97 protein-coding genes, 1 tRNA gene and 1 pseudogene (2 of these 99 cut by a window edge) are annotated in these 115343 nt (G+C 70.8%); 52 read left to right on the top strand and 47 right to left on the bottom strand.

From position 1 onward, the window contains the following. The 3 genes from nth to H305_RS0103215 form a co-directional block, all read left to right on the top strand. Positions 1-268, top strand: partial view of an endonuclease III gene (gene nth, locus H305_RS0103225; protein WP_028799154.1) — the 3' portion only. It extends 872 nt beyond the left edge of the window; 268 of the gene's 1140 nt are visible here — the last part of the coding sequence; the start codon falls outside the window, past its left edge; it ends in the stop codon at positions 266-268. 52 nt (positions 269-320) lie between these two features. Continuing rightward, on the top strand, positions 321-1016 hold the full coding sequence (locus H305_RS0103220; RefSeq protein ID WP_028799153.1) for an NUDIX hydrolase: 696 nt from the start codon (positions 321-323) through the stop codon (positions 1014-1016). A gap of 96 nt (positions 1017-1112) precedes the next feature. Next, on the top strand, positions 1113-2312 hold the full coding sequence (locus H305_RS0103215; RefSeq protein ID WP_028799152.1) for a MarP family serine protease: 1200 nt from the start codon (positions 1113-1115) through the stop codon (positions 2310-2312). A 27-nt stretch (positions 2313-2339) separates the two neighbouring features. Here H305_RS0103215 and H305_RS54360 read toward each other — a convergent pair whose 3' ends face one another. The 6 genes from H305_RS54360 to H305_RS0103190 all read right to left on the bottom strand — a co-directional run bounded on the left by H305_RS54360 (position 2340) and on the right by H305_RS0103190 (position 10655). After that, positions 2340-2519 (bottom strand): hypothetical protein, encoded by a 180-nt coding sequence (locus H305_RS54360; RefSeq protein WP_078628851.1) that lies wholly within the window; start codon positions 2517-2519, stop codon positions 2340-2342. A gap of 274 nt (positions 2520-2793) precedes the next feature. Next, positions 2794-3744, bottom strand: coding sequence for an alpha/beta fold hydrolase (locus H305_RS0103210; protein WP_028799151.1), 951 nt, complete (start codon positions 3742-3744; stop codon positions 2794-2796). Beyond that, positions 3741-4217: a phage holin family protein gene (locus H305_RS0103205; RefSeq protein ID WP_028799150.1), complete on the bottom strand. Its 477-nt coding sequence runs from the start codon at positions 4215-4217 to the stop codon at positions 3741-3743. The genes H305_RS0103210 and H305_RS0103205 overlap by 4 nt, the downstream gene beginning before the upstream one ends. 68 nt (positions 4218-4285) lie before the next feature. After that, on the bottom strand, positions 4286-5683 hold the full coding sequence (gene nhaA / locus H305_RS0103200) for a Na+/H+ antiporter NhaA (RefSeq protein WP_028799149.1): 1398 nt from the start codon (positions 5681-5683) through the stop codon (positions 4286-4288). 267 nt (positions 5684-5950) lie between these two features. Then, complete coding sequence (gene acs, locus H305_RS0103195; RefSeq protein ID WP_078628849.1) at positions 5951-7951, bottom strand: acetate--CoA ligase; 2001 nt, start codon at positions 7949-7951, stop codon at positions 5951-5953. A gap of 334 nt (positions 7952-8285) precedes the next feature. After that, the gene (locus tag H305_RS0103190) at positions 8286-10655 is read right to left on the bottom strand and encodes a SulP family inorganic anion transporter (protein WP_028799147.1); all 2370 of its coding nucleotides are present in this window, start codon (positions 10653-10655) and stop codon (positions 8286-8288) included. Positions 10656-10994: 339 nt separating this feature from the next. Between H305_RS0103190 and H305_RS0103185 the strand changes: the two genes are divergently transcribed. Beyond that, a complete protein-coding gene (locus H305_RS0103185; RefSeq protein ID WP_028799146.1) occupies positions 10995-12266 on the top strand; it encodes a hypothetical protein in 1272 nt (423 codons plus the stop codon). Positions 12267-12320: 54 nt separating this feature from the next. Here the strand turns inward: H305_RS0103185 and H305_RS0103180 are convergent, their stop codons facing one another. Continuing rightward, positions 12321-13301 carry an ATP-binding protein gene (locus H305_RS0103180; RefSeq protein WP_028799145.1) on the bottom strand — a complete coding sequence of 327 codons (981 nt, stop codon included), beginning with the start codon at positions 13299-13301 and terminating at the stop codon, positions 12321-12323. A gap of 101 nt (positions 13302-13402) precedes the next feature. Here H305_RS0103180 and H305_RS0103175 point away from each other — a divergent pair, with 101 nt between their 5' ends. Next, on the top strand, positions 13403-14227 hold the full coding sequence (locus H305_RS0103175) for a hypothetical protein (RefSeq protein ID WP_028799144.1): 825 nt from the start codon (positions 13403-13405) through the stop codon (positions 14225-14227). 369 nt (positions 14228-14596) lie between these two features. On the opposite strand, the gene H305_RS0103170 is transcribed toward H305_RS0103175, so the two are convergent. Further along, positions 14597-15430, bottom strand: a complete 834-nt coding sequence (locus H305_RS0103170) for an HAD family hydrolase (protein ID WP_028799143.1) — start codon at positions 15428-15430, stop codon at positions 14597-14599. A 573-nt stretch (positions 15431-16003) separates the two neighbouring features. Here H305_RS0103170 and ssd point away from each other — a divergent pair. From ssd to H305_RS54350, 7 genes and pseudogenes are all read left to right on the top strand, one after another. After that, positions 16004-17098, top strand: coding sequence for a septum site-determining protein Ssd (ssd, locus tag H305_RS0103165; protein ID WP_028799142.1), 1095 nt, complete (start codon positions 16004-16006; stop codon positions 17096-17098). Next, positions 17095-18291 (top strand): TadA family conjugal transfer-associated ATPase, encoded by a 1197-nt coding sequence (locus tag H305_RS0103160; RefSeq protein ID WP_051370342.1) that lies wholly within the window; start codon positions 17095-17097, stop codon positions 18289-18291. The genes ssd and H305_RS0103160 overlap by 4 nt, the downstream gene beginning before the upstream one ends. Positions 18292-18311: 20 nt before the next feature. Continuing rightward, positions 18312-19157, top strand: a complete 846-nt coding sequence (locus H305_RS0103155) for a type II secretion system F family protein (protein WP_420708017.1) — start codon at positions 18312-18314, stop codon at positions 19155-19157. Next, complete coding sequence (locus H305_RS0103150; protein ID WP_028799139.1) at positions 19154-19936, top strand: type II secretion system F family protein; 783 nt, start codon at positions 19154-19156, stop codon at positions 19934-19936. The genes H305_RS0103155 and H305_RS0103150 overlap by 4 nt, the downstream gene beginning before the upstream one ends. Before the next feature lie 140 nt (positions 19937-20076). Then, complete coding sequence (locus tag H305_RS0103145; protein WP_028799138.1) at positions 20077-20256, top strand: DUF4244 domain-containing protein; 180 nt, start codon at positions 20077-20079, stop codon at positions 20254-20256. A 205-nt stretch (positions 20257-20461) separates the two neighbouring features. Next, positions 20462-20803 (top strand): TadE family type IV pilus minor pilin, encoded by a 342-nt coding sequence (locus H305_RS54355; RefSeq protein WP_028799137.1) that lies wholly within the window; start codon positions 20462-20464, stop codon positions 20801-20803. 182 nt (positions 20804-20985) lie between these two features. After that, a pseudogene (locus H305_RS54350) lies at positions 20986-21465 on the top strand (Rv3654c family TadE-like protein); the annotation flags it as partial. Positions 21466-21726: 261 nt separating this feature from the next. On the opposite strand, the gene H305_RS0103130 reads toward H305_RS54350, so the two are convergent. Next, complete coding sequence (locus tag H305_RS0103130; RefSeq protein WP_028799136.1) at positions 21727-24180, bottom strand: DEAD/DEAH box helicase; 2454 nt, start codon at positions 24178-24180, stop codon at positions 21727-21729. 80 nt (positions 24181-24260) lie between these two features. On the opposite strand from H305_RS0103130, the gene bldG reads away from it, so the two are divergent. The 12 genes from bldG to H305_RS0103070 all read left to right on the top strand — a co-directional run bounded on the left by bldG (position 24261) and on the right by H305_RS0103070 (position 42900). Further along, positions 24261-24614, top strand: a complete 354-nt coding sequence (gene bldG / locus H305_RS0103125) for an anti-sigma factor antagonist BldG (RefSeq protein ID WP_028799135.1) — start codon at positions 24261-24263, stop codon at positions 24612-24614. 95 nt (positions 24615-24709) lie between these two features. After that, positions 24710-25132 carry an ATP-binding protein gene (locus H305_RS0103120; protein ID WP_028799134.1) on the top strand — a complete coding sequence of 141 codons (423 nt, stop codon included), beginning with the start codon at positions 24710-24712 and terminating at the stop codon, positions 25130-25132. 304 nt (positions 25133-25436) lie between these two features. Next, a complete protein-coding gene (locus tag H305_RS0103115) occupies positions 25437-27842 on the top strand; it encodes a sodium-translocating pyrophosphatase (RefSeq protein ID WP_028799133.1) in 2406 nt (801 codons plus the stop codon). A gap of 227 nt (positions 27843-28069) precedes the next feature. After that, positions 28070-28666 carry a hypothetical protein gene (locus H305_RS0103110; RefSeq protein ID WP_028799132.1) on the top strand — a complete coding sequence of 199 codons (597 nt, stop codon included), beginning with the start codon at positions 28070-28072 and terminating at the stop codon, positions 28664-28666. Between the two features lie 412 nt (positions 28667-29078). Then, complete coding sequence (locus H305_RS0103105; protein ID WP_420708010.1) at positions 29079-30605, top strand: DUF7059 domain-containing protein; 1527 nt, start codon at positions 29079-29081, stop codon at positions 30603-30605. A 212-nt stretch (positions 30606-30817) separates the two neighbouring features. Next, a complete protein-coding gene (locus H305_RS53885; protein WP_028799130.1) occupies positions 30818-31090 on the top strand; it encodes a hypothetical protein in 273 nt (90 codons plus the stop codon). 1540 nt (positions 31091-32630) lie between these two features. Continuing rightward, positions 32631-32828: a hypothetical protein gene (locus H305_RS0103095; protein WP_028799129.1), complete on the top strand. Its 198-nt coding sequence runs from the start codon at positions 32631-32633 to the stop codon at positions 32826-32828. Positions 32829-33064: 236 nt separating this feature from the next. Beyond that, on the top strand, positions 33065-35863 hold the full coding sequence (gene topA / locus H305_RS0103090; protein WP_028799128.1) for a type I DNA topoisomerase: 2799 nt from the start codon (positions 33065-33067) through the stop codon (positions 35861-35863). Positions 35864-35973: 110 nt separating this feature from the next. Then, positions 35974-39285 (top strand): dTMP kinase, encoded by a 3312-nt coding sequence (gene tmk, locus H305_RS0103085; RefSeq protein WP_028799127.1) that lies wholly within the window; start codon positions 35974-35976, stop codon positions 39283-39285. Between the two features lie 524 nt (positions 39286-39809). After that, on the top strand, positions 39810-41015 hold the full coding sequence (locus H305_RS0103080) for a DNA polymerase III subunit delta' (protein WP_028799126.1): 1206 nt from the start codon (positions 39810-39812) through the stop codon (positions 41013-41015). Between the two features lie 120 nt (positions 41016-41135). Beyond that, positions 41136-42719: an alpha/beta hydrolase gene (locus H305_RS0103075; RefSeq protein ID WP_028799125.1), complete on the top strand. Its 1584-nt coding sequence runs from the start codon at positions 41136-41138 to the stop codon at positions 42717-42719. A gap of 107 nt (positions 42720-42826) precedes the next feature. Beyond that, a tRNA-Thr gene (locus H305_RS0103070) sits at positions 42827-42900 on the top strand. A gap of 46 nt (positions 42901-42946) precedes the next feature. Here H305_RS0103070 and H305_RS0103065 read toward each other — a convergent pair. From H305_RS0103065 to H305_RS0103050, 4 genes are all read right to left on the bottom strand, one after another. Then, positions 42947-44353: a tyrosine-type recombinase/integrase gene (locus H305_RS0103065; protein ID WP_028799124.1), complete on the bottom strand. Its 1407-nt coding sequence runs from the start codon at positions 44351-44353 to the stop codon at positions 42947-42949. Positions 44354-44418: 65 nt separating this feature from the next. Beyond that, the gene (locus tag H305_RS0103060) at positions 44419-44622 is read right to left on the bottom strand and encodes a helix-turn-helix domain-containing protein (RefSeq protein ID WP_028799123.1); all 204 of its coding nucleotides are present in this window, start codon (positions 44620-44622) and stop codon (positions 44419-44421) included. 523 nt (positions 44623-45145) lie between these two features. Continuing rightward, positions 45146-46621 carry a hypothetical protein gene (locus H305_RS0103055; protein WP_028799122.1) on the bottom strand — a complete coding sequence of 492 codons (1476 nt, stop codon included), beginning with the start codon at positions 46619-46621 and terminating at the stop codon, positions 45146-45148. A 2-nt stretch (positions 46622-46623) separates the two neighbouring features. Next, entirely contained in the window at positions 46624-47478 is an 855-nt protein-coding gene (locus H305_RS0103050) for a bifunctional DNA primase/polymerase (protein ID WP_028799121.1), read from the bottom strand. A gap of 101 nt (positions 47479-47579) precedes the next feature. Here H305_RS0103050 and H305_RS0103045 point away from each other — a divergent pair, with 101 nt between their 5' ends. Next, the gene (locus tag H305_RS0103045; RefSeq protein ID WP_234020606.1) at positions 47580-48650 is read left to right on the top strand and encodes a hypothetical protein; all 1071 of its coding nucleotides are present in this window, start codon (positions 47580-47582) and stop codon (positions 48648-48650) included. A 13-nt stretch (positions 48651-48663) separates the two neighbouring features. Here H305_RS0103045 and H305_RS0103040 read toward each other — a convergent pair whose 3' ends face one another. The 7 genes from H305_RS0103040 to H305_RS0103010 all read right to left on the bottom strand — a co-directional run bounded on the left by H305_RS0103040 (position 48664) and on the right by H305_RS0103010 (position 53565). Further along, complete coding sequence (locus H305_RS0103040) at positions 48664-49128, bottom strand: hypothetical protein (protein ID WP_028799119.1); 465 nt, start codon at positions 49126-49128, stop codon at positions 48664-48666. Between the two features lie 204 nt (positions 49129-49332). After that, the gene (locus H305_RS0103035) at positions 49333-51447 is read right to left on the bottom strand and encodes an FtsK/SpoIIIE domain-containing protein (protein WP_028799118.1); all 2115 of its coding nucleotides are present in this window, start codon (positions 51445-51447) and stop codon (positions 49333-49335) included. An 85-nt stretch (positions 51448-51532) separates the two neighbouring features. Further along, positions 51533-51847 carry a hypothetical protein gene (locus H305_RS0103030; RefSeq protein ID WP_028799117.1) on the bottom strand — a complete coding sequence of 105 codons (315 nt, stop codon included), beginning with the start codon at positions 51845-51847 and terminating at the stop codon, positions 51533-51535. An 11-nt stretch (positions 51848-51858) separates the two neighbouring features. Beyond that, positions 51859-52071, bottom strand: a complete 213-nt coding sequence (locus H305_RS0103025) for a hypothetical protein (protein ID WP_028799116.1) — start codon at positions 52069-52071, stop codon at positions 51859-51861. Between the two features lie 29 nt (positions 52072-52100). Further along, positions 52101-52439 (bottom strand): RRQRL motif-containing zinc-binding protein, encoded by a 339-nt coding sequence (locus H305_RS0103020; RefSeq protein ID WP_028799115.1) that lies wholly within the window; start codon positions 52437-52439, stop codon positions 52101-52103. Further along, positions 52439-53299: a hypothetical protein gene (locus H305_RS0103015; RefSeq protein ID WP_028799114.1), complete on the bottom strand. Its 861-nt coding sequence runs from the start codon at positions 53297-53299 to the stop codon at positions 52439-52441. The genes H305_RS0103020 and H305_RS0103015 overlap by 1 nt, the downstream gene beginning before the upstream one ends. Further along, positions 53296-53565, bottom strand: coding sequence for a DUF6284 family protein (locus tag H305_RS0103010; RefSeq protein ID WP_028799113.1), 270 nt, complete (start codon positions 53563-53565; stop codon positions 53296-53298). The genes H305_RS0103015 and H305_RS0103010 overlap by 4 nt, the downstream gene beginning before the upstream one ends. 455 nt (positions 53566-54020) lie before the next feature. On the opposite strand from H305_RS0103010, the gene H305_RS0103005 reads away from it, so the two are divergent. Then, positions 54021-54788, top strand: coding sequence for a GntR family transcriptional regulator (locus H305_RS0103005; RefSeq protein ID WP_028799112.1), 768 nt, complete (start codon positions 54021-54023; stop codon positions 54786-54788). After that, positions 54785-55354 (top strand): GNAT family N-acetyltransferase, encoded by a 570-nt coding sequence (locus H305_RS0103000; RefSeq protein WP_028799111.1) that lies wholly within the window; start codon positions 54785-54787, stop codon positions 55352-55354. The genes H305_RS0103005 and H305_RS0103000 overlap by 4 nt, the downstream gene beginning before the upstream one ends. A gap of 293 nt (positions 55355-55647) precedes the next feature. On the opposite strand, the gene H305_RS53195 is transcribed toward H305_RS0103000, so the two are convergent. The 6 genes from H305_RS53195 to H305_RS0102970 all read right to left on the bottom strand — a co-directional run bounded on the left by H305_RS53195 (position 55648) and on the right by H305_RS0102970 (position 64466). After that, a complete protein-coding gene (locus H305_RS53195) occupies positions 55648-56685 on the bottom strand; it encodes a hypothetical protein (RefSeq protein WP_158690470.1) in 1038 nt (345 codons plus the stop codon). Positions 56686-56773: 88 nt separating this feature from the next. Then, positions 56774-57931: a three-Cys-motif partner protein TcmP gene (gene tcmP, locus H305_RS50005; RefSeq protein WP_078628846.1), complete on the bottom strand. Its 1158-nt coding sequence runs from the start codon at positions 57929-57931 to the stop codon at positions 56774-56776. Between the two features lie 96 nt (positions 57932-58027). Further along, a complete protein-coding gene (locus H305_RS50000; RefSeq protein WP_028799109.1) occupies positions 58028-58780 on the bottom strand; it encodes a DUF5131 family protein in 753 nt (250 codons plus the stop codon). A 1472-nt stretch (positions 58781-60252) separates the two neighbouring features. Then, the gene (locus tag H305_RS0102980) at positions 60253-61107 is read right to left on the bottom strand and encodes a slipin family protein (protein ID WP_028799108.1); all 855 of its coding nucleotides are present in this window, start codon (positions 61105-61107) and stop codon (positions 60253-60255) included. A gap of 242 nt (positions 61108-61349) precedes the next feature. Next, positions 61350-63029 (bottom strand): GAF domain-containing protein, encoded by a 1680-nt coding sequence (locus tag H305_RS0102975; RefSeq protein WP_028799107.1) that lies wholly within the window; start codon positions 63027-63029, stop codon positions 61350-61352. 738 nt (positions 63030-63767) lie between these two features. Further along, a complete protein-coding gene (locus H305_RS0102970; RefSeq protein WP_028799106.1) occupies positions 63768-64466 on the bottom strand; it encodes an SDR family oxidoreductase in 699 nt (232 codons plus the stop codon). 865 nt (positions 64467-65331) lie between these two features. On the opposite strand from H305_RS0102970, the gene H305_RS0102965 reads away from it, so the two are divergent. From H305_RS0102965 to H305_RS0102955, 3 genes are all read left to right on the top strand, one after another. Next, positions 65332-65628, top strand: coding sequence for a hypothetical protein (locus H305_RS0102965; RefSeq protein ID WP_028799105.1), 297 nt, complete (start codon positions 65332-65334; stop codon positions 65626-65628). A gap of 189 nt (positions 65629-65817) precedes the next feature. Then, complete coding sequence (locus tag H305_RS0102960; RefSeq protein ID WP_051370339.1) at positions 65818-66675, top strand: glycosyltransferase; 858 nt, start codon at positions 65818-65820, stop codon at positions 66673-66675. A gap of 609 nt (positions 66676-67284) precedes the next feature. Beyond that, positions 67285-70326 (top strand): AfsR/SARP family transcriptional regulator, encoded by a 3042-nt coding sequence (locus tag H305_RS0102955; protein ID WP_028799103.1) that lies wholly within the window; start codon positions 67285-67287, stop codon positions 70324-70326. A 27-nt stretch (positions 70327-70353) separates the two neighbouring features. On the opposite strand, the gene H305_RS0102950 is transcribed toward H305_RS0102955, so the two are convergent. The 4 genes from H305_RS0102950 to H305_RS0102935 all read right to left on the bottom strand — a co-directional run bounded on the left by H305_RS0102950 (position 70354) and on the right by H305_RS0102935 (position 75942). Next, positions 70354-72054 (bottom strand): bifunctional 3'-5' exonuclease/DNA polymerase, encoded by a 1701-nt coding sequence (locus H305_RS0102950; RefSeq protein WP_028799102.1) that lies wholly within the window; start codon positions 72052-72054, stop codon positions 70354-70356. Between the two features lie 121 nt (positions 72055-72175). After that, positions 72176-72913 carry a Clp protease N-terminal domain-containing protein gene (locus H305_RS0102945; RefSeq protein ID WP_028799101.1) on the bottom strand — a complete coding sequence of 246 codons (738 nt, stop codon included), beginning with the start codon at positions 72911-72913 and terminating at the stop codon, positions 72176-72178. Between the two features lie 93 nt (positions 72914-73006). After that, complete coding sequence (locus H305_RS0102940; protein WP_028799100.1) at positions 73007-75196, bottom strand: FtsX-like permease family protein; 2190 nt, start codon at positions 75194-75196, stop codon at positions 73007-73009. Further along, a complete protein-coding gene (locus H305_RS0102935; protein ID WP_028799099.1) occupies positions 75190-75942 on the bottom strand; it encodes an ABC transporter ATP-binding protein in 753 nt (250 codons plus the stop codon). Before H305_RS0102935 ends, H305_RS0102940 begins: the two co-directional genes overlap by 7 nt. A gap of 459 nt (positions 75943-76401) precedes the next feature. On the opposite strand from H305_RS0102935, the gene H305_RS0102930 reads away from it, so the two are divergent. Next, positions 76402-77532, top strand: coding sequence for a DUF2786 domain-containing protein (locus tag H305_RS0102930; protein ID WP_028799098.1), 1131 nt, complete (start codon positions 76402-76404; stop codon positions 77530-77532). Between the two features lie 36 nt (positions 77533-77568). On the opposite strand, the gene H305_RS0102925 is transcribed toward H305_RS0102930, so the two are convergent. Continuing rightward, positions 77569-78108 carry a DUF4232 domain-containing protein gene (locus H305_RS0102925; RefSeq protein ID WP_028799097.1) on the bottom strand — a complete coding sequence of 180 codons (540 nt, stop codon included), beginning with the start codon at positions 78106-78108 and terminating at the stop codon, positions 77569-77571. 638 nt (positions 78109-78746) lie between these two features. Next, positions 78747-79247: a hypothetical protein gene (locus tag H305_RS0102920; protein ID WP_037762339.1), complete on the bottom strand. Its 501-nt coding sequence runs from the start codon at positions 79245-79247 to the stop codon at positions 78747-78749. 198 nt (positions 79248-79445) lie between these two features. Between H305_RS0102920 and H305_RS0102915 the strand changes: the two genes are divergently transcribed. The 4 genes from H305_RS0102915 to H305_RS0102900 all read left to right on the top strand — a co-directional run bounded on the left by H305_RS0102915 (position 79446) and on the right by H305_RS0102900 (position 81105). Continuing rightward, positions 79446-79832 carry a VOC family protein gene (locus H305_RS0102915; protein WP_028799095.1) on the top strand — a complete coding sequence of 129 codons (387 nt, stop codon included), beginning with the start codon at positions 79446-79448 and terminating at the stop codon, positions 79830-79832. Between the two features lie 7 nt (positions 79833-79839). Beyond that, a complete protein-coding gene (locus H305_RS0102910; protein WP_028799094.1) occupies positions 79840-80193 on the top strand; it encodes a metalloregulator ArsR/SmtB family transcription factor in 354 nt (117 codons plus the stop codon). Beyond that, positions 80190-80651: an SRPBCC family protein gene (locus H305_RS0102905; RefSeq protein WP_028799093.1), complete on the top strand. Its 462-nt coding sequence runs from the start codon at positions 80190-80192 to the stop codon at positions 80649-80651. The genes H305_RS0102910 and H305_RS0102905 overlap by 4 nt, the downstream gene beginning before the upstream one ends. Positions 80652-80844: 193 nt before the next feature. Next, entirely contained in the window at positions 80845-81105 is a 261-nt protein-coding gene (locus H305_RS0102900; RefSeq protein WP_028799092.1) for a DUF397 domain-containing protein, read from the top strand. Between the two features lie 92 nt (positions 81106-81197). On the opposite strand, the gene H305_RS0102895 is transcribed toward H305_RS0102900, so the two are convergent. Continuing rightward, positions 81198-81716 (bottom strand): ATP-binding protein, encoded by a 519-nt coding sequence (locus tag H305_RS0102895; protein WP_078628874.1) that lies wholly within the window; start codon positions 81714-81716, stop codon positions 81198-81200. A 337-nt stretch (positions 81717-82053) separates the two neighbouring features. Between H305_RS0102895 and H305_RS0102890 the strand changes: the two genes are divergently transcribed. The 6 genes from H305_RS0102890 to H305_RS0102865 all read left to right on the top strand — a co-directional run bounded on the left by H305_RS0102890 (position 82054) and on the right by H305_RS0102865 (position 87718). Continuing rightward, on the top strand, positions 82054-82878 hold the full coding sequence (locus H305_RS0102890; RefSeq protein WP_051370360.1) for a helix-turn-helix domain-containing protein: 825 nt from the start codon (positions 82054-82056) through the stop codon (positions 82876-82878). Between the two features lie 152 nt (positions 82879-83030). Continuing rightward, positions 83031-84491 carry an aldehyde dehydrogenase family protein gene (locus H305_RS0102885; protein WP_028799089.1) on the top strand — a complete coding sequence of 487 codons (1461 nt, stop codon included), beginning with the start codon at positions 83031-83033 and terminating at the stop codon, positions 84489-84491. Between the two features lie 199 nt (positions 84492-84690). Then, complete coding sequence (locus tag H305_RS0102880) at positions 84691-85242, top strand: DinB family protein (protein ID WP_028799088.1); 552 nt, start codon at positions 84691-84693, stop codon at positions 85240-85242. Positions 85243-85273: 31 nt separating this feature from the next. Next, positions 85274-85915: a PadR family transcriptional regulator gene (locus H305_RS0102875; protein ID WP_028799087.1), complete on the top strand. Its 642-nt coding sequence runs from the start codon at positions 85274-85276 to the stop codon at positions 85913-85915. 79 nt (positions 85916-85994) lie between these two features. Further along, positions 85995-86960: an ATP-binding cassette domain-containing protein gene (locus H305_RS0102870; RefSeq protein ID WP_028799086.1), complete on the top strand. Its 966-nt coding sequence runs from the start codon at positions 85995-85997 to the stop codon at positions 86958-86960. After that, on the top strand, positions 86957-87718 hold the full coding sequence (locus tag H305_RS0102865) for an ABC transporter permease (RefSeq protein ID WP_028799085.1): 762 nt from the start codon (positions 86957-86959) through the stop codon (positions 87716-87718). Before H305_RS0102870 ends, H305_RS0102865 begins: the two co-directional genes overlap by 4 nt. 157 nt (positions 87719-87875) lie before the next feature. Here the strand turns inward: H305_RS0102865 and H305_RS0102860 are convergent, their stop codons facing one another. Then, on the bottom strand, positions 87876-89288 hold the full coding sequence (locus H305_RS0102860; RefSeq protein WP_028799084.1) for a glutamate decarboxylase: 1413 nt from the start codon (positions 89286-89288) through the stop codon (positions 87876-87878). Between the two features lie 8 nt (positions 89289-89296). Then, on the bottom strand, positions 89297-90583 hold the full coding sequence (locus H305_RS0102855; RefSeq protein ID WP_028799083.1) for an ion channel protein: 1287 nt from the start codon (positions 90581-90583) through the stop codon (positions 89297-89299). A 155-nt stretch (positions 90584-90738) separates the two neighbouring features. Between H305_RS0102855 and H305_RS0102850 the strand changes: the two genes are divergently transcribed. Then, a complete protein-coding gene (locus H305_RS0102850) occupies positions 90739-91506 on the top strand; it encodes a MerR family transcriptional regulator (RefSeq protein ID WP_037762203.1) in 768 nt (255 codons plus the stop codon). 43 nt (positions 91507-91549) lie between these two features. On the opposite strand, the gene H305_RS0102845 is transcribed toward H305_RS0102850, so the two are convergent. After that, the gene (locus H305_RS0102845; RefSeq protein WP_028799081.1) at positions 91550-91915 is read right to left on the bottom strand and encodes a YbjQ family protein; all 366 of its coding nucleotides are present in this window, start codon (positions 91913-91915) and stop codon (positions 91550-91552) included. A 140-nt stretch (positions 91916-92055) separates the two neighbouring features. Between H305_RS0102845 and H305_RS0102840 the strand changes: the two genes are divergently transcribed. Next, a complete protein-coding gene (locus H305_RS0102840; protein WP_028799080.1) occupies positions 92056-93072 on the top strand; it encodes a VTT domain-containing protein in 1017 nt (338 codons plus the stop codon). A 90-nt stretch (positions 93073-93162) separates the two neighbouring features. On the opposite strand, the gene H305_RS0102835 is transcribed toward H305_RS0102840, so the two are convergent. Then, positions 93163-94842, bottom strand: a complete 1680-nt coding sequence (locus tag H305_RS0102835) for a threonine/serine ThrE exporter family protein (RefSeq protein WP_028799079.1) — start codon at positions 94840-94842, stop codon at positions 93163-93165. 132 nt (positions 94843-94974) lie between these two features. Continuing rightward, on the bottom strand, positions 94975-95466 hold the full coding sequence (locus H305_RS0102830) for an inorganic diphosphatase (protein WP_028799078.1): 492 nt from the start codon (positions 95464-95466) through the stop codon (positions 94975-94977). A 79-nt stretch (positions 95467-95545) separates the two neighbouring features. Here H305_RS0102830 and dacB point away from each other — a divergent pair, with 79 nt between their 5' ends. The 6 genes from dacB (at position 95546) to folE (ending at position 103274) form a co-directional block, all read left to right on the top strand. After that, positions 95546-97102, top strand: coding sequence for a D-alanyl-D-alanine carboxypeptidase/D-alanyl-D-alanine-endopeptidase (gene dacB / locus H305_RS0102825; protein WP_028799077.1), 1557 nt, complete (start codon positions 95546-95548; stop codon positions 97100-97102). A gap of 109 nt (positions 97103-97211) precedes the next feature. Next, entirely contained in the window at positions 97212-98345 is a 1134-nt protein-coding gene (locus tag H305_RS0102820; RefSeq protein WP_028799076.1) for a zinc-dependent metalloprotease, read from the top strand. Between the two features lie 192 nt (positions 98346-98537). Next, positions 98538-99659 carry a tRNA lysidine(34) synthetase TilS gene (tilS, locus tag H305_RS0102815; protein ID WP_028799075.1) on the top strand — a complete coding sequence of 374 codons (1122 nt, stop codon included), beginning with the start codon at positions 98538-98540 and terminating at the stop codon, positions 99657-99659. A 75-nt stretch (positions 99660-99734) separates the two neighbouring features. Then, positions 99735-100295 carry a hypoxanthine phosphoribosyltransferase gene (gene hpt / locus H305_RS0102810; RefSeq protein WP_037762199.1) on the top strand — a complete coding sequence of 187 codons (561 nt, stop codon included), beginning with the start codon at positions 99735-99737 and terminating at the stop codon, positions 100293-100295. 200 nt (positions 100296-100495) lie between these two features. Continuing rightward, the gene (gene ftsH / locus H305_RS0102805) at positions 100496-102523 is read left to right on the top strand and encodes an ATP-dependent zinc metalloprotease FtsH (protein ID WP_028799073.1); all 2028 of its coding nucleotides are present in this window, start codon (positions 100496-100498) and stop codon (positions 102521-102523) included. A 145-nt stretch (positions 102524-102668) separates the two neighbouring features. Next, positions 102669-103274, top strand: a complete 606-nt coding sequence (gene folE / locus H305_RS0102800) for a GTP cyclohydrolase I FolE (RefSeq protein WP_028799072.1) — start codon at positions 102669-102671, stop codon at positions 103272-103274. A 135-nt stretch (positions 103275-103409) separates the two neighbouring features. Here the strand turns inward: folE and H305_RS0102795 are convergent, their stop codons facing one another. From H305_RS0102795 to H305_RS0102770, 6 genes are all read right to left on the bottom strand, one after another. Beyond that, on the bottom strand, positions 103410-103895 hold the full coding sequence (locus H305_RS0102795; protein WP_028799071.1) for a DUF3180 domain-containing protein: 486 nt from the start codon (positions 103893-103895) through the stop codon (positions 103410-103412). Positions 103896-103980: 85 nt separating this feature from the next. After that, positions 103981-104592, bottom strand: coding sequence for a 2-amino-4-hydroxy-6-hydroxymethyldihydropteridine diphosphokinase (gene folK, locus H305_RS0102790; protein WP_028799070.1), 612 nt, complete (start codon positions 104590-104592; stop codon positions 103981-103983). Next, entirely contained in the window at positions 104589-104948 is a 360-nt protein-coding gene (folB, locus tag H305_RS0102785) for a dihydroneopterin aldolase (RefSeq protein ID WP_028799069.1), read from the bottom strand. The genes folK and folB overlap by 4 nt, the downstream gene beginning before the upstream one ends. 247 nt (positions 104949-105195) lie before the next feature. After that, entirely contained in the window at positions 105196-105681 is a 486-nt protein-coding gene (locus H305_RS0102780) for a nuclear transport factor 2 family protein (protein ID WP_028799068.1), read from the bottom strand. Next, positions 105678-106538: a dihydropteroate synthase gene (gene folP, locus H305_RS0102775; protein WP_028799067.1), complete on the bottom strand. Its 861-nt coding sequence runs from the start codon at positions 106536-106538 to the stop codon at positions 105678-105680. Before folP ends, H305_RS0102780 begins: the two co-directional genes overlap by 4 nt. 234 nt (positions 106539-106772) lie before the next feature. Then, the gene (locus H305_RS0102770; RefSeq protein WP_028799066.1) at positions 106773-108578 is read right to left on the bottom strand and encodes a phosphatidylglycerol lysyltransferase domain-containing protein; all 1806 of its coding nucleotides are present in this window, start codon (positions 108576-108578) and stop codon (positions 106773-106775) included. A 225-nt stretch (positions 108579-108803) separates the two neighbouring features. On the opposite strand from H305_RS0102770, the gene H305_RS0102765 reads away from it, so the two are divergent. Next, positions 108804-109934, top strand: a complete 1131-nt coding sequence (locus tag H305_RS0102765; protein ID WP_028799065.1) for an alpha/beta hydrolase — start codon at positions 108804-108806, stop codon at positions 109932-109934. A 203-nt stretch (positions 109935-110137) separates the two neighbouring features. Further along, a complete protein-coding gene (locus H305_RS0102760; protein WP_037762195.1) occupies positions 110138-111619 on the top strand; it encodes a hypothetical protein in 1482 nt (493 codons plus the stop codon). 222 nt (positions 111620-111841) lie between these two features. Here the strand turns inward: H305_RS0102760 and H305_RS44280 are convergent, their stop codons facing one another. Beyond that, positions 111842-113215, bottom strand: a complete 1374-nt coding sequence (locus H305_RS44280; protein WP_420708016.1) for a PH domain-containing protein — start codon at positions 113213-113215, stop codon at positions 111842-111844. Between the two features lie 56 nt (positions 113216-113271). Beyond that, a complete protein-coding gene (locus H305_RS0102750; RefSeq protein WP_028799063.1) occupies positions 113272-113766 on the bottom strand; it encodes a PH domain-containing protein in 495 nt (164 codons plus the stop codon). Between the two features lie 31 nt (positions 113767-113797). Between H305_RS0102750 and H305_RS0102745 the strand changes: the two genes are divergently transcribed. Continuing rightward, entirely contained in the window at positions 113798-114949 is a 1152-nt protein-coding gene (locus tag H305_RS0102745) for an NADH-quinone oxidoreductase subunit D (RefSeq protein WP_028799062.1), read from the top strand. A gap of 88 nt (positions 114950-115037) precedes the next feature. Here H305_RS0102745 and H305_RS0102740 read toward each other — a convergent pair whose 3' ends face one another. After that, positions 115038-115343, bottom strand: the end of a protein-coding gene (locus H305_RS0102740; RefSeq protein ID WP_028799061.1) for an SAM-dependent methyltransferase. Its footprint extends 750 nt past the window's final position; 306 of the gene's 1056 nt are visible here — the last part of the coding sequence; its start codon lies beyond the right edge, outside the window; its stop codon occupies positions 115038-115040.

The raw sequence follows: 115343 nt of genomic DNA, 5'->3' as shown, positions 1-115343 counted from the left end.
CGCGCTCTTCCCGAAGAGCGGGTGGACGATGCTGTCCCACCATGTGATCTTCCAAGGCCGCCGCATCTGCCACGCCAGGAAGCCCGCCTGCGGCGCATGCCCCATCGCGCCGCTCTGCCCGGCGTACGGGGAGGGCGAGACCGATCCGGAGAAGGCGAAGAAGCTCCTGAAGTACGAGAAGGGCGGCTTCCCCGGCCAGCGGCTCAAGCCCCCGCAGTCGTATCTGGACGCCGGAGGCATCCCCGCACCCCCACTGGGTGCCGGATGACGGAACGAACACGGCACCGACAGGCGTTGGGAACAGCAGAACGGGGGTGGCGATGACGCACGCGAGTGACACGCAGGGCGGGCCGGTGACGCTCAGCAAGGACGGTCTGCCCGACTGGCTGGCCCCGGTCGTGCACGCCGCCGAGACGGTGGAGCCGCTCCAGCTGAGCCGCTTCCTGCCGCCGGCGGACGGGGCCGGGCGCCAATCGGCCGTCCTCATCCTCTTCGGCGAGGGGGAGCGAGGTCCCGAGCTGCTGCTGATGGAGCGCGCCAGCTCCCTCAGATCGCACGCCGGGCAGCCCTCCTTCCCCGGTGGCGCCCTCGACCCCGAGGACGGCGATCCGAAGGGGGATGCGCCGCTGCGGGCCGCCCTGCGCGAGGCCGAGGAGGAGACCGGGCTCGACCCGAGCGGCGTCCAGCTCTTCGGCGTGCTGCCCAAGCTGTACATCCCGGTGAGCAGCTTCGTGGTGACCCCGGTCCTGGGCTGGTGGCGCCGTCCGACACCGGTCGGCGTCGTCGACCCCGCCGAGACGGCCAGAGTCTTCACGGTCCCCGTGGCGGATCTCACGGACCCCGCCAACCGCGCCACCACGGTGCACCCCAGCGGCCACCGAGGTCCGGCATTTCTGGTCGAATCGGCCCTCGTCTGGGGTTTCACGGCCGGTGTGATCGACAAGATCCTGCACTACTCCGGGTGGGAGCGTCCCTGGGACCGCGCGAAGCAGGTCCCGCTCGACTGGCGCTCATGACAGGGTGGCCCCCGTGCTGTGTTTTTCCGGGGGGCGACCCCTGGACCCCCGGCCGGACGATCGCGACCGGAAAGTGATGAGGCGAGGCTCGAAGCAGTGAACGTGCTGGACATCCTGTTGCTGGTCGCCGCCGTGTGGTTCGCGATCGTCGGCTATCGCCAGGGCTTCGTCGTAGGCATCCTGTCGGTGATCGGCTTCCTGGGCGGCGGCCTCGTCGCCGTCTACCTGCTCCCGCTGATCTGGGGCTGGGCCACCGACGACACCGAGGTGAGTACGACCGCCGCCGTGGTCGCCGTGATCGTCGTGATCGTCTGCGCCTCGGTCGGGCAGGCCCTGACCACCCATCTTGGCAACAAACTGCGGCGGTACATCACCTGGTCCCCGGCCCGCGCCCTGGACGCGACGGGCGGCGCCCTGGTGAACGTGGTGGCGATGCTCCTCGTGGCCTGGCTGATCGGCTCCGCCCTCGCCGGTACGACGCTGCCGACGCTCGGCAAGGAGGTCCGCAACTCCAAGGTGCTGCTCGGGGTGTCCCGCGCGCTGCCCACCCAGGCGAACACCTGGTTCGCCGACTTCTCCTCGGTGCTCGCGCAGAACGGCTTCCCGCAGGTCTTCAGCCCCTTCGCCAACGAGCCCATCACCGAGGTGCAGCCGCCCGACCCGGCGCTCGCCCGCAGCCCCGTCGCCACCCGCGCCCAGAGGTCCATCGTCAAGGTGATGGGCACGGCGCAGAGTTGCGGCAAGGTGCTCGAAGGCACCGGCTTCGTCTTCAGCGACCGCCGTGTGATGACCAACGCGCACGTCGTCGGCGGGGTCGACGAGCCCACCGTGCAGATCGGCGGCGAGGGCAAGAAGTACGACGCCACGGTCGTCCTGTACGACTGGGAGCGCGACATCGCCGTACTCGACGTGCCCAACCTCCACGCGCCCGTGCTGCAGTTCAGCCGGCAGGACGCGACGAGCGGCAGCAGCGCCATCGTCGCCGGCTTCCCGCAGAACGGCGCGTACAACGTCCAGCCCGCGCGCGTACGCGGTCGCATCACGGCCAACGGCCCGGACATCTACCACCGCAAGACGGTGCGCCGAGACGTCTACTCGCTCTACGCGACCGTCCGCCAGGGCAACTCCGGCGGCCCGCTGCTCACACCCGACGGCAAGGTGTACGGCGTGGTCTTCGCGAAGTCGCTCGACGACGCCAACACCGGATACGCGCTCACCGCGGACGAGGTCGCGGAGGACGTCGCCGAGGGGCGTACCGCCAACCAGCAGGTGGACAGCGACAGCTGCGCGCTCTGAGCCCGCCCCGCGGGGGCGGGCCGTCGCTCAGCCGCGCGGGTGGCGCAGTCGCACCGAGACCCAGCGGGCCCGGCGGCGCAGGATGTGCGGAATCCCCACGCGAGTGTCCGCGCCCGGCATCTGCGGGGTACCCCTCCGATGGGAGCTCAGGCCCGTCGCCGAGCGGCGATTGCGTGCTGCGTCACTGTAGTCGTGCGTCCAGCCCATACCCCGACGTCTGCCCCAGCCCCAAGGTCCATAACCGCGCCCGGGGCCCTCAATTGGCCTATGCGCCAGGCAATTGGCCGTTCGAAGCACAGATGTTCCCGTTCGCATACCGGGCGCGTCCGCGCGGTCACTCCCGGCTGTCCGCGCGGGTGTGACGGCTGTCCTCGCGGGCGCGTGACGGCTTGCGCGCGCGGGGCCCGGGCGGACTCCTGACGTGGCGTCGGGCGTCTGCTGAGGGGTCGTCGGGCTGCCCGGGTTGTCCGCGCCGGCCCGTTCACCTGTCCGGTTCGGGGTCCTTGAGCCAGTTGACCAGTTCGGTGGAGAAGGCCACCGGGTCCTCCTCGTGCGGGAAGTGCCCGAGCCCGTCGAACAGCCGCCAGCGGTAGGGCGCTTCGACGTACTCCCCGGACCCCGCCGCGCTCCGCGTCCGCATCACCGGGTCGAGCGAGCCGTGCAGATGCAGCGTCGGCACCCGTACCGGCCGCTTCATGCGCCGGTTGAACTGGATGCCGTCCGGGCGTGCCATGGACCGCACCATCCAGCGGTACGGCTCGATCGAGCAGTGCGCCGTGGACGGGATGCACATGGCGCGGCGGTACGTCTGTACGGCCTCGTCGTCCGGCTGCCGCGGTCCGGACCAGTCCCGTACCAGACGGCCCACCAGGGCGCCGTCGTCCACGACGAGTTGACGTTCCGGGATCCAGGGGCGCTGGAATCCCCAGATGTAGGAGCCGGCCGCCGTCTGCTTGACGTCGGACAGCATCGCGGAACGCCAGCGCCGCGGGTGCGGCATGGACGACACGGCGAGCCGGCGGACCAGCTTGGGCCGCATGACGGCCGCCGTCCACGCCAGGTACCCGCCCAGGTCGTGCCCGACGAGCGCGGCGTCGGGCTCGCCGAGGGACCGTACGACGCCGGTGATGTCGAGCGCGAGGTTCGCGGGGTCGTAACCGCGGGGAGTACGGTCGCTGCCTCCGACACCCCGCAGGTCCATGGCCACGGCCCGGAACCCGGCGTCGGCGAGCGCGGTCATCTGGTGCCGCCACGCCCACCAGAACTGGGGGAAGCCGTGCAGCAGCAGGACGAGCGGGCCGTCCCCCAGTTCGGCGATGTGGAAGCGGGCGCCGTTCGCCGCGACGTCACGGTGGGTCACCTCGGGTCCGCCGGGCAGGCCGATGCGTACGGCGGAGGCGGGTTGCGCCGAAGGTGTGGCGGGGTCGGTCATGAGGATGAGCGTGCCACAGCCTCGACCGCGTCATCGACCCGCTCCGCGCGGGGGTGCGGCTTGGCGTTCTGCAGGACGCTCGCCGATTCCTTCATCGAGGCGGCGACCTTCTGCGGGCCCTGGCTCTTCTTCGCCTTCTTGGCGAAGACGACACCGATCAGCGCCAGTACGGCGGCGACCAGCACGTTCGCGGCGAACGACAGAAGGAAGCAGATCGCCAGGTTCCAGTTGCTCCAGGTCCGGATGCCGTAGGCGAGGGCGAAGTTCAGCATCGGCAGGGAGAAGAGCAGCACCGCCGCGGCCACCGAGAACGCGCCGCCACTGGTCGCGCCGCGCTTGACGTCCCGCTTGAGCTGCGCCTTCGCCAGCGCGATCTCGTCGTGCACCAGGGCGGACATCTCGGTCGTCGCCGAGGCGAACAGCTGGCCGATGCTGCGTTCGGCGCCGACCGGGCTGCCGTCGGGTGCGCTCATCGCGTTCTCCCTTTTCTGCTGAGTCTGTGCGGTCCGGCTTCTGCTTCTGTTTGTACCGTCTGGTCAGATCATGCCGGACCGTCGTCTCCCGCGCCTGCCCCGCCCTTCACTTCGGCAAGCCTGCGGTGCTCGGCGGCCTTCCGTTCGTAGATCTCGGCCATCCGTAGGTGGTACGCCGGGTCGTCCTCCTCGTAGATGTCGGGGATCCCGTCGCGGTCGTCGTCGCGCTCCTCGACTTCGCACAGCGCGCGGTACCTGGCGTTGCGGATCTTCAGCATTGCGGTGGCGAGGGCGGCGGCGATGACCGAGCCGACCAGTACGGCGGCCTTGATCTCGTCGGTGAGGGCATCGTCGCCCTGGAAGGCCAGTTCGCCGATCAGCAGCGAGACGGTGAAGCCGATGCCGGCCAGGGTCGCGACGGCGGCGACGTCGGCCCAGGCCAGGTCCTCGTTGAGGGTCGCCCGGGTGAATCGCGCCGTCAGCCAGGTGCCGCCGAAGACGCCGACCGCCTTGCCGACGACGAGTCCGAGGACGACACCCAGCGTCTCCGGGCGGGTGAAGACGTCGCCCAGCGCGCTGCCGGACACCGCCACACCCGCGCTGAACAGGGCGAACAGCGGCACCGCGAGCCCGGCGGACAGGGGCCGCACGAGGTGTTCGATGTGCTCGCCGGGGGAGTTCTCCTCGCCCTCGCGCCGGTGGCAGCGCAGCATCAGGCCCATCGCGACGCCGGCGATCGTGGCGTGGACGCCGCTGTTGTACATCAACCCCCAGATGACGAGGGCGAGCGGCACGTACACGTACCAGCCGCGTACGCCCTTGCGCAGCAGCAGCCAGAACGCGGCGAGGCCGACGACCGCGCCGCCGAGCGCGGCGAGGTCGATGTCCTCGGTGAAGAAGACCGCGATGATCAGGATGGCGAACAGGTCGTCGACGACGGCGAGGGTCAGGAGGAAGGCGCGCAGGGCGGAGGGCAGCGATGTCCCGAGGACGGCGAGGACGGCGAGCGCGAAGGCGATGTCGGTGGCGGTCGGGACGGCCCATCCGTCGAGCGAGCCGCCGCCGAGCGCGTTGGTGAGGGCGTAGACGAGGGCGGGAACGGCCATGCCGCAGACGGCGGCGACGACGGGCAGCAGCGCGGCCTTAGGGTCGCGCAGGTCACCGGCCACCAGTTCGCGTTTCAGCTCGATGCCGGCGACGAAGAAGAACACGGCGAGCAGGCCGTCGGCCGCCCAGTGCTCGACGGACAGGTCGAGCCCGAGCGCGGCGGGGCCGAAGTGGAAGTGGGCGACGCTCGCGTAGCTGTCCTGAAGTGGCGTGTTCGCCCAGATCAGTGCGGCGATCGTGGCGAGGAGCAGCAGGACGCCGCCGACGGTCTCGGTGCGCAGCGCGTCCGCGACGAAGGTCCGCTCGGGCAGGGACAGCCGGCCGAGGAACTTGCGGGCGGGGGTGCGGAGCGCGGTCACGATGAGACCTCCGGTCGGTGGGCAGGGCTGAATACCTGCCGACCAGACTTCCCGGCACACCATGACGATCTTGTCGCGTCGTTGACGCTCTCTTCAGATTACCCAGCAGGTGGCCGTTGCTGTACGACGATCTTCACATGAACCGCGAAAGGGGGCACTCGGCGCGGCTGGGGGAGAGCCGCGCCGAGTGCCCCCGAACGCACGGTGCCGGGTCGTCAGGGCTCGTCGTGAGTCCTCGTCGTCCGGCCGCTTCGCGAGTCCTCGTCGTCAGTCCTCGCTCGGCGCCGCCGGGAGCTTGGCCTGGATGAGGTCCATCACCGCGGAGTCCGTGAGGGTGGTGACGTCACCGAGCTCGCGGTTCTCGGCCACGTCGCGCAGCAGCCGGCGCATGATCTTGCCGGACCGCGTCTTCGGCAGTTCCGCCACCGGGAGGACCCGCTTGGGCTTGGCGATCGGCCCGAGCGTGGAGCCCACGTGGTTGCGCAGGTCGGCGACGAGTCCCTCGTCGTCCGCGGAGGCCGAGCCCCGCAGGATCACGAAGGCCACGATCGCCTGCCCGGTCGTCTCGTCCGCGGCGCCGACGACCGCCGCCTCGGCGACCGACGGGTGCGAGACGAGAGCCGATTCGACCTCGGTCGTCGAGATGTTGTGCCCGGACACGAGCATGACGTCGTCGACCCGGCCGAGCAGCCAGATGTCCCCGTCCTCGTCCTTCTTGGCGCCGTCCCCGGCGAAGTACTTGCCCTCGAAGCGCGACCAGTACGTGTCGATGAACCGCTGGTCGTCGCCCCAGATGGTGCGCAGCATCGACGGCCACGGCTCGGTCAGGACGAGGTAACCGCCGCCGCCGTTCGGTACTTCGTTGGCCTCGTCGTCGACGACCGTCGCCGCGATGCCCGGCAGCGGGCGCTGCGCGGAGCCCGGCTTGGTCTCGGTGACCCCGGGCAGCGGCGAGATCATCATCGCGCCGGTCTCCGTCTGCCACCAGGTGTCCACGATCGGGGTGCGGTCGCCGCCGATGTGCTTGCGGTACCAGACCCAGGCCTCGGGGTTGATCGGCTCGCCGACCGACCCCAGCACCCGCAGCGACGACAGGTCGAACTTCGCGGGGATGTCGTCGCCCCACTTCATGAACGTGCGGATGGCGGTGGGCGCCGTGTACAGGATCGTGACGCCGTACTTCTGGATGATCTCCCAGAAGCGCCCCTGGTGCGGGGTGTCGGGTGTGCCCTCGTACATGACCTGCGTCGCGCCGTTCGAGAGCGGGCCGTACGTGATGTAGGAGTGTCCGGTGACCCAGCCGATGTCGGCCGTGCACCAGTACACGTCGGTCTCGGGCTTGAGATCGAAGACGGAGTGGTGGGTGTACGACGTCTGGGTGAGGTAGCCGCCGGAGGTGTGCAGGATGCCCTTCGGCTTCCCTGTCGTCCCCGACGTGTAGAGGATGAAGAGCGGGTGCTCGGCCTCGAACGCCTCCGGGGTGTGTTCGGCCGACTGCCGCTCGACGATCTCGTGCCACCACACGTCGCGGCCCTCGGTCCAGTCGACCTCCTGGCCCGTACGCCGTACGACCAGGACCTTGTCGACCCCGTCGACGCGGCTCACGGCCTCGTCGACGGCGGGCTTGAGAGCGGACGGCTTGCCGCGCCGGTAGCCGCCGTCGGAGGTGATGACCAGCTTGGCGTCGGCGTCCTTGATGCGGGCGGCGATGGCGTCCGCGGAGAATCCGCCGAAGACGACGGAGTGCGCGGCACCGATGCGGGCGCAGGCCAGCATCGCGACGACGGCCTCGGGGATCATCGGCAGGTAGACGGCGACCCGGTCGCCCTTGCCGACTCCCAGCTCGGTCAGGGCGTTCGCGGCCTTGGAGACCTCGTCCTTGAGCTCGGCATAGGTGATGGTGCGGCCGTCGCCCGGCTCGCCCTCGAAGTGGATGGCCACGCGGTCGCCGTGTCCGGCCTCGACGTGCCGGTCCACGCAGTTGTACGCGACGTTGAGCTTGCCGTCCTTGAACCACTTGGCGAACGGCGGGTTCGACCAGTCCAGCGTCTCGGTCGGCTCGGTGGCCCAGGTCAGCCGGCGGGCCTGCTCGGCCCAGAAGCCGAGCCTGTCAGCCTTGGCCTGCTCATACGCCTCCGCGGTGACGTTGGCGTTCGCGGCCAGGTCGGCGGGCGGCGCGAACCTGCGCTCTTCCTTCAGCAGGTTGGCCAGGCTTTCGTTGCTCACGACATCTCCCTTTCCCAGGGTGTCCGTTGTGTCCCAGACCACAGCTCATCAGACCGGGGGCCTCGATGACAAGGGCCGATCCCAAATTGGTTTAGACCTGTTGAACGGTGCTGGTCCAGGCAGCCGGCTCTCGCTGTGCGTCCTGGCCCTCGGGCACGGCCCGCACATCCCTCGTGCGGGCCGAAGAGGGCCGCACTCTGGGGCACGTACGGTCCGGCCGTCGGGTTCACCCGCCCAGCTTCCCCGCTTCGGTCCCCGGAACGCACGAAGTGCCCCCCGACGCGCGGGAGGCACACATGCGGTGCGCATGTGGTGCGCGGCCCCGTCGGACGGGGCCGCGCACCATCAGCCGGTCACGCCGGGTGGCGTGGTGCGGTCATGCCGGGTGGTGCAGATCCTCCGTCGCCCCGACGCGTTCGAACAGCTCGGTCCCGTCGCGATCGTCCAGCAGGTACGCCTGTGCCTCCCCGACGTGGAAGTACATCCCGTGCAGTTCGAGCGCACCCTCCCGAAGGGCTCGTGCCACGGATTCGTGGGACCGCAGGTGCTCCAGCTGCTGCACCACGTTGGTCAGGCAGAGCTGTTCCACCGCGTCGGCGGGCTCACGTCCGGCGAACCGTGCTCCCGGGTGGCCCTCGGCGGCCATCCGCTCCAGGCTCGGGCGTCCGTGCCGCAGCCAGCGCTTGAGCGGGGTCAGCGCCCCTCGGGGCTCCGAAGCCAGCAGGGCCTGCATCGCCCCGCACCCGGAGTGTCCGCACACCGTGATGGACCGCACCTTCAGCACGTCCACCGCGTACTCGATCGCGGCGGCGACCGAGTCGTCGCCGCTCTCGTCCCCGGGCAGCGGCACGAGATTGCCCACGTTCCGTACGACGAAGAGGTCGCCCGGGCCGCTGGAGGTGATCATCGACGTGACGAGCCGGGAGTCGGCGCAGGTGAGGAACAGCTGGGACGGCCGCTGCCCCTCCCGGGCCAGCCGGGCCAGCTCGCCCCGCACCAGGGGTGCGGTGTTGCGCTGGAACGCGCTGATGCCGCGCGCCAGTTGGTGGCTGCTCGGTCTGGGGGCACAGTCCTCCTCGTCCGGGGCGGCGGACGGTTCGCAGGCGGGCGTGGCCCGCGGGGCGGCGGACGTCTCGCAGTGGTGGTTGCGCCAGGGGGTCCAGGGTCGGCAGCGGCAGTGCGCGGAGCCCGCCGGCTCGGCGATCCTGGCCCCCGCACGGCCCGTGAACTCGACCGTGCCGCCCCGCGCGACGTGCGAGTTCTGCCAGTCCTGCAGTGACTCGTATGCCGCGTGATCCATGAAGGAACCGTCCAACTCGACCACGGTGTGCGCTCCTTGGGGGATGAGGTGGAGGGCCCGGCTGAGCCGCGGCACCGCTAGGAACGTCAGCTGCCCTCGTACGCGTACGTGATGGACATCTCCCTTCTCCTCGTGCGTGATGCGGGTGCGGGTGAGGCGGTGCAGGGCGACGCCGACGGCCACGGAGACCCCCAGTGCCACGCCTTCGAGGACTCCCAGGAGGACGACGCCGAGGGTGGTGACGGCGTAGACCAGGACCTCGCGGTGGCGGGTCACCGCGCGAATGTGGTTCAGGGACACCATCTGGATGCCGACGGCCATCACCAGGGCGGCGAGCGATGCGAGGGGGATCAGCTCGAGGATCGGGACCATCAGCAGGGCGGCGATCACTACGAAAACGCCGTGCAGCATCGTGGAGTTCCGGCTGACGGCGCCGGCGTTCACGTTCGCGGAACTTCGTACGGCCACGCCGGCGACCGGCAGTCCTCCGAGCGCGCCGGAGGCGATGTTGGCGGCGCCCTGACCGAGCAGTTCGCGGTTCAGGTCGGAGCGGCCCACCCGGGTCTGCTGTGCGGGCCGGCCCGCGATGAGCTTGTCCACGGCGACGGCGCCGAGCAGCGACTGCACGCTGCACACCAGCGTGGTGGTGAGCACGGCGGCGGCGATCCCGAGCACCGGCCCTTCGGGCAGTCCGGCCAGTGCGTGGCTGCTCCATGACGGCAGGTCGACCTTGGGCAGGGTCAGTCCCGCGAGCGTGGCCGCGACGGTGGCCCCGGCGACGGCGACGAGCGCGGTGGGGATGGTGCGCAGGAGCTTCCCGGCCTGGCCGGGAATGCGCGGCCAGGTGAACAGGAGTGCGAGGGTCAGCGCGCTCATCGTCACCGCGGCGAGGTGTACGTGCGCCAGTTGGTCGGGCAGCGCACGGACGTTGTCGAGGACCGAACTCTGCGGGGTGCCGCCCAGCACGATGTGCAGCTGGGCGACGGCGATGGTCACGCCGATGCCGGCGAGCATGCCGTGCACGATCGCGGGGCTGACGGCGAGCGCCGTGCGGGCTACGCGCAGGCAGCCCAGGCCCAGTTGGGCGACTCCGGCGAGGACGGTGATGGCGCAGGTCGTCCGCCATCCGTAACGGTGGATGAGTTCGGCGGTGACGACGGTCAGTCCCGCGGCGGGCCCGCTCACCTGGAGCGGTGTGCCGCCGAGCCGTCCGGCGACGATTCCTCCCACGGCCGCGGCGACGAGGCCGGCCTGGAGCGGGGCGCCGGTCGCGAGGGCGATGCCGAGGGACAGGGGCAGGGCGATCAGGAAGACGGCGATCGAGGCCGACAGGTCGGGCCCGGCGACATGGAATCGGCGGGGCGGGGTGGGTGGGGGGCTGTGGGGCTGGTGGGTGTGGGCGGGCCGAGTCGAGTCGGCGGCGCGGGTGGGGACGCAGGCGGACATGGTTCCCGTCTCCTCCGGGGCAGCGCGGTCGCGGAACGAGTGGTCCCCCGTCCGAGGTGGCGGGGGTGGATCGCGGCCGTGGGTCACGGCGTGCAGCGGCGGGATCTTCAACGCTCGGTAAATGGATCGTAATGCAGAGTAAAGGATTCTTGCCAGATATCAGAGCAAATGGGGCATTAATTCACTCGCTTGAGTGAACCGGGCATTTCATCAGCTTGTCATATTTATTCCTTTCTCGGTCCCGTGCGACCTTGGCGGCGCTGTCGGCAGATCACTGCACATCACCACAGAACGCCCTGATCGGCGTTGCCCCGACCGAAGGAAGAAGGAGGGCGGAAGATGGCCGCCACTCAGAGAATCGCCGCGGGCGTGGCAGTCGCCGCGGCCTGCGCATCGGCGCTCGCAGGTTGCGGGACGGGCGCCACCGGTTCGAAGGAAGGCGCGCACGGCACCAAGGAGGGCGCGGGAGCCCCGGCGCCCAAGAGCGCGATCCGTCTGATCGGCGACGGGTCCACCGCGTTCACCGGTGCGCAGCCGCATCTGCCGAAGCCGAAGCGGCTGAAGCCGGGTGAGAAGCCTCCGCAGTTCGTGGTGTTCTCGTGGGACGGTGCCGGCGAGGACAGTCAAAAGCTCTTCTCGCACTTCCGCAAGATCTCCCAGGCCAACAACGCGACGATGACGTACTTCCTGAGCGGCTTGTACCTGCTGCCGGAGGACAAGCGCGATCTGTACAGGCCGCCGCAGCACTCGCCCGGCAGCTCGGAGATCGGCTTCAACGACGAGCAGGGCATCAAGGACACCGTGAAGCAGCTGCGCGGGGCGTGGCTGGAGGGCAATGAGATCGGCACGCACTTCAACGGCCACTTCTGCGGCACCGACGGCGGGGTCGGCGAGTGGTCGGTCGCGGACTGGAAGAGTGAGATCTCCCAGGCGAAGTCGTTCGTGAAGTCCTGGAAGACCAACACCGGCATGAGGAAGGCGTCGCCGCTGCCGTTCGACTACGACAAGGAGCTCGTCGGCGCCCGGACGCCGTGCCTGGAAGGTAAGGAGAACTTCCGGAAGGCGGCCGGCCAGCTGGGCTTCCGCTACGACACCAGTGGCATCAACAACCAGGTCTGGCCCAAGAAGAAGGACGGCCTGTGGGACCTGTCGATGCAGCTGGTGCCCTTCCCCGGCCACACCTACGAGCAGCTGACCATGGACTACAACTTCATGGTCAGCCAGTCGGGAACCGAGACCCAGGGCGACCCCGACAAGCAGGAGTACTGGGGCGACCAGATGCGCGACGGGCTGCTCAAGGGCTTCCAGCGCGCCTACGACGGCAATCGTGCGCCCCTGGTGATCGGCAACCACTTCGAGTCCTGGAACGGCGGCACCTACATGCGGGCCATCGACCAGGTCGTCGAGAGCGTCTGCACCAAGTCCGAGGTGCGCTGCGTCTCCTTCCGGCAGCTCGCCGACTGGCTCGACGTCCAGGACCCCGCCACGCTCGACAAGCTCCGCGGACTCAAGGTCGGTGAGGCCCCGAAGCAGGGCTGGGCGTCCTTCCTCTCGGGCCGCCCCGCCCCGGCTCCGAAAGGCGTTCCCGGGGCGCCGGCCGTCAAGCCGTGACGGCGGGCCTCCCCGGGGCGCCGGCCGTCACGGCTTGACGGCGGTGGCCGCGGCTCACGCGATGGCCACCAGGCCCTCGCCCAGCACGAACCCGGGGTCGACCTGCGCGGCCAGGTCGGCGCCGGTCTTCGCGTTGCCCCAACTCCCGGCGTTCTTCAGGTGGAAGTGCACCATCTGGTGCGTGTAGCGCTCCCAGTCGCGCAGCTCGTACGTGGCGTCGGCGGCGGTCTGCAGCGTGCGCAGCGCGCGGCGGTTGGGCTCCTCCAGAAGCTCGAACCTGGGCGGGCGGCCCTTCTCCATGGCGCGCACCCAGTCCGAGTGCCCGACCGTGACCAGGAGATCGTCGCCGACCTCGGCGCGCAGGAAGTCGATGTCGTCCTGGCCCTGCACCTTGTTTCCCACGACCTTCAGGACCACGCCGAAGTCGCGTGCGTATTCCTTGTACTGGCGGTAGACGGAGACTCCCTTCCTGGTCGGTTCGGCGACCAGGAAGGTGACGTCGAAGCGGGTGAACAAGCCGGACGCGAAGGAGTCCGAGCCTGCTGTCATGTCGACGACGGTGTACTCACTTCGGCCGTCGACGAGATGATTCAGGCAGAGCTCCACCGCACCGGTCTTGGAGTGATAGCAGGCCACTCCCAGGTCGGCCTCGGTGAACGGGCCGGTGACCATCAAACGGATGGGGCCGCCGTCCAGTTCCACCGGACGCGCGCAGGCGTCGTAGACGGGATTGTTCTCGTTCAGCCGCAGCAGGCGCGAACCCTCGCCGGGCGGGGTCGTCTTGATCATCGTCTCCACGGACGCGATGCGCTGGTTGGAGCCGCGGAGATAGTCCTTGATCATCGGCAGTCGCTCACCCATGGCGGGCAGTGCCGCGGCTGTCGCCTCCTCGAGGCCCAGCGCGGCCCCCAGGTGCTGGTTGATGTCGGCGTCGATGGCGAGGACCGGCGCCCCCGTGGTCGCGAGGTGGCGGATGAACAAAGAGGACAGGGTCGTCTTGCCGCTGCCGCCCTTCCCGACGAAAGCAATTTTCATGTTCACCAAGCGTAGTCGCTTGATAGCGCTGAGTGTCAGGGTCACGTGAAGAAGACCACTCCTTCGTGGGGCGGGGGTCCGGGGTGCGTAGTGTCGTACTCATGAGTACGACAGGTGCGCACGCCGATCCGCTCGCGGCCCTGGGGTCCCTTCCCGGAGTGGCCGAATCCGTGGAGTCCGTCCGCAAAGCGGTGGACCGGGTCTACGGGCACCGGATCATGCGGCGCCGCAGCAACGAGATCACGTCCGAGGCGGCGCTGCGCGGCGCGCGCGGCTCCGCGGCGCTGTCGGGCGCCGACTGGGCTCTCGAAGAGGTGCGCCGCCGGACCGACTTCAGCGCGCACGACGAGGACCGTACGGTCGGTGCTGCCCTGCGGCTGACCGCGGAGGCGGGCCAACTCCTCTCCATCTGGCGGCAGTCGCCCCTCCGGGTCCTGGCCCGGCTGCATCTGGTGGCGGCTGCGGGCAAGGACGACGCGATCGGCCGCCCGCGGCAGGACGGCGAGCCGGTCGACGAGCCCCTTGTCGAGCTGCCGCTGCCGGACGCCGGCGAGGTGGCCGGGCGCCTCGAAGGGCTGTCCGGGCTGATCGTCGCGGGCGGTCCGGCCCCCGCGCTGGTGACCGCGGCGGTCGTCCACGGCGAACTGCTCGCGCTGCGCCCCTTCACCTCCCACAACGGCCTGGTGGCACGCACGGCCGAGCGGATCGTCCTGGTGGGCAGCGGCCTCGACCCGAAGTCGATCTGCCCGGCGGAGGTGGGCCACGCCGAGCTCGGCCGCGCGGCCTATCTGGCGGCTCTGGGCGGATATGTCTCCGGAACCCCTGACGGCATGGCGGCCTGGATCGCGCACTGCGGCAAGGCGGTCGTGCTGGGGGCCAGGGAGTCGACGGCGGTCTGCGAGGCGCTCCAGCGCGGGGCGGCGTGAGGCGGAAGACTGCCCGAACAGGGTTGCGGCGGTACGAGATCTCGTACCGCCGCTGGCATGCTCACCGGGTTACCAAGCGTCCTCGATATGTTGCCCATCAGGCCGGGATCTGTTGCCCGTCACCTGGTGCGGCTGGCCCGTAATCGACGGGTCGACGTCGCGTGGGTGCCCGGTGTTCATGCTCGGTCCGTGGGGCCTTGATTGCGTTTGAAGGTGATCCTCTCGGATGTCCTTGGTCTCGCGGGCCGTTAACCCCTTTGTACTCCAGGTCCCGAGGAAGTGAAACCCCTGGCTCTGCTTCTTTACTATTAGGTTCAAACGGGCGTGAAACGGTCGTCAATGTGCCGTGCGCGCACGTGTCTGACGGGCCTACAGGGTCGTCGCGCGCCGTCGGCTCGCGTACCAGACGAGCCCTGCGGTGGCCGCCGCCGCGCCTATGGCGGCGGCCGCGACGAGTGCGGGCCGCGGCGGTACGGACAGGGAGGGCAGTCGCTGCTTCAGCAGGACGGGGCGGTGGAAGTCGAGGATCGGCCATGAGCGGGCGATCGCCTCGCGGCGCAGTGCGCGGTCCGGGTTCACCGCGTGCGGGTGGCCGACGGACTCCAGCATCGGCACGTCGGTCGCCGAGTCGCTGTACGCGTAGCAGCGGTCCAGGTCGTATCCCTCGGAGGCGGCCAGCTGCTTTATCGCCTCCGCCTTCGTCGGTCCGTAGGCGTAGTACTCCACCTCGCCGGTGAAGCAGCCGTCGTCCCCGACGACCATGCGGGTGGCCACGACCCGGTCCGCGCCGAGCAGCTCGCCGATCGGCTCGACGACCTCGGCTCCGGACGTGGACACGATCACCACGTCGCGTCCGGCGGTGTGGTGCTCCTCGATGAGGGACGCGGCCTCGTCGTAGATGATCGGGTCGATCAGGTCGTGCAGCGTCTCGGCGACGATCTCCTTGACCTGCTGGACGTTCCAGCCGCGGCACATCGCGGACAGGTACTTGCGCATCCGCTCCATCTGGTCGTGGTCGGCGCCGCCGGCGAGGAACACGAACTGGGCATATGCGGTACGCAACGCGGCCCTGCGGTTGATCAGCCCGCCTTGGTAGAAGGACTTGCTGAACGTGAGCGTGCTCGACTTCGCAATGACCGTCTTGTCCAGGTCAAAGAAGGCTGCTGTGCGAGGCAAGGAGTGGTTTTCCACGAGCCTGAGCATATGCGCCCACCATTCGGCGTAAGGTGAGGCGTGTGGGTTTGCCTGAGAGGGCTCTCGGGTACACCATGGAAGTCACGGATCGTTCGCGACCGTGCTAACCCGGTCCGACTCCTCCCCCCCCGAGTCGGCCGTGGGGACGACCCCCGCTCTCCCCCCCGGCGGGGGTCGTCGCATGTCCGGACGCATTTTCCCCCTCATTCGCACGGCCTCGGAGCCTCATCGGCACCGCTGGGGTCGTGCTCTTCGCGTGCACATGATTCGTCACCCTGTGTAGCTGTGGGACTGCTCTGCGGAAGTCGTACAGGGGTCACCGGTATGGGTGAACGCGATATTCACAACCACTGAGTTGTCCACAGTTTTCGACCAAGATCCACATGATTTCCGGGCTCGCCCCACTGTGATTCCAACGCGCTCCGCTCGCGGCGAGTTCATGGCCGGTTCCGATTGCGGTGCGCGTATGGCCGGTTCGTATCGGCGGTTCATATGGAGGCCGGTTGCCGGTTCTTCACACGAGCGGGATTCGCGAGGTCGCAGCGGATCCCGCGGCGCAAGCAGCGAAGGGGGCTGGAGATCGTGGTGGGAGCCATCACACATGACCGGCCGCCCGCCGCCGAGGGGCGGCAGGGCGGACCGTTGATCGTCACGGAGGACGCCGAACTACTGGACGACCTGCTGCGGCTGTGCGCGGCGGCAGGCGCCAGACCGGAGGTCCATCACGGAGTTCCGGAGCGACGGGGCACCTGGGAGGCGGCGCCTCTCGTGCTCGTCGGCGACGACGCCGCGCGGCGTGTGCGCGGGGCCGCGCGACGACGTGGAGTGGTGCTGGTCGGTCGGGATCAGGACGACTCCGGGGTCTGGCGGCGGGCCGTGGAGATCGGTGCCGACCACGTCCTGATGCTGCCGGATGGCGAACAATGGCTGGTCGATCGCATCGCCGACGTGGCCGAAGGGGTGGGTCCGCCCGCCCTCACCGTCGGCGTGCTCGGTGGCCGCGGCGGTGCCGGGGCGTCCACGCTCGCGTGTGCGCTCGCCGTCACCTCGGCGCGGGAGGGCAGGCGCACCCTGCTCGTCGACGCGGATCCGCTGGGCGGCGGACTCGACGTACTCCTCGGAGGAGAGGCGGCCGAAGGCCTGCGCTGGCCGGCGTTCGCCGCGTCCCACGGCCGGGTCGGCGGCGGCGCTCTGGAGGAGTCCCTGCCCCAAGTGCACGCGCTGCGCGTCCTGAGCTGGGACCGTGGCGACTCCGTCGCCATCCCGCCCCAAGCCGTCCGAGCGGTCCTGGCCGCCGCCCGACGGCGCGGCGGCACCGTCGTCGTCGACCTGCCGCGACGAGTCGACGAGGGCGTCGCCGAGGCCCTCGCCCAGATCGATCTGGGACTCATGGTGGTCCCCGCCGACCTGCGCGGGATCGCGGCGGCCGCGCGGGTGGCGGCGGCGGTCGGCATGATCCTGCGCGATCTGCGGGTCGCGGTGCGCGGGCCCTACGCGCCGGGCCTCGACGACCGGGAGGTCGCGCGGCTGCTCGGCCTGCCCCTGGTGGGAGAAGTGCCCGCCGAACCACTGGCGTTGGACGGCGCAGCGCCGCCCGGTGGAGCGGCGCGGGGGCCGCTCGCCCGGTTCTGCACCGCCTTGTGGCAGCGGCTTCCGGCAGAGGGAGGGGGCGTATGAGCTGGGACCCCACGGCGGGCACCGACTGCGGCGCCGGACTGCTGGACGGTGTTCGCCGATGGCTCGCCGAGAGCGGCTCCGAGCCCACACCCGCGCGGGTGGCCCAGGCACTGCAGGAGCAGGGCCGCGTGCTCGGGGACGCCGAAGTCCTCGGCGCGGCGGAGCGATTGCGATCCGAACTGGTCGGCAGCGGCCCGCTGGAACCGCTGCTCGCCGACCCCTCGGTGACCGACGTACTGGTGTCGGCCCCGGACCGGGTGTGGGTGGACCGGGGCGGCGGCCTGGAACTGACCGGCGTCTCCTTCACGGACGCGGCGGCCGTCCGGCGCCTCGCGCAGCGACTCGCGGCCGTCGCCGGACGCCGGCTCGACGACGCACGCCCCTGGGTGGACGCGCGGCTGCCGGACGGGACCCGCCTGCACGCGGTGCTGCCGCCGGTCGCCGTGGACTCCACCTGCCTGTCCCTGCGGGTCGTCCGGCCGCGCGCGTTCACACTCGACGAGCTGGTCGCCGCGGGCACCGTGCCGCCCGGCGGGGACCGGGTGCTGAGAGCGCTGCTCGACGCCCGACTGTCCTTCCTCATCAGCGGGGGCACGGGTTCGGGAAAGACGACCTTGCTGAGCGCGCTGCTGGGTCTGGTCGGTCCCGGTGAACGGATCGTGCTCGCCGAGGATTCGGCGGAACTGCGCCCCGACCATCCTCATGTGGTGCGCCTGGAGGGGCGCCCCGCCAACCAGGAGGGCGCCGGTCTCGTCGAGCTCCAGGACCTCGTCCGTCAGGCACTGCGGATGAGACCGGACCGGCTGGTCGTCGGTGAGGTCCGCGGGCCCGAGGTCGTCTCCCTGCTGGCCGCGCTCAACACCGGTCACGAAGGCGGCTGCGGCACCGTGCACGCGAACGCGGCGGCGCAGGTCCCGGCCCGGCTGGAGGCGCTGGGCACGGCCGCAGGGCTCGACCGGGCCGCCCTGCACAGCCAGTTGGCGGCGGCGCTGTCCGTGGTCCTGCATCTGGTACGGGACCGTGCCGGGCGGCGGCGCATCGCCGAGGTGCATGTGCTGGAGCGCGACGTGTCCGGGCTGGTGGTGACGGTGCCGGCGCTGAGGTGGGGCGCGGACACCTTCGTGTACGAGCGGGGATGGGAGCGGCTGAAGGGGCTGCTGCGCGACGGGACGCAGGGGAGCGGGTCGTGGTGACGGACATCAATGCGACGACGGTGGTGGTGGCCGTGGCGTGTGCCGGGACGGCGGTCTGGTTGACGGGCGTCGGGGATGCGGCGGCGCGCAGGGCGTCGCGGCTGTGCCCGGGCGGGGGTGTGGTGGCACACGGCCCACCGCCTTGGGCGAAGGCGGTCACCGGATGGCGTCGGCTTCGAGCGCGGCTGAGGGCCGAAGTGTGGGCGTCGGCCGCCGGATCGGTGGTCGCTCTGCTGGGTGCGTCCGTCGTGCCGCTGCTCCTCGGAGCGGTCGCCGTCCCCCTGCTTCGACGCGTGCGGCGCTCCGCCGAGGCGCGGCAGGAGCGGGATCGGCGCGTCGACGCGGTCATCGCGCTGTGCGGTGCTCTTGCCGGTGAGGTGCGGGCGGGATGCCAGCCGGGGGAGGCCTTGCTGCGGGCCGCACGCGATTCGGGCGGCCTCGGCGACGCGCAGCCGGTCGTGCTGGCCGCCGCGCGGTTCGGCGGCGACGTGCCGGCCGCGCTCACCGAGGCGGCGCGGCAGCCCGGTGCGGAGGGGTTGGTGGGGCTGGCCGCGTGCTGGCGCGTGGCAGTGGACCGGGGCGCGGGGCTCGCGGCGGGGCTCGACCGGCTGGAGGGAGCGCTGCGCGCAGAACGCGATGAAAGAGCCGATCTGCGTGCCCAGTTGGCCGGACCACGCTCCACGGCCGCGATGCTCGCCGCCCTGCCCGTCCTGGGCCTGCTGCTCGGCACCGCGCTGGGCGCCGACCCGCTGCACGTGCTGCTGCATTCGGGCTCCGGACTCGGCTGTCTGCTCGTCGGCGGGGCGCTGGAGGGGGCCGGACTGTGGTGGGCACTGAGGATCGTGAGAGGGGCGGAGAACGCATGATCGCGGACGTTGTCCACAGGCTGGGGGCAATGGTGTGCGGGGCGCTGGCGCTCGGCTGGCCGGCCCATGCGCTCCACGCGGCACGCCACGAGAGGAGAGTGCGCCGGAGGCTTGTCGCGCTGGCGAACTCGCGAGCGGCGCCCCTCCGACGGCGCTTCGCTATGCCGCGTGGCGGACGGCGATGGCTGCCCGTGGTGGGCGCGGGGTGCGTCGGCTGGGTGCTGATCGGAGGCCTCGCCGGGGCGGCGATCGGACTGGCCGCCGGATGCGCGGCCCGGGAGTGGCTGCGGCGTCGGCGGGCCGAGCCCGTGGAGGAGCACGACAAGGCGCATGCCGCCCGGCAACTCCCCTTGGCAGCGGACCTGGTGGCGGCCTGTATCGCGGCCGGCGCCGGCCCGGTTGTGGCGGCTCGCGCCGTGGGTGAGGCCCTGGGCGGGCCAGTCGGGGACCGTCTCGCACGGGGCGCGGCAGAAGTGCGGCTCGGGGGCGAACCGGCGCAGGCGTGGGCCAAGTTGGCGTCGGTGCCGGGTGCCCCCGGTTTGGCGCGGCTGCTGGAGCGGGCGGGCGACTCGGGCGTCCCGGCGGCGGCGCCGGTGGGACGGCTGGCCGCGGAGGCCCGCGCCGAGCGGGGGCGCGCGGCATCGGCCCGGGCGCGAAGGGCGGCCGTCATGGTCACCGCACCCGTCGGGCTGTGCTTTCTGCCCGCGTTCCTCGCCATCGGCGTGCTGCCCGTGGTGATCGGGCTGGCCGGTGGGCTGCTGCACGGAGGAAGTGGGTGAGGGGCGACGCGGTCGCCCAGCGGTTTGGGTGGAAGGCGTGCGCGGCGGACGCGGCGCACGGACGGCGAGCAACGACACGGGAAGACACGGGGATTGTGATGCGCAGGACAGTACGAGGTCTCGTCCGAGGACCGGCACGGATGCGGGTGTGGATGCTCCGGCTGGTGCGCCGGGACACGGGAATGGTCACCTCCGAGTACGCGGTGGGGATCATCGCCGCGGTGGCCTTCGCGGCCGTGCTCTACAAGGTGGTGACGAGCGGGCAGGTCAGTGAGGAGCTGCAGGGCATCGTGGGGCGGGCGCTCGATGTCCGGATGTGAGGTGGCCGCACGTTGGGTCGCGGCGGACGACGGTCCGGCTCCGCGCCGGGCGGTTGCCGAGGACGGAGGTCTCGGCCCGCCGTACGCGGGTGCCGAGCGACTGGACCCGGTCCGGGCCCGGGTGAGCGCCGGGCGTCGAGGTCCGGCTCCGCCCCGGGCGGGCGTCGGATGCGAAGGTGCTGGGCCGCGCAGGGACCGGGGATTCGTGACCGCGGAGGCCGCGGTGGTGCTGCCCTCGCTGGTGCTCGTCGGGATGGCCCTGGTCTGGGCCCTGTTGGCCGCGTCCGCGCAGATCCAGTGCGTGGACGCGGCGAGGGCGGGCGCCCGCGCAGCGGCCCGCCAGGACCCTGCGGACACGGTGCTGGCGACGGCCCGACAAGCGGCGCCACGCGGCGCGAAAGTCGTGGTGCACCGCGAGGACGGCCTGGTCCGGGTGACGGTGACCGCCCGTACGCCGGGCCCGGGCGCGCTTTCCGTGGACCTGAGCGACGATGCCGTGGCACTGGCCGAGGAGACGGTGACGGCGCCGGGGGTGACGGGCGGATGAAGAGGCGAGGGCGTGGCCCGGCCGCGCGGGCACTGCAGCTTCACCGGCAACTCCGGAGTCCGTCGAGCTCCTCAGGCCGGACGGCGTGGGATTCCTCAGGCCGGACGGCGAGGGATCCCTCAGCCCGGACGGCGCGGGATTCCTCAGGCAGGAGGGCGTGCGGCTCCTCGGACCGGAAGGAGCGGGGTGCCTCCGACGCCGGGTCGGCGACGGTCTGGACGGTCGGGGCGATCACCGCGCTGTGCGTCGTGTTCGGAGCGGTCCTGGCCATGGGGCAGGCCGTCGTGGTCCGCCACCGTGCGGCCGGGGCCGCCGACCTGGCGGCGCTCGCAGCGGCGGACCACTGGATGGACGGCGGCGCGGGGGCCTGCGCTCTGGCGGAACGGGTGGCGAGGGCGCAGCGTGCCCGGCTGGTCCGTTGCGGGGTCGAGGGCGAGGTCTCGGACGTGACGGCGGCGTCGGGCCGGGGGGCGTTCGCCGCGGAGGTCAGAGCCAGGGCGGGCCCGGCCGCCTCGCCCGACCTCGGGCAGCCGCCCGGGCCGTCCGCTGGTCCGTCATCCGGGCCGGCCCCCGCGGCGACCGCTCAACCGCAGGCGGCCGCACTGCCGACGGAAGCCTGTCGACTGATGGCGGCCTGTCCGCTGCCGGTGGCCGCTGAGTGACCGGTGGCCGACCGGCGGGCGGTGGCGGACAGGCGGGCGGTGGCCGACCGGCGGGCGGAGGGCTGTTCGCCCGCGGGGACCTGTTGGCTGCCGAGGGCTGCCCAGCGGTCCGAGATCTGCCAGACTCCGGCGGCCGCTCGAACGGCGGTAGCCCGTCGGCCTGCCGTCGGCTGCCGGTGGCCGTTCTGGCGACGATGGCCCGTCGGCGGTCTGCGGCCGATGGCCCCCGGCCCGCGGCCCCCCTTCTGTCGTGCGCCGTGTTCAGCTCTCCGGTGCCGCCCGCAGCAGCTCCGTGAGGAGGCGTACGGCACCCCTCTTGTGCAGGGGGTCGTTCCCGTTGCCGCACTTGGGGGACTGGATGCAGGACGGGCATCCGGCATCGCACTCGCAGGACGCGATGGCCTGCCGGGTGGCGTCGAGCCAGGCGCGGGCCGTGTGGAAGGCGCGCTCCGCGAATCCCGCGCCGCCGGGATGGCCGTCGTACACGAAGACCGTGGGCAGGAGCGTGTCCGGGTGGAGGGGGACGGAGACACCGCCGATGTCCCAGCGGTCGCACGTCGCGAAGAGCGGCAGCATGCCGATCGACGCGTGCTCGGCGGCGTGCAGGGCGCCGCCGAGGATCTCCGGGTTGATGCGGGCCGCGTCCAGCTGGTCCTCGGTGACCGTCCACCAGACCGCGCGCGTACGGAGCGTGCGGGGAGGGAGGTCGAGTTTCGACTCGCCCAGCACTTCACCGGTGATGACTCGCCGTCTGAGGAAGGAGACGACCTGATTGGTCACTTCGACGGAGCCGTAGCACAACCGGCCGTCGCCCCAGGGGATTTCGACGTCGGTCTCCAGGACCGAGATGGAGGTGGTGTCGCGAGCGACCGTCGAGTACGGCGGGTTGGCCTCCTCGACCAGGGCCACGGAGTCGTCCAGGTCCAGCGTGCGCACGAGGTACGTACGGCCCTGGTGCAGGTGGACCGCGCCCTCGTGCACCGTCGTGTGGGCGGCGCCCGCGTCGACCGTGCCCAGCAGCCGTCCGGTGCCGGCCTCGACGATCTGGACCGGCCTGCCGCCCTCGCCGCGGATGTCGGTCAGGTCCGCGGCCCGCTCCCGCCGGGTCCAGTGCCAGGCCTTCGTGCGCCGGCGGAGCAGTTTCGCGGCCTCCAGTTGAGGCAGCAGGTCCGCCGCGGCGGGCCCGAACAGTTCGAGGTCGTCCTCGGTGAGCGGGATCTCGGCCGCGGCGGCGCACAGGTGCGGGGCGAGGACGTACGGGTTGTCCGGGTCGAGGACGGTGGATTCCACCGGCTGGTCGAACAGGGCCTCGGGATGGTGGACGAGGAACGTGTCCAGCGGGTCGTCGCGGGCGACCAGCACGGCCAGCGCGCCCTGGCCGGAGCGTCCCGCCCGGCCCGCCTGCTGCCACAGCGACGCGCGGGTGCCGGGGTAGCCGGCGATGACGACGGCGTCGAGACCGGAGACGTCGACGCCGAGTTCCAGGGCGGTGGTGGCGGCGAGCCCGAGGAGCTCGCCGGAATGCAGGGCGCGTTCGAGGGCGCGGCGTTCCTCGGGGAGGTAGCCGCCCCGGTAGGCCGCGACACGCCGGGCGAGGGAGCGGTCGACCTCGGCGAGGCGTTCCTGGGCGATCACCGAGATCAGTTCGGCGCCGCGCCGGGACCGTACGAAGGCGACCGAGCGCACGCCCTGCACGGTCAGGTCGGTCAGCAGGTCGGCGGTCTCGGCCGTGGCCGTCCGGCGGACCGGTGCGCCCCTTTCGCCGTGCAGTTCGGTGAGCGGGGGCTCCCACAGGGCGAAGACCAGTTCACCGCGGGGGGAGGCGTCGTCGGCGACCTCGACGACGGGCAGGCCCGTCAGCCGGCCCGCGGCCACCGACGGCTCGGCGGCGGTGGCGGACGCCAGCAGGAAGACGGGAGAGGCGCCGTAGCGGGCGCACAGGCGGCGCAGACGGCGCAGCACCTGGGCGACGTGGGAGCCGAAGACTCCGCGGTAGGTGTGGCACTCGTCGATGACGACGTAGCGCAGGGCGCGCAGGAAGGAGGACCAGCGGGGGTGGGAGGGCAATATCCCGCGGTGGAGCATGTCGGGGTTGGTCAGGACGTAGTTCGCGTACTGGCGCACCCACTCGCGTTCCTCGACGGGAGTGTCCCCGTCGTACACGGCTGGGCGTACGGCGGTGCCCAAACTTTGTGAAAGTTCCTTCACGGATCGGCACTGGTCGGCGGCGAGGGCTTTCGTCGGCGCCAGGTACAGCGCGGTCGCGCCACGGCCGTTCGGGGCCTCGGAGCCGTCCAGCAGGGCCGTCAGGACGGGCGCGAGGTAGGCCAGGGACTTGCCCGAGGCCGTGCCGGTGGCGACGATCACCGACTCGCCGTCCAGGGCGTGCTCGGCGGCGCGTGCCTGATGGGCCCAGGGGTGTTCGATCCCCGCGGCCTGCACCGCGGCGATGACCTCCGAACGGATCCGGTCGGGCCAGACGGCATGGCGACCCTCGCGCGGGGGCAAGTGCTCCGTATGAGTGATGCGCGAAGCCCGGCTCGGCCCCGAGGCGAGCCGGTCCAGGACCGTGCCTGGCGAGGGGCGGGAAGCGGTGTCCGTCGAGGATCGATCGGATCGGTGATTCTTGGCCATCGGCACCGAGTGTGTCACTGGCGTGACGGACAATGGGCCTAAGGCGTCGTGCACGCCTGCCGGTAAGTGATTGAATGCCATCGCGGCTGGCGAACCGTCCCGGGGGCTCTGCCGAGGTGTCCCATGGGGCGACCGCTCGATAGCAAGGTGCTGGAGGATCCGTGGACCTGTCCCTGTCGACTCGCAATGTGTCCGGCCCTAATGGCGACCGCACGGTCGTCGAGGTCGGCGGCGAAATCGATGTATATACCGCGCCCAAGCTGCGCGAGCAGCTGGTCGAGCTGGTGAACGACGGCAGTTTCCACCTCGTCGTCGACATGGAGGGCGTGGACTTCCTCGACTCCACCGGCCTCGGCGTCCTGGTGGGCGGCCTGAAGCGTGTCCGGGCCCACGAGGGCTCGCTGCGCCTGGTCTGCAACCAGGAGCGCATTCTGAAGATCTTCCGTATTACCGGTCTCACCAAGGTGTTCCCCATTCACACCTCGGTGGAGGAGGCGGTCAACGCCACCGACTGACTCTCTCCCCGGGTCGCGCCCGGGTTCGCAGAAGCGGGGGTCCGGGCCCGCGGCCCGGCCCCCTGATGGCACGCCCGTAGTTCCGAGGGGGATGCATGGCCACCGTTGAACTCCGCTTCAGCGCGCTGCCCGAGCACGTCAGGACCGCCCGACTGGTGGCGGCAGCGGTGGCGCGCAGGGCCGGAGTGGACGAGGCCGTACTCGACGAGGTCCGGCTCGCCGTCGGCGAGGCCTGTTCCCGTGCCGTCGGACTGCACCAGAGCAGCGGTGTCTCGGCGCCGGTGCGGGTGATGCTGATCGAGGAGGAGAAGCAGTTCTCCATCGAGGTCGGTGACGAGGCTCCGCGCGCGCTGCCCGGCGGCGCGTCCGGCGACGCCGACGTGGAGGCCGAGGAGGACGAGATGGGCCTCGCGGTCATCAGCGGCCTCGTCGACGATCTGGAGGTTTCCGCCGGGGAGAACGGCGGACTGATCAGGATGAGCTGGCCGACCACGCCGCCCGCCACGCTCGCCTCCTGACCGCGCGCAGACCTCCTCGACCGCACGCGCAACACCCTGAAGGGCCCTGCTGAGCAGGGCCCTTTTGTATGCGCGGCCCCGCGCCGGCCTCTTCGTGAATGAATTCACGATCCCGCGCGCGATTATTTGATCAAGAGTCAACGCTTTTAGGGCATTACCTCTTTCGGGTTCCATGGACACCCGTCGATCATTTGCTGAAGAGCATGTGAAGGCCAATTCCGTTTACCGCGCACTGTTTTGATCAGGTTCCGGTACCTACAATCCGTCCACATCTTGAGCTCAGCCCAAGCGTCAAGGAGGACGAATGGCGGGGCTTTCTACCCCTCATCAGTTTGACCACCCCACAACCCTCGCAGCCGCGGTACTGACAGACGACAACCGGCTCATCGTCATGGTGATCGGCGCTGTCGCACTGGCAGCGCTCGTGGTCGCCGGAGTCCTGGTGCGCCAGGTGCTCGCGGCGGGCGAGGGCACGGACAGCATGAAGGAGATCGCGGCGGCGGTGCAGGAAGGCGCGAATGCCTACCTGGGCCGGCAGATGCGCACGCTCGGCGCATTCGCCGTCGTGGTGTTCTTCCTGCTCATGCTGCTACCCGCGGACGACTGGAATCAGCGCGCCGGCCGATCGATCTTCTTCTTGATCGGCGCGGCGTTCTCGGCGACCACCGGCTATATCGGTATGTGGCTCGCCGTACGGAGCAATGTCCGCGTGGCCGCCGCGGCAAGGGAAGCGACCCCGGCGGAGGGTGAGCCCGAAAAGGATCTCACCGCCGTCTCGCACAAAGCCATGAAGATCGCTTTCCGCACGGGCGGCGTCGTCGGCATGTTCACGGTGGGGCTCGGTCTGCTGGGCGCCTCCTGCGTGGTGCTGGTGTACGCCGCCGACGCGCCGAAGGTCCTGGAGGGCTTCGGTCTCGGCGCCGCGCTGATCGCCATGTTCATGCGTGTCGGAGGCGGCATCTTCACCAAGGCCGCCGACGTCGGCGCCGACCTGGTCGGCAAGGTCGAGCAGGGCATTCCGGAGGACGACCCGCGCAATGCCGCGACCATCGCCGACAACGTGGGCGACAACGTCGGAGACTGTGCGGGCATGGCGGCGGACCTCTTCGAGTCGTACGCCGTCACGCTCGTCGCCGCGCTGATCCTCGGCAAGGTGGCGTTCGGCGACTCCGGGCTCGCGTTCCCGCTGATCGTGCCTGCCATCGGTGTGATCACGGCGATGATCGGCATCTTCGCGGTCGCGCCCCGGCGGTCCGACCGCAGCGGCATGTCCGCGATCAACCGCGGCTTCTTCATCTCCGCGGTGATCTCGCTGGCGCTGGTGGCCGTGGCCGTCTACGCCTACCTCCCGGCGAAGTACGCCGACCTGGACGGCGTCACCGACGCGGCGATCAGGGCCAAGGACGGAGACCCGCGGATCTTCGCGGTCGTCGCCGTGGCGATCGGCATCGTGCTGGCCGCGCTGATCCAGCAGCTGACCGGCTACTTCACGGAGACCAACCGCCGCCCGGTGCGGGACATCGGCAAGACGTCGCTGACCGGCCCGGCCACCGTCGTCCTCGCAGGTATCTCGGTGGGCCTCGAATCGGCCGTCTACACCGCCCTGCTGATCGGCCTCGGCGTCTACGGGGCCTTCCTGCTCGGCGGTACGTCGATCATGCTGGCCCTCTTCGCGGTGGCCCTGGCCGGTACCGGCCTGCTCACCACGGTCGGCGTCATCGTCGCGATGGACACCTTCGGCCCGGTGTCCGACAACGCGCAGGGCATCGCGGAGATGTCCGGCGACGTCCAGGGCGCGGGCGCACAGGTCCTCACCGACCTGGACGCCGTCGGCAACACCACTAAGGCCATCACCAAGGGCATCGCCATCGCCACCGCCGTCCTGGCCGCCTCGGCCCTCTTCGGCTCGTACCGGGACGCGATCGTCTCGGCCGCGAACGACGTGGGTGAGAAGGTCTCCGGCGCGGGTGCTCCGATGAACCTGATGATGGACATCTCGCAGCCCAACAACCTGGTGGGCCTCATCGCGGGCGCCGCGGTCGTCTTCCTCTTCTCCGGACTGGCGATCAACGCGGTCTCGCGGTCGGCGGGATCCGTGGTGTACGAGGTGCGGCGGCAGTTCCGCGAGCACCCCGGGATCATGGACTACACCGAGAAGCCCGAGTACGGGCGCGTCGTCGACATCTGCACCAAGGACGCGCTGCGCGAACTGGCCACGCCCGGCCTGCTCGCCGTGCTCACCCCGATCGCGATCGGGTTCACGCTCGGGGTCGGCGCGCTCGGCTCCTTCCTCGCGGGGGCCATCGGCACCGGCACGCTGATGGCGGTCTTCCTCGCCAACTCCGGCGGAGCGTGGGACAACGCGAAGAAGCTGGTCGAGGACGGTCACCACGGCGGCAAGGGCAGCGAGGCCCATGCCGCGACAGTGATCGGCGACACGGTCGGCGACCCCTTCAAGGACACCGCCGGCCCCGCGATCAACCCGCTGCTGAAGGTGATGAACCTGGTGTCGCTGCTGATCGCTCCGGCGGTCATCAAGTTCTCGTACGGCGACGACAAGAATGTCGGCGTACGGGTCCTCATCGCCGTCCTCGCGCTCCTCGTGATCGTGGGCGCGGTGTACATCTCCAAGCGGCGTGGAATCGCCGTGGGTGACGAAGACACCGCGGAACGGTCGAGCAAGTCGCCCGATCCCGCGGTGGTTTCGTAGCTCCCGCGTCCCAGCCGCACAGGCATGCGCTCGTGTGCCTGGTCAGGTGCGGGCCACAGGGCGGGCGGGCGGCGCGTCGGTACGCGCCGCCCGCCCGCCCTGTGCGTGTTCGCGCCCTCTTCGTGAGCCTTCTCTCGCATGGTGCAAAATATCTGATTAGTGCTCCTAGCGGACATTCGGACTGGGGTCGACGGCCGTGTGGCGTGTATGTTCCGGGGCCGAGAGCCATGGAAGGGACCAATCCGGTGAACAAGAAGCTCACGGCCGCACTGTCCGGCGGTGCGGTACTGATACTGGCGCTGTCCGGATGCAGCAGCGACGACGGTGAGAACGACAAGCTGAACGCCTGGGCCAAGCAGGTCTGCGGCGCGGTGCAGCCGCAGGCCAAGAAGATCGAGGCCGCCAACGCCGCGATCCAGAAGGAGACCTCGGACAACAGCGCACCGGCGGACGTCAGGAAGACGGACTCGCAGGCCTTCCAGGACATGGCCGACGCCTACAAGGCGATCAGCGACGCGGTCGACAAGGCCGGCGCGCCGAACGTCGACGACGGCAAGACCAAGCAGAGCAACGCCGTCAAGGAGCTCAACGACCTCTCCGCGGCGTACGTCGACCTGAAGAAGCAGGTCGGCGAACTCGACACCAAGGACCAGGGCAAGTTCGCCGAGGGCCTCAAGGACATCGCCACGCAGCTCAACAAGCTGAGCCGGAGCGGCAACGACGCGCTGAAGAAGCTCGAGGAGGGCGACGTCGGCAAGGCGATGGCCCAGCAGCAGAGCTGCAAGTCCGCGTCCAGCGGCGCCACGGCTGCCGCCAAGAGCTGACCCCGGACGGCGATCGTCCGACTGACCGAAAGATGGCCCGGTACGCGCGCGTACCGGGCCATCGCCATGGGTTGGGGAGTCGGTGCCCGGGGCCGAGTGGCGGGGACGCCCCACCCCGGGTGCCGCCGCCGGTGGACCGCGTCGTCGGCCCGGTAAGGCGCCGTGATCTCGGCAGCGTAGGCCGCCCGCGACCGCCGGCACCGCACGCCCGCAGCGGTCGTGGCCCGAACACCGGCCACAGCCGTCGGCGCGCACCTCCACAGCGAGGGCACCGCACGCCTGAGCGGTCGTGGCCCGAACACCGGCCACAGCCGTCGGCGCGCACTGTCCACGGCTGTCGGCACGCACCATCCACAGCCGTCGGCGTGGGGCCGTCCACAGGAGTGCGTGCCGGGCGGCGCGAGCGGACACAATGGGAGGCGTGAGTAACACCAGCCTGTCACCGTTGCCCTCGTCCGACCGCGTCGATGTCGCCGCGCGGCTGCGGGACGCCCTGCTCGGCGCCTCCTTCACCGCCGACGGACTGCTAGACCTGCTCGGCGCCCCCGCGTACGCGGCGCTGGCGCGCAGCGAGACCGTCCCCGCACTCAGGGCGACCCGCGGGGACACGCCGCTGGAGACGCTCGTACGCCTCTTCCTGCTCCAGCAGCCGGTGCCGCACGCGCGCGTCAAGGACGTGCTGCCGGTCGAGGAGTGTCTGGACAGCGGCTGGCTGACCCGGGTGGGCGCCGACGAGATCGCCGCCACCGTCGACGTCCGCCCGTACGGCGGCCCCGGCGGCGAGGACTGGTTCATCGTGTCCGACCTCGGTTGCGCCGTCGGCGGCGCCGGCGGCATCGGCAGCCGGGACGAAGGCGTCGTGCTCGGCGTCGGCGGGGCCTCCACCACCCTCGCCGGCATCACGGTCCGCATGCCGGTTGCCTCCGCGCTCGACCTCGGCACCGGTTCCGGGATCCAGGCGCTGCACGCGGCGCAGCACGCCACGCGTGTGACGGCCACCGACCTCAATCCCCGCGCGCTGCACATCACCGCGCTCACGCTCGCGCTGTCCGGTGCCCCGGCGGCCGATCTGCGGGAGGGCTCCCTCTTCGAGCCGGTCGGCGACGAGACGTACGACCTGATCGTCTCGAACCCGCCCTTCGTGATCTCTCCCGGCGCACGGCTCACCTACCGGGACGGCGGCATGGGCGGGGACGACCTGTGCCGCACGCTCGTTCAGCAGGTGGGCGACCGGCTGAACGAAGGTGGGTACGCCCAGTTCCTGGCCAACTGGCAGCACGTGGAGGGCGAGGACTGGCAGGACCGGCTGCGCTCCTGGGTGCCGCGCGGCTGCGACGCGTGGATCGTGCAGCGCGAGGTCCAGGACGTCACGCAGTACGCCGAGTTGTGGTTGCGGGACGCCGGCGACCACCGCGGCGATCCCGCCGAGTACCAGGCGCGGTACGACGCATGGCTGGACGAGTTCGAGGCGCGCAAGGTCAAGGCCGTCGGATTCGGATGGATCACGCTGCGCAGGACGTCGGCCGCCGACCCGTCGGTCACGGTCGAGGAGTGGCCGCACCCCGTCGAGCAGCCGCTCGGCGAGACCGTGCGGGCGCACTTCGACCGTGTCGACTTCCTGCGCGCCCATGACGACGCGGCCCTGCTCGCGGGTCACTTCAGGCTGGTGGCGGAGGTCGTGCAGGAACAGGTCGGCCTGCCGGGCGCGGAGGACCCGGAGCACGTGGTGCTGCGTCAGCACCGCGGAATGCGCCGGGCGACCAAGGTGGACACGGTCGGCGCGGGCTTCGCAGGCGTCTGCGACGGCACGCTGAGCGCGGGCCGGATCCTCGACGCCATCGCGCAATTGGTCGGCGAGGACCCGGTGTTGCTGCGCGACCGGACGCCCGCGCAGATCCGGCTGCTGGTGGAGCAGGGATTCCTCGAGCCTGCCGCGTGAGAGACCGTCACCCCGGCGGCCGCCGCGGCGCCGGGGACGGCGAAAGCATGGCTCCTGAGACGAATTCGCAATCTTGAGTCATATACGCCCGTTCTGACGGGGTTGGGCAGGATTGGTCCGCAAAAGGGCTCCTGTCGGTGGTGTGAGCGCGGCTACCTTCAAGAGACGGATTCCACGCGTCCTCGGGGGAGGCGCGCTGTCCCGGGGGAGGCGTGACGGGGGAAACGCCGGATCAGGGTGCGGGCCGGGTCATCAATGGCCGACACCGGCTGCTGCGTACGCGCGACGCGGGCGGCACCGGGCGCCTATGGCTCGCGTACGAAGAGGAGTTGGCCTGCGAGGTCTCCGTGAAGGGGATCGTGCTGCCGGACGCCCCGGCGGACGCGGCCGAGACCGCGCAGGGGCGTGCAGCGAGGCCCGGCACGCGGTACGCCTGCGCGGGCATCCCCCATGCGGCCACCGTGCACGACGTGGTGGTGCACTAAGGCCTGCCGTGGATCGTCATGGAGTACGTGCCGGACGCGGTGGACCTCCAGGGCGTCGTCCGCGGACGGGTCCCCTGTCGTCCGCGCAGGCCGCCCGGGTCGGGCTCGCCGTTCTCGACGCGATGACCGCGGGACACCGGATCGGCATCCTGCACGGGGATGCGAAACCGGCCAACATCCTTCTGGCGCCCGACGTGTCCTGTCGCTCGCAGCGGCGAGTACGCCACGCTGACGGCCCTGCTCGCGGAGGAGCCCGCCCCGCCGCTCCGGGCCGGCGAACTGGCGCCCGTCCTCCACGGATTGATCGTCAAGGACCCCGTGCGCAGGTCTTCGCCGGAGACGGTGGGGGAGGGGTGGGCTGGCGCGGGTGCCGCACGCTCGTCCGGCGCGGGCCCCGGTGCGTCCCCCGGCGTGGGTGACACCCTCCGAACAGGGGCCGGTACCGGGCGAATTCGGGACCGCTTTGGGGTCCTACGGCGGTGCGTATCCCGGCCACCCCACCGGCCCGTACGCGGACCGCGCGAGCGGGTCGTAAGGGGCACCGGCGGGACGGTCGTACGGGGTCCCGGCGTGAGGGTCCTACGAGGCACCGGCGGGAGGGCCGACGCCGAGCGCCCCGGGCGTGCCACGCACCCCGGACACCCCCGCAGACCCCGGGGTTGCCGACGCCGAACACCCCAGCAGACACCGGGCGATCCGGCCCTCCCCGTGGCGGACCCGGCATCCGACACGCCCGCGGTGGGCGGCCCCGCCACGCCGGGCGGCCCGCCGGGACCCGGCGACGGCGGTTCGTCGCCGTACCCCGCCCGGAACCCGCCGGCCCAGCAGCGCGCGTAGGGCGCTTCCGGCAATCCCTGCCTGGGCGGTGGTCCCGTCACGGCGCCGCCGTCCGACGGGCCGCGAGACGACCCGCCGCGAGCGGCAGACAAGCCCCGTGGCTGTCGCCCTGCCCGACGCGGGGTCCTACGCCCTCCTGCCGACGAGGGCTTCGCCGCGACCGATGGCGGTACGGCATGTCTCGTGCTCGGCAGGCATGTCCCCATCGGGGGCGAACCGGCGCGGTTCCGGTCCCAGGACATGGACCTGTACGCCGCGCGGACGGCCGTGGGCGACTGCTGGACGTACGTCGACGAGGGGACGACGAGTTCGCGTCCCTCCTCACGGACTGTGCCCGGCCCCACACCGACCAGGTCGTCGGATTCGTCACCGCGCCCGACGACAGGGAGTACAAGAAGGGAATCGACAGCGGCGGAAAAGCTCTGCAGCGACAAATTCGAGTCGAGTCGGGCGCCGGGGCCGGGGCTGAAGCCCTGCGGATGGCTGGGTGGCGAGGAGGACTGGAACGACGGCTTCACCACCATCGTGTGCACCGCGGGCCGCGCCGGCGAGAAAAAGACGAGCGGAAAAATACCGGCGCCCGGCACCGTCCGAGCGGGCCATGGGATGCCGGACGCCCTGCGTTCACCGTGGGTTCGCACGGGCGCTTCCGGGGCGTGCCAGCCTCCCGCTCCGGAGCACCCGGGGGCGGAAGGACGATCTCATGGAAAGCGGACCGGCGATCTTCGTGGGGACGGTGTTCGCCCTGTTCGGAGGCGGACTGCTGGCCTGGACGACGGTCCGGGTGCGGCACGGCGAGCCCGTCGCCCACGGTGTGAGCCGCGTCGCATCGGCGGCCCTCGCGAGCGTCGCCGGAACGGGGGCGCTGGCACTCGGGATGTGGTGTTTCACGCGCGCGTGAGCACACCGGTTCCGGTAACTGGGAGGTCACACTCCGGATAAGCCGAAAAGACCTGGTCGGCACTCCGGGCGGCAGGAATGGCGGTAGTCGGGTTACCGTTCGAGTGGCCGTTGCGGGCTTTTCCCGTTTGACACGGGGGCGGGATGTACCGTCACACTCCGCAGCGTCAGCACGACCCGACCCCCGGGAGCGAGAACCCTGGGAGCCCCCCGCGTCGACCGGAGAGAAGAGCGAAGTTGTCCCCGACCAGCGACACCGCAAATGGCGGCCGCCGACTCGTCATCGTCGAGTCGCCTGCCAAGGCGAAGACGATCAAGGGCTACCTCGGCCCGGGCTATGTCGTCGAAGCGAGCGTCGGGCACATCCGTGACCTTCCCAACGGCGCCGCGGAGGTGCCCGAGAAGTACACCGGCGAGGTGCGCCGCCTCGGCGTGGACGTCGAGCACGACTTCCAGCCGATCTACGTGGTCAACGCCGACAAGAAAGCCCAGGTCAAGAAGCTCAAGGACCTGCTGAAGGACTCCGACGAACTCTTCCTCGCCACCGATGAGGACCGCGAGGGCGAAGCCATCGCGTGGCACCTTCTCGAGGTCCTGAAGCCCAAGGTCCCGGTCAAGCGCATGGTGTTCCACGAGATCACCAAGGACGCGATCCGCGAGGCCGTCGCCAACCCGCGTGACCTGAACAAGCGCATGGTCGACGCCCAGGAGACCCGCCGCATCCTCGACCGCCTCTACGGCTACGAGGTCTCGCCCGTCCTGTGGAAGAAGGTCATGCCGCGGCTGTCGGCGGGCCGCGTCCAGTCCGTGGCGACCCGGCTCGTCGTCGAGCGGGAGCGCGAGCGCATCGCCTTCCGCTCCGCCGAGTACTGGGACCTGACCGGCACCTTCGGCACCGGCCGGGCCGGCGACCCGAGCGACCCGTCCACCCTCGTCGCCCGTCTCTCGACCGTCGACGGCAAGCGCGTCGCCCAGGGCCGCGACTTCGACTCGCTGGGGCAGCTCAAGAGCGCGAACACGCTCCACCTCGACGAGGCGAACGCCCGCGCGCTCGCCGCCGCCCTGGAGAACACCGACTTCTCGGTCCGCTCGGTCGAGTCCAAGCCGTACCGCCGCTCGCCGTACGCGCCGTTCCGTACGACGACGCTCCAGCAGGAGGCCTCGCGCAAGCTCGGCTTCGGGGCCAAGGCCACCATGCAGGTGGCGCAGAAGCTGTACGAGAACGGCTTCATCACCTACATGCGTACGGACTCCACCACCCTGTCCGACACGGCGGTCGCCGCTGCCCGTGCGCAGGTCACGCAGCTGTACGGCGCCGACTACCTGCCGGCGCAGCCGCGTACGTACGCCGGCAAGGTCAAGAACGCGCAGGAGGCGCACGAGGCGATCCGCCCCTCGGGTGATCGTTTCCGCACACCCGCCGAGACGGGGCTGACCGGCGACCAGTTCAAGCTGTACGAACTGATCTGGAAGCGCACCGTCGCCTCCCAGATGAAGGACGCCACCGGAAACAGCGTGACGGTGAAGATCGGCGGCACGGCCGCCGACGGCCGCGACGCCGAGTTCAGCGCGTCCGGCAAGACGATCACCTTCCACGGCTTCCTGAAGGCGTACGTCGAGGGCGCGGACGACCCGAACGCCGAGCTCGACGACCGCGAGCGTCGGCTGCCGCAGGTCAACCAGGGCGACCCGCTCTCCGCCGGGGAGATCACGGTCGACGGGCACGCCACCAAGCCCCCGGCCCGCTACACCGAGGCCAGCCTGGTCAAGGAGCTCGAAGAGCGCGAGATCGGCCGCCCGTCGACGTACGCGTCGATCATCGGCACCATCCTCGACCGCGGCTACGTCTTCAAGAAGGGCACGGCCCTGGTGCCGTCCTTCCTCTCCTTCGCCGTGGTCAACCTCCTGGAGAAGCACTTCGGGCGGCTCGTCGACTACGACTTCACCGCCAAGATGGAGGACGACCTCGACCGCATCGCGCGCGGCGAGGCCCAGGCCGTGCCGTGGCTGAAGCGCTTCTACTTCGGCGAGGGCGACGCCACGGGCGCCGCCGAGGCCGGGAACGGCGACGGCGACCATCTCGGCGGCCTCAAGGAACTCGTCACCGACCTGGGCGCCATCGACGCCCGCGAGGTGTCGTCCTTCCCGGTCGGCAACGACATCGTGCTGCGCGTCGGGCGCTACGGCCCGTACATCGAGCGTGGTGAGAAGGACGCCGAGAACCACCAGCGCGCCGACATCCCCGAGGACCTCGCCCCGGACGAGCTCTCCGTCGAGCTCGCGGAGGAGCTGCTCGCCAAGCCGAGCGGCGACTTCGAGCTGGGCACCGACCCGGTCAGCGGCCACCAGATCGTCGCCAAGGACGGCCGGTACGGCCCCTACGTCACCGAGGTGCTCCCCGAGGGCACCCCGAAGACCGGCAAGAACGCCGTCAAGCCGCGTACGGCGTCGCTGTTCAAGTCGATGTCCCTCGACACGGTGACGCTGGAGGACGCCCTCCGGCTGATGTCCCTGCCGCGCGTCGTCGGCGCGGACGCCGAGGGCGTGGAGATCACCGCGCAGAACGGCCGCTACGGGCCGTACCTGAAGAAGGGCACGGACTCGCGTTCCCTCCAGTCCGAGGACCAGCTCTTCACGATCACGCTCGAAGAGGCGCTGGCGATCTACTCCCAGCCCAAGCAGCGTGGCCGCGCGGCCGCCAAGCCGCCGCTGAAGGAGCTCGGCGAGGACCCGGTCAGCGGGAAGCCCGTCGTCGTCAAGGACGGCCGTTTCGGCCCCTACGTCACCGACGGCGAGACCAACGCGACCCTGCGCTCGGGCGACAGCGTCGAGGACATCACCCCGGAGCGCGGCTACGAGCTGCTCGCCGAGAAGCGTGCCAAGGGCCCGGCCAAGAAGACCGCGAAGAAGGCGCCCGCCAAGAAGGCCCCCGCCAAGAAAACGGCGGCCAAGAAGACGACGGCTTCGAAGACGGCCGCCAAGAAGGCCCCGGCCAAGAAGACCGCCGCGAAGAAGACGGCGGCCTCCGAAGGCTGAGACCCGGGACTCGAACCCCGACACGTACGCCCCTACACCATGCGGTGTGGGGGCGGCCGTATGTTCGGGCACCCCTTCGGGGAGTCAGTCGGTCCGGATAGGCTTGCAGGATGACGCGAGCCGAGCAACCAACGGCCCACCATCCCGCCCCCGACGACGCCCTGGTCGCGGACTCCCGCGAGCGCGCCGTCCGCGCGCTGCTGCGCCAGCCGCAGCTGAAGCGACTGTGGAGTGCGCACCTGGTGGGAGGTGTCGCGGACGCGCTGGCCCTGCTGGTGCTCGTCGTCCTGGTCCTCCAGGCGGCGATCAGCGAGGGCTCGTTCGGCGGTGGTTATCGCGGTGCCGCCCTCGCCGTGGCAGCGGTCCTCGGCGCCCGCATCCTCGCCACGCTGCTCTTCGGAGCCGTGCTCCTCGGGCCGCTCACCTCGCTGACCTCGCCGGACGGGCCGCTCGACCGGCGCTGGACCATGGTCGGCGCGGACGCGCTGCGGGCCGTGCTGCTCATCATCGCGCCGCTGTGGATCGACTGGAGCCCGGAGGACGCGCTAGCCGTCCTCCTCGTCACCGCGTTCGTGACCGGAACCGCCGAGCGGTTCTGGACGGTGTGCCGGGAGAGCGCGGCCCCCGCCCTGCTGCCCGCACCGCCGCTGGAGGGCGCCTCGGTGCGCCCGCTGCCCGACCACATGGGCGCGCTGCGGCGCCTGTCGCTGCGTACGGCGTTCCTGTCGGTGCCGCTCGCCGCCGCCACGCTCGTCGTCGCGTCGCTGGTCAACAATCTGCTGGGCGCCGGGATCGTCTGGTTCGACCAGCACCAGGCGGCGCTCGCCTCGTACGTCGCGGCCGGACTGTTCGCCGCCTCGCTGTCGGTGCTCACCTTCCTCGAACTGCCCGACGCGCGCACCCCGCGCGCGCGGTCACCCCTCGAAGGACTGCGCCGCCCCAAGACAGGCACCGGCGTCGACAAGGGCCGCACCGGGGCGATCCCGCTGCTCGTGCTCGCCTGCGCCGCGGTCGCCGGGGCGATCGCCGCCGCCGTCGCCGTCTGCGTGCTGCACGCCAAGGACCTGGGGGGCGGCCCAGTGACGTACGGGCTGCTCGTACTGGCCCTCACCGGAGGCGTCGTCGTCGGCATCCGTACGGCGCCGTCCGTGCTGCCGTCGCTGTCCCGGCGCAGGCTGCTCGCGCTGGCCATCGCCTGCACCGGCGTCGCGCTGCTCGCCGCGGGCCTCGTCCCCGACGTCACCACCGTGCTGCTGATCCTCGCCCTCGCGGGCATCGGCGCCGGCATCGCCGCGAACACCGGGCACACCCTCCTCGACCAGGAGACCGAGGAGTACCGGCGCCCCCGCACCACCGAGCACCTGCACGCCGTCGTACGGGTCTTCGTGGCGCTCGGCGCGTTGATGGCGCCCCTGGTGGCCGCCGGGATCGGCCCGCACCGCCTGGAGAACGGCAAGTTCGTGTTCGCGCACGGCGGCGCCGCCTTCACGCTGATGCTCGTCGGCGCCCTGCTGCTGCCCGTCGCCGTGGTGGTGCTCGCCAAGGTCGACGACCGCTCCGGAGTGCCGCTGCGGCACGACCTGCGTGACGCCCTGCGCGGCGGCGACGACCCGGCCCAGACGCCCACCACGAGCGGCTTTTTCATCGCCCTGGAAGGCGGCGACGGAGCCGGCAAGTCCACCCAGGCGGAAGCGCTCGCCGAGTGGATCAGGTCCAAGGGCCACGAGGTCGTGGTCACCCGGGAGCCGGGCGCCACCCCGGTCGGCAAGCGGCTGCGGTCCATCCTGCTGGACGTGTCGTCGGCGGGCCTCTCGCACCGCGCCGAGGCCCTGCTGTACGCCGCAGACCGTGCGGAGCACGTGGACACCGTCGTGCGGCCGGCCCTGGCGCGCGGTGCGGTCGTCATCTCCGACCGGTACATCGACTCCTCGGTCGCCTACCAGGGCGCCGGCCGCGATCTGTCGCCGACCGAGGTCGCCCGCATCAACCGGTGGGCGACGAACGGACTCGTTCCGCATCTGACCGTCCTGCTGGACGTGTCGCCCGAGGCGGCCCGCGAGCGGTTCACCGAGGCGCCGGACCGGCTGGAGTCGGAGCCCGTCGAGTTCCACACGCGCGTGCGGTCCGGGTTCCTGACCCTCGCCGCCGCCGACCCGGGGCGCTACCTGGTCGTCGACGCCTCACAGGAGCCCGAGGCGGTCACCACCGTCGTCCGGCACCGGCTCGACATCATGCTGCCGCTGTCCGAGGCCGAGGTGAAGGCGCAGGAGGAGGCCCGCAAGGCGGCCGAGGAGGAAGCCCGGCGCAAGGCCGAGGAAGAGGCCGCCCGCAAGGCCGAGGAGGAGCGGCTGGAGCGCGAGCGCCAGGAGCAGCTCGCCAAGCTCCGGGCCGAGGAGGAGGAGCGCAAGCAGCGCGAGCTGGAGGAGGCGCAGCGGCGCGAGGCCGAGCGCCAGGCCGAGGAGGCCCGGCAGCGCGCCGAGGACGCGCGCCGTCGTGCCGAGGAGGAGCGGGCACGCCAGCTCGCCGAGGACCAGGCCCGCGCCGCCGAGGAGGAGCGGCTGCGCAGGCAGGCAGAGGAAGAGGCCCGCCTGAGGGCCGAGGCGGAGGCGCGCCGGCTGGAGAAGCAGCGGAAGGCCGAGGAGGCCCTGCTGCGGGCCGAGGAGGCCCGGCGGGCGGCGACGCAGGCCGCGGCCGCCTCGTCGGCGGCGGCTGCTTCCGTGGAGGCGGCGGCCTCGTCCGTGGCTCCGACCCTTTCTTCGCCCGCCGCCCCGGAGGCGTCGGCCGCGTCGTCGGGCACGCGCTCGGGAGCCGTCCCCGACAACGAGACGACGGTGCCCACCCCGGTGGTTGCCCCGCCGAACGCGTCGGACGGAGCGCGGGACGACGAGACGACGGTGCTGGCACGAGTGCGGGACGAGGAGGACCGGTCCGCCGGTTCGCGCGCCGGGTCCGGCTCCCGTCGGCGTGCCGATTCCCGCTCCGACAGCGAGGAGACGGCGAAGCTGCCGAAGCCGCCGGTGCCGCAGGGCGCCGCCGACGAGACGGCCGTGCTGCCGCCGGTCGCTCCCGGAGCGGCCGACGAGACCGCGGTGATTCCGCAGGTGGCCCCGGGTGCCGCCGACGAGACGGCGGTCCTGCCTCCCGTACGGGAGGGGCGCGCCGGTACGCAGGCCGGGGACGCGACGGACCGGGTGCCGCCGGGATTCTTCCGGGACGAGCGGCCGGCCCCACGGGCGGACGGCGCCGACGACGACCGCACGCGTGAGCTGCCCCAGGTCGAGGAGGGCGCCGCGCGCCGGCGGCCCCGCTCCGACTGGGCCGAGGAGACGCCGCTCGACGACCTCCCGACTCTGGCGGACGAGCTGCTCGGCCCGCGCGAGGACGAGGAGCGGGACGAGGGACGGGGCGGCCGCCGCCGCTGACGGCCGCGTCCGGCACCGGTCGGCGGCCACCGCGGGGCGGGCCGGGGAGCCCCCCGGCCCACAGAGGGCGGATGCCGGTGGTGGCGCGAGTGCCGGCCGGTGTGACGCCCGCACCGGTCGGCGTGACGCACGGTCGCGAGGCGGGCGGCGGGAGGCGCTGGGCGCCGGCGGCTGGGAAGCCGGGCGGGGCCTTGATGCGCGGGTGGTGGGCCGAGGCCTCGATGCTCGGGTGGTGGGCCGAGGCCTTGAGGCCGTGCGGGGCCGGATCGACTTCGGCCGGAGCGGTGTCGGCCGGAGCGATGCCCGCCGGAGCGGTGTCGTTCGGAAGGGCACGGCGGCGGGCCGTGTGATGCCGGCCGGGTCGCGACGACGGCTGTGTGACAGACCGGGCCGGAGCCCGGCGTGGGTGAAGGCGGCAGGCGAGGCGGCAGGCCGGGACGATCCGCCCCGGGCTGGACCGAATGTCAGTGGCGACCCGCACAATGGACGCGGCAAGGCAAAGTGCGACGAAAGGGCGGTGCCCCATGCCCGTGTGGGACGACCTGGTGGGCCAGGACAAGGTGAGCGAGCAGCTCGCCGCCGCCGCCCGGGACGCCGACGCCCTCGTCACGGCAGCCGCCGGGGACGCTCCGCCTCCCGAGGCGTCCAAGATGACGCACGCATGGCTGTTCACGGGCCCGCCCGGCTCGGGCCGTTCCACGGCCGCCCGGGCGTTCGCGGCGGCGCTCCAGTGCGTGAGCCCCGACCGCGCGCTCGGCGGGGTCCCCGGCTGCGGGTTCTGTGACGGTTGTCACACGAGCCTGGTGGGCACCCACGCCGACGTGGAGATCGTCCGTACCGATCTCCTCTCCATCGGTGTGAAGGAGACCCGTGACCTGGTCCGCCGCGCCCAGATGTCGCCCGCAGGGGGGCGCTGGCAGGTCATCGTCCTGGAGGACGCGGACCGCCTCACGGAAGGTGCCGGCAATGTCCTGCTGAAGGCCGTCGAGGAGCCCGCTCCCCGCACGGTCTGGCTCCTGTGCGCGCCGTCCGTCGAGGACGTCCTGCCCACCATCCGCTCCCGCTGCCGCCTGCTCACCCTGCGCACCCCGCCGGTGGATGCGGTCGCCGACATCCTCGTACGCCGTGACGGCATCGAGCCCGACGTGGCGGCCGCCGTCGCGCGCGCCACGCAGGGCCACATCGGACGGGCCCGCCGTCTCGCCACCGACCCGCGCGCGCGGGAGCGACGGGCCGCCGTTCTCAAGCTCCCGCTGCGGGTCGGCGACGTCGGCGGCTGCCTCAGGGCGGCCCAGGAGCTGATCGACACGGCCTCCGAGGACGCCAAGCAGCTCGCCGAGGAAGTCGACGTGAAGGAGACGGAGGAGCTGAAGGCCGCCCTCGGTGCGGTCCAGGGAGGCCGCATGCCGCGCGGCACCGCCGGCATCATGAAGGACCTGGAGGACCGGCAGAAGCGGCGAAGAACGCGTACGCAGCGCGACAGCCTGGACCTGGCCCTCACCGACCTCACCGGGCTCTATCGCGACGTACTGGCGCTCCAGCTCGGCTCCCGCCTGGCTCTGGCCAACATGGAGGTGGAGGACACCCTGGAGCGGCTGGCCCGCGCCGGCACCCCGGAGTCCACGCTGCGCCGCATCGACGCGATCGCCGCGTGCCGGGAGGCCCTCGACCGCAATGTGGCTCCGCTGCTCGCGGTGGAGGCGATGACCATGGCGCTGCGCGCGGGCTGAAGCCGCCCGGCGAGTGCGCCCCGGCCGTCGGAAGCGCAGGATGAGTTGACGGAGTCACTCGTACGAGGCTCGGTCGCCACTGAAGGTGATCAATCGATCGCTCAGGGTTAGGCTCGCGAGATGTACATGAGGCGCACTCATCGGTCGTCCCGGCCCCTCTACGTCGGGGGCGTGCTGCTCGCGGCCACCGCGCTGCTCGTCTCCGGCTGCTCCTCCGGGAGTTCGTCGGCGGCGTCCACGACGAAGGTGACGGCGCTGGCCGCGTTGCCGAGTTCCACGCCGTCCGGGCTGTCGAGGTACTACGGCCAGAAGCTGAACTGGCGCAGCTGCGGTGTGCCCGGCTTCGAGTGCGCCACGATGAAGGCACCGCTGGACTACGCGAAGCCGGACGCGGGCGACGTCAGACTGGCGGTCGCCCGCAAGAAGGCCACCGGGCCGGGCACACGGCTCGGTTCGCTTCTGGTCAACCCGGGCGGGCCAGGTGGTTCGGCCATCGACTACCTCCAGTCGTACGCAGGTATCGGTTACCCGGCGGACGTCCGCGCCCGCTACGACATGGTTGCCATCGACCCGCGGGGCGTGGCCCGCAGCGAGCCGGTCGAGTGCCTCACCGGGCCTCAGATGGACGCGTTCACGCAGACGGACACCACCCCGGACGACAAGTTGGAGACCCAGCACCTCGTCGACGCGTTCAAGAAGTTCGCCGAGGGATGCGGGGCGCGCTCCCCGGAGCTGCTGCGGCACGTGTCGACGGTGGACGCCGCCCGTGACATGGACATCCTGCGCGCCGTCCTCGGCGACAAGAAGCTGAACTACGTGGGCGCGTCGTACGGGACGTTCCTCGGCGCGACGTACGCGGGCCTCTACCCGGACCGGGTGGGGCGGATGGTCCTGGACGGCGCGATGGACCCGTCGATCGACGCACGCCGGCTGAACGAGGACCAGACGGCCGGGTTCGAGACGGCGTTCCAGTCGTTCGCGAAGGACTGCGCCCAGCAGAGCGACTGTCCGCTGGGCGACGCGGGCACGAGCCCCGAGCAGATGGCCAAGAACCTGAAGGCGTTCTTCCAGGAGCTCGACGAGAAGCCCATCCCCACGGGCGATCCGGACGGCCGCAAGCTCGGTGAGGCGCTCGCGACGACCGGCGTGATCGCGGCGATGTACGACGAGGCGGCCTGGGAGCAGCTGCGCGAGGCGCTCGACTCGGCGATGAAGGACGACGACGGCGCGGGCCTGCTGGCCCTCGCCGACAGCTACTACGAGCGCGACGCGAACGGCAAGTACGCGAACCTGATGTTCGCCAACGCCGCCGTGAACTGCCTCGACCTCCCACCCGCCTTCGAAAGCCCCGATCAGGTGGACAAGGCCCTGCCCGGGTTCGAGAAGGCGTCCTCCGTGTTCGGCGCGGGGCTGGCCTGGGCGGCACTGAACTGCGGGTACTGGCCGGTGCGGGCATCCGGTGAGCCGCACCGCATCGAGGCGAAGGGCGCGCCCCCGATCTTGGTGGTCGGCACCACCCGGGACCCGGCGACGCCGTACCGCTGGGCCCAGTCCCTCGCCTCCCAGCTCTCCTCCGGGACCCTCCTCACCTACGTCGGCGACGGCCACACCGCCTACGGCCGCGGCAGCCAGTGCATCGACTCCGCGATCAACCGCTACCTGCTCGAAGGCACCCCTCCGGCCGATGGAAAACGCTGCTCGTAGCGCTGCCGAACGCCCCCGCCCACCGCGCGCGGGGGCGCGTGCGGAGCACCCCCGGAAACTGTGTAGACTTACCGACGTTGCTGATCGCACCATAGTGCGGACAGCGCGCCGCCTTAGCTCAGATGGCCAGAGCAACGCACTCGTAATGCGTAGGTCTCGGGTTCGAATCCCGAAGGCGGCTCTTTTTCAAGCCCAGCTCAGACAGTGTCTGAGCTGGGCTTTCTCGTTCAGCGAATGCGGCGGCGGCGTTGTGCGCGTGCCGCTCGGGTATCGGCGGTCTCAGTTCTGGTCTCAGTGGGGCCCGGAATCGGGGCCGGCGAAGGCGACGGCGGGGGCACGAAGAACTCGCCCATGCGCCGCATGGCGTCCTTGGACAGGTGGGACCGGCCCTTGACGTACCGCCGGGTCTGGCTGATCTGCGTGTGCCTCAGAATTTCCATGATCGTGGGCATGTCGACGCCCAGCTCGTTGAGGATCGTGCCGGCGGTGTGGCGGCTCCCGTCGTACAAGCGGCGGTCATCGATCCCGGCCTCCTTGAGTAGTTCCTTGAACTCCTCGTAGTCGGCGCGCGGGTCCAGCGGACGGCCGTCCGGTCGCGAGAACACGACGTCGTGCTCCTGCCACAGTTCCCCGGCAACTCCCCGTCCCGCTTCCTGCTGGGCCTTGTGGTCGTGCAGGAAGGGAACGAAGACGGGCGGGATCGGCACGGCGTTGCGGCTCTTCTTGGTCTTGGGTCGTGTGAAGGTGAGCCCGCCTCCCTTGCGCTTCGGGCACGCGCTCGCATGCTTCGTGCACGTCTTGGGGCACGGCTTCGGGCAGCCACGCTCGTAGCCCTTGTGCGCGGTGCAGTCCGGCGGGCACGGCTCGAAGCGGTGCAGACGCCCTCCACAGGCGTGCGCGTCGTTGCAGCCGTGCCGCCACGTGAGGCGCTGAAGCTGCCACTCGGGGTGGAACAGCTCCCCTTCCAGGTCGACGTACGACCAGCGCAGCCCGAGGGTCTCACCCTGCCGAAACCCCATGCCGACACCGACGATCCAACGCATGAAGGTGGGCCGCATCGCCGCAGCTTCTAGGAACGCTTTCGCCTCCTCCTTGGTGAAGGGGTTGGCCTCGGTCTCGTCGATGCTCGGCGGGTCCACAAGCGTGGCGACGTTCTCGCCGACGATGCGGCGGCGGTGGGCGATCTTCAAGGCGCGCGACAGGATGCGGTGCACCTTCACGACATGCGAGGCAGCATGTCCGGCGTCGAGCATGGCACGGTACATCCGCTCCAGGTGTTCGGGCTGCAACTTATCGATGCGGTGCTTGCCAACGCCGGGGATGATGTCGTTGCGGGTCTTGGACCAGTAGTCATCGAGCGAGCGCGGCTTGAGTTTCAGGCTCGCGATGTCGGTGAGATAGGTCTCCATCCACGCGGCGACGGTCGGCTTGCGGCCCGCTGCGGGTGCACGGCCCTGGTCGCGTTGACGCTCAAGCTCCTTCACCTTGCGCTTGATCTCGGCCTCGGTTCGAGCTCGGCGGTGGCGTCGGTCGGGGCCGCCGTCACTCTTGACGCCCATCGTCACGCGACCGTGCCACCAGCCATCGGCGCCGAAGTAGATGGACGACTCCATGTTGGGCTTGCGGGGGCTCATGTGCTCCTCCATGCGGGAGCGCCCCGAGCGGGATGCTCGGGGCGCCTCGGTGACGTGCTCGGGGTTCAGTTCGGCAGTGGGGCGAGGTTGGCGACGTACGCCTCAAGGTCGGACCGCCGGATCCGGCGTATGCGGCCCAACTTGATGTACTTCAGGGCGCCTTCGGCCATCAGCTCGTAGACGGTGGATCGGCCGATGGCGAGAGCTTCGGCGGCTTCCTCGGGCTTGTACAGAAGTCGGTCGACGGGGGCAGCAATTACGGTGCTCATCCGGGGGGCCTCCTGGGCAGTTCGTCTTTGCCTTCCGGGGGTGGGCTCGGGAACTTGGCCCGTGTGTGTCCGAGGTGCGGATTTCTGCGTCATCGCGTCATCAGCGACATTCATGCTTCTGGCCTGCGGTTTTGCTTGACGCGGTGGCTAGGGCCTGCGTCATCGGTGCGGCATGGGCTGCGTCATCGGGTGACGCAGATGACGCAGGATGACGCAGCGACCAGCGTCTGCGTCATGGCTTTCGTTGCAGGTCAGAGGCCGTTTGGCGTCCTGCGTGACGCAGATGACGCAGCGTCTTCCCTCTTAGGACAAAAGAGGGGGTGTCTGTTGTAGTGCGGTGGCGCCTCAAAGCGTGAAGAAGGAGCCGCTTCGCGGCGCGATCTTGGGGCGGCGGCGGTGCCGCCGGAGGTGCAATGAGGAGCCGCTTCGCGGCGCGTCCTTGGGGCGGCGTTCCGCCGAACAGCAAGAGGAGCACGCGGCGCCGGTGGTGCTCCTCTTGCTTGTTCAGCCTGTGCGGGCGCGGTCAGAACATGCGTCTGTGTTCCTGCGGGGCGGGCGCGGTGGGGCGGGTCATTTCGAGGTAGCGGCCCGCGCTGATGCGCCCGGAGTCGATGAGCACGCCGCGGGCGGCCAGGGTGGGTTGTAGGCGCTTGAGACGGTCGGAGAGCACCTTCCCGGTGGTCGGCCAGCCCTTCGGCAGGGGACGCTGCCCCTCGCCGTTGTAGAGGCCGCTCAGGAGTTGCAGCCACTCTGTGGACGTCATCCGCTGTGCCGCGCCGGGGGAGATGGTGTCGGCGTGACGCAGGACGGTTTGCGCGAGCAGGTCACCTTCGATCACGTCGTCGTTCAGGTCGTCCAGGCTTGCTCGGTAGGCGGCGAGGACCCCGAATCCGGTCGCGGCGTCGAGCTGCGCGCACAGGTGGGCGAAGTCGGCCATCCGCAGATCCGTCGGCGTCTCGGCTTTCGCCGCGCGGGCTTTGACCGTGAGGTCCAGGAGCGAGCCGAGGACGATGGGCAGCACTTCCGCGTACTCCGCCCACAGTTCGGCTTCGGTGCGCCGCACTGTGGGGCGCTCCAGCCGCAGTGGCAGGAGCCGTTCGGCGAGGTCGGGGCGGATGACTCCGACGTCGATGCCGGTCAGGAGCAGGGGGCGGCGGTAGCCGACGCGGAATACGTCTCCGTCGGTGAACAGGGCCCGTTTGACGTTCTCGGCGCCGGTCACGATGCAGCACATCGCATCCGAGAGGTCCGGGGTCATGTGGGAGAGGTTGTCCAGAGCGGTGACCCATCCCGCCGACACTGCTGCGATCAGGTTCTCTTCGTCCTTGGGGGCCCGGCGCAGGTCCCCGCTCATGCCCTCCACGATCCGGATCAGCATCCGCCCGCCGGTGGACTTGCCCGCACCTTGCGGTCCGGTCAGGAACGGCGCCGGGACGGGCACCGACGGACCGAGGCAGCCGATGAGCCAGGCAATGGCCAGGCATTCGGTCTCGGCGGTGGCGAAGTTGCACAGCCGCATCAGTGCGTCGATGCCCTTGCCGTCGGTGTCCTTGGCCGGCAGGGGCAGTTCCCCGGTGAGCTGGGTTCGGCGCCAGCACACCTCGCGGGGGTCTGGGGTGGTGATGTCCCAGCCGGTGGGGTGGATGCGTACGGACTGCCCGTCGTCGCGTCCGAGGTCCAGCCATGTCGCCCCGTCGAAGCCCGGAGCGACGCGGATGTAGACGGGCTGCACGTCCTCGCTCAGCGCGAGCGCTTCGATCAGGTCCAGCGCCTCTTTCAGCGCGGTGCCGTTGAACACGCCGCGCCCGTCCTTGAACAGGCCGACCATGAGTTCCTGCCGGTGGCTTCCGGTGGTTCCCTGTGAGCGGATCGGCCGGGCCACGGGGTGGCCCTTGCGCTGGGCGTACACGGTGCCGTCCGGGGTGCGGAAGTACCGAAAGTGCGCCTGCGCGTAGTCGGTAATGACCTCGCGGGCCGGGGTCTTGTCGTCGTCTGCCACGGTCACACTCCCAACGTGGTGCGGGCGTTGGTCCAGGCGTCCGTGCAGTGCCGCGGGCTCTCGCCCTTGGCCTGAGCGGCGGTGAACAGCCGCGCCACGTGGGCATCGGTGAGGCAGCCGCACCGACCGTGCGTCGACAGCACCGCGAGGAACGTGTGGTACACGGTCGCGTGGATGGCGCTACGGGCCTCGCTGATGCGCTGCACGGCCATAGAGATGCCACGGTCCAGATACGCGGGCGTGCGGTGCGGGCACGCCCCGCCACCGGCCAGCGCAGGCACAGTGATGAATGTCGGTCGGACCGTGGCGGGTTCCTTAACGGCCAGCGTGCGTACGACGTCCGGCAGGGCCGTGACGGTGCCGGATCCGGGGCCCAGCCACCGGGCGTAGGCCATCGTGGACTTGATGTCCACGCCAGGCCGTACGGCGTTGGCGGACTGCATGGCGCCTCGGTAGAGCCAGTGCTCGCCCCGGGTCGTCGGCACGGCCCGTGTGGCAGGCAGGTTGGCACGGGCCCACGCGATGGCTTCCGCGTTGTCGAGGTCGACGACGGTGAGACCGGCGTCCCCAGGGTGGTAGGCCACCGCCGCGGCCTCGCGCCACGCTCGCGCCCATGTCGGCGAGTTGATGACGCTGGGGTCGGTGGTGGCGGCGGCCCAGCCGTGGCACGGGTGCGGGCAGGTGCAGGGGCCGGGCGTCTTCATGTTCGGCCGCCCGCCACACGCGTTGTTGGCGCAGCGACGGCAGTTCCCGAACGGCACCTTCCCGGCTCGTAACGGCAGTACGGGCACGCTGGAGGCGGCCAGGGAGAGAGCGGTAGGCAGGTGCTCTCCCTGAATGCTGGTCGGTTGCGTCATGCTGGATGTCTCCAGTTCCTTGCAGGGGTGCTGGATGGTTGGGGCGGCCCCGGACTTTGACGAGACGGGGGCCGCCCTTCTGCCTGCCACCTGCAAAAAAATTGGGGCGGCAGGTTGTCAGTGGGGGTGGCTATGGTCGCGGTATGACGACGATCGTTGATCTTGTGCCGGGTGTGGTGACGACGCGTGATGCGATCGCGGCGGCCTACGGGTGCGGCACGTTCCAGGGCATCGAGCCGGCCGATGAGGCGGGCAAGGTGTTCGTGTACTCCGACCCGTCCGCGGGCGAGGAGTACGGCTACACCTTCGATGGCCGTGCGGAGGATGACGAGTTCGGGCCGCTGTACCTGTACACCGGTGCCGGCGCGAACGGGGATCAGAGGCCGTCCGGCCGCAATGGGTCGCTGCTGACCGCTGCCGAGAAGAACCGTGAGATCCACCTGTTCGTCGCGCACGGCAAGGTGCCCGGTGGTGGTGCCATGCGGCAGCGGTACATCGGTCAGATGGTCTTGGACCCGGTGAATCCGTATGACCTGCGTCGCGGTCCCGGTAGGGACGGCGTGATGCGGGAGGTGCTGGTCTTTCGGTTCCGGCCGGCGCCGGGAACGACCGCGGCGTGGACCGAGGCGGACCGGCAGCCCGCCGCCACGATGACCAGCTACGAAATTACCGACCCGCTGGTGGAGGCGCCGGCGGTGGTCACGCTGCCGGCACAGAGCGGAGCGAAGGTCAAGAAGACCGAGCAGCACAGCACCGCACAGACGACCGCGGACATTCCAGCGGGTCAGCGCAAGGTTCTGCGCCGTGAGGGCGAGTTGGTCAAGGCGTTCGTCGCGCACCTGACCGCGGCGGGCCACAAAACCCACAGCTTCCAGATCACCATCAAGGGCGAGCCCGGCACGCTCACCCCGGACTTGTATGACGCGACGGACCACGCCCTGTACGAGGCGAAGGGGATCACGACCCGGGCCAACGTCCGCATGGCCATCGGTCAGCTTGCCGACTACCGGCGCCACATCCCCGGACGCAAGGAGCTGCGCGTCGTCGTCCTGCTGCCCAGCGAGCCCACCGAAGACGTGAAGGATCTCCTCGGCGAGGAGTACGTGGAGCTGGTCTACCAGACCGAAGCCGGCGGGTTCGCCGGCTGGCCGCTCGCCTACAACCAGCCGTAACCAGCACCGTCTGCTAGCCGTGGAAGTGGCTTCGCTTGATCACGGCTTTGCGGATGTTGACGGTCGTCCCGCCGCTACGGCGGGACGTGGTGAGCACCTGCGCTGCAATCCATCCGCCGAAGATCACGGCAGCGAGAACGATGAGCTGGTGGACGAACGCAGCAAGCGCGGCGATGAACGAGGTGAGCAGGATTAGCCCGCCGCACACGGCGAGGAAGCCGACACCCCCAAGGGCGACGTTCACCGCCGTGCGGGAGACGGCCGGCTTCACTGCGACCGGTTCCGGCTGCATGGGGCTGACGGCGTAGCCGGTGACCACACGGCCGTCGGGAAGGACCACGCTCGCCACCGCCGGGATGCTGCCCGGCTGTACGGGCACGAGGGGCGCCGGTGTCATCACCGCGGGCGGTATCGGGGTCGGGTGGTGGACTTCCACGGTGGTCACGGGGCGGGGGTTGGCGGTCTGTTCGGGGTACATGCGGAATCCCTTCCGGTGCTCGGTCAGGGAGGCGGAAGCACACCCTGTGGGGTGGGCTGTGGAGGGGGTTTTCGGGGTCTGGCCTGGGGTGCCTCCCTGACTCCCTGATGGATCATTCGTGCAGCTCAGGGGCAGGGAGGCGGGCCAGGGAGGGGTTCAGGGAGTTCTCCCTGCCTCCCTGACCCGGGCGGGGTCGGCTCCCTGTCATCCGTCGGCGGAAGCGGAACCCTCGTTGTCGCGGTTGGCAAGCGCGCGGGCGACGCGGTCACGGCTGACGACCATGACGCCGTCGGACTTGTGGGGCTCCGCGCCGGCGTCGTCCAGGACGCGCTTGAGGTCCAGGAACGACCAGCCGCCGTAGGCGGCCTCGTTCAGCGTCGCGAGCCGCTTGAGGACATCCTTGGTGCGCACCCGCGACGTGTCCCCGACGACGGAGGCGATGTCGGCGAGCGGGTCACGTTCTTCCCCGCGCTCGATGACGTGCAGGGTGGTGACCCCGTCGCGCAGGGCCTTGGCGCGGTCGGTGATGGCTTCGGCTGCGTCGTCGTCGACGTAGTGCGTGCGCACGGTGATGGACGACTGCCCCTTGGGGATGTCGATGCCGGACGACGCGACCACGAGGGTGCCCTGATCCAGGCCCGGACGCAGCAGGTTCGGTGCGGCGCCACCGTCAACAGCCTTGTCACCGAGCGCCATGCGGGCCTGCGACTCCGTGCCCAGGGCGAGCGAGGCGCGGGTGTGGGCACCCTCGCGGACCAGCTTGGGCAGGTTCTGGTCGGTCGGGTCCTGCGTGCCTTGCCACATCAGCACGTTCACCGCGCGGCCCTGGTTGTGAATCTTCCGGACGGCCATGAAGTACCGGGACGTGGCCTTGGAACCGCCGTAGAAGCGGCCCTCCTCGTCCTTGAGCGGGCACATGAACGCGACCTGCGCCTCGTCGACCAGCACGATCAGCGCGGGGAACTGCGTTCCGGGCGGGGCCATCAGGCGGCGGTTCATCTCGTCCACGGCGCCTTCGACCATCTCGGTCACCTGGATGACGTGCTCGTCGGTCGGCCCCTGGATCAGGGTGGTGGCCAGGCCGTCGAACATGGCCCAGTCGCCCACACCTTTGAGGTCGCCCATGAGGAACTGGACCGACTTGTCCAGCGCGAGCCACAGGGCCAGGGAGCGCAGGGCGACGGTCTTGCCCTGGTTGGACAGGCCCGTGATGAGCAGGTGCCGCTGATACAGGGACAGCGCGGCGGCATCTCCGCGCAGGTCCTGCCCCCAGGGGGCGCGGCCCTTGGTGTAGTCGGCGGTCATCGTTTCGTCGGTGACCAGCGGGGACGGGCCGATCGGCTCATCGAGCGCCCCCGAGTCGGCCACCCACAGCCGGACCGTGCGCGCGGCCTGCGGGATGGTGATGAACACCTCGTGCTCGTGCCTGGTCAGGTTCTCCGCGAGCTTCCGGCGGCGTTTCTGTACCTCGTTCGTCGCCACCCCAGAGGGCAGGGTGACGTCGACTTCCACGCCGCATCCTGCGATCCGGATCGGACCGAGCATCGACGCCCCGGCGTCGCCCATCTCCTTGATGGCGCTCTTCAGCGGGGAGATGCCGAGGTCGCGCAGTGCCTTGACCACGATCGACGGGGTGATCGGCTCACCCTCGCTCGATCGGACGTTGTCGGGCAGCGCCCACGCGGGTGCGGCCTGCTGCTTGCTGCCGATGGCCCATAGGGCGAGTAGGGCGAGGAACGGGCCGATGGTGAGGGCCGGACCCCACACCACCTGAACGATGGTGATCAGCAGGTTGATGAAGTCGATCGTGGCCATGAGCGGGGTGACGACCTCGCTCACGTCCTTGGTCGCTATCGCCATGACGATCCCGAGCGCGACCAGCGACCCGACACCCATACCGGCGCTCACGGCAACGCCCTTGGCGGCATCTATCGGGGAGTGCAGCAGGTCCATGCGGCGGCGGTGGCGTGCCTCGCGGAAGTGCTGCCCGCGCTCCTCCCACTCCGCGGCGACCTCGTAGTTCCCGGCCGCTTCCGCCGCGCGGAGCATCCGCTCATAGCGGGAAGCGGTCCGGCCGTCCCACGTGCGCTTCGCTGCGATCCTCGCGCCGCCGGCGACGTAGAGGGTGTGCCGGGCGACGGCACGTGCGGTGGTCTTCGTGGTGTCGTGGTTGACCGCGGTCTTGACCGCGCGTCCGGAGCGGACCCACAGCGGAACAGGTGCGGCCGGTGCGGGGTCGGGGACCACAGTCAACGCGGTCACGGTGGCGGGCTCGGTCGATTCGGTGCTCTTGTGCAGGTGAACGACGTTCTCACTCATGGTGAAGGACACTCCTGACTGCCCCGGATCGGGGTGAAGGTGAGGGGAAAGCGCTGCGCGGGGTGGGGCGCCGGACGGGCGCCGGTCACCACCAACGGGACTTCTTTGCGGCCTTGGCCTGCGCGGCCTCGGTCACCAACCGCTGCCGCTCGATCTGCAACGCGGTGATCTCCGCGATGAGTCGGGTCTCTGCGGAGCTGGAGACGGAGTCGACCCGGTTGTCTGCGCGGGTGGTGCTCTTGCCGCGGGCGATGCGGTAGGTGCCGCCGGCGAGTGCCGCGAGCATGGCGCGGCGCTCGGAGCCGGTGAGCGGCCACAGCTCGCCCCGGCGGACCGCTTCGAGCTTGCGGTTCGTCTCGCGGATCGCGCGGTCGATGCGGCGGGTGTCGGGCTTGCCCATGGTCAATCCCTTCAGGCCTGCGGAGTGAGCTGGAGATGGATGTCGGCGAGCCGGCCGGTCGCGCCCTGCGCTCCGAGCCACGCGCCCACCTCGCGTTGGACGTGGGTCCAGCAGTAGGAGGCGGGAACGGTGACGGTGCCGTGGGCGAACGCGCGGCCCTGGCCGGGCATGCTCACCCACGCGTCCCACGCGTAGGTGAGCCGAGCAGTGTTCGTGCTGGTCACGGCAGAACTCCAAGGTGTGTGGGTTGAGTTCAGGCGGCGCGCTGGTCGTCGGGGTAGGCGCAGGGCACGCAGGTGCCGAGGGAGGCGGGGATGACGTATCCGGCGTCCGTGCGGCACTGCGGGCAGGTGCGGCGCGCTTGGTTGGCCTTGGCGAGCGCCGCCCCCTTGGCGGCGGTCATGGGCCGGACCGGTTTGGCGAGGTCGACGCGGTAGAGGTGGGCGACCAGCGGTGGCCGGCGGCGGCGCGGGCGTTCGAGCTGGGCGGCCACCGGTTGACCGCCGGGGCGCAGATCGCGGGCGCGGAGCTGGCGGCGGGTGGCGTAGCCGTCCGGGGCGAGGCGCCACCGGAACACCGGCAGCGCCCCCATCAGACGGCCACGCGCTTCCACGCGGCCCTCAGGCGGACCTCGGAGGCGGAGTGGCCGGCCGCGCGGAACCGTGCGGCCATCTCCCGGTAGGACAGGGCGGGAATCTCGCTGTGTCGGATCTCGTCGACCACCGCGTCAAGGGACGCATCGGTGAGCGCGGGCGCTGCGTCCAGCGCGGGCGCAACCGGCTCTGTCGGGCCCCAGACGGGGAGCTCCCAGCGGGGCGTGACGTTGGGTGCGACGTGGTGCGTCACGCTGGTCAGTGCCCTGCCGGTGTCCTGACCGTTGCGCGCCTCTTCCAGCGTCGACCAGGCCCGGGAGAGGGTCTGTGCGGTCTTGGCCTGGACGCGTGCGACGCGGGCGCCGGCCTGCGTCACGGCCGCCAGCCGGGTCTCCTCGGTGGTGGCTTCGGCCCGCAGGCGGGCGCGGGCCACGGCCGCTTCGTCACGCGCCTCCTGCTGAATGCCTTGGATGGCTCCGAGCGCGTTCGGGGTGAGCGCGGTCCGCTCCCACAGTCCGTGCACCAGCCACAGTGCCTTGGCCGCGACGGGAAGCCAGGCCACGGCCAGCCACGCGCCGGTGGTCTCCTCCGCGGTGAGTGCGTGCGCGACGAGGACGCCGGCCGCGATGATGCCGAAGGACCAGCCGACGGCGGTGACGGCGCGATTGTGGTCGCCCTGTGCGGCGAGACGGCGTTCGTAGGCGAGGGTGGCCAGCCATCCGCCGTCGATCCCGAGACCGACAACCAGGGCGACGGGCCACGGCATAGCCGTGCCCAGCCACATCACGACCACGGCCAGCGTGAGGACCATGGACACCGCCGTCATCGCGACGGCGGGAAGAACGGTCCTGGCCCTCACGCCGCACCCCCCGCCGTGTCGGCGACGGCGGCGCGGTTGGCCAGCTCGCGGCGTGCGGTCAGCACACGGCGGTGGGCCCGGCGGATGCGGCGCTGGTCCAGCTCGGTCGGTGTGCGGTCAAGGGTGATGATCTGCGCGTCCAACAGGTCGACGTCCGCGAGGATCGCGGGCATCTCCAGCTCGATCGCATTCAGCTCCGCGTCCGTCGGCTCGATCCAGTCGGCGAACGCGGTAACAGCTTCCTGAACAGTAACGATTGGGTTCATTGGGTCGTGTTCTCCCTTGCAGGTGGGACGGCCCGAACAGCGGCTCCGGTGTTCCAGCACCGGAGCCGCGCGCCGTTGAAGTCGGTAAGTCCGGCTCCCCTCAGCGCTGCTCGTGCGAGACGAGCAGCGGAGGCAACCGGCCGCAGCCGTGAGCTGCGGGAGTTGGGCCGCGCTGTACTCACGCGGGAGAGCCCGCGTGGCCGCCTACTTGGCCGAGGAGAGGCGGCGTCATCCTCATTCAGTTGTCAAGGAACCTGCGCTTCCTTCGAGCCCCTCTCAGAGCCCTCCGGGCGACGCGAGTCGACATAGATGGGCAGACTTAGAGGTCTTGCACCACCTGCTCAGCTTGTTGGTACAAGCTGACATGAGTGATGCTGCACCCACAGACGGTGAGGCGTCAAGGGGTTCGGTGCTACATGTACCAACAAGTTGCGCGAGTGCGTCATGATGGGGCTATGACCAAGCAGCCGAAGTACCGGCAAGTCGCTGACGTACTGCGTCGCGAGATCGACAACGGCACCTACGCGCCGGGAGCGCGGCTGCCCTCTGAGAACGACTTGCAGCAGCGCTTCGACGCGTCTCGGAACACGATCCGCAACGGGCTAAGCCTGCTGGTCAGTGAAGGTCTGATCACGTCTAGCCAAGGTCTTGGCTATGAGGTCAAGTTGCACGAGGTGTTCGAACTCAACGCGTCTCGATTCGAGAACCTGACCTTCCCGCAGAACGGGGACGCGTACAGCACCGACGTGACGAACGCCGGCCGTCGGCCGCATCAGACCTTCCGCGTGGAGATGCTCCCGGCTTCGAACGATGTTGCTGAGCGGCTCAAGGTTCCAGCGGGTACGAAGGCCGTATTGCGGTTCTGCCATCGCTACGTTGACGACGTCCCGTGGTCCACGCAAGCGACCTACTATCCGTCCTGGCTGGTCGACGCATCACCGCGATTGGCTGAGCCGGGGGACATCGAGGAAGGCACGACTCGATACCTCGCCACACGGGGGATCGAGCAGGTCGGGTACTTCGATGAGATCGCCGCTCGGATGCCCACGCCGGAGGAGGCCCGACTTCTGGAGATCGGAGCTGGTGTGCCCGTGATGATCTGGACGCGCACCGGCTACTCGGCAGACCGTCCGATCCGGTGCACGATCACGACGTTCCGGGGGGACCTGAACCGCATGAACTACGAGATCGGCGAGCTGTCCGCCCGAAGCGAGAGCGCGTGATCATCACTCCAGCGGAATCGCACGATGTGACCAAGCTGCTCGCCTTTCGAGCGGAGGCAGCAGCCTGGTTGCGAGGTCTGGGTTCCGACCAGTGGAGCCGTCCGTATCCGGCCGACAAGCTGCTGGCCACAATCGAAGCGGGCACTGTGTTCATGCTCCGGGACGGTCATACGACGGCTGGCACGATCACACTCACCCCGGATGCCGAGGAAGGGCTGTGGACGGACGACGAACTGACCGAACCCGCGATGTTCGTCAACAAGCTCACCATTGCGCGTGAGTACGCTGGCTTGGATCTCGGTGGCCGGCTGCTTGACTGGGCTGGCGATCGCGCACATCGCGCGGGCGCGCGGTGGCTTCGCTTGGACGCGTGGACAACTAACGAGGGGCTCCAGCGGTACTACCTCGCGCACGGCTTCATTCACATTCGTACGGTCCGCGAGGGCGTTGCCGTTAACGGTGGCCCCCGGGTTTCTGGGTGGCTCGCGCAGCGCCCTGCGCGGCCAGCAGACCATAGGTTTTCGGACCGTACACCGGCCCCCGAACGACTCCGATTCGCAGCGTGAGTCGAGTAGAGGTTCACAGGATGAGCCCTCTGTTCACTGCGCGAGCGTAGAGCCGCTGGTGCCACTCGTTGGCGTTCGATCCGGATCGGTGGTCAGGATGGGGTTCAGGCCGGTCTTGATCAGGTGCAGCAGGGTCCAAGCTATGACGCAGCAGTCGTTGGCCCGAAGCGGGCAGCGAGCGCTTGCGCCTCCTCCCGTATCACCGGTCCGACGGGCGCGTTGATCTGCTCGTCGTGCCTTCCGTGGGAGGATACTGAACGCCCTCTCGCGCCTAGTGGCGTGTGCTCAGAAGCCTAAACAACTTCATCCCTGCGTGATGCGGAGACTTGAGGTCGGGCATCCAAAACTCGCACTTCGATGGCGGCATTGTTGTTAATTTCCTGAAGCTTCTTCTGGGTGTCGGCGATGTCGAAACTATGGCCAGGCGACCCAGAAAGAATCACCACAAACCAGCCTTTGTCTAGCTTTTTAGACTTCATGTAACTCGGCAGTTGAATAGTAAGCCCTTTTTGCAGTGCCGATAGTCCTCCCTTGAATACTTTGAACTCCAATCCATGCCGTTCGCCGAAACCGCTGATGATGAAATCAATTGGCCCAAGCCCGGTCTCCGGTTCGCGATCAACTAAAACCTTCTCAACCGCATATTCGGCAACGATGCTGAAGAGCGTCTGACACTTCTTTTCGTTGACCGAATCCGACGCGCTTACGAGACTCCAGCCCCGATCAAGCAGAAGTGTATTGCTGAAGGTTGAAATCAGTTGATCGACGAAATTTGCCAAGTTGCCAAAACTGACTTCGGGCATGCCGTTTCGGATCACGTGACCCATCATCCTGAAGTTCTCGCTTGCATTTGGCGTTAGTCCCGGAAAGAGGTTCACGTGCCCCGCTGCGTAGACATCGAATTGATCTGAAGCCTCCATGCGTCCTAGGAGGAAAGTGTTCTCCACTTTCCCATTCAGATTTGCCCAAGACGTGGTAGTGAGCATGCACTCCGCCCTCACGGGGGCCCGGAGGGCCCGGAGGGCTCCCTCGGGCCCAGAACGCTGGATCCGCACAGAGCCGTTCTTTCGATCTTTGTCCCATGTGAACCGTGAGGGACCCGAAAAGTGAAACCAACCTCCTGGCGGTACGGTGGGCATTGCACTCAAATTCTTCACCTGATGGAAGCCGATGAGGAAACTCACGGCATCTTCGGCGATTTCAGACTTGTAAGCCCCGGCCAGAGGTTGCTGGGAACCCCATGACCACAGATCCGCGAACCCCCGCGTCAGGGTGCGAGGGAGGGAGCGCGCGAGCGAATTCTCGCGCGCGTACAGGATGTCCAGATGCATGATTATCCCCGTGAGCGCCATTACTGATAGGGTGCAGTACTAGACTTGATGATTGTTGGGCCGAGGGTAAGTCGTCTAGGCCCCGGCATCACCTGATACTCGGGCCGATGACGCTATCCCGGATCTTCTTGCCCTGTTCAATGACTGAAACCGATCCGTCCTTAGTGGCCAAGGCGAGAGCGGTGCTAACGGTCGTGTCATTGGCGACGCCGTATACGCCATCAAAGACAGACCACACTTCGTCCACCAGCTTGGTCCGTTTCCGGCGGGCGACGATCCCTTGTAGGTTCTTCCGCACGCGGACGCGAGCCCTCTCCTGCTCCTGGGTAATCACGTCCTTCACCACGTCGCCGAAGCTGAACAGGGCGTCATCGTCATTGTCCGTCTGCGGCCCCAAGGCTTCCAGCCATTCGTACCTTGCTCTGGCGATGGCGTCGGCAAATACCCATATTCCGAATGGGCTACGGGTCAGGAAGACGAGGTGGTACACGGGCTGATGATGGACTCGTCGCTTCACGGGCACTGTGATCCCGTGCATCCCTGTCATCCGAGCCAGACGGTCTGTGTACGCACGTGCGACTGCCTCGGCGCAAGGCTCGAACGTTGAGTCTGGCCCGAGTGCTTGCAGTGCAACCTCTCGCCACCAGGTGCCGCCGCATACACGGTCGAGGGCCGGCAGACTTTCATGGCTGTGATGACCGGCGGCCAGAGCGCCGGTTGCTCGGCGAGTGAAGTCTGCACTGAAGTTGAGTAGGACCTCCGTACTTGGGCGTGCTTGGCGTCGCTCGCCGTCGAGGACGCGGGCAAGATCCAAGAAGGGCAGGCCTGCACCACAGGGGTCGAGGAAGAGGAAGAGCGGAATTCCCTTGGCTGCCGTGACAATGCTGTTCAGATGTTCATGAACGAGGCCTTGGCGGGCCACTGCTCGCACGCCTAGAGCCTGGTACTCGCCCACCACTTGAGCCAATTTTTCGTAGTCGGCTCGTTTCTTCTCCACGAGGGTGGCTTCAACGATGGCTCGGCTTGCCTTGGCAGCAGCCTTGAGGATCAACTCTCCTGACGCCGGTGTTCCGTCGGGGTAGCGCCCGCGACCTGCGAACCCGTCAACGATCGCAACACGGTGTCCTGGTGAACTCGATCCGACCATCGCAGCGTACGGAGTGACGTACCGACGAAGGATCGCGTGCTTGAAGATCGACTGACTGTGGTTTCGATCGAGTAACCCCGCCGATGTACTGATCGCCATGTCTGCCCCCTGGCTCCCGCCCTGTGGCGGTATCTACGAGAGACGATGGTCACATGTAGTCAGCACATTGCGACAGAGCGCCGATTGGTCAATCGTTCACGAGACGCTAGTCAGCCGTGATGGCGTGCTGTCCCAGACGCGGCCTTGCAACTCTCGTCCACCTGCTTTGGGTGTTCGCCCGCCCCACTGCTTGAAGAAGAACGGGACGTCCGAGGACTCGCAGTTGTCGCGGATCTCAAGAACCCATGCTTCATCGAGTGGCCGATGACGTGCACCAGACTCCCCACCGACGATCACCCAGCCGATGCCGTCTAGATCCAGGCTGGGGAGCGGTCCGAGCAGGGGCTCACAGGACAAGAACCGCACGCTGGCAGGCACCTGTCGTAGGTCCTCCACTCGGGACAGCTGATCCTCTGTCTCGACAGACACCCCAATCCAAACGTTGGCGGGCCACTCCAGGCTGTTCGCGAGACGACGGAGTCGGCGACCGCGCTTGGTTAGGACCTGGTAGGTGTGCTGGGGGGTATCGGCCATGACTTCAAAGACTTGCTGTACGAACTCCAGCGGTACCCGGGCATGGAACAGGTCGCTCATGGAGTTGACGAAGACAGTGCGAGGCGCCTTCCAGCGGTATGGAAGAGTCAGAGAGTCCTGATGTAAGGCGAGGCCGAACCCGGGGCCTGAAGTGACAGGATTTCCATCAGTTTGGTACTTTTCGGCACCCATGGCCTTGAGGCGTTTCGAGAGTGTCAGGGCGTAGCAGTTGTCGCAGCCAGGTGAAACGCGATCGCATCCAGTGGTTGGGTTCCAGGTCGCCTCTGTCCACTCGATAGAGCTTCCGTCACCCATGCCCAAGCCTCCGAATGTCGAAACTATGTTCTAATTCTAGTTTCCGAGACGCCTAATGTCTCCACTTTTGCCACGCAGCTTACGTGGGTTGAATCGGGTGGGCTGGTGTGATCCCCCCTCGAACACGCGGTCTCTGGCCCGTTCGATCGTGCTGGCCGGTTCGGCCAAGGGGTCTGGACGGCGTCGATCCTGAAGATCCGGCGAGTCCGACGAACGGAAGAGGTCCACAGTCGTTCACGCCCTGGCGAACGCTGGCGAATAGTTACAGCTGCGCATGCTGCCTGACCGTGCGCGATAGCGTCCGCGTATTGGCTCAGTCCTCGCCTCTTCGCGTACCTCCTGCTCCGCCGCTGAGTAGGGGGTACCGGGAGAGGTGGGAGGTGAGTTGATGGACCAGTCGAGGGAACCTGCATGGTTCCGACGGCATCAGTGGTGGATCCAGTTATCGCTGGATCTGCTGGCCGTGGCTGGAACGATTGCGGGCTGTGTCGCTCCGTTCGTGCACTGAGGTGTAGTTGAGCGGTGGTCCGGTTGAAGGGCTCAGTCGTGGGCCCGGCCGCCTGGTAATCGACCGGGCCCACTTCCCGCGTGGCCGGCCTGGCTCCGGATGCCCCCGGAGCCAGGCCTCGCTCATGCGGGGGTCAGGGGCTGTGCGCAACTCAACTCGTGGCGCTTCTTGCGCAGCGGTCAAAAGTGGGCAACACCAATGTATCGAGAGGTGAGATCCGGGCAACCGAATCGGCCCAGGAGTCCCGGGGTGTTAATCATCGTTAACATGGTGAAGGCCCAGTTCAAGGAGGGTCAACCTGGCGAAACCTGGCGAAAGCCAGACGAGTGGCGCTACCTCGGCGGATGACCGAGGGAGGCCCGTGCGCGGGACCGTCGGTGGGCCCGCTGACAGGGACCAGTAGCAGCCATCAGTGACCAACGGCGAGTGGGAGCGTGCAGCTCTCCGGCGTGGTGCGAAGCCATTTCGCAGGTGTGGGTCACGACGCGCGCAGTACAGATGGTTGAGCACGGCTTCCGTCTCTACAAGGAGCGAGCGACCGCGCCCGCGTGATGGCTCCGGTACATCGGCTGCTGCCTGACATGAGGCCTGGCCATGCTCTACGGCCGGCAGGGTCTCAGTTCCGGTCTCAGTCATGGAGTCTTCCGCGAGCGTCCACCTTTGTCCCCCGGTGTTTGGAACGTCCGCTGAGCAGGCCCGTAGGCGTCCCTGTGGACACCCGCGGATGCTCCCGGGGCAAGATCGGACAACTCGTAATGCGTAGGTCTCGGGTTCGAATCCCGAAGGCGGCTCTTTTCAAGCCCAGCTCAGACACAGTCTGAGCTGGGCTTTTGCGTTCAGCGCACTCGACGGCGACGCCGAGCGCGGGCCGCGCGGCTGTCCGTGGTCTCAGACTTGGAGAGGCGCCGCCCGGCCATGGTGCGTGGCCGGGCGGGCGCCTTTGGGAAATTCCGGTGTACGACGGTCATACGGTCTCGGGCACACCGTTCGACGTGGGGCCGGGGATCGTCTTGGCGAGGAGCTCGGCGGGAGGCGCCGGGGAGGTGGCTGCTGCCGTTTCGCGGGCGAGGAAGGCACCGAGTTCGCCGATGGTGCTCATCAGCGGTGCGGGGAAGACGACCGTGCTGTTCTTGTCCACGGCGATCTCCACCAGGCTCTGCAGGTTCCGCAGTTGGAGGGCCAGGGGGTGGGCCATCATCGTGTCCGAGGCGTCGCCGAGCGCGGCGGCGGCCAGCGACTCGCCCTCCGCGTTGATGATCTTCGCCCTCTTCTCCCGCTCGGCCTCGGCCTGGCGGGCCATGGCGCGCTTCATGGTGTCGGGCAGCTGGATGTCCTTCAGCTCGACCAGGGTGACCTGTACGCCCCATTCCGCTGTGGTGACGTCGAGGATCTCGCGGATGTCCAGGTTGATGCGGTCGGTCTCCGACAGTGTCTCGTCGAGGGTGTGCTGTCCGACGACTTTCCGCAGGGTGGTCTGGGCGATCTGGTTGATCGCGGCGTGGACGTTCTCGACGGCGATGACCGACTTCACCGCGTCGGTGACCCGGAAGTAGGCCACGGCGGACACGTCCACGCTGACGTTGTCCCGGGTGATGATGCCCTGGGACTGGATGGGCATGGTGACGATCCGCAGTGACACCCGGTGCAGTACGTCCACGAACGGGATGACGATCCGCAGCCCCGGATCCCGGGTTCCCACCAGGCGACCGAAGCGGAACAGCACTCCCTGCTCGTACTGCTTGACGATTTTCACGGCCATCGCGAGTGCCAGGACGGCAAGAGCCGCGACGACGACCAGTAGGAAGATCAGAACTCCCATGTGCTGCTCCTCAGCATGAGGACCACGTCGTTGTCGCGCGAGGTCCTGGGGGGTGGGGCGGTAGCGCGTGAGCCACAGGGAGCCCGGTGTCCGCGTGGTCGAGCCGTTGCGAGAACCTCGCGCTCTCACTTGAGTGGGCGCGGTGCGGGCCGCGGGCCCGCCGTGTGTCCAGCATCCCTTGCCGCGTGCGTCTGCCGCTTGGGCCGAACGGTCCCCGGTGTACGTGGCGCTTCCCTGGAGGTTCAGCCGTTGTCGGCGGGGAGGGGGACGGTCCACTCCAGGGTGGTGCCAGTGGGACGGTGGGGAATGAGGGTGAGGGTGCCGCCGAGTTCCGTGGCACGGGTGTGGAGGTTGGCCAGTCCGCTGCGGCGGGTGTGGGCGGGGTCGATGCCGCGGCCGTTGTCGGTGACCCGCAGCCTCAGGTGGGTGGTGGTGGCCTCAGCACTGACGTCCACGGCGGTGGCGTGGGCGTGCCGGGCGGCGTTGGTGAGGGCTTCGCGGAGTACGGCGATCAGCTGGTCGGCGATGTCGTCGGCGACCAGGGTGTCCAGCAGGCCGGTCATCCGCAGCGCGGGGCTGAAGCCCAGGACGGCGGAGGCCCGGCCGGTCTCGGCGACCAGCCGGGTCCGCAGGCCGGTGTCCCTGTCGGTGCCGCGTCGCCCGAGGGCGTAGATCGTAGATCGGATGATCTTGATGGTTTCGTCGAGGTCGTCCACGACCCGTTGGATGCGCTCGGCGGCCTGCGGGCGGTCGGCGAACTGCGTGAGGACGGATTGCAGGGTCAGCCCCCCGGCGAACAGCCGTTGGATGGCCAGGTCGTGCAGGTCGCGGGCGATGCGGTCGCGGTCGCCCAGGAGCAGAAGCTGTTCGGCCGCGCGACGGTGCTCGGCGATCTCCAGGGCGAGCGCGGCGTGGTTGGCGAATCCGGCGATCATCGCGATGGTCGCGTCGGCGAAGGCGGGGCGGCCGGGAAGACCGGCGACCTGGAGAACGCCGCGTACGTGTTCGGGGGTGCCGAGGGGGACGAGGAAGACCGGCCCCAGGGGGAGCAGGGCGGTGTCGTGTTCGGTTCGGGGGTCGGTGTTCCAGTCGTCGGTGGTGATCGTCTCCCCGGAGCTGTAGACCTTCGCGGCCAGCGTGGTGTCCGGCAGGACCAGCCCGCTTACCCGGTCGGCGTCCGTGCCGTCGGCGGCCTCGACGACCAGGTTTCCGGCGCCGGGAACGGGCACGGCGAGGGTCACCTGGGCCGCCTCGGCCATCTCGCGGACCGTGGCGGTGAAGGTGTCCAGCACCTCCGCGGGGTCCGTTCCGTACAGGAGGCTGCGGGTCAGTTCGCTGCTGGCCGTCAGCCAGCGTTCGCGGCGCTGTACGGCGTCGTAGAGCCGGGCGTTGTCGATCGCCACCCCGGCCGCAGCGGCCAGCGTCGCCAGTACCACTTCGTCGTCGGCGTCGAACTCTGCCCCGCCGCGCTTGTTGGTCAGGTACAGGTTGCCGAACACCGCCTCGCGGACCCGTACCGGGGCACCCAGGAAGCTCCGCATCGGCGGATGCCCCGCCGGGAAACCGGTGGCGTCCGGGTGCTTGTTGAGGTCGGCCAGACGCAGCGAGTCGGGCTCGCGGATCAGCAGTCCCAGGATGCCCAGGCCCTCCGGGTAGTGCCCGATGGCGGCGATGGTGTCCTCGTCCATGCCGACCGTGATGAACTGCTTGAGGTCGCGTTCCTCGCCCACCACTCCCAGCGCACCGTATTCGGAGTCGACCAGGGTGACCGCGGACTGCACGATCTGCCGCAGTACCACGGCCAGGTCCAGATCGGTCCCGACGGCCAGGACCGCTTCCAGCAGCCCGTGCACACGGTCCCGGGTGGAACGCACCCGCGCGATCTGCGCCTGCAGGTCGTCCAGCAGATCGTCCAGCCCCAGGCGAGGCGCCGACGCCCCCTCTCCCCACGCAGCGCCCGTGTGTTCGTCCACGACGGCTCCCCTCGGGAAGGCAGGTGCCTCCATGCCTCCAGAATGCACCGGCTGGGGCACCAGCGTCCCCCCACGCATGCGAGATGCGATCAAATGTTCACATCGGGTGAGCGGTATCGAGCACGGGTGCGCCCCGGACGGAGCGGGCGTCCATGGATGTACACCGTGATTGCCCCGAGGCATATCCCCCAGCAGCACTGGCGGTGCAACGTCGCTGCCAGGTCCCGGTCCCCGGCCTGTCGCTCTCCGGTGAAGGCCGCTGAGGTGTGAACCTCCGCACGGCCACGGCTCACTCCGTTCGTGCCCACCAACGCCAGGGCCAAGGCCGATGGGACGCACCGTTCGACTCGTGGGACTGCCCCGCATCCAGCGCCAGGACCAGGACGACTCCGCAGACACGCCGACAGGCGGAGTGGAGATCTCCCTCTGCCTGGAACTGCCCCGCGTCACCGACAGCAACATGGCGATGGGACAGGTGCCTACGCGGTCCTCTCCGCGGTCGGAACTCCCGTCTGGATGCTGCACGAACTCAGAGACAGCCCGTTTGGCCGCTCATACATGGTCCTCCACAGCACGGCGCCGTCCTACCAGCTGCTACTGCGTGGCCGTCCCGAAGGCGACTCCTTCGAAACCCGGCTCGGACAGTGTCCGAGCCGGATTTCTTCGTCGGGGGACGCGGTCGCGGCGTCAGCGGTTGGCGTACAGCGTGTCCAGCTCGCCGGACAGTGCGGCGCGTACCTGGCGGGTGGCCTCGTCGACCAGCACTTCGGGTTCGTCGGCGAGCAGTGCGGCCATCGTCTGCTCGGCCACGTCGCTCGCACGGATCTTCGGGGCGTCGATGGAGGACGCCAAGTCGGTGTCCACATAGCCGGCGTGCACGCCGATCACCAGCGTGCCCTGCTCGCGCAGTGCCAGGCGGAAGGCGTTCGTCAGCGACCACTGGGCGGACTTGGAGGCCGCGTAACTCGGCAGCCGTCTGTTGGCCACCCACGACGCCACGGAGAGCATGTTGACCAGTGCCCCGCCGCCGTGTGCGGCCAGAACGGGCGCGAAGGCCCGGGATACGGCCCAGGTGCCGAGGTAGTTGACCTCCATCTCGCGCCTGGCGCCGTCTAGCGAGCCCTCGAGGAGGGACGGGCCGGCGGCGATCCCGGCGTTGTTGATGACGATGCTGACGTCGTCGGCCTCGCGTGCGGCGGCGGCGACCTGCTCCTCGTCGGTGACGTCCAGCCGCAGCGGGGTGAGCGCGGGGTCCTGGACGGTCGCCGGATCGCGGACACCGGCGTACACCTTGGCGGCGCCGTGGGCGAGAAGCGCCCGGGCGAAGGCGGACCCGATGCCGCGGTTGGCCCCTGTGACAAGCGCTGCCGAACCCTTGATCTCCATGATCACCCTCCCTGCGCGGGTGGAGGACTCCGTCCTTACGACGCTAGACCCGGGACGGCCGCGCCTCCACTCGCGGGCCGGCCGTGCCCGTGCCGTCCGGTCAGGGCGGGCCCGCGGCTCAGCCCGATGTGGCCGGGTCGGCGGCGGAGACCGGGAGGGTCTCCTCGCGGAGGAAGCCGGGGCGGATCCCTCGGTACACGAGCATCAGGACGGCGCCGAGCAGAAGCGCGCCGATGCCGGTGACGAAGACCGAGCCGCCGGTGCGGCGGGGACGGGAGGGTCCAGGAGGTGCTGACGTAGTCGGCCGCGGAGTACGCCACGCAGGCGTCGACGAGGAAGTAGAGCGGCAGGACGCCGCCGAGTCCGGGCATGATCCCCTTCGTCCACAGGTCGCGGGGCTTCGGCGGAGGACCCTGCGGTGGTACCGGACGCAGGCGAATCCGGTCAGCCCGTAGTAGAAGTCGATCACCAGGCCGACCGGGCCGATGGAGTCGGCGACAGTCCCTTGTCCTCCACTTCCGGTACGGGCGAGGGAGGCGCCGCCGGCGGGACGGGAGGCAGGACCATGGCGCCCTCCGGAGACTCGCCGGGCTCTCCCGTCCGGGGAAGGGCACCGGGCCGCTGTTCTGGTCTCAGCGTGAACCGGCTGGTCACGGCGCGTAAGGCGAGCGAAAGGCACGTGAAAGGCACGCGCCGGGCGGATGCCGGGGCGGGTGCCGGGCGGACGCGGGACGAGCGTCGGGCGTCCGGGGTCGGCGGGTGTGTCGGTGGACACACACTCTCCCGCCGTCACACTTCCGTCCTCGCGCGCGTCAGGGAGGAGGTGGCGCCACATCCGGTGGCCCGGCGACAGGGAGATGACGAGATGACGGTCGTGATGGTGCGGTCCACGGTGAGGCCCGAGTTCGTGGACGCGCTGGAAGAGGCAAGGCGGAAGATGTTCACCGCGATCGAGCGGGAGCGGCCCGAGGGCGTGCGTTACACCTCGTTCCGGCTGCCGGACGGGGTCACCTACGTCGCGCAGCTGGAGCTCGCCGACGGGGTCGACAACCCGCTGCCCGCGATCGCGGAGTTCCGTGAGTTCCAGGCGGGGCTGAACGACTGGCTGGCCGGTCCGCCGGTCGTGGAGCAGCTGGAGGTCAGGGGCGTGTACGCGGGCTGACCGATTCGTCCGTTCGGCCGGGGCGGCAGCCGCGGGTGTGCGGGCGGCGCATCCGGACGTACTCCGGGGCGTACGTGAGGGGTAGTTCCGGTGAACGGCTAGCATCGCGGCACAGTTGTCGGCCGGGATGGGGTGGATGTCGTGTCACAGGCAAAGGAGGGGCCACGGATCGCCGTTGCCGTGGTGACCATGGGAAATCGGCCCGCCGAGGTCGACGCGCTGCTCACCTCCGTGGCCGGGCAGGACGTCGCACCCGCCCGGATCGTGATCATCGGCAACGGCTGTCCGCTGCCCGAATTCGCCGAGCGCCTCGGCCTGCCCGGTGAGGTGACGGTCATCGAGGTCGACGAGAACCTCGGGTGCCCCGGGGGCCGCAATGTCGGGCTCCGGCGGCTGGCGGAGTTCGGCGACGTCGACGTCGTCGTGGAGCTCGACGACGACGGTCTGCTGGTCGACACGGACGTGCTGCGCCGCGTCCGGGACCTGTACGCCGCCGATCCGCGGCTCGGCATCGTCGGATTCCGCATCGCCGACGAGAACGGGGAGACGCAGCGCAGGCACGTGCCCCGCGTCGGCGCCAAGGACCCGATGCTCGGTGGCCCCGTGACCGGGTTCCTCGGCGGCGGGCACGCCCTGTCCATGCCGATGCTCGCCGAGATCGGTGACTGGCCCGCCGAGTTCTTCTTCGCGCACGAGGAGACCGACATGGCCTGGCGCGCCATCGACGCAGGGTGGACCGTGCTCTACGAGCCCGCGCTGCTGCTCCAGCACCCGAAGACCTCGCCCGCCCGGCACGCCATCTACTACCGGGTGACCGCGCGCAACCGAGTGTGGCTCACCCGGCGCCGGCTTCCGTTGCCGCTGATCCCCGTGCACCTGGGGATCTGGATGTTGCTCACGCTCGCGCGGACGCGGTCCGTCGGCGGTCTGCGGGCCTGGTTCGGCGGGTTCGCGGAGGGGGTACGGCAGCCCGGCGGGGAACGGCGGCCGATGCGGTGGCGGACGGTGTGGCGGCTCACCCGGCTCGGCCGGCCGCCGGTGATCTGACAGGGGTCGTCCCGGGGTGTACGCCGCGTCCTGCGTTCCCTGGACGACTCACGCTCGTGGCCTGCGTGACGTCACTGACGGGAATCCGTACGACGTCACCGGCTGTCTCGTGCGACGTCCCTACTGACGCGCGGCGTCCCTGACGCGTTTCGCATGCGGCGTCTCTGACGCGTTCCCCGTGCGGCGTCCTTGACGCGTTCCCCGTGCGGCGTCCCTGAGGTGTCCCGCACAGCAGCGTCGTCGTGTCCCGCACAGAGGCGCTGTCGTGTCCCGCACAGCAGCGCTGTCGTGTGCGTCACGTCGTGCGGGAGGGGAGGGACGGGAGACAGACGGAGGCCCCGGTCGTTCACCTCCGCCGACCGGGGCCTCGCGCGTCCCCGGATCCGGCCACGGCGGCGACACTCCCCCGAGTTACGCGTCATACGCGCGCACCGTCGGGCCAGATCCGATGTTGTGATCACATCAGGCCACGCCAACGGATCGCTAACATGAGGCCAACGGTTCCACGGGGAGCCATGAGTTCGGTCGGCGGGAAGTCGCCGTAGGAAGGCGCGAAGTCGCCCCGGGGCGCGGCCGGAGAGGCCGGGCGGGAAGGCAGTGGGCTGCGTGATCCGGAACGGGCTGCGGTTCGGGCTGCTGGGGCCGCCGGTCCTCTACGGCGCCGACGGCGAGGTCCGGTCGGTGGTCAGCGGCAAGACGCGTGCGCTGCTCGTCGCGCTGCTCCTGGAGCCGGGCCGGGTCGTCTCCGTCGACGCGCTCAAGGACGCGCTGTGGGGCGGAGCGCCACCCGCTTCCGCGCAGGCCTCGCTCCACAACCACGTGACCCGGCTGCGGCGACTGCTCGACGACCCGGACCGGCTGCGTGCGGTCGCGCCCGGCTACGTCCTGCGGGTCGGCGAGGGCGAGTTGGACGTCCGTGTCTTCGAGCACCACGCCACGGCCGCGCGCGCCGCGCACGCCGAGCGCGACTGGGGGCGGGCGCTGGGCGAGTCCACGGCGGCGCTGGCGCTGTGGCGCGGTGCCCCGCTGAGCGGTCTGCCGCCCGAGACCGGCGGGCACGCCTTCGGCCAGCGCCTGGAGGAGACCCGCCTGCTGGTCCTGGAGTGGCGCTACGAGGCCGAGCTGCACCTCGCGCCTGCGCCGGACCGACTCGATCGGCTGGCACCCGAGTTGGCCGCGCTCGCCACCGGGCATCCGCTGCGTGAGGCCTTCCACCGGCTGCTGATGCTCGTGCTGCACCGAACCGGCCGGCAGGCCGAGGCGCTCGCCGTCCACCGGGACCTCAGGGCCCGGCTGGTCGAGGAACTCGGCGTCGAGCCGGGCCCCGCCGTACGCGAGGCCCATCTGGAGATCCTCCGGGACCAGGGGGCGAGGACCGCGCCGGGGACCGCCAAGGACCAGCCGCCGCCGGCCGTCCTCCCGCCGCCGCAACCGGCCCAACTGCCACCACCACCGGCCCACTTCACCGGCCGGGAGGACACCCGGGAGGCAGTACGGCTGACTCTCGACCCGGAACGGCGGGCCGTGGGCGGCGACGGCGCCGTCCCCGGCGGCCGGCCCGCGGTGGCTTCGGACCCAATGCCCGCCGTCGCGGTGATCAGCGGCATGGCGGGCGTCGGCAAGAGCGCGCTCGCGCTGCACGTGGCACACGGGCTGAGGGAACGTTTCCCCGATGGTCAGCTGTACGTGAACCTGCACGGCGCCACCCCAGGCATGACCCCGCTCACCCCAGGCCAGGCACTGGCCGCGCTGCTCCGCGACGTCGGCGCCGAACCGCGTCATCTCCCCGAACACCCGGACGCGGCAGCCGCGTTGCTCCGTTCCGCGCTGGCGCCCACGCGCACCCTGATGGTCCTCGACGACGCCGCGAACGCCGCCCAGGTGCGGCCGCTGCTTCCGGCCGGCGCGGGCTGCGCGGTGATCGTGACGAGCCGTTCACCGCTCACCGCCCTGGACGGCGCGCATCGCTTCCCGCTCACGCCCCTGTCCGACGAGGACAGCGCGGCGCTGCTCCGCGCGGTCTCCGGCCGCCGGGACGGGCTGAGCGGGGCACACCCTCTCGTCGAACTCACCGGCCGGCTGCCTCTCGCCCTCCGCGTCGTCGCCGCCCGTCTCGCCGCCCGCAGCGCCCTCACCCCGGACGCACTCGCCGGGCAACTCACCGCCACCGAGGGACGGTTGCACCATCTGGAGTACGACGACCTGAGTGTGCGCCGCTCGCTGGCCGTCGCGCACGACGCGCTGCGCGCCTCGGAGCGCGAGGCGGACCGGGACGCGGCCCGCGCCCTGTGCCGCATCGGCGCGCTGGACCTGCCGGCCTACGGCGCACCCCTGCTCGCCCGGCTGTGCGGGATCGACGAGCGCCGTGCCGACGCGGCCCTCGACCGGCTCGTGGACGTCGCCCTCCTGGAGGAGACGGCCTACGGGCGCTACGCCCCGCACGACCTCGTACGGGACTTCGCGCGCGAGATCGCGGGCGCGACGGACCGGGCGGGGGCCCCGGACGCCGGGGAATCGTGCGCGCCGGGCCCGGAGGCCGTCGCGGACCGCGCGCTGCGCTGGTACGCCGCGGTCGCCGCCCGCTCCCTGGAGGCGATCGTCGAACCCGGCCTCGAACGCGAGGACCGCAGCAGGCCGACCGGCTCGCAGCCCGCCGGGCACGCCGAGGACGTCGCCGGGACCCCCAAGTTCCCTTCCTCCGAAGAGGCGTTCGCCTGGGGCGACCTCGAACTGGAGAACGTGGTGGCGCTGGTGGGCCGTCACGCGCCGACCTCCCGGTACGTCCCGCTGCTGGTGCGCCTGATCAACCCGTACGTCCAGCGCAGCGGCCGTGTGGTCGAGCTGGAGGTGCTCCAGCGCGCCGCCCTCGGGGCCGCGCGCCGGTTCGGGGACGCGGCGGCGGAGGCGTACGCGCTCGGGGACCTCGCCGGCATGCACTTCATGACGGGGCGCGCGGGCGAGGCCCTCGCCCTGAACGACCGGGCGCTCGCCATCTGGCGCCGGCTCGGCGTCCTGTCATGGGTGCGGCGCGGCCTGAACAACCGCGGCATGCTCCTCGAAGGCCTCGGCCGGCACGCGGAGTCCAGCGAGGCACTCCTGCAGAGCCTCGAACTCTCCAGGAGACTCGGCGACCCGTACACGGAGGCCGTCACCTACAGCCACCTCGGCAACCTGTACGAGCACACGGACCCCCGGGCCGCCATCGAGCACCACAAACGCAGCCTGGCGATCGGCGACACGATCCAGGACGTCATCCTGCGGCACTCCGCACACTGCAACATCGGCTACGCCCACCTCGCCCTCGGCGAACCGGCCGCCGCCCTGCCGCACTTCGAGGAGAGCCTGCGCATCCTCGGCGGTCACGGCGACTGGCACGGCGAGTCGCAGACCCGGCTCGGGCTGGTGCGTGCGCTGCGCGGGGTGGGCGACATGGAGCGGGCGGCAAAGGAGTGCGACCTGCTGCTGTGCCGCGCGGACCGCCGCGCCGACCGGTACACCGGAGGGCTGGCCCGGCATCAGCGGGGGCTGCTGCTGCGGGACCGCGGTCAGGCCGAAGCGGCGTACGAGCAGTGGGAGCTGGCACTCGTGGCGCTGGCGGAGACGGACAGCCCGGTGGTCGGACAGCTCGGGGAACTGCTGGCCGGGAGGTGACCGGGCCGGACCGCCCGGCCCGTGCGGTCACTTGGCGTCCGCGTAGCACTTCACCACCGCGGTGGTGAACGGGAAGCGGACCGGTGTCTCACCGAAGGTGAGGCGTCCCGCGAGGTCGGCCGCGTCACGGATCGCGGCGACGACGGTGTCCGCCTCCTCGGCGGGGCAGTGCACGATCACCTCGTCGTGCTGGAAGAAGACCAGCTCGGCCGCCATGCCCGCGCAGGAGCGGCGGAGTCCGGCCAGCATGAGCAGGGCCCAGTCGGCGGCGCTGCCCTGGACGACGAAATTGCGGGCGAAGCGGCCCCGGGCGCGGGAGTCGGACGAGGCGTAGCCCGGTACCCAGCCCTGCTCGGCGGCCCCGGCCGGATCGCCGTCGGGTCCGTCCTGGGGGATGCCCGCCTCCTCCGCGCCGGAGTCGTCGGAACCCGCCGCCGGGGGACTGGTCCGGCCCAGCCAGGTCCGCACCAGCCGTCCTTCCTCGCCGGCGCGCGCCGCGTCGTCCACGTAGGCGACGGCCCGGGGGAAGCGGCGACGCAGCAGCGCGAGGTTCTTCAGCCCGTCGCCGGACGTCTGTCCGTACACCGCGCCGAGCACAGCGATCTTGGCCTGGTCCCGGTCACCCGCGAAGGCGCGGTCCGACACGGACTGGTAGAGGTCGGACGCGCGGCCGGCCACCTCCATCAGACCGGGGTCGCGTGAGATGGCCGCGAGGACGCGGGGCTCCATCTGGTCGGCGTCCGCGACGACGAGCCGCCAGCCGGGGTCGGCCACGACCGCGCGCCGGATGATCTTGGGGATCTGGAGGGCTCCGCCGCCGTTCGTCACCCATCTGCCGGTGACCGTGCCGCCCGGGAGGTACTCGGGCCGGAACCGCCCGTCCCGCACCCAGTCCTGGAGCCAGGACCAGCCGTGTGCGACCCAGATGCGATACAGCTTCTTGTACTCGATCAGGGGCTTCACGGCGGGATGGTCGACGGACTCGATCTCCCAGCGCCGCGTCGATCTGACCTTGATCCCGGCCTGCGCGAAGGCCTTGACGACGTCGGCGGGCAGATCCGGTCTGACCCTGCGTCCGAAGGCGGCCGACACCTCGTCCGTCAGCTCGGCCAGGCGGCGGGGCTCGCCCCCGCCCGCGTACCGCTCGCCGAGCAGGTCGCGGAGCACCTCGCGGTGCACGTCCGCGCTCCAGGGGAGTCCTGTCGCGTTCATCTCCGCGGCCACCAGCATGCCCGCCGACTCGGTTGCCGTGAGCAGCCGCATCCGCTCCGGGTGCTGGGCGGCGTCATGGCGGCGCATCTGGGCCCCGTACACCTCCAGGAGGTCGGCGAGGGGGACGTGCACCGGGCGCGGTTCGAACAGGGACGACTGCGATCCGGGCTCGGCGGAGCGCTGGGGCGGGTCCGGCGGTACATGGCCGCCGCGCAGCCTCGCCAGCGCGGCGGCCGCCGACCGGGGCTCGCCGAGCCGCCCCTCGTGGCCGAGCAGCAGTGTCTCGGCCGCCTCCACGTCATAGCACCGCTCCACTCGCACCCCCGTGGCGAGCAGGCGCGGATAGACGTCGGCCGTGGACCGCCAGACCCACCGGGTCACCTCGGGCCGCGACCGCACGGCCTCGACGAGATCCGGCTCCCCGCGCACCGGACCCGCGGGCAGCCCGTCCGGGCCGAGGGCGACGACTTCCGCGCCGCCGTCCTCGGCCGGTGCGAGAGCCCAGCGCCCGGTCATGCCCCGAGTCTCGCAGCCGGGTCTGACAGTGAGGCCGACCTGCTGGTTCGGGTCCAGGGGGTGTTCGGCCCAGGTCGGGATCAGGCGCGTCGCGCACCCGGGCCGATCGGGACGTCACCCCCTAGCCCTGGGCGGAGGGCCCCTGGTCCCGCACGATCTGCGCGAGCGCGCGGGACACCTCGGCCTCGACGGCCTGCTTGCCGATGCCCAGTCCGCTCAGCACGCCCTCGCCGTTCTCCAGCTCCAGCAGGGCCAGCAGGATGTGCTCGGTGCCGACGTAGTTGTGGCCCAGGCGCAGGGCCTCGCGGAAGGTGAGTTCCAGGGCCTTCTTGGCGGCGGGGCCGTAGGGGATCATCTCGGGCACCTCGTCCGCCGCCGGCGGCAGCGCCGCGGTCGCGGCCGCACGGACGGCGTCCGGGGTGGTGCCGAGCGTGGTGAGCGCCTGGGCCGCGAGCCCCTCCGGTTCGGCCAGCAGGCCGAGGACCAGGTGCTCGGGCAGGCCTTCGGGGTTGCGGGCGTCCTTGGCCGCGTTGTGGGCGGCCATGACGACGCTGCGGGCGCGCGGGGTGTAGCGGCCGAAGCCCTGGCTGGGGTCGAGGTCGTTCTCCGCCTTGGGCACGAAGCGCTTCTGGGCGGCCTGCCGGGTCACGCCCATGCTCTTGCCGATGTCGGTCCAGGACGCGCCCGAGCGCCGCGCCTGGTCGACGAAGTGGCCGATCAGGTGGTCGGCCACGTCGCCCAGGTGGTCGGCGGCGATCACCGCGTCCTGGAGCTGGTCGAGCGCGTCGGTGTGCGTCTTCTTGATCGCTTCGATGAGGTCGTCGAGACGTACGGGCGTCGTGCCGCGTGAGTTCGTCATGCGTCAACCGTAGGTTGACACCTGGGGGGTGTCAACCCGAAGTTGACGCCTGTTCCGTGGTCGGCACGGCCCGGCGCGGGCGTCGACCCGTTTTCACCCCGGGGCACGGGCGAAGTCCGGCCTGCGGGCGCAGGCGAGTGCCGTCCCCGTGAGGGCCACCAGCAGACACACCGCCACGCACCCGGCGGGCAGCCCCCACGGCACGTGCACCGCCGCCGGTGCCGACAGCCGGCCCAGTGCCGCCGCCAGGAGGCCCAGGTTCGTGGCGGCGACGGCGGCGCCGAGCAGGGCGCCCACGCCCACCCCGGCCGCCGTCTCGCCCGCGAGCGCCCGCAGGATCTGCGCCCGGGTGGCGCCGGCCAGCCGCAGCGAACGGAGTTCCGTGCCGCGCGCGGAGGTCGCCATGAGCGTCGTCGCGGCGAGTGCGATCGCGGCGTGGGCGAGCGCCAGGCCGAGGACCACCAGCAGGCCGAGCCGGGTCTGCCGGCCGGCGTGCGGACGGGTGGCGGCGAGCCAGGCCGACACCGAGCGCACGGTGCCGCCGCCGGCCGCGTCCCGCACCGCCGCCGCGACGCGCGCCCCGTCCGCGCCGGGCGCCACCCGCACGTCGAGGCGGTCGACGGTTGCGCCGGGGGCGTTCGCCCTTGTCACATACGCCCCGTTGTCCCCGGTGCCGCGCGCCAGCACCGCCGCGATCCGCAGTCGTGCGGGCCGGCCGTCGCCGAGCCAGAGGCTCACCCAGGAGCCCACCTCGTGCCGCTCCCACTCCTCGTTCACCACGACGGAACGGTCGTCGAGGTCGCGCAGGTCGCCCGCCACCACCGGCGGTCGCGTCACCGCGGCGAACGCGGCCACGTCGCTCACCGCCCGCGCCTCGGACCGTACGAGGGCGGTGCCCTCCTCCCGCACGTACACGGCGGTGGGCGCGGAACCGGACACGGTCGCCCCGGCGGTCCTCGCCGCCGCCTCCACCGCGGTCGGGCGGTGGCCCAGGTCCTCGCCGGTGACGACGAACTGGGCCCGGGTCCGTTCCCGCGCCTCCGTCGCCTTCGCCCCGGCGACCGTCGCCGCCGATCCGAGCAGGGAGCCCGCCAGCGCGACCGTCACCAGTGCGGGCGCCGCCACGGCGGCCGTGCGCCGCACCGACGCGGACGCGTTCTCGCGGACGAGGAGCCCCGCCGCGCCCGGCAGCAGTCCCGGCGGGAGCAGCCGTACGACCGGACGGACCAGCATCGGCGCCAGCGCCGCCACCGCCGTGACGAGCAGCATCGGCTGCGTCACGTAGGTCTTGCGCTTCAGCAGGGCGGCGGGGTCCGTGTACAGCGTCCACACCGACAGACCGATGCCCGCCGCCAGGAGGACGCTTCCGGCGATCCGCCGCGACAGCGGCATCACGCCCGTGTCCACCGAGGCCTCGCGCAGGGCCGTCGCCGGGCCGGTCCGCCCCGCCCGTCGCGCGGCCGCCCACGCGCCCGCGACGGCCACCAGGGCCCCGGTGCAGAAGGCGACTTCGTAAGGCCAGACCGCCACGCCGTGCAACGTGAACCACGGCGGAGCCACCCCGCCGTCCACCAGTGCCCGGACGAGCGCCGGCGCCCCCCGGCCTCCCAGGGCGCAGCCCAGTACCGAGGCCGCCAGCCCCACGACGACCGCCTCCAGCAGCACGGTCCGCCGCACCTGACCGGCCGTCGCCCCGGCCATGCGCAGCAGCCCGAACTCCCGCCGCCGCAGCGCCACGACGAACGCGAACGTGGACGCCGTCACGAAGACCGAGACGAAGGCCGCCACCCCCGCCGCCGTGCCCAGCAGGGAGTCGACCGCGACCAGCGCCTCGGCGTCGCGGGCGGTGGCAGGGTCGGCACGGCGCCGGTCGTCACCGGTCAGAACGGTGGCGCGGTCCCCGACGAGTCGTCGCACGGCGGCGGCTGGCGCGTCCACGCCGACCGCGCCGACCCCGGCGGCGCTCCGCGGCGCGCCGTCCGTCCGCACCCGGCCGAGCCGCCGCAGCCCGCGCACCAGTTCGTTGTCCACAGGGTGTGGATGCGCGAGCCTCACCGACGCGGAAGCGGTGGCCGGGCCTCGCCGCACCGGCACCGTCAGGGTGTCCTGGCCCATCACCACGACCGGTGCGGACGCGAACCGGGCGGTCGGGCGCGCGGGCGGGTCCGACGCGGCGGCGAGACCCAGCCCCGTCGCGGTCGTCACGGCGACCCCCAGTGCGACGGCGACGAAGGCTCCGAGCAGCGAGGGCCAGCGGGTACGCAGCGAGGCGAGGTTCAGCACGGCGCCTTCTCCAGTCCCGCCATCCGCGCGGCGACCTCCTCCGCCGAGGGCGACCGCAGCTCCCCGCTCACCCGCCCGTCGACGAGGAACACCACTCGGTCCGCGTACGAGGCCGCCACCGGGTCGTGCGTGACCATGACCGTGGTCCGGCCCTCCCGGTCCACCAGTTCCCGCAGCAGCGTCAGCACCTCGCGGCTGGTGACGGTGTCCAGGGCGCCGGTCGGCTCGTCGCCGAACAGCACCGCGGGGCGGGTGACCAGGGCCCGCGCGAGGGCGACCCGCTGCTGCTGGCCGCCGGACAGCTCGGACGGCCGGTGCCCGGCGCGATCGGCGAGGCCGACCCGTGCGAGCGCCTCGCGCACCGCCGTGCGCGGGGGGCGTCGACCCGCCAGCCGCAGCGGGAGCGCGACGTTCTGTGCTGCCGTCAGGGACGGCAGCAGGTTGAAGGACTGGAACACGAACCCGATCCGCTCCCGCCTGAGCAGGGTCAGCCGCCGCTCGCTCAGTCCGGCCAGCCCGACCCCGTCGACGGCCACCGTCCCCGACGTCGGACGGTCGAGTCCGGCCGCACACTGCAACAGGGTCGACTTGCCGGAGCCGGAGGGCCCCATCACGGCGGTGAAGGTCCCGGCGGCGAAGTCGAGGTCGACGCCGTCGAGGGCGGCGACGGTGCCGTAGTGGCGGCGCAGCGAGCGGATGCGCACGACGGGTGCCCCCGTGGCGGTGTGCCTGGCTGTGGTGTCCATGCCTTCAGCGAACCGTCCGTGAGGCGCGCGGACACGACCATCAGGGGGCGTTGTGGAGGTGGTGCCAGCCATACCTCCGGGGCCGGGGGCACCTTTCAGCCCGTCCGGCGCCTGAGGAGGAGGCCGTCCAGGCCGATCGGGCCGAGTTCCGGGTGTCTTCCGAGTGCCGGTGGGCCCCTCCGGGCCCGTCCCGCCCGGGAGCGGAGGGCGCCGTCCCTCAGCCCGTCCGGCGTTTGGGACGAGGCCGTCCAGGCCGATCTGGCCCGGTTCCGGGTGTCTTCCGAGTGCCGGTGGGCCCCTCCGGCCCCGTCCCGCCCGGGAGCGGAGGGCGCCGTCCCTCAGCCCGTCCGGCGTTTGGGACGAGGCCGTCCAGGCGGATGGGGGTCCGGGGCGGAGCCCCGGGGTGCTGGGCCGGGTAGGTGCGGAGGGGGCGAGGAGAAGGCGTGACACGATCGGGCCATGAGCAGCAGCGGACCCCGCCCCGGCACCGTGGAGCGCGCCTTCGAGGCCGCGCTCTACGCCGACACCGACGCGGCCCTCGACACCGGCGCCTCGCTGCTCGCGGCGGACCCGGCGGCCGACACCGAACTCACCCGTCGCGGCGAGGAGTTCGTCGCCGCGGCCTGGCGGCGAGGCTGGCAGCCCGCCGACGTCGTGCGCGTCGTACGGCGCGAGCTGGACCCCGTGCACGTGCAGCTGACCGCGGCGCTGATCCTCGGCGAGAGCCATGAGCCCCGGGGCGCGCGCTGGACCGCGCAGCTCGAAGAGCTCGAGGCCGAGCCCCGGCCTCCCCGCGCCGACCGCTTCTCGTACGCCACCGCCGTACTGGAGCTGTACCGGCTGCTGCTGCGTCTTCCCGCCATCGAGCCTCTGGACGTGCCCCGGCCGGGTCCGGCCGCTGCCGGCCCCGGGGACTCCCGCATGCTCGCCCGCATCCGCGCCCTGCTCGCGAAGGCCGAGGCGACCGGGTTCCCGGAGGAGGCCGAGGCGCTGAGCGCAAAGGCGCAGGAGCTGATGGCGAGGCACAGCATCGACGAGGCGCTGCTCGCGGCCCGCACGCACGCGAAGGACGCACCCGGCGCCTGCCGTATCGGCGTCGAGCCGCCGTACGAGACGGCCAAGGCGGTCCTGCTGGACGCGGTGGCCGGGGCGAACCGCTGCCGCGCCGTGTGGAACGAGGCCTTCTGCTTCTCGACGGTCGTCGGCTTCGAGCCCGACCTGGAGGCGGTCGAGCTGCTGTACACCTCGCTGCTTGTGCAGGCGACGGCGGCGATGACGAAGGCCGAGGCCGCGCAGCGGGCCGGGGGCCGCAAGCGCACGAAGACCTTCCGGCAGTCCTTCCTCGCCGCCTACGCGCACCGGATCGGCGACCGCCTCGCAGCCGCCGCCGAAGGCCAGGTGACGGCCGCGGAAGGGGACCTGCTGCCGGTGCTGGCGGCCCGCGACGTGGCGGTCGCGGACCACACGGACCGGATGTTCCCCCGGACGGTGACCACCCGGCTGCGCGGGGTCGACGACGCCGCCGGCTGGCACGAGGGAGCCGCGGCGGCGGACCGGGCCCAGGTCCTGGACCGCCGCCGGCTGCCCTGACCCGCGGGCCCCGTCACCGGGTGTTCGACGGCGTTCTCAGTCGCCCGCCGTCCTGAAGGTGCTCACCGTGGCGTCCAGCTCGTCCGCGGACTTCTCGGCGACGTCGCCGTACGGCCACTTCCACTGCTTGTCCCCGGTGTGCCCCGGGAGGCTGATCCGCAGAGTCCGCACGGCGGCGCCCGAACCGGCCTCGCCGCGCACGTACGTGAGGGTGAACGTCGCCGCCTCGTCCTGGTGGAGGGTCAGCTTCTGCGCCTTCGCGCCCTCCTCCGGGGCCAGGGTCCAGGAGGTCCCGCCGGCCCGCAGGTCGACGCCCGGGAAGCCGTCCAGCGTGCACGCGCCGGAGCCGGTGTTGGTGACGGTGACCGGGATGTTGCCGGTGTCGCCCGCGGCCGGGGCCGCGTTGGCCGGTCCGACGTCGACGCCCACCTGCTGGAGGGAGCACGCGGAGCTCTTGCCGCTCGCGTCGCTCTTGGCGTTCGCGTCGCCACCACCGCCGTCGCCACCGCCGCAGGCGGTCAGGGCGAGTGCTGCGGTGACGCCGGTGAGGGCGGCGGCGAGAGGGATGGCGCGCATGAGGGTCCTCTGGGGTCGTGGCCCGGTGACGGGCCCGGGGCCCGGGGCGGTGGCAAGGGCCGGGCCCGGGGTGCGTGACGCTGTCCGTGGATCATCACTCAGGCGTGCGTCCTCGCGTCGCGCGCCCCCGTCGCCCGACCCGGCCACGGGCCGGGAATGTCCATGAATCTCCCTTACGCTATCGGAATGGGCCGGCTCCGGGCGCTGAAGGACACCGCGCGCTCGGGCCTGACGGTCGAGCGGAAGCGGCTCGAACCGCCGGTCGCCCTGCGGGGCGCGGCGGGGGCTCGCGCTGGTGGGCGCGACCCTTCCGGGCGCACGGGGGCAAGGCCGTGCGCGAGCGGCGGGTGCCACGCTGCGGCGCGGTGCGCGACGCGATCGAGGGACGGGACCGTGACGTGGCCGACGAGGAGGGGCCGGAGGGGTTTCGTACGGCAGGGCGCGGGCCTGATCCCGGACTCCCTGGTCGAACTGTCCGAGGCCCCGGACCCGCCGTGTTGCCGATGGCCGTGGACGGGAGCGAGTCCGTGCGCGCCCAGGAGGTGCCGTGTCAGGCGTCGCGGACCCGGGCCGATCCGAACGGCGCCCTCTGGCCGGCCGGCGTCGGACCTGTCTCCGTCCGGCCGGCGGTCACGGGTTCAGGACCCGAGGCTCGCGGTGGGCAGTCCCGTCGGCAGTTCCCCGCCCTGGCTCTTGGTGTATGTCTCCTTGCCGAGGCCGCCCTGCCAGGTGATCCGGAGCGACTTGCCGCTGACGGAGTCGACCATGCCGACGGCGCGCTCCTTGCTGCCGTCGGTGCACTTGAGCCGGATCATCTGCATGTCCGCCTCGTCGGCCGCGGTGCCGCTGCACACGGTGCCGCCGGTCGCGAACAGCCCGGCCTGCTTGCCGTTGATCATCAGTACGACGGCCTTGCCGTTCGCGGTCGTCAGCCAGCTGCCGTCGAGGTCGGTCTTGGCGCCCGAGGTGCCACCGGTGCCGCCGTCGGTGGCGGCCGAAGCGGTCGGGGACGGGGTCGGGCCGGTGGACTTGTCCCCGGAGTCGTCGCCGTCGCTGCTGCAGCCGGTGAGCAGGAGCGCGGCCGCCACTGCGACGGCCGCGGCCGCGGTACGGGCCGGGCGGTGCGGGAAGGTCGCCATGATCACTGGAGCTCCCAAGGGTGGTGATGGTGCCGGGTCGCCTGAAAGACCGCAGCAAGCTACCAGGAGGGCGTGTGCGCATCAGGGGAACGTCCGCCGTGGGCTTGCTCACGGACTTGTTCCGTCGAGGGCAACAGGGATGGGTAGGGAATCTCCTACGGTTGACGCGTAGGGAATTCCCTACCTATGGTGGCCCGCATGAACATCACGCACGCCTCCTTCGTCACCCTCCCCGTCGCCGATCAGGACCGCGCCCTGCGCTTCTACACGGACGTACTCGGCTTCACGGTCACCGCCGACCTGCAGATGCCGCCCGGTCGCTGGCTCCAGGTCGCGCCCGAGGGTGCGCAGACCGTCTTCACGCTCTCGGGCCCGGGCATGGGCGGTTTCGTCCCGGGTGAGGCCCGGGGGATCATGTTGGTCACGACCGACGTCGACGCCGACTGTGTGCGGCTCACCGCCGCGGGCGTCGCGGTGGAGGGTCCCGACGACCTTCCGTGGGGCCGCATGGCCTCCTTCCGCGACCCGGACGGCAACGGTCTGATGCTGCTGACGGAGAAGGCCATGGAGAAGGAAGGCAGCTGATCGCGCCATGACGGTGACCGGGGCTCGCCAGGCGAGCGAGGACCGCGTGTTCGCCGCGCTCGCCAACGCCACCCGCCGTGAGGTCCTGCGCCTGCTGCGGGACGGCGGGCCCCAGCCCGTCCAGGCCCTGGCCGACCACTTCGACATGCGGCGGCCGAGTCTCTCGGAGCACCTCAAGGTCCTCCGGGACGCCGGACTGGTGTCGGAGGAGCGCGCGGGCCGGCAGCGCATCTACCGCCTGGAGGCGACCCCGCTCGCCGAGGTGCAGGACTGGCTCCATCCGTACGAGCGGTTCTGGCGCGACAGGCTCAAGGGCCTCGCCGCTCTGCTGGACCGCATGCCCGACGATGCCGAGTCATGAACCCCGTTCCTGATGATGACCTGACCACCATCCGCGTCGACCAGTTCCTCCCGCACCCGCCGGCCAAGGTCTGGCGCGCCCTCACCGACCCCGAACTGCTCGTGCAGTGGCAGATGCAGGGGTCGGAATTCTTCCGGCTGGAAGTCGGTCACCAGTACGCGCTGACGTCGCTGCCGCGCCCCGGCACGAACTTCTCCGGCACGGTTGACGTGCGCGTTCTGGCCTTCGAGCCGGAGCGGATGCTGAGCGTCCGGTGGACTGATCGGGATCCGGCCAATTCCGCGGAGTGGACCATTACTTGGACACTGGAACAGGAAGGCCGCGGTACGCGTCTGTTCCTAGTGCACGAGGGATTCGATCCGGACGATCCCGCACAGATGATGGCGCGGAAGATCATGGACGGGGGCTGGAGGTCGCATGTCCTGCGATCTCTGGGGCAGGCGCTGGACCGGGCGTGACCCGAGAAGGCGCAGGCCGTAGTCAAGTGAGCGACAGCCGGTAGTCAAGCGCCGGTAAAAGCTGTAACCGCAGGAGTACCCCGCGTGCACGTGCATCTGCCCATGCATCTGCACATGAACAGAGCTATGATCCGGGTCAGTTGACGACTGCATCAATGGCCACCTCAGCCACTGCACGACCGGGGAGCGACCTGTGGACCACGACGTGTACGAAGTGGATGACGTGTACAACGGCATGGCGGCGACGGAGCTGAACGGGGTGGCCTGGCAGAAGAGCCGGCACAGCAACTCGCAGGGCTCCTGCGTGGAGTTCGCGAGGCTGCCCGGAGGCGACGTGGCCGTGCGGAACTCCCGGTTCCCGGAGGGGCCCGCGCTCGTCTACACCCGCGCCGAAATCGAGGCGATGCTGCTCGGCATCAAGGACGGCGAGTTCGACCACCTGATCGCCGGCTGATGCCGGACGCCTGACCGGAGCACGGAGCGCCAACCCCGTTCAACGGTGCGTAACGCGCGTAGAACCGCGGCGCCGAAAAGCGCCGCGGTCCGTCATTCCGCGGGGGGCGCGGCCGCGCCCGGCTGGGGCAGCCGGAACAGTGCCCACACGACCTTGCCGCTGAGGGTGCCCGCGAGCGGGTGCCAGCCCCAGCTGTCGGCGAAGGAGTCGACCAGGAACAGGCCGCGGCCCGACTCCGCCGAGAAGTCGTCCGAGTCGCCCGCCACCGGACTGTCGTGACTGGGGTCGCGCACCGCGCACACCAGGCGGGCGGTCCACCGCATCAGGTGCAGCCGTACGGGCGGCCCCTGGTCGTCCTTGCGCGGCGTGTCCGCGGGCAGCGCGTGCCGCAGCGCGTTGGTGACGAGCTCGGAGACCACCAGGCACACGTCGTCGAAGCGCTCGCCGATGTCCCACTGGTCGAGCGTTCTCCGGGTGAACTGCCGTGCCTCGCGCACCGCTTCGAAGCGGGCGGGCAGGGCGCAGGAGGCGGCGCTGGACACGGCTGCGGGGTCGAGTGGCGGAAGTCCCTGCCGTAAGGGTTCGAGCATGGTCGATCCATTCGTCCCCATGCGAGGCACTCCCGAGTGTTCGCGGTCGTTGCGATGCAGCGGTGGCGCGGGGACCATGGTTCCGAATGCGTACAGCAGATGCAAGGGCAGATGCACGTGCACGCGCCCGAATTAGACCGCCGTTAACCGGTTGTTGCTCATTTCTTCTGTCACCTTCTTCCCTCTTGTTGACGCTCTGCCGATCCCTTTCTGTGCGGCTCCTTTGGCTACTTTCCGTTTCCGTAACCGAACGAGTACTGCTTGAAGTGTTTTAGTGGCAGACTTCGGCCCTTGGAGACAGTTGGGGAGGCGGACGAACGTGAGCGCTGGTGAGTCGAGCGGCTCGGTGGTGCGGCGCATGCTGCTGGGGTCACATCTCCGGCGCCTGCGTGAGGCGCGTGGAATCACCAGGGAAGCGGCCGGTTATTCGATCCGTGCCTCCGAATCGAAGATCAGCCGCATGGAGTTGGGACGGGTGAGCTTCAAGACGCGTGACGTCGAGGACCTGCTGACGCTCTACGGCATCACGGACGAGATGGAGCGCACCTCCCTCGTGTCGCTCGCCAAGGAGGCCAACGTCGCCGGCTGGTGGCACAGCTACTCCGACGTCCTGCCCAGCTGGTTCCCGACCTACGTCGGCCTCGAAGGCGCGGCGCACCTCATCCGCTCGTACGAAGTGCAGTTCGTGCACGGCCTGTTGCAGACCGAGGCGTACGCGCACGCGGTCGTCGCGCGGGGCATGAAGGGCGCCTCCGCCGCCGACATCGACCGGCGCGTGGCCCTGCGCCTGGAACGCCAGAAGTATCTCGTCTCCGAGAACGCCCCCGAGTTCCACATCGTCCTGGACGAGGCCGCCCTGCGCCGCCCCTACGGCGACCGCGAGGTGATGCGCGGACAGCTCCAGCATCTGATCGACGTCTCGGAGCGCCCCAACGTGCGGCTCCAGGTCATGCCGTTCAGCTTCGGCGGCCACTCCGGTGAGAGCGGCTCCTTCACCATCCTCAGCTTCCCGGAGTCGGACCTGTCCGACGTCGTGTACCTGGAGCAGCTCACCAGCGCGCTCTACCTGGACAAACGCGAGGACGTCGGCCAGTACGAGGGCGCGCTCAAGCAGCTGCAGACGGACGGCCCGGGCCCGGCGGAGAGCCGCGACCTGCTGCGGGGGCTCCTCCAGCTGTCCTGACGCTCCGGCCGCCGCACCCCGCGCCCTCGTCCGGCTGGTCCGCACGGACTCTGTCCAGGCGTTCTCCAACTCCCTTGAAACACAAGTACGATGACGTGCGATCAGGCGTTGATCGGATGTCTGCCTCGGCAGCGCAGGGATTGAGGGAGCTCATGTCGTCCTACTTCACCGACCTGGCCCAGCAGTACATCGACGGCGCCTGGCGGCCGGGCACCGGCTCCTGGGACATCATCGACTTCAACCCGTACGACGGCGAGAAGCTGGCGTCGATCACCATAGCCACCACTGACGAGGTCGATCAGGCGTACCGCGCGGCCGAGCGCGCCCAGAAGGAGTGGGGCACGACCAACGCCTACGCCCGCCGCGCGGTCTTCGAGAAGGCCCTGCGCATCATCGAGGAGCGCGAGGCGGAGATCACCGAGGTGATCATCGCGGAGCTCGGCGGCACCCACCTCAAGGCGGCCTTCGAGATCCACCTCGCCAAGGAGTTCCTGCGCGAGTCGATCCAGCTGTCGCTGCGCCCCGAGGGCAAGATCATCCCTTCGCCGATCGACGGCAAGGAGAATCGTCTCTACCGCGTCCCGGTCGGCGTCGTCGGCGTGATCAGCCCCTTCAACTTCCCCTTCCTCCTCTCGCTGAAGTCGGTCGCCCCCGCGCTGGCGCTGGGCAACGGCGTGGTGCTGAAGCCCCACCAGAACACCCCGATCGTCGGCGGCTCGCTGGTCGCCAAGATCTTCGAGGACGCCGGCCTGCCCGGCGGCCTGCTGAACGTGGTCATCACCGACATCGCCGAGATCGGCGACGCCTTCATCGAGCACCCGGTCCCGAAGGTCATCTCCTTCACCGGTTCCGACAAGGTCGGCCGGCACGTCGCCACCGTGTGCGCCTCGCACTTCAAGCGCTCCGTCCTCGAACTCGGCGGCAACAGCGCCCTGGTGGTGCTCGACGACGCCGACATCGACTACGCGGTCGACGCGGCGGTCTTCAGCCGGTACGTCCACCAGGGCCAGGTCTGCATGGCCGCGAACCGTGTCCTCGTGGACCGCTCCGTCGAGGCCGAGTTCACCGAGAAGTTCGTCGCCAAGGTCAGGTCGCTGAAGACGGGCGACCCGAGCGACCCGCAGACGATCATCGGCCCGGTGATCAACTCCTCGCAGGCCGACGCGATATCGGGCGCGGTCGAGCAGGCGATAGCGGAGGGTGCCACCGCCCTGGTGCACGGCACGACGACCGACAACCTTGTCGAGCCGTCCGTCCTCACCGACGTCCCCGCAGACTCCTCCCTGCTGCGGCAGGAGATCTTCGGCCCGGTCGTCTTCCTCGTCCCCTTCGACGGCGAGGACGACGCGATCCGCGTCGTCAACGACACCCCGTACGGGCTGAGTGGCGCCGTCCACACCGGTGACGTCGAGCGCGGTGTGAACTTCGCCAAGCAGATCGAGACCGGCATGTTCCACGTCAACGACGGCACCGTGCACGACGAGCCGCTGGTCCCCTTCGGCGGCGAGAAGCACTCCGGTATCGGCCGGCTGAACGGCGAGACGACCGTCGACGCGTTCACCACGCAGAAGTGGATCTCGGTGCAGCACGGGCGGAGCTTCTTCCCCTTCTGAGCCCTTCCGGCGCCCTGCGGGGCCTTCCGGGACCCTCCGGCTGCCTGCCGGATCGCCCGCGGCCCCGGAGTTCCGGGACTCCCGCTCACGACTTCCAGGGATTTCCGCGCACGCCGAGCCCTTGCGGACCGGAACTGTCCGCAAGGGTCCGTAGCGTCATCGGTGTCAGGCAAGAGGACCCGATGAAAGGCGGCCGGTCATGGTGGCTCATGTGGGAGCGGAGACGCGCGGGGACGAGCGGGGGGCACTGCTGTCCTTCCTGGAGGAGCAGCGCGGCGGTGTCCGCCGGGCGCTGCTGGGGCTGTCGGAGGAGCAGGCGGCCTCCCGCCCCAGCGCCAGCGAACTCTCCCTGTCCGGTCTGCTGAAGCATGTCGCCGAGGTCGAGCAGGGCTGGATCGCCCGTGCCCGGGGCGAGGAGCCGGCCGTCCGGCGCGACGCGTCCAACTGGCACGAGTGTTTCGTGCTCGGCGACGGCGAGACCGTGGCGTCCCAGCTCGCGTACTGGGAGAAGGTCGCCGCGCAGACGGAGGAGTTCCTCCGTTCGGTGCCCAGCCTCGACGACACCTTCGCGCTCCCGGACGAGCCCTGGTTCCCGCCGGAGGGCCGGGTCTCGATGCGCTGGCTGGCACTCCACCTGATCCGGGAGACGGCCCGGCACGCCGGTCACGCCGACATCATCCGCGAGTCCCTGGACGGCAGGACGGCGTTCGAGCTGGTGGCCCTGGAGCAGGGCGGGCAGGGCACGTCCTGAGGCCGGTGGCAAGGGTCCTACGCTGGACCGCATGTCAGCGATCCGTCTCCTCGTGCTCGGCGCGGTCCGCCAGCACGGGCGGGCCCACGGCTACCAGGTGCGCAACGACCTGGAGTACTGGGGCGCGCACGAGTGGTCCAACGCCAAGCCCGGCTCGATCTATCACGCGCTCAAGCAGATGGCGAAGCAGGGGCTGCTGCACGCGCACGAGATCGCCCCGTCCACCGCCGGCGGGCCGCCGCGCACGGAGTACGAGATCACCGACGCGGGCACCGAGGAGTTCCTCCGGCTGCTGCGGGAGTCCCTGGTGTCCTACGACCAGAAGATGGACATCCAGTCGGCGGCCATCGGATTCCTCGTCGACCTGCCCCGCGACGAGGCGGTGGCCCTGCTGAAGGAGCGGATCCGGCGGATCGAGGTGTGGCGGTCGGCCGTCACGGAGCACTACATCCCCGAGGACGGCCCCGAGCAGCTCGGTCACATCGGCGAGATCATGAACCTGTGGGTCCACACGGCCGACTCGGACGCGGCCTGGACCCGGGGGCTCATCGAACGGATCGAGCGCGGCGCCTACACCTTCTCCGGCGAGGGCGAGCCGTTCGTGGGCGTCCTCGCCGAGGGTGAGCAGAACCCGTACGCGACGGATGAGCGGCACCCGGACGACCACCACTAATCAAGTTTGACCAATGCGGAGGCGCGCGTTACCTTCGAGCATGTAGTCAAGTTTGACTAATCGAGATGGGGGAGTGCCCGTGGCCGAGACGGCGATCGGCGTCGAAGGAGCACACAAGAAGTACGGCGAGAGGGCCGCCCTGGACGGACTCGACCTGCGCGTCGCCCGCGGCACGGTGCATGGCGTGCTCGGTCCCAACGGCGCGGGCAAGACGACCCTGGTCCGCATCCTGTCCACCCTGCTGCGGCCCGACGGAGGCCGGATCGAGGTCGCCGGGCACGACGTGGTGACCGAGGCCCGCGAGGTCCGCCGCCGCATCGGCCTGCTCGGCCAGCACGCGGCCCTGGACGAAGAGCTGAGCGGCCGCCAGAACCTGGAGATGTTCGGCCGCCTCCACCATCTGGGCGCCAGGCACGCCCGTGTGCGCGCCGGTGAACTCCTGGAGCGCTTCGGCCTCGCCGACACCGGCCGCACCTGCGTCCGGGCGTACAGCGGAGGCATGCGGCGTCGCCTCGACCTCGCCGCCTCCCTGATCACCGAACCGGAGGTGCTGTTCCTGGACGAGCCGACCACCGGCCTCGACCTGCGCGGCCGCGCCGAGGTGTGGGCGTCCGTCCGCTCCCTGGTCGGCGGCGGCACGACGGTCCTGCTCACCACGCAGTACCTGGAGGAGGCGGACCAGCTCGCCGACCGCATCGCGGTCGTCGACCACGGCCGGGTCGTCGCCGACGGCACGGCCGACGGGCTGAAGACGCTGACCGGCGGCGACCGCATCGACGTCGTCCTGCGCGATGCCGGCCAACTGGGGGCCGCCGTCGCCCTGTTGCCGCTGCCGGCCGCGGACATCTCCGTGGACGCCGACCGCCGTCTGTTGAGCGCCCCGGTCGCCGACCGCATGGCGGCACTGGCCGGGGTCGTACGGGCCCTGGAGGCCTCCGGCATCGAGGCCGTGGACGTCGCCCTGCGCCGTCCGACGCTGGACGAGGTGTTCCTGCACCTCACGGCACGCGACGACCGCACCGACCGGACGAAGGAGGCCGTGTGAGCACGTACGTGCTGAGCGACTGCTGGACCATGACCCGCCGTGAACTCGCCCACTGGGCACGGAAGCCCGTCCAGGTCCTCGTCGTCCTGGTCTTCCCCGTCATGCTGCTGCTGATGTTCGGCTACCTGACCGGTGGCGGCCGGGGCGTCGAGGGCAGCTACGTCGACTTCCTGGTGCCCGGCATGCTCGCGCTGACCATGGCCTTCGGCCTGGAGGGCACGATGCTGGCCGTCACCCAGGACCTCAACAAGGGTGTCATCGACCGTTTCCGCGCGATGCCGATGGCCAACAGCGCGGTCCTGGTGGGCCGTTGCAGCGCCGACATGCTCCAGTCGGCGGTCGGTCTGGCCGTGCTGATCGGCGTCGGGCACGCCATCGGCTGGCGCGCCCACGGTACGCCCGGAGCCTTCCTCGGGGCAGTCGGCCTGCTGCTGCTGTTCCGCTTCGCCATGCTGTGGATCGGCATCCACCTCGCGATGGTGGCCGGGAAGCCGGAGATGGTGCAGGCGGTGCAGATCCTGGTCTGGCCCGTCGGCTTCCTCTCCAACGCCTTCGCCACGCCCGGCTCGATGCCGTCCTGGCTGGGCACGGCCGTCGAGTGGAACCCGATGTCGCAGACGGCGACGGCGATCCGTGATCTGTTCGGCGGTCCCGGAGGAGAGCCGGGGCACGTCGGGGCGGCGGTCCTGTGGCCGCTGGCGCTGGTGGCGGTGTTCTTCCCGCTCGCGGTAGGGAGGTTCGCCCGGCTGAGCCGGTAGGGCCGGCCCGGCGGCCCGGACCCTCCACGGCACCGGGACCGTCCCCGGCACCGTGGGCGCGACGCAGCCGTCCGTGCCGCGGGCCCGGACTCGGCCGTCCCGCACCGCCCCGCGGGGGCCGGCCGTCGTCGTCGCGGCGGCCGGCCGCACGGAACCGTCAGTGGTGGAAGCTCGTCGCCGCGTCCTTGTCGTGGGTCTGCGGATGCGACTGGCGGCGCAGGTCGGGCAGCAGGCGCTGCAGGTCCTCGACGAAGAGGTCGGCGAGGTCGGTCGAGAAGCCGTTGCGGCAGACCACGCGCAGCACGGAAAGGTCCTCGCGGTTCTCCGGGAAGGTGTACGCGGGCAGCAGCCAGCCGTGTTCGCGCATGCGCCGGGACACGTCGAAGACGTCGTACGAGGTCACCGAGGGCGCCGTCGTGAAGGCGAAGACCGGAAGCTGGTCGCCCCGGGTGAGGAGGGTGAAGTCGCCCAGTTCCTCCACGCGCCGGGCGAGGCCCATGGCCACGTCCCGGGTCGTCTGCTGCACGGCCCGGTATCCCTCCCGGCCCAGGCGCAGGAACGTGTAGTACTGGGCCACGACCTGTGCCCCGGGGCGGGAGAAGTTGAGTGCGAAGGTCGGCATGTCGCCGCCCAGGTAGTTGACCCGGAAGACGAGCTCCTCGGGGAGCTCGACCGCCGACCGCCACAGCGCCCAGCCGACACCCGGGTAGACCAGGCCGTACTTGTGCCCCGAGGTGTTGATCGAGGAGACCCGCGGCAGCCGGAAGTCCCAGACCAGGTCCTCGTCCACGAAGGGCGCGATCATCGCCCCGGACGCGCCGTCCACATGGACGGGGACGTCCAGGCCCGTGCGCTCCTGGAGCTCGTCGAGCGCGGCGCACAGCTCCGCGATCGGCTCGTACGACCCGTCGAAGGTCGATCCGAGGATGCCCACGACCCCGATGGTGTTCTCGTCGCACAGCTCGGCCGCGGCCTTCGGGTCGAGATGGAACCGGTCGCCCTCCATGGGCACCTGTCGCGCCTCGACCTCCCAGAAGTTGCAGAACTTCTCCCAGCAGACCTGGACGTTGACGCCCATCACCAGGTTCGGGCGCACGTCCTTCGCCGGGTAGCGGTCCGCGTTGCGCATCGCCCACCGCCGCTTCAGCGCCATTCCGGCGAGCATGCACGCCTCGCTGGACCCCGTGGTCGAACAGCCCACCGAGGCGGAGGGGTCCGGTGAGTTCCACAGGTCGGCGAGCATCGCCACGCAGCGCCGCTCCAGTTCGGCGGTGCGCGGGTACTCGTCCTTGTCGATCATGTTCTTGTCCCGGCACTCGCCCATCAGGATGCCGGCCTGCGGTTCCATCCAGGTCGTGACGAAGGTGGCGAGGTTGAGCCGCGAGTTCCCGTCCAGCATGAGCTCGTCGTGCACCAGCTGGTACGCCGTCGTCGGCGGCAGCGGGCTGTCCGGGAGCCGGTGGGTGGGCGGCGCCTCGGTCATCCCGCTGACCGGATCCGTCTCCCCGTAGAACGGGTTGACGGACCTCCGGTGCCCGGCGGTCTTCCGGGTGCCTTTGTGAAGCGGCATGAGATCTCCTAACGGATCGAGGTCCCGTCGTCGTGCAGCTGCATCTGCGGCCGACCGGTCACCAGCAGCCAGGCGGGAAGGGAGGCGATGCACAACAGGGTGAGGATCGTGGGCGAGGCCACCAGGACGGCGGCCGTGAACAGGCTCACCCAGCCCTGCCGGGTGATGGCGAGGAGGATGCCCAGCACTCCCGCCGACACGCCCACCGCGGGATGGACGGAGGGCACGAGCGCGTGGGCACACAGGCCGAAGGCCGTACCGATGAAGACGGCCGGGAAGATCCGGCCGCCGCGGAACCCGCAGGACGCCGCGACGAGCAGGGCGGCCAGCTTCACCACCGTCATCAGGGCGAACTGCCCCGCCGACCAGCCGTACGGGTCCCGGGCCAGCTCGTCGACCTCGTCCAGGCCCTTGAACAGCGTCAGATGGCCGCCCAGCGCGCCGAGCAGGCCGAGGACGAGTCCGCCGGCCGGGAGACACACCATCGGGTGCCGCAGCCGGGCGAACGCGCGGTGGACGTACGGGAAGGCGTACACGATGGTCATGCCGAGCACGGCGGCGGCGGGGGCGATCACCAACGCGGCCAGCAGATCACCCAGGTGCGGTGAGCCGATCGTGGGCAATTGCAGGTCGAACGCCGGATGGCGGATCAGGTCGTTGGTCGCCGCGCCGATCGCCGCCGCGGCCAGTGGAGCGAACAGGTTGTCCCACAGCCGCCCCCTCATCGGCTGTCCGGCCAGCGCCTCGGAGATGACCAGCGCCGCCGCCACGGGCGTGCCGAACAGGGCGCCGATCGTCGCCGCCTCCGCCAGCGCCGGCCACAGGACCCCGGGCAGCGAGGGGCGGAATCTGCGGCCGAGCCAGACCGCGAGCGCCACGTTGGTGGCGATGATCGGGTTCTCCGGGCCCAGGCTCGGTCCGCCGGCCAGCATCAGCGCCGTCGCCACCAGCAGGCCCGGCAGGACGAACGGCTGCATCGGGACCGCGGTGAGGCCCAGAGTGGCCGGGTCGGGGCCCGCGTGTCCCGGAGCCTTCCACACGACCAGACCGACCAGCACCCCCGTCATGGTGAGCATGACGATCATCCAGAGCGAGGAGTAGCCGCCGATGCCCAGCGCGTCCGGAAGGTCCTGCCACAGCACGTCCTGGAGCTGTTCGGCGGCGCTGCTCACGCCCAGCAGGAGGAGGCTCGCGCCCACGCCGACGAGCAGGGCCGGGACGACCATCGGCAGCAGCGTCCGCGCGGGCGTCGCCGGCGTGGTGGCCGGTGCCGTGGGTGCCGCTTCGTGGGTCACGCGATCACCCTAAGCGGGCCAAACGGACATAACATCCCGAAAGTTCGCCGTCGCCACCCCCGGAATCCCGGGCCCGTGACCCCGCGGTCCCACGGACTTGCACCTCACGTCACGTGAGGGCTCATCGTGAAGTGCGTACCGAGAAAGGAGCGGAAGTGAGCTACTCAGTGGGCCAGGTCGCCGGTTTCGCCGGGGTCACCGTGCGCACACTGCACCACTACGACGAGATCGGGCTGCTGGTGGCCGGTGAGCGCAGTCACGCGGGGCACCGCCGCTACGGCGACGAGGACCTCGACCGGCTCCAGCAGATCCTGTTCTACCGGGAGCTCGGCTTCCCGCTCGACGAGGTCGCCGCCCTGCTCGACGACCCGGACGCGGACCCGCGCGCACACCTGCGCCGGCAGCACGAACTGCTGACCGCCCGGATCGAGAAGCTGCAGAAGATGGCCGCGGCCGTGGAGCACGCCATGGAGGCACGCAGTATGGGGATCAACCTCACGCCCGAGGAGAGGTTCGAGGTCTTCGGGGACAAGGATCCGGAGCAGTACGCGGAGGAGGCGGAGCAGCGCTGGGGCGGCACCGAGCAGTACGCCGAGTCGCAGCGCAGGGCCGCCCGCTACACCAAGGACGACTGGCGGCGCATCCAGGACGAGGTGGCGTCCTGGGGCGAGCGCTACGACGCCCTGATGGCCGCCGGTGAACCGCCGGCCGGCGAGGCGGCCATGGACCTGGCCGAGGAGCACCGCCTGCACATCTGCCGCTGGTTCTACCCCTGCTCGTACGAGATGCACGGGTGCCTCGGCGAGATGTACGTCTCCGACGAGCGCTTCAAGGCGTTCTACGACGCCATGCGGCCGGGCCTCGCCGAACACCTGAGGGACGCGATCACGGCGAACGCCGCACGCCGTTCCGAGGAGTCCTGACGGTGGGGGCGTCCGCCCGGGCGGACGCCCCCACCGGTGTGCGCTACCGCTTGGCCAGGACCACGGCCGTCCCGTACGCGCACACCTCCGTCCCCGCGTCCGCCGCCTCGGTGACGTCGAAGCGGAACATCAGCACACCGTTGGCGCCTCGTATGCGCGCCTGTGCGACGAGCCGCTCCATGGCCTGGTTGCGGGTCTCCACGAGGGTCTTGGTGAGCCCCTTGAGCTCGCCGCCGATCATCGACTTCAGACCCGCGCCGATCTGGCTGCCCAGGTGACGGGAGCGCACGGTGAGACCGAAGACCTCGCCGATGACCTGCTCCACGCGGTAACCGGGTACGTCGTTCGTCGTCACGACCAGGACGTCCGGCTGGGGTCCCTGGCCGCCGCCGTATTCATCGATGCCCATGGCTCACAGCTTTGTCCCACTCGACGCACAGTGCATCCTGGAGTCACGGGTGGAACCTGGCGCGGACACATTGCGTTGATAGCTTTGGTCGGCCGAACAGGACCGCCGCACCCACCTTCACCCCTCAGGAGTCCGGAACCGTGACGACGCTTGCCCTCGGTCCAAGCTGGCTGGATCCGAACACGCTCCTGGACAACTTCGGCATCTGGGGCCTGCTGCTCATCGTCTTCGCCGAGTCCGGCCTGCTCATCGGCTTCTTCCTGCCGGGCGACTCGCTGCTGTTCACCTGCGGCCTGCTGATCACTTCGGGCACGCTGGACTTCCCGCTGTGGGCCGCGATCGCGCTGATCTGCCTCGCCGCGGTCCTCGGCGACCAGGCGGGTTACGTGTTCGGCAAGAAGGTGGGGCCCTCGCTGTTCAACCGGCCCGACTCGCGCCTCTTCAAGCAGGAGAACGTGGTCAAGGCCCACGAGTTCTTCGAGAAGTACGGGCCCAAGTCCCTGGTCCTGGCCCGCTTCGTGCCCATCGTGCGCACGTTCACGCCGATCATCGCCGGCGTCAGCGGCATGAAGTACCGCTCCTTCATCACCTTCAACATCATCGGCGGCGTCCTGTGGGGCGCGGGTGTCACCCTGCTCGGCTCCTGGCTGGGCAACATCGGCTTCGTCCACAAGAACATCGAGGCGATCCTGATCCTGATCGTCCTCGTGTCGGTGGTCCCGATCGCCATCGAGTTCCTGCGGGCCCGCTCCAAGGCCAGGAAGAACCCGCCCCAGGAGCCCGAGCGCCAGGTCCCGCCCGCCCAGCAGCACGCCCGGTCCGCGCCGCCCGTCATGGACGACGCCACGACCCGGCTGCGCCCCGTCCCGCCGGCCCACCAGGACCAGGCGTACGGCGGCCACCAGGGGTACGGCGACCACGGCGCGTACGGCGACCAGCAGGGGTACGGCGACCAGGCACAGGCCTACCCGCAGCAGCACCAGCAGCCCTACGGACCGGAGCAGGGCTACTCCCAGGGATACGGCCGGCAGCCCTATGACCAGCAGCCGTACGGCCAGGGCGGGGCCTACCCGCAGCAGCAGCAGCCGTACGACCCGCAGCAGGACTACCGGCAGGCGCCGCAGTACCCGTACGACCAGGGCCACCGGGCCCCGTAGGGCGAGCGGACCTCGGGGGCTTCGTCCGGATCGGCCCGGGTCCGCGACGCCGCGCCGCGGCCAGATCCGTCCCGATCCGAACGAAACCCCCTAGAAGCCGCGGGTCCGCTTGGCGGCCCTGCGGCCCGCGGCGGAGGCGCCCGGCACCCGCAGGAACAGCCGGGAGATCTCCGACCCGAGGTTCACGCCGATCGCGATGGCCATGGCGAGCGCCGCTGCCTTCGAGAGGGAGACGAGACCCTTGTCGACGTCGTTCTGCGCGATCGACAGCAGGCCGAAGTACGTGGCGGAACCGGGGAGAAGCGGACCGATCGCCGCCGTCGTGTACGGCAGCGCCGACGCGAACCGGTAGCGCGACAGCAGCTGCCCGAACAACCCCACCAGGCCCGCCGCGACGGCCGTGGAGGCGACCGGGGAGATGCCGCCCGCGTAGTGCATCGCCCCGTACACCGACCAGGCGACGCCCCCGTTCAGAGTGACGGCGAGGACGGTGGAGCGTTCCTGCTGGAGCAGCACGGCGAACGTCAGCGACAGCAGCATGGACGCGGCGATCTGGAGCAGCGGCCGCTCGCTGCCGATCAGGGCGGCGTCCGGATTGAGCTCACCGCCGAGCTTCACGCCGAAGTAGAGCACCATCAGGACGCCGATGACGATGCCCACGAAGAAGTACATGACTTCGAGCAGGCGGGCGGAGGCGGTGATGTAGAAGCCGGTCAGGCCGTCCTGCACGCCCGCGACCAGCGCCCGTCCGGGCAGCAGCGCGAACAGTCCACCGGTGATCACCGCGGAGCCGTTCACGTCGACGTGCGCCACCGTGAGCGCGACGCCGATCGCGGCGGGCGGCATCGCGGCCACCGTGAACTGGTAGAACTCGGGCAGTCCGCGCCCCGCGCACAGCCACGCCAGCCGGTCGCCCAGCATGGCGCCGAGTGCCGCGGCGACGAACACGAGCGCGCCGCCGCCGACGAGCACGGCGGCGGCACCCGCGAGCAGCCCGGCCGAGGCGGTCAGCGCCCAGCCGGGGTACGGGTGGCGGTTTCGGCGGATCTCCGCGAGGCGCCGGTAGGCGTCCTCCAGAGAGATCGCGACCCCCGCCTCCCGGTCGCTGAGGTCGTCGACGAGCCGGTAGACGGCCGCGAGCCGCGTGTAGTCGGTGCCCCGGCGGCGGACGGTCCGGGACGCCGTCACGGGGTCGTCCACCAGGGACGGCTGGTGCGAGATGGACAACAGGGTGAAGGTGACGTTCGGTTCGCAGCGGTCCAGGCCGTAGGAGCGGCAGACGGCGAACATGGCCGCCTCCACGTCCTCGGCGCCCTCGCCGCCCGCCAGCAGCAACTCGCCGATGCGCAGCGTCAGGTCGAGCACGCGCGGGACGGCGGGCCCCGACTCGTCCTCCTTGTGCACCGGTTCCGGCGCGGGCCGCTCGGTCACCGGCATGCGCAGCATCGTGCGCATCCGGTCCTGCCAGGGCGCGTCCTTGGTCAGACTGACCACAGGGATGCCCGTCGCGGGCGTGAAGGCGGGCGGGGCCTCGCGCGAGCCGTAGGTGCGCGGTGTGCTGAACGCCGAGCCCTCCGGCTCGGACACGGGCGCCTGCGGCGCGTCGAGCCCCTTGGGGAGAGCGAACTCGGAGGTCGTCGACGACTCCTCGTCCTCCGGTCCGGTGTCCGGCGGGGCCACACCCGCGGGCGGGGTGAACGCACTTCTCGACTCGTCCGACTGCGGCTTGCGGTCTTCCGCCTCCGGCTCCGCCACCAGTTCCTGCCTCACCTTTCGCGCCCCTGTGCCTCGTACGTACCTCGCGTTGCCTCGTACGTACCTCCGTATGCCTCAGTATGCGTACGGATACACGAACGGGCCGCGCGACCCCTGGAGGTCACGCGGCCCGCCGGGCGCAAGGGGTCAGTGACCGCCCTGCTCCTTGAAGCGCTTGTAGGAACGCTCGATCTCGGCCTCGGCGTCCGTGCGGCCGACCCAGTCGGCGCCCTCGACGGACTTGCCGGGCTCCAGGTCCTTGTAGACCTCGAAGAAGTGCTGGATCTCCAGGCGGTCGAACTCCGACACGTGGTGGATGTCGCGCAGGTGCTCCACCCGCGGGTCGTGCGCCGGGACGCACAGCAGCTTGTCGTCGCCGCCGGCCTCGTCGGTCATGCGGAACATGCCGATCGCGCGGCACTGGATGAGGCAGCCGGGGAAGGTCGGCTCGTCCAGGATGACCAGCGCGTCCAGCGGGTCGCCGTCCTCGCCGAGGGTGTTCTCGACGAAGCCGTAGTCGGCCGGGTAGCTGGTCGAGGTGAAGAGTCGACGGTCCAGGCGGATCCGACCGGTCTCGTGGTCCACCTCGTACTTGTTCCGCGAACCCTTCGGAATCTCGATCGTGACGTCGAACTCCACCGGTGGCTCCTCCATGATCAACACATAGTTCTGGTGATTAAGTGTCCCTCACGCAGGTGTGTGATCGCGAAAGGGGCTGGTGGTCGTGCCAGAGCTGAGGCCTTGGCGGGCCGCGAGACCGCATGTGGTGCGGGTCGCGCGGACGGTGAAACCGCATGTGGCGCGGATCACTCGAGCCGTGCGGCCACGTCCCGTGCGGATCACGACCCCGCAGTTCACGGCCGTCGCCGCCACCGTGGGCCTGGCGCTCGCGGCCGGGGCGGTGGCCGCGGCCGGTCCCTGGGACTCCTCCGGTCAGCGTACGGCCGAGCGCGACTGGGCCGCATCGCGGGACGGAGAGGGTGGCACAGATCACGGCCGTACGTCCGCTTCGTCCCGCACCTCGCCCCGGCCCGCCCCCAGCGCAGCCTCCGTCCTCGCCGGAGTCGGCGGTTCCGCGGGCGGCGTGCCCGTGCCCACGGAGAAGGCACTGGCCGGCATCCTCGACCCGCTGCTCGACAACGACGCCCTGGGCGCCCGGCGCACCGCCGTCGTCGTCGACGTGGTGACCGGCAGGCGGCTGTACGCCAAGGGCGCCGACGAGACCCAGACCCCGGCCTCCACCACCAAGATCGCCACTGCCGTCGCCGCCCTCACGGCCCCCGGTCCCGACCACCGGATCGAGACGCGCGCGGTCCTGGAGCCGGACACCAAGGAGGTCGTCCTCGTCGGCGGCGGCGACCCCACGCTGACCGCTCGCAAGAAGGCGGACGGATGGGCCGACCTGCGCACCCTCGCCGACCGGACGGCCGACGCCCTCAAGTCCCGTCACCTGGACCGCGTCACGCTCTCGTACGACACGTCGCTCTACACCGGTCCCGCCCAGCACCCCATCGGCAGGAACGGCAACCTCGCCCAGGTCACCGCCCTGATGGTCGACGAGGCCCGCCCCGGCGTCTCGGTCGCCGGCCCGGTCGACCGGGCCCTCGACCCGGCCCGTGACGCGGCCGGCAAGTTCGCCGACCTGCTGCACGACCGCGGCATCGAGACCGGGGCCCCCGGCCCGTCGAAGGCGACTGCCCGCTCCCAGGCCCTCGCCTCGGTCTCCTCGCCGCCCCTGTCCGCCCTGGTCGAGCGGATGCTGACCAACAGCGACAACGACATCGCGGAGGCTCTCGCCCGCCAGGTCGCCCTCGCCTCGGGGCAGCCGGCCAGCTTCGAGGGCGCCGCCAAGGCGATCCGCAGCCGGCTGGACAAGCTCGGACTGCCGGTCTCCGGCGCGAAGTTCGCCGACGGCAGCGGACTCGACCGCGCCGACCGGATCTCGGCCCGCCTGCTCACCGCGCTGCTCGCCGCGGCCGGCGATCCCGCCCACCCCGAACTGCGCACGGTCCTGACCGGCCTGCCCGTCGCGGGTTTCACCGGGACCCTCAGCACCCGCTACGCCGACGACCCCGGCGCCACGGGCGTCGTACGCGCCAAGACCGGCACGCTCACCGGTGTGAACACGCTCGCCGGCACCGTCGTCGACGCGGACGGACGCCTGCTCGCCTTCGCCTTCCTCACCTCCGACGAGGCCCACCCGCCGAACATGGACGCAGCCCGCGCGGCCCTGGACCACACGGCGACGGCACTGGCGGCCTGCGGCTGCCGCTGATCCCCCCGTGGCCCCCTTGCGCACCAGGGTCAACGCGGGCCCCACCTCGGGGCCCGCCCGGAGCACGTACCCCTCACCGCAGCGCGACGTGCTCACGTACGGTTGACGCATGACGAGCATCGGTGGTGCCGCATCTACTGGGATGGTCGACTGGAATCTCGCGGTGGCGACCGCGACCCGGCTCGTGCGGCCGGGCCCCGAGGTGAGCCGTGACGAGGCCCGTGCGGTCGTCGCGGAACTGCGCCGGCACGCGAAGGCCTCGGAGGAGCACGTCCGGGGCTTTACTCGTCTGGGTGAGGACGGCGTGCGCGACACCCCCGTCCTCGTCGTCGACCGCCCCGGTTGGGTGCGGGCGAACGTCGCCGGGTTCCGGGAGATCCTCAAGCCCCTGCTGGACAAGATGCAGGAGCGGCGCGGCAACACGCCCGGCGGAGCCGTCCTCGGAGCCGTCGGCGGCAAGGTCACCGGCGTCGAACTGGGCATGCTCCTCTCGTTCCTGTCCTCCCGGGTCCTCGGACAGTACGAGACCTTCGCCCCGGCCACGCGCGAGCTCCCCGCCGGCGAGCACGGCGGCGGCAGGCTCCTGCTGGTGGCGCCGAACATCGTGCACGTCGAGCGCGAACTCGACGTCCAGCCCCACGACTTCCGCCTGTGGGTGTGCCTGCACGAGGAGACCCACCGCACCCAGTTCACGGCCGTGCCCTGGCTGCGCGACCACCTCGAGGGCGAAATCCAGTCTTTCTTGGGGGAGACCGACGTCGACCCCATGACCGTCCTGGAGCGCATCCGGGAGGCCGCCCAGTCGCTCGCCGGCGGGCGCCCCGAGGGCGAGGAGGACGACGGCGCCCGCTCCCTCGTGGAAATCGTCCAGACGCCCGCCCAGCGCGAGATCCTCGGCCGGCTCACCGCGGTGATGTCCCTCCTGGAGGGCCACGCGGACTTCGTGATGGACGGCGTGGGACCCGCCGTCGTCCCGTCCGTGGGGGAGATCCGCGAGAAGTTCCAGCAGCGCCGCGCGAAGGGCGCCTCCCGCCTGGACACCGCCCTGCGCAAGCTGCTGGGTCTGGACGCCAAACTGAGGCAGTACCGGGACGGCGAGCGGTTCGTGCGAGCCGTGGTCGACCAGGTCGGCATGGACGGGTTCAACCGCGTGTGGACCTCCCCGAACACGCTCCCGACGAAGGCGGAGATCGCCAAACCGGCGGACTGGGTCGCGCGGGTGCACCGCAAGGCCGAGTCGTGAACCCTACGGGAGGGTCGTGAAACGAATCCGGCCGACGGCAGGCAAACGCCCCTCCAATCACCCGTCCGAGGGACCGTGAGCCATGGGTAGGCGTGCAATGCTCGGGGAACGGCCCGGTTCTGTCACCATCTACACACTCTGAGTGACCGACCCAGGGCTCACCCCCCGAAAACTTCATGAAGGGAACCGGACATGGGTCCCCATCCTGCGGTCGCGGCGATACGCCTGGCGGTACGCCGCGTACTCCACGACATCATCACCGAGCACACGCCCGCCTCCGACACCCGGCGCGCGCCCGCGCACGGAGCCACGCGCCCCTCGCCCCCCGACGCCGAGCGCGTGCCCGCCCCAGGTACACGGCGCACCCTCCCGCCCGCGCGAGCCCGCCACGAGCAGCCCTCGACGCCGCTCGTCCTCGTCGCGTGCTCCGGCGGAGCCGACTCCATGGCGCTCGCCTCCGCCCTCGCCTTCGAGGCCCCAAAACTCGGCATCCGCGCCGGTGGCATCACCGTCGACCACGGTCTGCAGACCGGCTCCGACCTGCGCGCCGAGGAAGTCGTGCTGCGCCTCACGGAGATGGGACTCGCCCCGGCCGAGTGCATCGCCGTCACCGTCGGCCGCGACGGCGGGCCCGAGGCCGCCGCCCGCGACGCCCGGTACGCCGCCCTGGACTCCGCCGCCGAGCGCCACGGCGCCACCGCGATCCTGCTCGGCCACACCCGCGACGACCAGGCGGAGACGGTTCTGCTCGGTCTCGCCCGCGGTTCCGGCATCCGCTCCCTGTCCGGGATGGCCGCGGTCTCGGGGGCCGACGGCCGTTACCGGCGCCCGTTCCTGCACCTGGACCGGCAGACCGCCCGCAAGGCCTGCATGGTCCAGTCGCTGCCCGTGTGGGACGACCCGCACAACACCGACCCGGCCTACACCCGCTCCCGGCTGCGCCACGAAGGCCTGCCCGCCCTGGAGAAGGCGCTCGGCAAGGGGGTCGTCGAGGCCCTCGCCCGTACGGCCCAGCTCTCCCGCGACGACGCCGACGCCCTCGACGCGTGGGCCAGCCAGGCCGAGGCGTCCGTGCGCGACGCGTCCGGCCTCCTGGAGTGCGCCAAGCTCTACGCCCTGCCCCCCGCCGTACGCCGCCGCATCCTGCGTCGCGCCGCCATCGAGGCCGGCGCACCGGCCGGTTCGCTCTTCGCCCGGCACATCGAAGAAGTCGACCGGCTGATCACCGGATGGCGCGGCCAGAAGGCCATCAATCTCCCGGGCAAAGTCGTCGCTCAGCGACAGGGTGGCAGACTGGTGATTCGGCAAGGCTGAAATCGCGCCCCCAGTGAGGCGCCCGGTCTCCCCTTTGGGAAGGGGCCGGTCAGCCGGTGGGACGACCGAAAGTGAATGCGGGTGGACGCGAAAGACATGGGCACCGACCTCAAGTCGGTGCTCATCACCAAGGAAGAGATCGACGCGAAGCTGGCTGAGCTGGCGGCGAAGATCGACGCGGAGTACGCGGGCAAGGACCTGCTGATCGTCGGAGTCCTCAAGGGCGCCGTCATGGTCATGGCGGACCTGGCGCGTGCGCTGTCCACCCCGGTCACCATGGACTGGATGGCCGTGTCCTCGTACGGCGCGGGGACGCAGTCCTCCGGCGTCGTGCGGATCCTCAAGGACCTCGACACCGACATCAAGGGCAAGCACGTCCTGGTCGTCGAGGACATCATCGACTCCGGACTGACCCTGTCCTGGCTGATCTCCAACCTCGGGTCCCGCGAGCCCGCGTCCCTCAAGGTGTGCACGCTGCTGCGCAAACCGGAGGCGGCGAAGGTCGCGATCGACGTGGAGTGGGTCGGCTTCGACATCCCGAACGAGTTCGTGATCGGTTACGGCCTCGACTACGCCGAGAAGTACCGCAACCTCCCGTTCGTCGGTACGCTCGCGCCTCACGTCTACGGCGGCTGACCGCCCGCTCTTCGCGCGGCGGCTCAGTCCTTGTGAGACGTTCGGGAACCCCAGCGGGTTTCGCGCCGTTGGAGCATGCGTAGGCGGGATTGCCAGCAGTCCCCTGCGGCTTCGGGTGACAATGCTGGGGTACCGTCCGAAGAACAGTCTTTATCAAACTCACTATGGCAGGAGGGACGGGGCGGCACCGCTCCGTATGGATGGACGTGAAGCGATACTTCCGTGGGCCGGTCATGTGGATCGTGCTGGCCGTCCTTGCCGTGGTCGTGTTGATGCAGGTCGTCGGCTCGTCCGGCGGCTACAAGACGGTGGACACCGGCCAGGTGGTCCAGGCGATCAATGAGAACAAGGTCGAGTCGGCGAAACTCACCACCGGCGACGAGCAGATCATCAAGGTCTCGCTGAAGGACGGCGAGAAGGTCGACGGCAGCTCCAAGATCCAGGCGAGCTACATCGGCGACCAGGGCGTGACCCTCGCCGGGGTCCTTCAAGACAAGTTCCAGAACAAGCAGATCCCGGACGGCTACACGGTTTCGCCGTCCAAGCAGAACCCGTTCGTCGGCATTCTGCTGTCCCTGCTCCCCTTCGTCCTCATCGTCGTCGTCTTCCTGTTCCTGATGAACCAGATGCAGGGCGGCGGCTCCCGGGTCATGAACTTCGGGAAGTCCAAGGCGAAGCTCATCACCAAGGACACCCCGAAGACGACGTTCTCCGACGTCGCGGGCTCGGACGAGGCGGTCGAGGAGCTCCAGGAGATCAAGGAGTTCCTCCAGGAGCCGGCGAAGTTCCAGGCCGTCGGGGCCAAGATCCCCAAGGGTGTGCTCCTCTACGGGCCTCCCGGTACGGGCAAGACGCTGCTCGCACGCGCCGTCGCGGGCGAGGCCGGCGTCCCCTTCTACTCGATCTCCGGTTCCGACTTCGTCGAGATGTTCGTCGGTGTCGGTGCCTCCCGAGTCCGTGACCTGTTCGAGCAGGCCAAGGCGAACGCTCCGGCGATCGTCTTCGTCGACGAGATCGACGCGGTCGGCCGCCACCGCGGTGCCGGCCTCGGCGGTGGTCACGACGAGCGCGAGCAGACCCTGAACCAGCTGCTCGTCGAGATGGACGGCTTCGACGTGAAGGGCGGCGTCATCCTGATCGCCGCCACGAACCGGCCCGACATCCTCGACCCGGCTCTCCTGCGCCCCGGCCGCTTCGACCGCCAGATCGCGGTCGACCGCCCGGACATGCAGGGCCGTCTGGAGATCCTCAAGGTCCACCAGAAGGGCAAGCCGGTCGCTCCGGACGTCGACCTGTCGGCCGTCGCGCGCCGCACCCCGGGCTTCACCGGTGCGGACCTGAGCAACGTCCTCAACGAGGCCGCGCTGCTCACCGCCCGCAGCGACCGCAAGCTCATCGACAACTCCATGCTGGACGAGGCGATCGACCGTGTGGTCGCGGGCCCGCAGAAGCGGACCCGGATCATGTCGGACAAGGAGAAGAAGATCACCGCGTACCACGAGGGCGGACACGCTCTCGTCGCGGCGGCGTCCCCGAACTCCGACCCGGTCCACAAGATCACGATCCTGTCGCGCGGCCGTGCCCTCGGCTACACGATGGTCCTGCCGGACGAGGACAAGTACTCCACCACGCGTAACGAGATGCTGGACCAGCTCGCGTACATGCTGGGCGGGCGCGCCGCGGAGGAGCTCGTCTTCCACGACCCGACCACCGGCGCCGCGAACGACATCGAGAAGGCCACCACCACGGCCCGCGCGATGGTCACGCAGTACGGCATGACCGAGCGTCTCGGCGCCATCAAGTTCGGCGGCGACAACACCGAGCCCTTCCTCGGACGTGAGATGGCTCACCAGCGCGACTACTCGGAAGAGGTCGCCGCGCTGGTGGACGAGGAAGTCAAGAAGCTCATCGAGAACGCGCACAACGAGGCCTGGGAGATCCTGGTCGAGAACCGCGACGTACTCGACAACCTGGTGCTCCAGCTGCTGGAGAAGGAGACGCTGGGCAAGGAGGAGATCGCCGAGATCTTCGCCCCCATCGTCAAGCGTCCGGCCCGCCCCGCGTGGACCGGCTCGTCCCGGCGCACCCCGTCCACCCGTCCGCCGGTGCTCTCCCCCAAGGAGCTGTCCCTGACGAACGGCGCGAACGGCGCGACGCCGGCCATCGCCACCGCGACGGAGTCCGTCCCCGCGACGGACGCCGTCTCGGAGGACCGCACCGAGAGCTGATCAAGGCTCCCGGAGCCCCCGCCAGGCCCGGAATGAAAGCCGCGCCCCCCAGGTTCTAGCCTGGGGGGCGCGGCTTTCGTTTGATACGCCCGCATGTCTGGACGCGTCGACCGGCACGCGCAAGATCCACAGGAACGAGGACCACATGACCGACCCCGTGACGCTGGACGGCGAGGGCGTGATCGGCGAGTTCGACGAGAAGCGTGCCGAGAACGCGGTGCGGGAGCTCCTCCTCGCCGTCGGTGAGGACCCGGACCGTGAGGGCCTCAAGGAGACGCCGGGGCGTGTGGCGCGGGCGTACAGGGAGCTCCTGGCGGGTCTGCGGCAGGAGCCCGAGGACGTCCTGACGACGACCTTCGACCTCGGGCACGACGAGATGGTCCTGGTGAAGGACATCGAGATCGTCTCCCTGTGCGAGCACCACCTGCTGCCGTTCCACGGTGTGGCGCACGTCGGCTACATCCCGGCGGAGTCGGGCAAGATCACCGGACTGTCGAAGCTCGCGCGGCTGGTGGAGGTGTTCGCCCGCCGTCCCCAGGTGCAGGAGCGGCTCACCACCCAGGTCGCCGACTCCCTCATGCGGATCCTGGACGCGCGGGGCGCGATCGTGGTCATCGAGGCCGAGCACATGTGCATGTCGGTGCGGGGCATCCGCAAGCCGGGCGCCAAGACCACGACGTCCGCCGTGCGCGGTCAGCTCCGGGACGCCACGACCCGTGCCGAGGCGATGAGCCTGATACTGGCGCGCTGACCGGATCCCCGGTGGCGTCCGGTCCCCTGTGAACAGCTCCCCCTTCGATCGGCGAACGACTCGCCGACCGGAGGGGGATCGTGCTGTCGGGGCCGTCGGCGGGCCGGTGGTCCCGCTCGTCGGGCGGTGCGGAGGTCACGCGGCCGGGGCCGTGCCGCCGTCGCTGTCGTCGTCCTCCGGGAGCTTGCAGACCCGCTCCAGGAAGAAGGCGGCCGCTATGACGCCGATTCCGGCGACGACGGACAGCCCGGCGTAGATGGCCTGGTCGCGGATGGCGGGGATCTCCAGGGACTCCAGGAGGAACACGCCCGCGCCGCCGTACATCCCGGTGACCAGGGCGGCGACCAAGGCGCTCGCCTGGCCGAAGACGACCGCGCGGGCCGCCATCAGGGGGTCCACGCCCTTGGCGCCGGGGCGCCGCTCACGCTGGGCCCTGAGGCGTGCGCGCAGCGAGAGCGCCGTGGCCAGCAGGACCACGGCGATCAGCGCGAGGACGATGGGGGCGGCGAGGGGAACCCGGGGGAGCGTGCCCACCGCGTTCCACAGGCGGGCACCCGCCCAGGACAGGACACCGGCGACGACGAACACGGCGGCCAGCGTCCTGATGCGCAGCTGTTTCACTTTGCCCCTTCGGTTGGCCCGCCGACAGGCGGTCGTCCGGTCCGGCGGTCGGTCGTCGGGCCCGTGGTCGTCTCGACCTTAACGACTACTCGGGCAGCCGGAGTTCCAGGTCGGCGCGGGGCGCGACACCTTCCCGGGTGAGCAGGGTGAGGAGCTGGGCGACGGGTCCGCGGCCGGGGAGCTGGGCCGTGGGTTCGACGTCGTGCCACGGGGCGAGGACGAAGGCCCGCTCGTGGGCGCGCGGGTGAGGGAGGGTCAGGACCGGGTCCTCGGAGACGACATCGGCGTACGCGACGATGTCCACGTCGATCGTGCGCGGGCCCCAGCGTTCGTCGCGCACGCGGTGGAAGGCCTCCTCGATCGCGTGCGCCCGCTCCAGGAGCGAGGACGGGGGGAGGGTGGTCTTGAGGACCACCACCGCGTTGAAGTACGAGGGCTGGCTGCCGGGCTCGACACCCCAGGGCTCCGTCTCGTAGACGGGGGAGACCGCTTTGATGCGGACGCCGGGGGTGTCCTCCAGGGCGTCGATGGCGCCCTGGAGGGTCTCCAGGCGGTTGCCCAGGTTCGAGCCGAGGGAGATCACGGCGCGCTTGGGGTTGCTCAGGGTCGTGTCGGCGGCGTCCACCTGCTTCACCACGGAGGCGGGTACCGGCTGTACGGTCGGGTCGCTCTGACCCTCGGTGAAGAAGGCGGTCATACTCGGCTCCGGGTGATGGTGACGGTCACGTCGTCGAAGGGGACCGTGATCGGAGCGTCCGGTTTGTGGACGCAGACCTCGACCTCCTGGACTCCCTCGTGTTTCAGACACGTCTGGGCGATGCGCTCGGCGAGCGTCTCGATGAGATCGACGGGCTCTCCCTCGACGACGGCGACGACCTCTTCCGCCACGATGCCGTAGTGCACGGTCTTCGCCAGGTCGTCGTCGGCCGCGGCCGGCCCGGTGTCGAGGCCCAGTGTCAGGTCCACGATGAAGGTCTGGCCTTCTTCGCGTTCCTTCTGGAAGACACCGTGGTGCCCGCGGGCCTTGAGGCCGCGCAGCGCGACACGATCCACGCGAATCACTCCTGCAATCGTCGGTAGCGGCGGCCGTGAACCGAGTGCGGTCGGCACACCGGCCTCAAACGAATCTACCTGCGGGCACTGACAGCGATCGCCCACGGGGGCGCGTGCCGGGCGAAGGCGGCGAGGCTTCACCCGGCGTTTCCCCTGGGGAACGCGGCAGCTCACGGGTTGGTAGCCGCCCCTACCCCGCGACTGGTGATTCCAACCACTTCTTGGTCCCTGTGGGCCGTCCGCCCACTCAACCGGCGGTGTTCTCGTCCTCTTCCTCGTTGGATTCGGCGAGGACGGGGGAGGCGTGGTGCGACCAGAGCTTCCACCCCTCGGCCGTACGCCGGAACGCGTTCGTGGCGACGACGAGCTGGCCGACCAGCGGGCCCAGCTCGTCGCTGTCCTCGGGGGCGGGGGCGCCGCTCAGGATGTTCTCGGTGCAGGTCACCAGCGCCGTGTCGCCGGCCACGGAGACGTGCACGTCGGTGAGGAAGAACTGGATGTACTCGGTGTTGGCCATGATCAGCACGTACGAGCGCAGCACCTCGCCGCGTCCGTTGAGGACCGGCCAGCCGGGGTGGACGCAGGAGACCACCGCGCCTTCGCCGTCGATGCCGCCGGGCTCCGTGTCCAGCCACAGCGAGGACAGCTCCTCGAAGTCGCCCCGTTCCATCGCCTCGTAGAAGGCGGTGTTGGCGAGCTCGACCTGCTCGACGTCGGTCCGCGGGGTGCTCACCGGGCTCCCTCGACGGCGCGGGCGACCCGTACGGCGTCGGCGGTGGCCCTGACCTCGTGGACACGGACCGCCCAGGCGCCCTGCTGGGCGGCGAGCGCGGAGACGGCGGCGGTGGCGGCGTCCCGCTCGCGGGCGGGGGGCGGAGAGCCCTCGGGGCCCGCCAGGACGCGGCCCAGGAAACGCTTGCGGGAGGCGGCGACGAGCAGGGGGTGACCGAGGTCGCGCAGTCTGTCGAGGTGGGCGAGGAGGGCCAGGTCGTGCTCGGGGTCCTTGGAGAAGCCCAGCCCCGGGTCCACGACGATCCGGTCGGGGGCGACGCCGCCGGCCAGTACGGCCTCCACACGCGCGTGGAGCTCGTCGACGACTTCGGCGACGACGTCCCCGTACGCCCCCCGCACGTTCCCGCCCTCCAGGAAGCCGCGCCAGTGCATGACGACGAAGGGGGCCCCGGCGGCCGCGACGGCGGGGATCATCGCGGGGTCGGCGAGACCGCCGCTGACGTCGTTGACGAGGGCCGCGCCGGCGGCGAGGGCCTGCTCGGCGACGGAGGCGCGCATGGTGTCGACGGATACGGTGACGCCCTCGGAGGCGAGGCCGCGGACGACGGGGATGACCCGCTTGAGCTCCTCCGCCTCGTCGACGCGGGTGGCGCCGGGGCGGGTGGACTCACCGCCCACGTCGACGAGGTCCGCGCCCTCGCTGACCAGGCCGAGGCCGTGCTTGACCGCTGCCGTCGTGTCGAACCAGCGGCCTCCGTCGGAGAAGGAATCGGGGGTGACGTTGACGACGCCCATGACCGCGCAGCGGTCCCACGTCGGTAGCCCCACGACTCGGCCGCGCCCGCGCTCATTGCTCATACGTCCAGCCTAGGCCCCTGACGGGGGCCGCTTCGCCCGCGGCGGGCAGGGGTGCTTCCGTCCCGTCGGCCGGGGGTTTCCCCGGATGGTTCCTGTCGAATGCATTCAGGTGTTTTGAGAGGTCCGTGCCACACGTCCGCGAGGACCGGCGGACGTGTGGCACGTGCGGGCCGGTGCCCCGAGCGGGGCCGGCCGGGTGGGACGGCGCACGTGTGGGCCGGGCCGTGACACCCCTCAGGCCGCCCTGATGCCGTGCTCGGCCGGTGCGTGGGCGCACGGCCGGGGCACGGGGGAACGGCGGCTCAGCGGGCGGGGGAGGGCCAGACTCACGAAGCCCTCCGCCTGCATCGCCGCGAACCCGATGCGGGGGAGGTCGCGGGAGGACGCGTAGACGACGAAGCGGGGCTCCCAGCGCGGGCGGAACTTGGCGTTGAACTTGTAGAGGGACTCGATCTGGAACCAGCGCGAAAGGAAGACCAGCAGCCCCCGCCAGGCGCGCAGCACCGGCCCCGCGCCGATCTTCTCGCCGCGGGCCAGTGCCGAACGGAACATCGCGAAGTTGAGGGAGATCCGCTCGATGCCCAGCCGGGGGGACGCCTGGAGCGCGGCCACGATGAGGAGTTCGTTCATGCCCGGGTCGGCCGATCGGTCGCGGCGCATGAGGTCGAGGGACACGCCGTCCGTGCCCCACGGCACGAAGTGGAGGACGGCCTTCAGGTCGCCGTAGGGGCCGGGTTCGGCGTCGGCCTTGTGGGCGGTGGCGATCAGGCAGTCCCCGTCGGCCGGGTCGCCGATGCGGCCGAGCGCCATGGAGAAGCCGCGCTCGGTGTCCGTGCCGCGCCAGTCCTCCGCGGCGCGTCGTATGCGGTCCAGTTCGCCCTCGCCGAGGTCACGGATGCGCCGTACCCGTGTCTCGTAACCAGCCCGCTCGATGCGCTTCACCATCTGGCGCACGTTCCGCATCGCGCGCCCGGCCAGGGAGAAATCCACGACGTCCACCACCGCCTCGTCCCCCAGTTCGAGGGCGCCGAGCCCGGTCTCGCGGGTCCACACCTCGCCGCCCGTCTCCGAACAGCCCATGACGGCGGGTGTCCAGGAGTGTGCCCTCGCCTCGTCCATGAAGCGTTCGATGGCGCCGGGCCAGGCCTCGACGTCGCCGATGGGGTCGCCGCTGGCGAGCATCACCCCGGAGACCACGCGGTAGGTGACGGCGGCCTTGCCGCTGGGCGAGAAGACGACGGCCTTGTCGCGGCGGAGCGCGAAGTGGCCGAGGGAGTCGCGGCCGCCGTGCTTCTCCAGGAGGGCGCGCAGCCTGGCCTCGTCGTCCTCGGTGAGGCGGGCGGCGGGGTGTTCGGGACGGAAGGCCAGGTAGATGGTGGTGACGGCGGTCAGCAGGCCGAGGGCGCCGAGCGAGAAGGCGACCGTCCAGGAGGTGGGCCCGCTGTAGTCGACGGGCCCCTCGAAGCCGACCAGGCCGTACAGGACGTGCTGGATGCGGTCGGCCAGGCTCGGGTCGCCGACCATGCGGTTCCCGTGGACGCTGACGATGACGAGTCCGAGGGCGAGGGAACCGGCGCCCATGAGTACGAAGTTGGCGAGCGCCCGCCACCGGCTGCGCGGGTCGGGCAGGGCCGCGAACTCACCCCGGTGCCGCAGCAGGGGCGCGAGCAGGGCCGCGGAGATGACGACGCCGATGACCGAGTGGCGGTACGCGAACTGTGCGACGGCGCCCGCGGGCAGCAGGACCACCGCGGCGCGCCACGCCCGGCGCTTGCGGCGGCGCAGCCCGTGGGCCAGCAGCAGTAGGAGCACGCCCGCGCTGAGCGAGAGCGCGGCGGCGAACGGGCCGAGGGCGCCGGGCAGTACCTCGGCGATGGCGTGCATGCGGCTGCGCCGGAAGCGCGGGAAGACGCCGGCGGCGACGTCCAGGAGTCCGACGAGCATGCAGGCCCGGGCGACCAGGGCGGGGACGGCTTCGGGACGCGGACCCCGGAGTATGCCTCGCGTCCCGCCTGTTCGACTCGGAACCTCGATCGACATTTCCCCATCTATCCTGACAGACATCGCATCCCGTAGTTCCGCGAAAGACCTTGGATCCGGTGCCAAATCAGGCATCCGGCGACATTGCGCCCTCTAGGACGGTGTCTTGGGGAGACAGGTTCACTCCCCTTCGGAAAGCCGCTTCAAAAGGCAAGGAAAGTCCGGGGCAAGCACGCGCGAAGGAGCGATGCGGATCCGGGACGGAAAGCGCAGGCGGAACAGCCCATGGGTCTGACGAGCAACAAGGTGCTGGTGGTGGCGGTGCTGTTCGCCGTTCTGCTGTTCGTCGGCACGGTGTGGTGGTGGCCGCGGCTGGCCCGCGGGAACTGGCGGGCCGTCAGCGGACGGATCGGCCTGCTGCTGGCCACCCAGGTGGCGGTCTTCGCCTCGGTCGGCCTCTGCGTGAACCAGGCGTTCGGGTTCTACGCCAGCTGGGCGGACCTCTTCGGCCGGGAGAGCGGCCAGGGCGTGGTCGTCGACCACAACGGCTCCGCGGGTGCGGGCGGCGGCCCCCTCCAAGTGGTCGACACCCAGCAGGTGAACGTGTCGGGCGGTTCCCGTCCCCGGGTCGGGGGCCAGATCCAGAAGGTCACGGTCGTCGGCCGGACGACGCACATCGCCACGCCGGCGTACGTCTATCTGCCCCCGGAGTACTTCCAGCCGCAGTACCGGGCCCGCACTTTTCCCGCTGTCACCGTCCTCACCGGATACCCGGGCACCGCCGAGGCGCTCATCAAGGGACTGCACTACCCGCAGACCGCGAACAGGCTGGCGAAGAACGGCAGGATGCAGCCGATGATCCTCGTCATGCTGCGGCCGACCGTCGCGCCTCCGCGGGACACCGAGTGCGTGGACGTCCCCGGCGGCCCGCAGACGGAGACGTTCTTCGCCAAGGACCTTCCGGACGCCGTGTCCGCGCACTACCGGGTGGGCAGGAAACCCGGGAGCTGGGGCGTCGTCGGCGATTCCACGGGCGGTTACTGTGCACTGAAACTGGCTGTCCACCATCCCGGGGCGTACGCGGCCGGAGCGGGTCTCTCGGCGTACTACAAGGCGCCGATCGACCCCACGACCGGCGACCTCTTCCGCGGCGACAAGGTATTGCGGGACAGCGCCGACCTGCGCTGGTACCTGAAGAACAGGCCCGCTCCGGACACCTCACTGCTCGTCAGCAGCAGCAGGTCGGGCGAGTCCAACTACCCGGACACGCTGCACTTCATCGACCTCGTGAAGGCCAATCGGCGCACCCGGATCTCGTCGATCATCCTCGACAGCGGCGGCCACAACTTCAACACCTGGCGGCGGGAGATCCCGGCGACCCTGCAATGGATCAGCGGACGGCTCAGCGACCGCTGAGGCGGGCCCGAATTCCCCTTCGCGCGAGGGCCCGGCAGGGGAGCCTTTTCGAACTCCGGAAGTCGAGATCAAGATCGAACACGTTCCCCGGGGCGAATGCGGGACGCTCTCATTCCGCGCGTTCGCGGACATGCGCTTCGCAGTAGCCGTGTTTTTACCGGGCGGGGCTCCAAGATTCGCCTACGCGCGGTAAGTTTCTGGCCATGCCACGTGGACGTCACCGCCATTCCCCGCCCTTGCACAGGCTGCTGCCTCCTTCGGCGATCGCCGGTGTCTCGCTCGTCTGTGCCGTGGGGCCATGGCTGTTCACGGAGCCGGTGGTGCTCCGTGCGCTGGCCGCCGGTGCCGCGCTGACGGCGGTGGTCGGCGCGGTCGTCATGCGCCGATGGGACGCCGAGGCGGGCAGGAGCGTCGCCGACCTCACGCGCGCGCGTGCGAGTGACGAGTGGCGTCACGAGGAACGCGTCGCCGAACTGGAGGCCGACCTCGACGAGTCCCGCGCGCTGCGCAGCAAGCTGGAGCACAGGCTGCGCGCGAAGCGTTCGGAGCTGGCGGGCCTGCGCAACGAGCACGCGGCGCTGCTGCGGCGGTACGCCACGGCGGAGACCGAACGGGCGACTGCCCTGGAGGGCCGTCGGCAGCTCGCCATAGAGGCGACCGTCCCGGCCCGCGCGCTGCCCGCCGCACGGTCGGCGCCGGAGTCGGCGGGTCCCGATGCGGCCCTGGAGGCGGTGCCCGAGGAGGGCACGCCCGAGGCGACCGGGAGCCTGGCGGCCGAGGTCCCCTGGACCGAGACCGCCGAGCCGGCCGAGGCCCCCGAGTCCGCGGCGGACGACGCCGACGACGCGGATGACGCCGACGACGCCGACGCGCCGGAGGTGCCGCAGGTCTTCTCCCCGGCGGGCTCCTCGCTCTTCCTGCGGGCCAACGCGGCCCTGAGCCGCATCGCGAGCGGCGCTTCGGAGGCGAAGACCACGACCGCGTCCGCGCCGGGCGACGTGACGTCCTCCGAGAAGGAGGGGTCCGGCTCGGAGGGGTCCGGTGCCGCCGCCGCGAAGAGCGACGCCCCCCGGGGCGCGTCCCTGAAGGCCGTCGGGTCCGCGAAGGCCGTCGGGTCCGCGAAGGGTGAGCCGGCCGCGGGCGGATCCGCGTCGCACGCCGCGAGCGCGGAGCCCCCGAAGGCGGGCCCGGCCCGCAGGGAGGCGGGTCCGTCCGCGGACGCCGTGGCGGAGGAGGGCGAGGCGCGGGGGAAGTCCGAGGCGGTCGGCGAGCACCAGCACGCGACCGCCGACGCGCAGCAGCCCGTGCCCGCCCCGTCGTCCCCGTCGGCGCAGCAGCCCCGGGCCGCGCTGCCTGCCAAGCCCTCCTCGGGTGGGCACTTCACCGTTCCGACGGCGGTGGCCGTGGCACCGGCCGCCCCCGTGCGGCGCCCCTCGGTCGAGGGTGGCTTCGACTTCTTCGGTACGCAGAAGGAGTCGTCCGCGGACGCGCTGGAGGCCGTGCAGAACGAGGACCTCGCCGACGTGGTAGGCCAGGAGGCGCTCGCCCTGCACAAGGCCGAGGCGGAGGCCGGGTTCAAGCCGGCGGACGAAGCGGCCCGCGGCGTCGGACAGGTCATCGACCTGACCGCGCACGACGAGACCGAGCAGATCGACGTGGGCGTGCTGCGCAGCGCGGTCTCCTGACGAGTCCCGCGCGGCGCGGTCTTCCGAGAAGTCCCGCGTGACCCGATCTTCCGGGAGTCCGGCGCGGTGCGGCCGTCAGAGGCCCGCACAGCGCGGTCTCCCGAGGACGGAACACCGCCGTCCGCCATCCGCGCGGACGGACCACGCGACGTGGTGCGCGCGGGGCCCGGCAGACAGGTCGGGCGGTACCAGGACGAGGGCGGTGGCCGGGCGCCACCGCCCTCACGCCATCCACCGGTCCGGCAGAGCCTCCCGCCGCCCCGTCCGCGACCGGTCGGCCTGGGACTGGAGCAGCCGCGCCGCCTCCTCGGCGTCCCGTAGCCGAGCCGTCACGGTCTTGTCGGCCCCGGTGTCCACATGGACGTCGGCGACCTTCCTGAGGCGCTTCCAGGGCCCCTGCGTCAGCCGTACGCTCTGCACCTTCGCGTGCGGCACGAGCGAGAGACTGCGACGCAGCAGCCCGTGCCGGGCGGCGAAGACGGTGTCGGTCACGGCGAGCCCGTACCCCCGCCACCAGACCGGCAGGCACCAGCCGGCCCGGCGCGGCGGCCGGGACAGGGACGACGGCACCGTCACCCCGGGCAGCACCTCGGCGATCACCGACTCGGCGATCTCGCGCGGGGCGACGGGCACGAGCACGGAGTTCGACGACCCGGCGACGTCCAGCTCCACGCGTACCCAGCCGAGCCGTCGCCACAGCAGCGGCTCGACGATCCGTACCGTCTGCACACGGCCCGGCGGCACCGTCTCGTGCGTACGGTCGAGGAGCCCGTGGTCGATGCGGAGGCCGTCCGGCGACTCGCCCACCGTCCAGTCGTACTCGCCCACGAACCGGCCCACGCTGCTCGCGCCCGCCGCGCCGAGCAACGGCAACCCGGTCGCGAGGACCGTCCACACGCTGTGGGTGGCGAACCACAGCAGCGGCGGTACGACGACCGCGGCGGCCAGCGAGCCCCAGGTCGCGCCGGTGAGGATCAGGGAGACGGCGAGGACGCCGGGCGGTACGTGCAGCAGCCGCCGCACCGGCGCCTCGCCGATCTCGTGGGCGGTCTCCGGCGCGAACCCCGCCGCACGGGCGAGGAGTTCGGCGCGCAGCGCTCGGGCCTCGCCCTCACCGAGATAGGCCAGTTCGTCCTTCTTGTCCGTGCCGATGACGTCGAGTCTGAGCTTGGCGACGCCCGCGACGCGGGCCAGCAGCGGCTGGGTCACGTCGACGGCCTGGAGCCGGTCGAGCCGGATGTGCGCGGTGCGGCGGAACAACAGGCCCGTGCGGATGCGCAGTTCGGTGCCGGTCACCGCGAAGTGCGTGAACCACCAGCTGAGGAAGCCGTAGAGGGCGGCGCCCGGGACGAACACGGCGAGCCCGACGAGCAGCGCGGTCGTGGTGAGCCTGGTCAGCTGCTCCTGAGCCTGGTTGGGGTCGTGCACGGCCCATCCGGCGATCACGGCGACGGGCGCCCAGGCCCGCCGGAAGGGGGTGAAGGGGTGCAGCCGTCGCTCCGAGGGAGGCCCGCCCCCCGGCGCGGCGCCCCCCGCGCCCTTCGAGCCGTCCCGTGGTGCGGCGCCCTTTGCGCCCTCCGCCCCGTCCCGTGTCACGGCGCCCTCCGCCCCGTCCGTCGGCACGGCGCCCTCCGCACCCGGCAGCGGCGTCGTCACAGCCCCGCCGATCGTGCCTCGCCGAGTTCGGTCAGCCGGTCGCGCAGCCGCTCGGCCTCGGCCGGGTCGAGGCCCGGGATGCACGCGTCGGTCGCCGCGGCCGCGGTGTGCAGCTGCACGCTCGCCAGCCCGAAGTGCCGCTCGACGGGCCCGGAGGTCACCTCGACCAGCTGCATCCGCCCGTACGGCACGACGGTCTCCTCGCGCCACAGCACACCTCGGCTGATCAGCAGCTCGTCGGCGCGCTCCGCGTACCGCCAGGAACGCCAGTTGCGCCCCAGCATGTGCCAGCCCCACGCCATCAGGGCGAGCGGGAGGAGGGCGAAGGCCGCCCAGACGGGGGCGACGAGCAGCCCGGTCAGCAGGCCCACCGCGATCGTCAGCAGCCCCAGCCACACCACAAGCAGCAGCCGCCGCATCCGCAGCAGCCCGGGAGGCAGTCCGGTCCAGACCGGCTCCGCCCCGGCGATTTCCGTGGTCCCCGTCTCCATACGGCAAGCGTACGTACGAGAGACTGTCACCATGACTCCTACGACGGAGACCATGGTCGGTATCGGCGGCGCCGCGGAGAGCACCGACATGGTGCTCAACATCGGCCCCCAGCACCCCTCGACCCACGGCGTGCTGAGGCTGCGGCTCGTGCTCGACGGCGAGCGGATCCAGCACGCGGAGCCGGTCATCGGCTACATGCACCGCGGGGCGGAGAAGCTCTTCGAGGCGCGCGACTACCGCCAGATCATCATGCTCGCCAACCGGCACGACTGGCTGTCCGCGTTCTCGAACGAGCTGGGCGTGGTCCTCGCCGTGGAGCGGATGCTCGGCATGGAGGTCCCCGAGCGGGCGGTGTGGATGCGCACGCTGCTCGCCGAGCTCAACCGCGTCCTGAACCACCTGATGTTCCTCGGCTCCTACCCGCTGGAACTGGGCGGGATCACGCCGATCTTCCACGCCTTCCGCGAGCGCGAGGAACTCCAGCACGTCATGGAGGAGATCTCCGGCGGGCGCATGCACTACATGTTCAACCGGGTCGGGGGCCTCAAGGAGGACCTGCCCGCCGGATGGACCTCACGCGCGCGTGCCTGCGTCGCGGCCCTGCGCTCGCGCATGGACATCTACGACGACCTGGTGCTCGGCAACGAGATCTTCCGGGGGCGTACGCGCGGTGTCGGGGTGCTCGCGCCGGAGACCGTGCACGCGTACGGGGTGAGCGGGCCGATCGCGCGCGCCTCCGGGGTGGACTTCGACCTGCGCCGGGACGAGCCGTACCTCGCGTACGGGGACCTCCAGGACACCCTGAAGGTCGTCGCCCGCCAGGAGGGCGACTGCCTGGCCCGCTTCGAGTGCCTCCTGGAGCAGACCCACAACGCGCTCGACCTCGCGGACGCCTGCCTCGACCGGCTCGCCGAGCTGCCGTCGGGGCCCGTCAACCAGCGGCTGCCCAAGGTCCTGAAGGCGCCCGAGGGCCACACCTACGCATGGACCGAGAACCCCCTCGGCATCAACGGCTACTACCTGGTCAGCAAGGGCGAGAAGACCCCGTACCGGCTGAAGCTGCGCTCCGCCTCGTTCAACAACATCCAGGCGCTGACCGAGCTGCTGCCGGGCACGCTGGTGGCCGACATGGTGGCGATCCTGGGCTCGCTGTTCTTCGTGGTCGGGGACATCGACAAGTAGTGCCTCCGGAGGGTCCCGCCGGGCCGGCCCGCGGGACCGGCCCCCTCCCATCAGGTCCGGTGCCTCCCGTCGTGCGGGAGGCGCGCGCTCAGGGCGTGTAGGGGTCTGTGGGAGCGAGCAGGTCGCCGGGATCGAGCAGGTCCTCGAACCGGGCCGTCGGGATCCCGACCGGCTGGAGAAGCCACCCGAAGTCGCCGAGACCCCCGGACGCGGTGAGCTCGGCGGCGGCCCCCGCGCCCGCCAGCGCGCGCACGTACGTTGCCGGGTCCGTGGAGGCGAGCGCGAGCGGGGGGCGCGCACCGCTCACGCCCAGCGCGCGCAGCGCCGTGCGCTGCGTCGTCACACGGGCTCCGGGCAGCGCGCACGCGTCGAGCGCCACGTGCGCGGTGATGTC

The sequence above is a fragment of the Streptomyces sp. 142MFCol3.1 genome (assembly GCF_000424945.1).
Classification (GTDB): domain Bacteria; phylum Actinomycetota; class Actinomycetes; order Streptomycetales; family Streptomycetaceae; genus Streptomyces; species Streptomyces siamensis.
Note: the sequence above shows the minus strand (reverse complement) of the source record. Positions and strands in the feature narration are given on the sequence as shown.

Coding starts and splice junctions, on each gene's coding strand:
- H305_RS0103220 (WP_028799153.1), top strand. CDS start 321: ATGACGCACGCGAGTGACACGCAGGGCGGGCCGGTGACGCTCAGCAAG.
- H305_RS54360 (WP_078628851.1), bottom strand. CDS start 2,519: ATGGGCTGGACGCACGACTACAGTGACGCAGCACGCAATCGCCGCTCG.
- H305_RS0103210 (WP_028799151.1), bottom strand. CDS start 3,744: ATGACCGACCCCGCCACACCTTCGGCGCAACCCGCCTCCGCCGTACGC.
- H305_RS0103205 (WP_028799150.1), bottom strand. CDS start 4,217: ATGAGCGCACCCGACGGCAGCCCGGTCGGCGCCGAACGCAGCATCGGC.
- H305_RS0103190 (WP_028799147.1), bottom strand. CDS start 10,655: ATGTCCGCCTGCGTCCCCACCCGCGCCGCCGACTCGACTCGGCCCGCC.
- H305_RS0103185 (WP_028799146.1), top strand. CDS start 10,995: ATGGCCGCCACTCAGAGAATCGCCGCGGGCGTGGCAGTCGCCGCGGCC.
- H305_RS0103180 (WP_028799145.1), bottom strand. CDS start 13,301: ATGAAAATTGCTTTCGTCGGGAAGGGCGGCAGCGGCAAGACGACCCTG.
- H305_RS0103175 (WP_028799144.1), top strand. CDS start 13,403: ATGAGTACGACAGGTGCGCACGCCGATCCGCTCGCGGCCCTGGGGTCC.
- H305_RS0103170 (WP_028799143.1), bottom strand. CDS start 15,430: ATGCTCAGGCTCGTGGAAAACCACTCCTTGCCTCGCACAGCAGCCTTC.
- H305_RS0103160 (WP_051370342.1), top strand. CDS start 17,095: ATGAGCTGGGACCCCACGGCGGGCACCGACTGCGGCGCCGGACTGCTG.
- H305_RS0103150 (WP_028799139.1), top strand. CDS start 19,154: ATGATCGCGGACGTTGTCCACAGGCTGGGGGCAATGGTGTGCGGGGCG.
- H305_RS0103145 (WP_028799138.1), top strand. CDS start 20,077: ATGCGGGTGTGGATGCTCCGGCTGGTGCGCCGGGACACGGGAATGGTC.
- H305_RS0103130 (WP_028799136.1), bottom strand. CDS start 24,180: ATGGCATTCAATCACTTACCGGCAGGCGTGCACGACGCCTTAGGCCCA.
- H305_RS0103120 (WP_028799134.1), top strand. CDS start 24,710: ATGGCCACCGTTGAACTCCGCTTCAGCGCGCTGCCCGAGCACGTCAGG.
- H305_RS0103115 (WP_028799133.1), top strand. CDS start 25,437: ATGGCGGGGCTTTCTACCCCTCATCAGTTTGACCACCCCACAACCCTC.
- H305_RS0103110 (WP_028799132.1), top strand. CDS start 28,070: ATGGAAGGGACCAATCCGGTGAACAAGAAGCTCACGGCCGCACTGTCC.
- H305_RS0103105 (WP_420708010.1), top strand. CDS start 29,079: ATGGGAGGCGTGAGTAACACCAGCCTGTCACCGTTGCCCTCGTCCGAC.
- H305_RS0103095 (WP_028799129.1), top strand. CDS start 32,631: ATGGAAAGCGGACCGGCGATCTTCGTGGGGACGGTGTTCGCCCTGTTC.
- tmk (WP_028799127.1), top strand. CDS start 35,974: ATGACGCGAGCCGAGCAACCAACGGCCCACCATCCCGCCCCCGACGAC.
- H305_RS0103080 (WP_028799126.1), top strand. CDS start 39,810: ATGCCCGTGTGGGACGACCTGGTGGGCCAGGACAAGGTGAGCGAGCAG.
- H305_RS0103075 (WP_028799125.1), top strand. CDS start 41,136: ATGTACATGAGGCGCACTCATCGGTCGTCCCGGCCCCTCTACGTCGGG.
- H305_RS0103065 (WP_028799124.1), bottom strand. CDS start 44,353: ATGAGCCCCCGCAAGCCCAACATGGAGTCGTCCATCTACTTCGGCGCC.
- H305_RS0103060 (WP_028799123.1), bottom strand. CDS start 44,622: ATGAGCACCGTAATTGCTGCCCCCGTCGACCGACTTCTGTACAAGCCC.
- H305_RS0103050 (WP_028799121.1), bottom strand. CDS start 47,478: ATGACGCAACCGACCAGCATTCAGGGAGAGCACCTGCCTACCGCTCTC.
- H305_RS0103040 (WP_028799119.1), bottom strand. CDS start 49,128: ATGTACCCCGAACAGACCGCCAACCCCCGCCCCGTGACCACCGTGGAA.
- H305_RS0103035 (WP_028799118.1), bottom strand. CDS start 51,447: ATGAGTGAGAACGTCGTTCACCTGCACAAGAGCACCGAATCGACCGAG.
- H305_RS0103030 (WP_028799117.1), bottom strand. CDS start 51,847: ATGGGCAAGCCCGACACCCGCCGCATCGACCGCGCGATCCGCGAGACG.
- H305_RS0103020 (WP_028799115.1), bottom strand. CDS start 52,439: ATGGGGGCGCTGCCGGTGTTCCGGTGGCGCCTCGCCCCGGACGGCTAC.
- H305_RS0103010 (WP_028799113.1), bottom strand. CDS start 53,565: ATGAACCCAATCGTTACTGTTCAGGAAGCTGTTACCGCGTTCGCCGAC.
- H305_RS0103005 (WP_028799112.1), top strand. CDS start 54,021: ATGACCAAGCAGCCGAAGTACCGGCAAGTCGCTGACGTACTGCGTCGC.
- H305_RS53195 (WP_158690470.1), bottom strand. CDS start 56,685: ATGCATCTGGACATCCTGTACGCGCGCGAGAATTCGCTCGCGCGCTCC.
- tcmP (WP_078628846.1), bottom strand. CDS start 57,931: ATGGCGATCAGTACATCGGCGGGGTTACTCGATCGAAACCACAGTCAG.
- H305_RS50000 (WP_028799109.1), bottom strand. CDS start 58,780: ATGGGTGACGGAAGCTCTATCGAGTGGACAGAGGCGACCTGGAACCCA.
- H305_RS0102980 (WP_028799108.1), bottom strand. CDS start 61,107: ATGGGAGTTCTGATCTTCCTACTGGTCGTCGTCGCGGCTCTTGCCGTC.
- H305_RS0102970 (WP_028799106.1), bottom strand. CDS start 64,466: ATGGAGATCAAGGGTTCGGCAGCGCTTGTCACAGGGGCCAACCGCGGC.
- H305_RS0102965 (WP_028799105.1), top strand. CDS start 65,332: ATGACGGTCGTGATGGTGCGGTCCACGGTGAGGCCCGAGTTCGTGGAC.
- H305_RS0102960 (WP_051370339.1), top strand. CDS start 65,818: ATGGGAAATCGGCCCGCCGAGGTCGACGCGCTGCTCACCTCCGTGGCC.
- H305_RS0102950 (WP_028799102.1), bottom strand. CDS start 72,054: ATGACCGGGCGCTGGGCTCTCGCACCGGCCGAGGACGGCGGCGCGGAA.
- H305_RS0102945 (WP_028799101.1), bottom strand. CDS start 72,913: ATGACGAACTCACGCGGCACGACGCCCGTACGTCTCGACGACCTCATC.
- H305_RS0102935 (WP_028799099.1), bottom strand. CDS start 75,942: ATGGACACCACAGCCAGGCACACCGCCACGGGGGCACCCGTCGTGCGC.
- H305_RS0102930 (WP_028799098.1), top strand. CDS start 76,402: ATGAGCAGCAGCGGACCCCGCCCCGGCACCGTGGAGCGCGCCTTCGAG.
- H305_RS0102925 (WP_028799097.1), bottom strand. CDS start 78,108: ATGCGCGCCATCCCTCTCGCCGCCGCCCTCACCGGCGTCACCGCAGCA.
- H305_RS0102920 (WP_037762339.1), bottom strand. CDS start 79,247: ATGGCGACCTTCCCGCACCGCCCGGCCCGTACCGCGGCCGCGGCCGTC.
- H305_RS0102915 (WP_028799095.1), top strand. CDS start 79,446: ATGAACATCACGCACGCCTCCTTCGTCACCCTCCCCGTCGCCGATCAG.
- H305_RS0102910 (WP_028799094.1), top strand. CDS start 79,840: ATGACGGTGACCGGGGCTCGCCAGGCGAGCGAGGACCGCGTGTTCGCC.
- H305_RS0102905 (WP_028799093.1), top strand. CDS start 80,190: ATGAACCCCGTTCCTGATGATGACCTGACCACCATCCGCGTCGACCAG.
- H305_RS0102895 (WP_078628874.1), bottom strand. CDS start 81,716: ATGGGGACGAATGGATCGACCATGCTCGAACCCTTACGGCAGGGACTT.
- H305_RS0102890 (WP_051370360.1), top strand. CDS start 82,054: ATGCTGCTGGGGTCACATCTCCGGCGCCTGCGTGAGGCGCGTGGAATC.
- H305_RS0102885 (WP_028799089.1), top strand. CDS start 83,031: ATGTCGTCCTACTTCACCGACCTGGCCCAGCAGTACATCGACGGCGCC.
- H305_RS0102880 (WP_028799088.1), top strand. CDS start 84,691: ATGGTGGCTCATGTGGGAGCGGAGACGCGCGGGGACGAGCGGGGGGCA.
- H305_RS0102875 (WP_028799087.1), top strand. CDS start 85,274: ATGTCAGCGATCCGTCTCCTCGTGCTCGGCGCGGTCCGCCAGCACGGG.
- H305_RS0102860 (WP_028799084.1), bottom strand. CDS start 89,288: ATGCCGCTTCACAAAGGCACCCGGAAGACCGCCGGGCACCGGAGGTCC.
- H305_RS0102845 (WP_028799081.1), bottom strand. CDS start 91,915: ATGGGCATCGATGAATACGGCGGCGGCCAGGGACCCCAGCCGGACGTC.
- H305_RS0102820 (WP_028799076.1), top strand. CDS start 97,212: ATGACGAGCATCGGTGGTGCCGCATCTACTGGGATGGTCGACTGGAAT.
- tilS (WP_028799075.1), top strand. CDS start 98,538: ATGGGTCCCCATCCTGCGGTCGCGGCGATACGCCTGGCGGTACGCCGC.
- hpt (WP_037762199.1), top strand. CDS start 99,735: ATGCGGGTGGACGCGAAAGACATGGGCACCGACCTCAAGTCGGTGCTC.
- ftsH (WP_028799073.1), top strand. CDS start 100,496: ATGGACGTGAAGCGATACTTCCGTGGGCCGGTCATGTGGATCGTGCTG.
- folE (WP_028799072.1), top strand. CDS start 102,669: ATGACCGACCCCGTGACGCTGGACGGCGAGGGCGTGATCGGCGAGTTC.
- folK (WP_028799070.1), bottom strand. CDS start 104,592: ATGACCGCCTTCTTCACCGAGGGTCAGAGCGACCCGACCGTACAGCCG.
- folP (WP_028799067.1), bottom strand. CDS start 106,538: ATGAGCAATGAGCGCGGGCGCGGCCGAGTCGTGGGGCTACCGACGTGG.
- H305_RS0102770 (WP_028799066.1), bottom strand. CDS start 108,578: ATGTCGATCGAGGTTCCGAGTCGAACAGGCGGGACGCGAGGCATACTC.
- H305_RS0102765 (WP_028799065.1), top strand. CDS start 108,804: ATGGGTCTGACGAGCAACAAGGTGCTGGTGGTGGCGGTGCTGTTCGCC.
- H305_RS0102760 (WP_037762195.1), top strand. CDS start 110,138: ATGCCACGTGGACGTCACCGCCATTCCCCGCCCTTGCACAGGCTGCTG.
- H305_RS0102750 (WP_028799063.1), bottom strand. CDS start 113,766: ATGGAGACGGGGACCACGGAAATCGCCGGGGCGGAGCCGGTCTGGACC.
- H305_RS0102745 (WP_028799062.1), top strand. CDS start 113,798: ATGACTCCTACGACGGAGACCATGGTCGGTATCGGCGGCGCCGCGGAG.